The organism is Paenibacillus sp. PK3_47 (genome assembly GCF_023520895.1).
GTDB lineage: Bacteria > Bacillota > Bacilli > Paenibacillales > Paenibacillaceae > Paenibacillus_AQ.
Map to the genome: position 1 here is coordinate 1,151,795 of NZ_CP026029.1, position 115,343 is coordinate 1,267,137.

At 52.3% G+C, this 115,343-nt stretch carries 92 protein-coding genes, 6 tRNA genes, 3 rRNA genes and 1 other annotated feature; of the genes, 10 read left to right on the top strand and 91 right to left on the bottom strand.

Annotation, left to right across the window (positions count from 1 at the left end; all coding sequences use genetic code 11):
* Window positions 1-523: 523 nt before the first annotated feature.
* The 11 genes from C2I18_RS05280 to C2I18_RS05330 form a co-directional block, all read right to left on the bottom strand.
* Entirely contained in the window at window positions 524-805 is a 282-nt protein-coding gene (locus C2I18_RS05280; protein WP_249900232.1) for a CD3324 family protein, read from the bottom strand.
* Between the two features lie 376 nt (window positions 806-1,181).
* Entirely contained in the window at window positions 1,182-3,386 is a 2,205-nt protein-coding gene (locus tag C2I18_RS05285) for a HelD family protein (RefSeq protein WP_249900233.1), read from the bottom strand.
* Window positions 3,387-3,518: 132 nt separating this feature from the next.
* On the bottom strand, window positions 3,519-4,820 hold the full coding sequence (locus C2I18_RS05290) for an NCS2 family permease (protein ID WP_249900234.1): 1,302 nt from the start codon (window positions 4,818-4,820) through the stop codon (window positions 3,519-3,521).
* A 178-nt stretch (window positions 4,821-4,998) separates the two neighbouring features.
* Entirely contained in the window at window positions 4,999-5,754 is a 756-nt protein-coding gene (locus tag C2I18_RS05295) for a tRNA threonylcarbamoyladenosine dehydratase (RefSeq protein WP_249900235.1), read from the bottom strand.
* 67 nt (window positions 5,755-5,821) lie between these two features.
* Window positions 5,822-7,600, bottom strand: coding sequence for an aspartate--tRNA ligase (gene aspS / locus C2I18_RS05300; protein WP_249900236.1), 1,779 nt, complete (start codon window positions 7,598-7,600; stop codon window positions 5,822-5,824).
* Window positions 7,601-7,705: 105 nt separating this feature from the next.
* The gene (gene hisS, locus C2I18_RS05305; RefSeq protein ID WP_249900237.1) at window positions 7,706-8,959 is read right to left on the bottom strand and encodes a histidine--tRNA ligase; all 1,254 of its coding nucleotides are present in this window, start codon (window positions 8,957-8,959) and stop codon (window positions 7,706-7,708) included.
* A 797-nt stretch (window positions 8,960-9,756) separates the two neighbouring features.
* Window positions 9,757-10,203, bottom strand: a complete 447-nt coding sequence (locus tag C2I18_RS05310; protein ID WP_249900238.1) for a hypothetical protein — start codon at window positions 10,201-10,203, stop codon at window positions 9,757-9,759.
* Between the two features lie 37 nt (window positions 10,204-10,240).
* On the bottom strand, window positions 10,241-10,747 hold the full coding sequence (locus C2I18_RS05315) for a type 1 glutamine amidotransferase domain-containing protein (protein WP_249900239.1): 507 nt from the start codon (window positions 10,745-10,747) through the stop codon (window positions 10,241-10,243).
* 76 nt (window positions 10,748-10,823) lie between these two features.
* A complete protein-coding gene (locus C2I18_RS05320) occupies window positions 10,824-10,979 on the bottom strand; it encodes a hypothetical protein (RefSeq protein ID WP_249900240.1) in 156 nt (51 codons plus the stop codon).
* A gap of 187 nt (window positions 10,980-11,166) precedes the next feature.
* A complete protein-coding gene (dtd, locus tag C2I18_RS05325) occupies window positions 11,167-11,610 on the bottom strand; it encodes a D-aminoacyl-tRNA deacylase (protein WP_249900241.1) in 444 nt (147 codons plus the stop codon).
* Window positions 11,611-11,631: 21 nt separating this feature from the next.
* Entirely contained in the window at window positions 11,632-13,812 is a 2,181-nt protein-coding gene (locus tag C2I18_RS05330) for a RelA/SpoT family protein (protein WP_249900242.1), read from the bottom strand.
* Window positions 13,813-14,164: 352 nt separating this feature from the next.
* Here C2I18_RS05330 and uraA point away from each other — a divergent pair, with 352 nt between their 5' ends.
* Complete coding sequence (uraA, locus tag C2I18_RS05335; RefSeq protein ID WP_249900243.1) at window positions 14,165-15,475, top strand: uracil permease; 1,311 nt, start codon at window positions 14,165-14,167, stop codon at window positions 15,473-15,475.
* A 94-nt stretch (window positions 15,476-15,569) separates the two neighbouring features.
* Here the strand turns inward: uraA and C2I18_RS05340 are convergent, their stop codons facing one another.
* From C2I18_RS05340 to C2I18_RS05365, 6 genes are all read right to left on the bottom strand, one after another.
* Window positions 15,570-16,088 carry an adenine phosphoribosyltransferase gene (locus C2I18_RS05340; protein ID WP_249902011.1) on the bottom strand — a complete coding sequence of 173 codons (519 nt, stop codon included), beginning with the start codon at window positions 16,086-16,088 and terminating at the stop codon, window positions 15,570-15,572.
* A 148-nt stretch (window positions 16,089-16,236) separates the two neighbouring features.
* Complete coding sequence (recJ, locus tag C2I18_RS05345) at window positions 16,237-18,642, bottom strand: single-stranded-DNA-specific exonuclease RecJ (RefSeq protein WP_249900244.1); 2,406 nt, start codon at window positions 18,640-18,642, stop codon at window positions 16,237-16,239.
* Window positions 18,643-18,671: 29 nt separating this feature from the next.
* On the bottom strand, window positions 18,672-19,631 hold the full coding sequence (locus C2I18_RS05350; protein ID WP_249900245.1) for a cation diffusion facilitator family transporter: 960 nt from the start codon (window positions 19,629-19,631) through the stop codon (window positions 18,672-18,674).
* Between the two features lie 118 nt (window positions 19,632-19,749).
* Window positions 19,750-20,652 (bottom strand): protein translocase subunit SecF, encoded by a 903-nt coding sequence (secF, locus tag C2I18_RS05355; protein ID WP_249900246.1) that lies wholly within the window; start codon window positions 20,650-20,652, stop codon window positions 19,750-19,752.
* Entirely contained in the window at window positions 20,642-21,892 is a 1,251-nt protein-coding gene (secD, locus tag C2I18_RS05360; RefSeq protein ID WP_249900247.1) for a protein translocase subunit SecD, read from the bottom strand. Before secD ends, secF begins: the two co-directional genes overlap by 11 nt.
* A 220-nt stretch (window positions 21,893-22,112) precedes the next feature.
* Entirely contained in the window at window positions 22,113-22,313 is a 201-nt protein-coding gene (locus C2I18_RS05365; protein ID WP_481857918.1) for a post-transcriptional regulator, read from the bottom strand.
* 244 nt (window positions 22,314-22,557) lie between these two features.
* Between C2I18_RS05365 and spoVB the strand changes: the two genes are divergently transcribed.
* On the top strand, window positions 22,558-24,135 hold the full coding sequence (gene spoVB / locus C2I18_RS05370) for a stage V sporulation protein B (protein WP_249902012.1): 1,578 nt from the start codon (window positions 22,558-22,560) through the stop codon (window positions 24,133-24,135).
* Window positions 24,136-24,143: 8 nt separating this feature from the next.
* Here spoVB and C2I18_RS05375 read toward each other — a convergent pair whose 3' ends face one another.
* A complete protein-coding gene (locus C2I18_RS05375; RefSeq protein ID WP_249900249.1) occupies window positions 24,144-24,935 on the bottom strand; it encodes a YetF domain-containing protein in 792 nt (263 codons plus the stop codon).
* A 235-nt stretch (window positions 24,936-25,170) separates the two neighbouring features.
* On the opposite strand from C2I18_RS05375, the gene C2I18_RS05380 reads away from it, so the two are divergent.
* Together C2I18_RS05380 and C2I18_RS05385 are read left to right on the top strand one after the other, a co-directional pair.
* Window positions 25,171-25,563, top strand: a complete 393-nt coding sequence (locus tag C2I18_RS05380) for a TIGR04086 family membrane protein (protein ID WP_249900250.1) — start codon at window positions 25,171-25,173, stop codon at window positions 25,561-25,563.
* Window positions 25,564-25,656: 93 nt separating this feature from the next.
* Window positions 25,657-26,496, top strand: coding sequence for a phosphatase PAP2 family protein (locus tag C2I18_RS05385; RefSeq protein ID WP_249900251.1), 840 nt, complete (start codon window positions 25,657-25,659; stop codon window positions 26,494-26,496).
* A gap of 84 nt (window positions 26,497-26,580) precedes the next feature.
* Here the strand turns inward: C2I18_RS05385 and yajC are convergent, their stop codons facing one another.
* The 9 genes from yajC to C2I18_RS05430 all read right to left on the bottom strand — a co-directional run bounded on the left by yajC (window position 26,581) and on the right by C2I18_RS05430 (window position 35,131).
* Window positions 26,581-26,895, bottom strand: a complete 315-nt coding sequence (yajC, locus tag C2I18_RS05390; protein WP_249900252.1) for a preprotein translocase subunit YajC — start codon at window positions 26,893-26,895, stop codon at window positions 26,581-26,583.
* 147 nt (window positions 26,896-27,042) lie between these two features.
* Window positions 27,043-28,179 carry a tRNA guanosine(34) transglycosylase Tgt gene (gene tgt / locus C2I18_RS05395; RefSeq protein ID WP_249900253.1) on the bottom strand — a complete coding sequence of 379 codons (1,137 nt, stop codon included), beginning with the start codon at window positions 28,177-28,179 and terminating at the stop codon, window positions 27,043-27,045.
* Window positions 28,180-28,200: 21 nt separating this feature from the next.
* Entirely contained in the window at window positions 28,201-29,229 is a 1,029-nt protein-coding gene (gene queA, locus C2I18_RS05400; RefSeq protein ID WP_249900254.1) for a tRNA preQ1(34) S-adenosylmethionine ribosyltransferase-isomerase QueA, read from the bottom strand.
* A 9-nt stretch (window positions 29,230-29,238) separates the two neighbouring features.
* Window positions 29,239-31,341: a SpoIID/LytB domain-containing protein gene (locus C2I18_RS05405; RefSeq protein WP_342760333.1), complete on the bottom strand. Its 2,103-nt coding sequence runs from the start codon at window positions 31,339-31,341 to the stop codon at window positions 29,239-29,241.
* Window positions 31,342-31,735: 394 nt separating this feature from the next.
* Window positions 31,736-31,888 carry a hypothetical protein gene (locus C2I18_RS05410; protein ID WP_249900255.1) on the bottom strand — a complete coding sequence of 51 codons (153 nt, stop codon included), beginning with the start codon at window positions 31,886-31,888 and terminating at the stop codon, window positions 31,736-31,738.
* Between the two features lie 58 nt (window positions 31,889-31,946).
* A complete protein-coding gene (gene ruvB, locus C2I18_RS05415) occupies window positions 31,947-32,954 on the bottom strand; it encodes a Holliday junction branch migration DNA helicase RuvB (protein WP_249900256.1) in 1,008 nt (335 codons plus the stop codon).
* Window positions 32,955-33,000: 46 nt separating this feature from the next.
* Window positions 33,001-33,618: a Holliday junction branch migration protein RuvA gene (gene ruvA / locus C2I18_RS05420; protein WP_249900257.1), complete on the bottom strand. Its 618-nt coding sequence runs from the start codon at window positions 33,616-33,618 to the stop codon at window positions 33,001-33,003.
* Complete coding sequence (gene ruvC, locus C2I18_RS05425) at window positions 33,615-34,118, bottom strand: crossover junction endodeoxyribonuclease RuvC (RefSeq protein ID WP_249902014.1); 504 nt, start codon at window positions 34,116-34,118, stop codon at window positions 33,615-33,617. Before ruvC ends, ruvA begins: the two co-directional genes overlap by 4 nt.
* A 257-nt stretch (window positions 34,119-34,375) precedes the next feature.
* Entirely contained in the window at window positions 34,376-35,131 is a 756-nt protein-coding gene (locus tag C2I18_RS05430; RefSeq protein WP_249900258.1) for a BofC C-terminal domain-containing protein, read from the bottom strand.
* Between the two features lie 238 nt (window positions 35,132-35,369).
* Here C2I18_RS05430 and fabV point away from each other — a divergent pair, with 238 nt between their 5' ends.
* Window positions 35,370-36,560: an enoyl-ACP reductase FabV gene (fabV, locus tag C2I18_RS05435; protein ID WP_249900259.1), complete on the top strand. Its 1,191-nt coding sequence runs from the start codon at window positions 35,370-35,372 to the stop codon at window positions 36,558-36,560.
* A gap of 75 nt (window positions 36,561-36,635) precedes the next feature.
* Here fabV and C2I18_RS05440 read toward each other — a convergent pair whose 3' ends face one another.
* From C2I18_RS05440 to C2I18_RS05465, 6 genes are all read right to left on the bottom strand, one after another.
* The gene (locus tag C2I18_RS05440) at window positions 36,636-37,874 is read right to left on the bottom strand and encodes an MFS transporter (protein WP_249900260.1); all 1,239 of its coding nucleotides are present in this window, start codon (window positions 37,872-37,874) and stop codon (window positions 36,636-36,638) included.
* Between the two features lie 211 nt (window positions 37,875-38,085).
* Window positions 38,086-39,969: an FtsX-like permease family protein gene (locus C2I18_RS05445; protein WP_249900261.1), complete on the bottom strand. Its 1,884-nt coding sequence runs from the start codon at window positions 39,967-39,969 to the stop codon at window positions 38,086-38,088.
* A complete protein-coding gene (locus C2I18_RS05450) occupies window positions 39,941-40,708 on the bottom strand; it encodes an ABC transporter ATP-binding protein (RefSeq protein WP_249900262.1) in 768 nt (255 codons plus the stop codon). Before C2I18_RS05450 ends, C2I18_RS05445 begins: the two co-directional genes overlap by 29 nt.
* Window positions 40,709-40,814: 106 nt before the next feature.
* Window positions 40,815-41,810 (bottom strand): sensor histidine kinase, encoded by a 996-nt coding sequence (locus C2I18_RS05455; protein ID WP_249900263.1) that lies wholly within the window; start codon window positions 41,808-41,810, stop codon window positions 40,815-40,817.
* Complete coding sequence (locus C2I18_RS05460; protein ID WP_249900264.1) at window positions 41,807-42,511, bottom strand: response regulator transcription factor; 705 nt, start codon at window positions 42,509-42,511, stop codon at window positions 41,807-41,809. Before C2I18_RS05460 ends, C2I18_RS05455 begins: the two co-directional genes overlap by 4 nt.
* 36 nt (window positions 42,512-42,547) lie before the next feature.
* Complete coding sequence (locus tag C2I18_RS05465) at window positions 42,548-43,924, bottom strand: hypothetical protein (RefSeq protein WP_249900265.1); 1,377 nt, start codon at window positions 43,922-43,924, stop codon at window positions 42,548-42,550.
* Between the two features lie 231 nt (window positions 43,925-44,155).
* Between C2I18_RS05465 and C2I18_RS05470 the strand changes: the two genes are divergently transcribed.
* A complete protein-coding gene (locus tag C2I18_RS05470) occupies window positions 44,156-45,286 on the top strand; it encodes a glycoside hydrolase family 88 protein (protein WP_249900266.1) in 1,131 nt (376 codons plus the stop codon).
* A gap of 70 nt (window positions 45,287-45,356) precedes the next feature.
* On the opposite strand, the gene C2I18_RS05475 is transcribed toward C2I18_RS05470, so the two are convergent.
* Entirely contained in the window at window positions 45,357-45,647 is a 291-nt protein-coding gene (locus C2I18_RS05475; RefSeq protein ID WP_249900267.1) for a hypothetical protein, read from the bottom strand.
* Window positions 45,648-45,773: 126 nt separating this feature from the next.
* On the opposite strand from C2I18_RS05475, the gene C2I18_RS05480 reads away from it, so the two are divergent.
* A complete protein-coding gene (locus C2I18_RS05480) occupies window positions 45,774-46,634 on the top strand; it encodes a helix-turn-helix transcriptional regulator (protein ID WP_249900268.1) in 861 nt (286 codons plus the stop codon).
* Window positions 46,635-47,151: 517 nt separating this feature from the next.
* On the opposite strand, the gene C2I18_RS05485 is transcribed toward C2I18_RS05480, so the two are convergent.
* The 11 genes from C2I18_RS05485 to C2I18_RS05535 all read right to left on the bottom strand — a co-directional run bounded on the left by C2I18_RS05485 (window position 47,152) and on the right by C2I18_RS05535 (window position 67,610).
* Window positions 47,152-49,545, bottom strand: coding sequence for a GH36-type glycosyl hydrolase domain-containing protein (locus tag C2I18_RS05485; protein ID WP_249900269.1), 2,394 nt, complete (start codon window positions 49,543-49,545; stop codon window positions 47,152-47,154).
* Window positions 49,546-49,577: 32 nt separating this feature from the next.
* Window positions 49,578-53,828, bottom strand: coding sequence for a glycoside hydrolase family 2 protein (locus C2I18_RS05490; protein WP_249900270.1), 4,251 nt, complete (start codon window positions 53,826-53,828; stop codon window positions 49,578-49,580).
* Window positions 53,821-54,501 carry a hypothetical protein gene (locus C2I18_RS05495; RefSeq protein WP_249900271.1) on the bottom strand — a complete coding sequence of 227 codons (681 nt, stop codon included), beginning with the start codon at window positions 54,499-54,501 and terminating at the stop codon, window positions 53,821-53,823. The genes C2I18_RS05490 and C2I18_RS05495 overlap by 8 nt, the downstream gene beginning before the upstream one ends.
* 191 nt (window positions 54,502-54,692) lie before the next feature.
* Entirely contained in the window at window positions 54,693-55,235 is a 543-nt protein-coding gene (locus C2I18_RS05500) for a hypothetical protein (RefSeq protein WP_249900272.1), read from the bottom strand.
* 481 nt (window positions 55,236-55,716) lie between these two features.
* Window positions 55,717-56,562 carry a DUF4097 family beta strand repeat-containing protein gene (locus C2I18_RS05505; RefSeq protein ID WP_249900273.1) on the bottom strand — a complete coding sequence of 282 codons (846 nt, stop codon included), beginning with the start codon at window positions 56,560-56,562 and terminating at the stop codon, window positions 55,717-55,719.
* 125 nt (window positions 56,563-56,687) lie between these two features.
* On the bottom strand, window positions 56,688-60,464 hold the full coding sequence (locus C2I18_RS05510; RefSeq protein WP_249900274.1) for an Ig-like domain-containing protein: 3,777 nt from the start codon (window positions 60,462-60,464) through the stop codon (window positions 56,688-56,690).
* Between the two features lie 233 nt (window positions 60,465-60,697).
* Entirely contained in the window at window positions 60,698-62,254 is a 1,557-nt protein-coding gene (locus C2I18_RS05515) for an ABC transporter substrate-binding protein (protein ID WP_249900275.1), read from the bottom strand.
* A 36-nt stretch (window positions 62,255-62,290) separates the two neighbouring features.
* On the bottom strand, window positions 62,291-63,175 hold the full coding sequence (locus C2I18_RS05520; protein WP_249900276.1) for a carbohydrate ABC transporter permease: 885 nt from the start codon (window positions 63,173-63,175) through the stop codon (window positions 62,291-62,293).
* 14 nt (window positions 63,176-63,189) lie between these two features.
* Entirely contained in the window at window positions 63,190-64,176 is a 987-nt protein-coding gene (locus C2I18_RS05525) for an ABC transporter permease (protein ID WP_481857876.1), read from the bottom strand.
* Between the two features lie 280 nt (window positions 64,177-64,456).
* On the bottom strand, window positions 64,457-66,775 hold the full coding sequence (locus C2I18_RS05530; RefSeq protein ID WP_249900277.1) for a helix-turn-helix domain-containing protein: 2,319 nt from the start codon (window positions 66,773-66,775) through the stop codon (window positions 64,457-64,459).
* A 58-nt stretch (window positions 66,776-66,833) separates the two neighbouring features.
* Window positions 66,834-67,610: an SGNH/GDSL hydrolase family protein gene (locus tag C2I18_RS05535; protein WP_249900278.1), complete on the bottom strand. Its 777-nt coding sequence runs from the start codon at window positions 67,608-67,610 to the stop codon at window positions 66,834-66,836.
* Window positions 67,611-67,742: 132 nt separating this feature from the next.
* On the opposite strand from C2I18_RS05535, the gene C2I18_RS05540 reads away from it, so the two are divergent.
* Window positions 67,743-68,609 (top strand): helix-turn-helix domain-containing protein, encoded by an 867-nt coding sequence (locus tag C2I18_RS05540; RefSeq protein WP_249900279.1) that lies wholly within the window; start codon window positions 67,743-67,745, stop codon window positions 68,607-68,609.
* A gap of 52 nt (window positions 68,610-68,661) precedes the next feature.
* On the opposite strand, the gene C2I18_RS05545 is transcribed toward C2I18_RS05540, so the two are convergent.
* On the bottom strand, window positions 68,662-69,537 hold the full coding sequence (locus C2I18_RS05545; protein ID WP_249900280.1) for an AraC family transcriptional regulator: 876 nt from the start codon (window positions 69,535-69,537) through the stop codon (window positions 68,662-68,664).
* A 130-nt stretch (window positions 69,538-69,667) separates the two neighbouring features.
* Between C2I18_RS05545 and C2I18_RS05550 the strand changes: the two genes are divergently transcribed.
* Complete coding sequence (locus tag C2I18_RS05550; RefSeq protein ID WP_249900281.1) at window positions 69,668-71,653, top strand: alpha-amylase family protein; 1,986 nt, start codon at window positions 69,668-69,670, stop codon at window positions 71,651-71,653.
* 713 nt (window positions 71,654-72,366) lie between these two features.
* On the opposite strand, the gene fucU is transcribed toward C2I18_RS05550, so the two are convergent.
* Genes fucU through C2I18_RS05570 form a run of 4 tightly spaced genes read right to left on the bottom strand, consistent with a single transcriptional unit; the run spans window position 72,367 to window position 76,736 of the window.
* Window positions 72,367-72,804 carry an L-fucose mutarotase gene (fucU, locus tag C2I18_RS05555; RefSeq protein ID WP_249900282.1) on the bottom strand — a complete coding sequence of 146 codons (438 nt, stop codon included), beginning with the start codon at window positions 72,802-72,804 and terminating at the stop codon, window positions 72,367-72,369.
* A 21-nt stretch (window positions 72,805-72,825) separates the two neighbouring features.
* The gene (locus tag C2I18_RS05560; protein ID WP_249900283.1) at window positions 72,826-73,476 is read right to left on the bottom strand and encodes a class II aldolase/adducin family protein; all 651 of its coding nucleotides are present in this window, start codon (window positions 73,474-73,476) and stop codon (window positions 72,826-72,828) included.
* A gap of 27 nt (window positions 73,477-73,503) precedes the next feature.
* Window positions 73,504-74,940 carry a rhamnulokinase gene (locus tag C2I18_RS05565; RefSeq protein ID WP_249900284.1) on the bottom strand — a complete coding sequence of 479 codons (1,437 nt, stop codon included), beginning with the start codon at window positions 74,938-74,940 and terminating at the stop codon, window positions 73,504-73,506.
* A gap of 29 nt (window positions 74,941-74,969) precedes the next feature.
* Entirely contained in the window at window positions 74,970-76,736 is a 1,767-nt protein-coding gene (locus C2I18_RS05570) for an L-fucose isomerase (protein ID WP_249900285.1), read from the bottom strand.
* A 283-nt stretch (window positions 76,737-77,019) separates the two neighbouring features.
* Between C2I18_RS05570 and C2I18_RS05575 the strand changes: the two genes are divergently transcribed.
* Window positions 77,020-77,790 carry a DeoR/GlpR family DNA-binding transcription regulator gene (locus C2I18_RS05575; protein ID WP_249900286.1) on the top strand — a complete coding sequence of 257 codons (771 nt, stop codon included), beginning with the start codon at window positions 77,020-77,022 and terminating at the stop codon, window positions 77,788-77,790.
* 250 nt (window positions 77,791-78,040) lie between these two features.
* On the opposite strand, the gene C2I18_RS05580 is transcribed toward C2I18_RS05575, so the two are convergent.
* From C2I18_RS05580 to C2I18_RS05780, 41 genes are all read right to left on the bottom strand, one after another.
* Window positions 78,041-78,406 (bottom strand): hypothetical protein, encoded by a 366-nt coding sequence (locus tag C2I18_RS05580; RefSeq protein ID WP_249900287.1) that lies wholly within the window; start codon window positions 78,404-78,406, stop codon window positions 78,041-78,043.
* A gap of 184 nt (window positions 78,407-78,590) precedes the next feature.
* A tRNA-Arg gene (locus tag C2I18_RS05585) sits at window positions 78,591-78,664 on the bottom strand.
* Between the two features lie 6 nt (window positions 78,665-78,670).
* A tRNA-Gly gene (locus C2I18_RS05590) sits at window positions 78,671-78,745 on the bottom strand.
* Window positions 78,746-78,800: 55 nt separating this feature from the next.
* Window positions 78,801-78,878 (bottom strand) — tRNA-Asp (locus C2I18_RS05595).
* A 15-nt stretch (window positions 78,879-78,893) separates the two neighbouring features.
* Window positions 78,894-78,967 (bottom strand) — tRNA-Met (locus tag C2I18_RS05600).
* A gap of 36 nt (window positions 78,968-79,003) precedes the next feature.
* Window positions 79,004-79,079: transfer RNA gene (locus C2I18_RS05605), tRNA-Val, on the bottom strand.
* A 63-nt stretch (window positions 79,080-79,142) separates the two neighbouring features.
* Window positions 79,143-79,217, bottom strand: a tRNA-Glu gene (locus tag C2I18_RS05610).
* Between the two features lie 1,211 nt (window positions 79,218-80,428).
* Window positions 80,429-80,545: ribosomal RNA gene (gene rrf, locus C2I18_RS05615) — 5S ribosomal RNA — on the bottom strand.
* A 147-nt stretch (window positions 80,546-80,692) separates the two neighbouring features.
* A 23S ribosomal RNA gene (locus tag C2I18_RS05620) occupies window positions 80,693-83,619 on the bottom strand.
* A 400-nt stretch (window positions 83,620-84,019) separates the two neighbouring features.
* Window positions 84,020-85,575 (bottom strand): 16S ribosomal RNA (locus C2I18_RS05625).
* The 16S, 23S and 5S rRNA genes sit together here, the layout of an rRNA operon.
* Before the next feature lie 477 nt (window positions 85,576-86,052).
* The gene (locus C2I18_RS05630) at window positions 86,053-87,720 is read right to left on the bottom strand and encodes a LysM peptidoglycan-binding domain-containing protein (RefSeq protein WP_249900288.1); all 1,668 of its coding nucleotides are present in this window, start codon (window positions 87,718-87,720) and stop codon (window positions 86,053-86,055) included.
* Between the two features lie 179 nt (window positions 87,721-87,899).
* Complete coding sequence (gene ilvE, locus C2I18_RS05635; RefSeq protein ID WP_249900289.1) at window positions 87,900-88,781, bottom strand: branched-chain-amino-acid transaminase; 882 nt, start codon at window positions 88,779-88,781, stop codon at window positions 87,900-87,902.
* Between the two features lie 4 nt (window positions 88,782-88,785).
* Window positions 88,786-89,673, bottom strand: coding sequence for a prephenate dehydratase (gene pheA, locus C2I18_RS05640; RefSeq protein WP_249900290.1), 888 nt, complete (start codon window positions 89,671-89,673; stop codon window positions 88,786-88,788).
* Entirely contained in the window at window positions 89,670-90,650 is a 981-nt protein-coding gene (gene thrB, locus C2I18_RS05645) for a homoserine kinase (RefSeq protein ID WP_249900291.1), read from the bottom strand. The genes pheA and thrB overlap by 4 nt, the downstream gene beginning before the upstream one ends.
* A gap of 62 nt (window positions 90,651-90,712) precedes the next feature.
* Window positions 90,713-91,999, bottom strand: a complete 1,287-nt coding sequence (locus tag C2I18_RS05650; protein WP_249900292.1) for a homoserine dehydrogenase — start codon at window positions 91,997-91,999, stop codon at window positions 90,713-90,715.
* 52 nt (window positions 92,000-92,051) lie between these two features.
* Window positions 92,052-92,489, bottom strand: a complete 438-nt coding sequence (locus C2I18_RS05655) for an ACT domain-containing protein (protein WP_249900293.1) — start codon at window positions 92,487-92,489, stop codon at window positions 92,052-92,054.
* A 92-nt stretch (window positions 92,490-92,581) separates the two neighbouring features.
* On the bottom strand, window positions 92,582-93,073 hold the full coding sequence (locus C2I18_RS05660) for an Imm6 family immunity protein (protein ID WP_249900294.1): 492 nt from the start codon (window positions 93,071-93,073) through the stop codon (window positions 92,582-92,584).
* 27 nt (window positions 93,074-93,100) lie between these two features.
* Window positions 93,101-93,868 carry a hypothetical protein gene (locus tag C2I18_RS05665; protein ID WP_249900295.1) on the bottom strand — a complete coding sequence of 256 codons (768 nt, stop codon included), beginning with the start codon at window positions 93,866-93,868 and terminating at the stop codon, window positions 93,101-93,103.
* Between the two features lie 16 nt (window positions 93,869-93,884).
* The gene (locus C2I18_RS05670; protein WP_249900296.1) at window positions 93,885-94,631 is read right to left on the bottom strand and encodes a hypothetical protein; all 747 of its coding nucleotides are present in this window, start codon (window positions 94,629-94,631) and stop codon (window positions 93,885-93,887) included.
* An 8-nt stretch (window positions 94,632-94,639) separates the two neighbouring features.
* The gene (locus C2I18_RS05675) at window positions 94,640-95,809 is read right to left on the bottom strand and encodes an SPFH domain-containing protein (RefSeq protein WP_249900297.1); all 1,170 of its coding nucleotides are present in this window, start codon (window positions 95,807-95,809) and stop codon (window positions 94,640-94,642) included.
* A gap of 173 nt (window positions 95,810-95,982) precedes the next feature.
* Window positions 95,983-97,293 (bottom strand): GTPase ObgE, encoded by a 1,311-nt coding sequence (gene obgE / locus C2I18_RS05680; protein ID WP_249900298.1) that lies wholly within the window; start codon window positions 97,291-97,293, stop codon window positions 95,983-95,985.
* A gap of 15 nt (window positions 97,294-97,308) precedes the next feature.
* A complete protein-coding gene (locus C2I18_RS05685) occupies window positions 97,309-98,049 on the bottom strand; it encodes a Spo0B domain-containing protein (protein ID WP_249900299.1) in 741 nt (246 codons plus the stop codon).
* A gap of 16 nt (window positions 98,050-98,065) precedes the next feature.
* Window positions 98,066-98,269, bottom strand: a complete 204-nt coding sequence (locus C2I18_RS05690; RefSeq protein WP_249900300.1) for a hypothetical protein — start codon at window positions 98,267-98,269, stop codon at window positions 98,066-98,068.
* 16 nt (window positions 98,270-98,285) lie between these two features.
* Window positions 98,286-98,597: a 50S ribosomal protein L27 gene (rpmA, locus tag C2I18_RS05695; RefSeq protein ID WP_249900301.1), complete on the bottom strand. Its 312-nt coding sequence runs from the start codon at window positions 98,595-98,597 to the stop codon at window positions 98,286-98,288.
* A gap of 18 nt (window positions 98,598-98,615) precedes the next feature.
* Window positions 98,616-98,951 carry a ribosomal-processing cysteine protease Prp gene (locus C2I18_RS05700; protein ID WP_249900302.1) on the bottom strand — a complete coding sequence of 112 codons (336 nt, stop codon included), beginning with the start codon at window positions 98,949-98,951 and terminating at the stop codon, window positions 98,616-98,618.
* A gap of 12 nt (window positions 98,952-98,963) precedes the next feature.
* Window positions 98,964-99,275, bottom strand: coding sequence for a 50S ribosomal protein L21 (gene rplU / locus C2I18_RS05705; RefSeq protein ID WP_042130566.1), 312 nt, complete (start codon window positions 99,273-99,275; stop codon window positions 98,964-98,966).
* Window positions 99,276-99,289: 14 nt separating this feature from the next.
* Window positions 99,290-99,375 (bottom strand) — a sequence feature (ribosomal protein L21 leader region).
* 96 nt (window positions 99,376-99,471) lie between these two features.
* Complete coding sequence (locus C2I18_RS05710) at window positions 99,472-100,713, bottom strand: Rne/Rng family ribonuclease (RefSeq protein WP_249900303.1); 1,242 nt, start codon at window positions 100,711-100,713, stop codon at window positions 99,472-99,474.
* A gap of 60 nt (window positions 100,714-100,773) precedes the next feature.
* The gene (locus C2I18_RS05715; protein WP_249900304.1) at window positions 100,774-101,616 is read right to left on the bottom strand and encodes a M50 family metallopeptidase; all 843 of its coding nucleotides are present in this window, start codon (window positions 101,614-101,616) and stop codon (window positions 100,774-100,776) included.
* Window positions 101,609-102,562 carry a M23 family metallopeptidase gene (locus tag C2I18_RS05720; protein WP_249900305.1) on the bottom strand — a complete coding sequence of 318 codons (954 nt, stop codon included), beginning with the start codon at window positions 102,560-102,562 and terminating at the stop codon, window positions 101,609-101,611. The genes C2I18_RS05715 and C2I18_RS05720 overlap by 8 nt, the downstream gene beginning before the upstream one ends.
* A 1,743-nt stretch (window positions 102,563-104,305) precedes the next feature.
* Entirely contained in the window at window positions 104,306-105,100 is a 795-nt protein-coding gene (gene minD, locus C2I18_RS05725; RefSeq protein WP_249900306.1) for a septum site-determining protein MinD, read from the bottom strand.
* A gap of 5 nt (window positions 105,101-105,105) precedes the next feature.
* Entirely contained in the window at window positions 105,106-105,771 is a 666-nt protein-coding gene (gene minC / locus C2I18_RS05730; protein ID WP_249900307.1) for a septum site-determining protein MinC, read from the bottom strand.
* A 79-nt stretch (window positions 105,772-105,850) separates the two neighbouring features.
* Window positions 105,851-106,381: a rod shape-determining protein MreD gene (gene mreD / locus C2I18_RS05735; protein WP_249900308.1), complete on the bottom strand. Its 531-nt coding sequence runs from the start codon at window positions 106,379-106,381 to the stop codon at window positions 105,851-105,853.
* Window positions 106,381-107,259: a rod shape-determining protein MreC gene (gene mreC, locus C2I18_RS05740; protein ID WP_249900309.1), complete on the bottom strand. Its 879-nt coding sequence runs from the start codon at window positions 107,257-107,259 to the stop codon at window positions 106,381-106,383. The genes mreD and mreC overlap by 1 nt, the downstream gene beginning before the upstream one ends.
* Window positions 107,260-107,316: 57 nt before the next feature.
* Window positions 107,317-108,351 carry a rod shape-determining protein gene (locus tag C2I18_RS05745; protein ID WP_249900310.1) on the bottom strand — a complete coding sequence of 345 codons (1,035 nt, stop codon included), beginning with the start codon at window positions 108,349-108,351 and terminating at the stop codon, window positions 107,317-107,319.
* 40 nt (window positions 108,352-108,391) lie between these two features.
* Entirely contained in the window at window positions 108,392-109,081 is a 690-nt protein-coding gene (gene radC, locus C2I18_RS05750; RefSeq protein ID WP_249900311.1) for a RadC family protein, read from the bottom strand.
* Between the two features lie 33 nt (window positions 109,082-109,114).
* Window positions 109,115-109,711, bottom strand: a complete 597-nt coding sequence (locus C2I18_RS05755) for a Maf family protein (protein WP_249900312.1) — start codon at window positions 109,709-109,711, stop codon at window positions 109,115-109,117.
* Window positions 109,712-109,744: 33 nt separating this feature from the next.
* Window positions 109,745-109,990, bottom strand: a complete 246-nt coding sequence (locus C2I18_RS05760) for a DUF4321 domain-containing protein (protein WP_249900313.1) — start codon at window positions 109,988-109,990, stop codon at window positions 109,745-109,747.
* A 171-nt stretch (window positions 109,991-110,161) separates the two neighbouring features.
* Complete coding sequence (locus C2I18_RS05765; protein WP_249900314.1) at window positions 110,162-111,304, bottom strand: SPOR domain-containing protein; 1,143 nt, start codon at window positions 111,302-111,304, stop codon at window positions 110,162-110,164.
* Window positions 111,305-111,381: 77 nt separating this feature from the next.
* Entirely contained in the window at window positions 111,382-112,569 is a 1,188-nt protein-coding gene (locus C2I18_RS05770) for a glycosyltransferase (RefSeq protein WP_249900315.1), read from the bottom strand.
* 186 nt (window positions 112,570-112,755) lie between these two features.
* Window positions 112,756-113,937 carry a glycosyltransferase family 4 protein gene (locus C2I18_RS05775; protein ID WP_249900316.1) on the bottom strand — a complete coding sequence of 394 codons (1,182 nt, stop codon included), beginning with the start codon at window positions 113,935-113,937 and terminating at the stop codon, window positions 112,756-112,758.
* Window positions 113,938-114,162: 225 nt separating this feature from the next.
* Window positions 114,163-115,317, bottom strand: a complete 1,155-nt coding sequence (locus C2I18_RS05780; RefSeq protein ID WP_249900317.1) for a GGDEF domain-containing protein — start codon at window positions 115,315-115,317, stop codon at window positions 114,163-114,165.
* Window positions 115,318-115,343 lie beyond the last annotated feature (26 nt).

Consider the following 115,343-nt stretch of genomic DNA (forward strand, 5'->3'; position numbering starts at 1 on the left):
GCAACGAGCCAAATGTATGCGAAATTTCGAGTACAATAGGCCACCATGTCGGTAAACGAGCCAGTTGTATGCGAAATATCGAGTACAATGGGCCACCATGTATGTAAACGAGCCAGTTGTATGCGAAATATCGAGTATAATAGGCCACCGTGCAGGCAACGAGCCAAATGTATGCGAAATATCGAGTACAATAGGCCACCGCACAGGTAAACAAGCCAGTTGTATGCGAAATATCGAGTACAATAGGCCACCATGCAGGCAACGAGCCAAATGTATGCGAAATATCGAGTACAATAGGCCACCGCACAGGTAAACGAGCCAAATGTATGCGAAATATCGAGTACAATAGGCCACCGCACAGGCAACGAGCCCAATGTGTGCGAAATAACGAGTAGAATGGGCCACCGCGCAGGTATCCCCGGGTCATCTGACAAAGGGTTATCTGAGCCGCACTGTTCCACATTTAAAAAGAGCATGACCTCGCGCGTTTGGCGGAGCCATGCTCTTTATTCAAATTTCCAGGCTAGCGGTTCATGGCCAGCCGCATTTTTGAGATGATTTTGCGGATGCTTTCTTCGGATAAGTGGTATCGCTGCTGCAGCTCGTTGACCGAGCAGCCTTTGCTGTGGCTGCAGTAGATTTCTTTGTTGCGGCTGGCAATTTCCTGCCGGGAACCGCTGTTCTCGCCCCATCTTACCCTCTGCTCACTTTTCTTGGGTATGTAGAGCAGTTCACCCTGGATGTATCCCTGAAGCTCTTCCAGCAGACCCGGGGGGAGCACATCCTTTCCATTTACATAGCTCACGCTTTGTTTCCTCCTTCAACAGGTGTGTTCCTTGAGATCCGGCGAATGCATCAAAAGTAATAATCACGTCACCTGCCTCCTTTCCTCAGTTCATATTTGGTAAATCAGTACGTTCATTATATAAAAACCTGGTGGTAGCGTCTACATTTAGATGGAAATAGCTGGCGGCTCCAGCCCGAGAGTTCATGGGATCAAATCCTTTTTTGTAAAGAAGGAGGCCTCACGGCCTCCTCGGGTTAAACGGATTTCCGTCTTAGACGGAAACCACCTCGTATACTGAAATCATTTCAATCAGCCTCCTTCCAGAAGTAATCTCGCCCGGCCGGACACTTATTATTAAGCCATACCGGGGGGTGAGTTACAAGTGCAAGAACAGTTATAACTGTTCTCCACCAGGCCAGCCGGTTACCGTTTCCTCTCCTGAAGGCTGTATATACGGAGGAAGTCCGCTGCCGCTCAGCAGCCATAGCTCATGAAGCGCCCGGGTACAGCCGACATACATCAGCTTGGCATCCCAGGCTGCAGCACCATAGTGATCCTCATCAGCATCAGCAAGAATAACGGCATCAAATTCCAGGCCCTTCGACAAATACACCGGCAGAACAGACAAGCCGCCGAGGTATTCAGTCATGCTGCCGTCAATAAGATGGATATCGTCAAAATGCCCGGCAAGCTCTCCGTACAGCTCCTGCGCTTCCCGCAGACTGCGGGTAAGAACAGCTACGGTCCGGTATTCCCGCCCGGAGAGGGCCCCAAGAGCCGTTCTGACGGCGTCCGTCCGCTTATTCCCGCTTGCGGCTGCCTCTGCAGGCAGCTTGTCTCCGTAAGCGATCAGGCGGACCGGATTCCCGCTGCGGAACACCGGTACGGCTAACAGCGGACTGCGTACGCCCGAAGAGAGAATGCCGTTGGCAAATTCGATGATTTCCATCGTCGAGCGGTAGCTTCGTGTGAGTGCGTGATATGCCGTATGTTCGGAAGCAAAGAGCGACTGCATCTCCTCCCATTCATGGACACCTTTATAAGCATGAATACCCTGAGACAGATCGCCCAGAATGGTGAAGGAATGCCCGCGCACATACAAATCCAGCACCGCAATCTGAAAAGGCGAGAAATCCTGCGCTTCATCGATTACGATATGGTCAAAGCGGTCAGTGCCTTCATTGCCGTTCAGCAGGTAATGAATATAGAGCAGCGATGGCAGATCTTCTTCGCGGACAATGCCCTTTTTAAGATCCTTGGCCGTCTCCTTCAGCACACTCTGCGGAATGGATTCTGACGCTTCGGCAGGCCAATCCTCCGGCACCTTCACTGCACGGAAAATTTGCTTGTAGATCGTCAGCGGATCGTACTTGGGCCACTTGGCGCTATACGCCTTCTCACGGGAAGCTCCCTTTTTCTTGCGGTCCTTCAGCGCTGCTGCCGAAGGGCTTTTCTTCAGCTCCATCTCAATCCAGCGGTGTATCCGGGCCATTACACGTTCCTTGCGTTTGGCCGGCGGATAGGGGGCGTACTCCTCATTATGCCAGCGCAGAATCACCTGGCGGCGCAGAACTGCACCTTCCCATGGACTGAAGTCGCCTTCCGGCACCGCACCGTTCTCCAGCAGCTTGACCGCCGCTTCGATGATGCCCATAAGTGCCGTAGAGCCCTTGAAGCGGCCCGGTGTTTCTTCTGTAATCTCCGGCATGCCGCCTTCCCGCTCGAACCAGCGGTTCAGCGTCTCCTCCGTATTCTGCCCGGGCAGTGTGAGGCCCAGTACATCTGCCGCCCAGTCAGGGAATGTGCTCTGGGCAATATTGCCTACACCAAGTTCCGGCAGCACATCTGAGATATAGTCCAGAAACATCCGGTTTGGGGCAAAAATAATCATTTTCTCAGCCGATACCTGGTCCTTGTACTGATACAGCAAAAAGGCCAGCCGGTGCAGGGCAACCGTTGTTTTACCGCTTCCCGCCACACCCTGGATAATTAATGCCGTGTTCTTGGCTGCCCGGATAATTTTGTCCTGCTCCTCCTGGATCGTCGAGACGATATCGCGGAGCCGGTTATCCTTGTTCTCTCCCAGCCGGTACACCAGAAATTCATCCGATACTGCCGGGGCGTCGCTCTCCCTGTTATAGGTATCCGCTACCCGTTCCAGAATCTGTTTGCGGATGACGACGTTGCGTTTGAGGTAGACCAGCCCTTCAATCAGTCCCTCGGGCGCTTCATACGAAGCCGGCTCACTGCCGCCGGTAAACGAATAGAACAGGCTTGCGACCGGTGCACGCCAGTCAATGACTAGCGGACGGTCGCTTACCTGTTCGCGGTCTACACCGATTTTGCCGATATAAAGTGCCTTGCGTTCATCCTCGTCACTGCCCTGGAAATCAAGCCGTCCGAAATAAGGCTCCTGCCTGAGCTTGGCAAGATTTTTGCGCCGCTGTTCTCTAGAATCCTCCAGCACCTGTTCCGTATACTCGTGTCCGGTATACACAGGAATACTGCGGAGCTTCTCCAGCGTCGAATCAATCTCGGCCAGTGCCTGGTTCAGCCTGTCTTCTTCCTCTTGATAGGCACTTTGAAAGTTGTCTTCCAATTTCAGTTACCTCCTAAAAGTGATAAAAGCCTGATTTCCGTGATTATGCCCGTAAATGTCAAGCACAAAAAGGATACTCATCATAGCACAACTATCCCGCAAAATCCAGAATTATCTAATCGCCTGCTTGGGCTAACCCATAAAAGCATGCAAAATAAAATTCGCCACGAACAAACCGGCGATGCCGTAGAGCGCAGGCGGAACTTCCTTCCCTCTGCCCGTAGCCAGCTTCAGGACCGGGTAAGTGATGAAACCAAAAGCCATACCGTCCACAATGCTGTAAGTGAAGGGGATCATCACCATGACCAGGAATGCCGGAAACAGCTCCGTCATGTCACCAAGATCCATCTCACGTACGTTTTGCACCATAAGTCCGCCGATCACGATCAGAATCGGGGCGATTGCACTGTCCGGCACATAGGCCAGCAGCGGAATGAACAGGAAGGTGGCGCCGAACAGGAGCCCCGTGACCAGAGAGGTCAGCCCCGACTTTCCGCCTGCAGCGATACCTGCAGTAGATTCTGCAGCTGCAACAACAGGGCTGCTGCCGAACAGGCCTGCAGCGATATTGGCTACAGAAAGCGCCCGCAGGCTGCTTTTGAAGCGTTCCGGACGTCCGGCCATCAGCGTCTGGGAAGAGATCAGGCCGATATTTTCAAACACAACAATCAGCAGCAGCAAAAATACCGCAATCCAGAAGACCAGACTGAGGATTCCGCTGAGGTCAAAACTGGCGAACACATCGCCATACCCGGTGAATACATGCCCGGATTCCGCTTTAGCCGGCGCATGGGCAGCCCCGAGAAGATAAGCCAGACCGGTGCCGGCAGCCATACTGATCAGCAGCCCGCCGCGCGTACCGCGGATGAACAGCACCAGTGCAAGAATAAGAGTGAGCACAGAGGTAATTACTGCCGGATCACTGAAATGCCCGATGGCTACAAAGGTGGTCTGGTGGGCAATGACAATCCCGCTTTTTTGCAGGCCGATAAAGGTCAGGAACAGGCCGATCCCGACAGTGATGGCATGCTGCAGATTATGCGGAATGGCGTCGCTGAGGATTCTATAGAGTGAGGTAAAGGCCACTATGGCGAACAATGCGCCGGTTACAACAACAACAGCGAGCGCCTCGCGCCAATCCAGCTTCATGGAATGCACAAGCGTATAGGTGAAAAAAGCGTTAATGCCCATGCCCGGCACGACGACGATCGGTGTTTTACCGCCGAAGGCCATGAGCAGGCAGCCTGTAATCGCGGTCAGCAGTGTAGCCACCATGCCCGCCCGCAGCGGCATCCCTGCATCATGCAGAATCGCTGCATTGACCATTACAATATATACTGAAGCAAAATACGACAGGATTCCCGCGGCCCATTCCCGTTTCCAGTTATCGCCGGGCTCCAGCCCTACGCTATTTCGCCAAAAATTCGAATTCATAACAAACCTCCACTGATGTTAAGTTCCAGGCAGCGGCTATTACCCGGTTTCTGCGCTTCATAATCAGCTTTCCCGATTCCGTATTCTCAATAAAAGGGCGCGCAGCCGGCAACCCGGCTGCTTACGCCCCTTATCCATTGTTTATGTCTTGCACTTGATCCGGCCAGCCAATGCCTGATTACAGGTTAACACCGCAGGCTTCCAGGAGATCATTTACAGCAACGCTGACCATGATAAGACCGACCACAGGCGGCACGAACGAGTTGCTTGCCGGCGGCTGCTTCGCTTTGCGTCTGTCCGGTGCATCTGCAGGCACGATCTGCTCGGTGACATCGACACGCGGCTTCACCGGAATCTCAGTGGAGAACACAACCTTCACGCCTTTGCGGATGCCGTCTTTACGCAGCTTCTGGCGGATAACGCGGGCAATCGGATCCATTTCCGTTTTGGAAATGTCTGCAACCTTGAAGCGGGTCGGATCCATTTTGTTCGCTGCCCCCATGCTCGAAATCATCGGAATCTTCCGGGCCAGACACTCTTTGATCAGGTGAATTTTGTAGATAATGGTATCTGAAGCATCGATGACGAAGTCCGGCTTGTATTTGAACAGCTCTTCATAGGTTTCGTCAGTATAGAACATATTCAGTGCGATCGCTTCACATTCCGGATTGATCAGCTTGACACGGTCAACCATCAAATCGGCTTTTTTCTGGCCGATCGTCGTTGTAAGCGCATGGATCTGGCGGTTGATGTTGGTGATATCCACCGCATCCTTGTCGATCAGGATGATGCGTCCGACTCCGGTCCGGGCCAGGGCTTCCACTGCCATGGCGCCGACGCCGCCAATACCCAGAACGGCCACCGTGCTGTTCTTCAGAACCTCCAGACCTTCCGGTCCAATCGCCAGTTCCGTACGGGAAAACTGATGCAGCATGTTATACATGCCTCCTTTATGAGACTGGTGAAGCGGCACGCAGCCGCTCCAGCAGCATGGTTTTGAGTTAGTTTTTCGCTTTCTCCGGCTTTGGAGCCAGCTTGATATGCAGCTGCTCCAGCTGTCCGGCATCTACCGGGGACGGAGCGTCCATCAGCAGGTCGGTTGCACTTGCCGTTTTCGGGAAAGCAATCGTTTCGCGCAGGTTCGTGCGGCCGGACAGCAGCATCACCAGACGGTCGAAACCAAAAGCGATTCCGCCGTGCGGCGGGGTGCCGTATTCGAACGCATCCATCAGATAGCCGAATTTCTCGTAGGCCACTTCCGGTGTGAAGCCCAGCGCTTCGAACATTTTTTCCTGTACATCACGTTTGTAGATCCGCTGGGAACCGCCGCCTACTTCGTAGCCGTTAAGCACGATATCGTAAGCCTGTGCACGGATCGCTCCCGGATTCGTATCGAACAGGTGCAAATCCTCGTCCATCGGGCGTGTGAACGGATGATGCTCTGCCACATAACGTTTTTGGTCTTCATCATAGCCGAGCAGCGGGAATTCGGTTACCCAGGCAAATTTGAATACACTGTCATCGATCAGGCCCAGCTGGCGTCCGATTTTGAGACGCAGTGCGCCCAGGACATCGGCTACCACTTTTTTGGTGTCTGCAGAGAACAGCAGCAGGTCTCCGTCTTCAGCGCCCGTACGTTCCTTAACAGCTGCAATTTCTTCCTCAGAGAAGAATTTCACGATCGGTCCTTTGAACTCCCCGTCCTTCACTTGAATCCAGGCCAGGCCTTTCGCGCCGTAACGTGCCGCATAAGGACCAAGGTCGTCGATCTCCTTACGGGTCCATGTGCCGCAGCCTTTGGCGTTAAGGCACTTCACTTCTCCGCCTTTTTCGATTACCGAAGCAAATACCTTCACACCGCTGGTGGCAACGATATCGTTCATTTCAACCAGCTCCAGGCCGAAGCGCAGGTCCGGTTTATCCGAGCCGTATTTGCCCATCGCTTCAGCATAAGTCAGACGCTGGAACGGAACAGCCACTTCAACACCGACAGTTTCTTTGAGCAGGCGCTGCAAAAGGGTTTCCATCATCCCGAGGAGCTCATCCTGCGGCATGAAGGCAGTCTCGATGTCAACCTGGGTGAATTCCGGCTGGCGGTCAGCACGCAGATCCTCATCACGGAAACAGCGGGCGATCTGGTAGTAGCGCTCAAGGCCGCCGACCATCAGCAGCTGCTTGTAAATTTGCGGCGATTGCGGGAGTGCGAAGAATTCGCCTTCATGCACACGGCTTGGTACGAGATAATCCCGTGCGCCTTCAGGAGAGCTCTTGGTCAAAATTGGAGTTTCTACATCGATAAAGCCTTCATTGTCCAGGAAGTCACGGAAAATTTTTGCCGCTTTCGAACGCAGCAGCAGGGTTTTGTACATTTCCGGACGGCGCAGGTCCAGATAACGGTACTTCATGCGCAGGGACTCATCCACTTCCACACCGTCTTCGATGAAGAACGGAGGGGTTTTGGCAGCATTCAGCACTTCAATATCTGTAATCTGCACTTCAATTTCGCCTGTAGGCAGGTTGCGGTTAACGGTCTCTTCATCCCTTTTTACAACTTTACCCGTAACGGAGAGGACATATTCACTGCGCACCTTATCGGCAATTTGCAGCGCTTCACCGGAATAGTCCGGGTTGAATACGATCTGTACGATACCGCTGCGGTCGCGGAGATCAATAAAAAGCACGCCCCCGAGGTCACGGCGGGTCTGCACCCATCCGTTCAAGGTTACAGTCTGGCCGATGTGCTCCGGCGTCAATTGTCCACAATGATGACTTCTTGTCATAATTCATCTACCCCTTCATGGTTAAAAGTACTCTCTATTAATAGAACCCTCATTAAACGGTTTGTTCCCTTAAACCCAGGCTTCATCAGCGAATAGCTGTAATGCCTAGTCCAGTGACTGCGCCAGCTCATCCAGCTTGACGGTCTTCTGTTCTCCGGTCTCCATCGATTTCAGGGCGATAACGCCGTTCTTAAGCTCATCCTCACCCAGAATGGCTGTATACCGTGCCGACATGCGGTCTGCCGACTTCATCTGCGCCTTCATCTTGCGGCCGAGATAATCCCGCTCCGCAGAGAAGCCAAGGCTGCGCAGGTTGAACAGCTGCTTCGTGATCTCCTGTTCTGCGGCTTCACCAAGCGCAACAAAATATACATCCAGCGGCTTCACTGTTTCCAGCTCTACCCCCTGGCTCTCCAGGATCAGCAGAATCCGCTCCAGACCGATCCCAAAGCCGATACCCGGCTGATCCGGTCCGCCGATCTCTTCCACCAGCCCGTTGTAACGGCCGCCGCCGCCGACAGTATCGATGGAGCCGATACCTGCTGCTTTATATTCAAACGCTGTATGCGTGTAATAATCCAGTCCGCGGACAAGACGGGGATTGATGTTGTACTCTACCCCCATAGCGTCCAGATGCATTTTGACCTTCTCAAAATGGGTTGTGCACTCTTCATCCAGGCTGTCCAGAATGGAAGGCGCACCGCCGAATTTGTCCTGGTCGACCTTGCAGTCCAGCACCCGCAGCGGGTTGCGGTCCATGCGCCGCTGGCAGTCGCCGCAGAGATTATCTTTCATCGGTCTTAAGAAATCCAGCAGCTTTTCCCGGTAAGCCGCACGGCTTGGCGCATTACCTACAGAGTTCAGGTCCACTCTTACATCCTTCAGTCCAAGATCCTTGTAGAACTGATAGCCCATGGAGATCACTTCGGCATCAATAGCCGGATCGACTGCACCGAAGGCTTCGATGCCGAACTGGTGAAACTGCCGGTATCTGCCGGCCTGCGGCCGCTCATAACGGAACATCGGTCCGATGTAGTAGAGCTTGCTGACATCCGGTTCGCCGTAGAGCTTATTCTGTACATAAGCGCGCACGACCCCTGCAGTTCCTTCAGGACGGAGCGCCAGATCCCGGTCGCCCTTGTCCTTGAACGTATACATTTCACCTTCTACAATATCCGTTGTCTCTCCTACACCGCGCTCGAACAATCCGGTGTGCTCGAACATCGGAGTCCGGATTTCCCGGTAGTTGAAGCGGCGGCAGAGATCTCTGGCTTTGCTTTCTACAACCTGCCACTTCTCCACTGCACCCGGAAGCACATCCTGTGTTCCCGTAGGTTTCTCAAATCTTTCTTTAGCCACGCCTATCCCTCCTGAAAATGACCACCTTGTACAGCCTCTTTATACCGCTTAAAAAAGCAAAAAATCCCCCGCCCTGTTCATAACAAACAGGGACGAGGGATTATTATAAACTAATAATTCACCCGTGGTACCACCCACATTCCGGATTCAGCAACCAAGTGCTGTGACCCGCTCTAAGCGGTTAACGCCCGCCTACGCGCAACCGGCTACTGGATGGCAGAATGAACCGCCTGCTTTCGCCGTGCGTTCTCGGGGAGGTCATTCATCCGTGCATCAACAGAATCCTTGCAGCCTTGCAGAAGGGGCAGTTCCATCTCTAAACGATGAAAGCCGGTTCTGCGGGGATTCCTCTCTGGGGTTGTGGGGTCCGGATTACTTGTTCCCGTCATCAAAACATGATATGACATATCGTATACTGTTAGATTCTACTGAACCACTGCGCTAAAGTCAAGGGAATCCGCTCAAATTGACGTTTCAAAAAAAAATGACCTGCAGCCGATTGCTGCAGGTCCATCATCATATATTATAAAAAAGGGGGTCATGCTTTTATTATAAACACGCTATATTAAGGAATGATGTACGTAATATTACAGTTATATTACGGTACGTGAAAGCGTTTTATATTCCCGGACATCCCCCTGTATATCAGCAAAATCCACTTTACACTACAACATTATTCTCTGTCCAGCGGTTTCATTCAACATTTCCTTAAAATTGCAAATAAATAGCTCCGGCAGCCATACTGGCCGCCGGAGCTTAGAGGCGGCTGAACCGCCTTATTTGTGATGCTGCCCGCTTTAATCAAATACCTCAACATAAGCGTGCTTGCCGCGCAGCACCTCTACTATTTCGTTGAAGCTTGCATCCTCGACTTTAAGATCCATTACATAATGGAGATCATCTTCATCATTGCCGCCAAGCAGCGGCTCTGTACCCTCGCGTACATCCCCGGCGCTGCGGGCCTCCGGATCATCGACCCGGTCACCGACATTGATGGGAGGAACGATCGGTGCACCTGAGAGTGTACCTGTAGCTCCTGCAACTCCATAGGCCCCGCCGGTCATTGCGGAGTTGTTGTAAGGAATGAGCGGCAGAATAAAATTCCGTGTGCTTCTTCCGTCCGCGTCAAGCGGATCTGTCAGCGCAGATACTTCTGAATCGCTTACACCATAAGGGATTAGTGAAACTCTTGCACCTTCTGCTTCATCTTCTGTTCTGAAATAAGCCTGGATTCTTTTACTCATTGTCTTTCCCTCCTTAAAAAATTGGTGTTATTTATGATTACAGCACCTTCAGCAGCTCACGCACAAATGCGGGCTCGTCTTGGGGCGTGCGTGAAGTAATGTAATTGCCGTCAACAACGACCTCTTCATCCTTGAACTCGGCACCCGCGTTGATGACATCATCTTTGAGCGGCGGGTAGGAGGTGATGGTCCGGCCCTGAAGCAAATCGGCACTCATCAGAATTTGCGGACCGTGGCAGATTGCAGCAATTGGTTTGCCGGCACTGTTAACCTCCGTAACAAAGCTGAGAATGTCTGTGTCCAGCCGCAGATTTTCTGGTGATGAACCGCCTGGGATAACTACAGCGTCATAGTCTCCGGCGTTCACTTCACTGATTGCTTTTTCTGCAGTGTAAGACTCATTACCCTGCTTACCCTCCAGTGTCTCACCTTTTTTCAGGCCGATAATATCCGCCTCATGTCCTGCTTTTATAACTTCATCGTATGGAACCTTCATTTCGGAATCTTCAAAGCCGTTAGCTAGTAGAAATGCAACTTTACTCATGGAATAAATGCTCCTCTCTGGCTATTCTGTTCTCTTTTCTTATTACCCTGATTACAGTGGTTTATAACCAGCATGTTTAAGTGCGCGGCAGCAGGCTGCCTCTTTTACCTTTGAGCACCTCGGCGGATTGCTGTCCCTCTGCTGCCTTTACTGCCGAAGAAGCTTCAGCATAGCTGCCTGCTGCACTTGTCCGCATCGCGTTCCATATCCATGCTTTTGGCGATTGTCTCATAATAGATTCATGCCCCTTGGAGATATAGTCATATCCATTAGCTTAACCAGTACGGACAGGCTCTATCCTCTTATCCTCAGAACAGCACTGCTGCTGCAAAAACACACAAAAAGCCGCATATCGGCTCCATGAAGGAAACAACATACGGCATCTTAAATTTAATAAATATTCAGGTATAGGTAATCCGCTAACCCTGGCTGTCGACAATAAGCGTAACCGGGCCCCAGTTAACGAGGGATACGTCCATCATTGCTCCGAACACACCCGTTTCCACCTGCAGCCCCCCCGCTCTCAGCTCCTGATTAAAATAATCGTAGAGCCGCTTCGCCTCTCCAGGTGCAGCTGCAGCCATGAAATTCGGGCGGCGGCCTTTGCGGCAGTCCCCGTACAGCGTGAACTGCGATACGGAGAGGATTGCGCCTCCGGTCTCAGTCACGCTATGGTTCATTTTGCCGGCTTCATCTTCAAAAATCCGCAGTCCGGCAATCTTGTCAGCCAAATATTTGGCTTCCTTCTCTGTATCTTCATGGGTCACGCCGACAAGCAGCATCAGCCCTTCGCCAATAGCACCGGTAACCTGACCCTCAACGGTAACCTTGGCTTCCTTGCAGCGCTGTACAACCACTCTCATTGCCGTATTTCACTCCTTGCGTCATTGCATGATGCGGTTAACCGTATATACATCCTTGACCCGTTTTACCCGGTCTACTACAGACTGCAGATGGTCAGTATTGCGGATCAGGATGGTCATGTGAATCATTGCCATCTTGTTCTTGTCGGAACGCCCGGTAACCGCAGAAATGTTCGTCTTGCTCTCCGAGACTGCCTGCAGCACTTCGTTGAGCAGACCGTTGCGGTCATGTCCGGTGATCTCGATGTCGACACTGTAGTTGGCTTCCATGCTGCCTTCCCATTCGACTTCAATTACCCGTGCCGATTCCTCTCCGTCACCATCGTTCGGAATGTTAGGACAATCCTCACGGTGAACGGAAACTCCGCGCCCGCGGGTCACGTACCCGATAATGTCGTCGCCCGGCACCGGATTACAGCACCTTGCAAAACGGACAAGCAGATTATCAATCCCTTTGACACGGACGCCATTGGTCGGCTGGTTGCGCTTCTCCCCGCTGGATTTGATCTCCTTCATCTCCGAAGTAAGCTCCAGATAGCCGGCGGCATCCTCCTGCTCCTTGCGCAGCTTCTCTGTCAGCTTGGAGGCAATCTGCGCTGCGGTAATCCCGCCGAAGCCGACTGCGGAGAGCATATCCTCCACATCGTTAAAGGCAAATTTCTTCGCGACTTCGGACATCTTATCTTCCGTAAGAAAATCGGACACTTCAACATTGAGGCGCTTCAGCTCGCGCTCACATGCTTCACGGCCCTTTTCGACGTTCTCCTCGCGTTTTTCCTTCTTGAACCACTGCTTGATCTTGCTTCGGGCATGCGAAGACTGGGCAATCTTAAGCCAGTCACGGCTTGGTCCGTATGAGTTCTTGGAGGTCAGGATTTCTACAATATCCCCGGTCTTCAGCTTATGGTCAAGCGGTACAATTCTTCCGTTCACCTTGGCCCCGATCGTCCGGTTACCAACCTCTGTATGAATCCGGAAGGCAAAATCAAGCGGTACCGAGCCAGCCGGCAGCTCCACAACCTCGCCTTTTGGGGTGAACACGAATACCAGGTCAGAGAAAAAGTCCATTTTGAGCGATTCCACGAATTCTTCGGCATCCTTGGCTTCATGCTGCAGCTCCAGAATTTCGCGGAAAAACGGCATGCGGTTCTCCGGGTTGCCGGTGTTGCTGCTGCCTTCCTTATAAGCCCAGTGCGCGGCAATCCCGAACTCGGCGGTGCGGTGCATTTCCCAGGTGCGGATCTGCACTTCTGTCGGTTCCCCGCCCGGGCCTACTACGGTCGTATGCAGCGATTGGTACATATTCGCTTTGGGCATGGCGATATAGTCCTTGAAACGTCCAGGCATCGGTTTCCAAAGCGTATGAATGATCCCTAATGTGGCATAACAATCTTTAATGTTATCAACGATAATGCGGATCGCAAGCAGATCATAAATTTCGTTAAACTGCTTGTTCTTGGTGCTCATCTTGTTATAGACACTGTAAATATGCTTGGGACGTCCGGAGAGATCCCCTTCGATTCCCATCTCGTCCAGCTTGGAGCGGATGCGTCCGATGACATTCTCAATGAACTGCTCACGCTCGGCCCGCTTCTTGTGCACCAGATTGGCGATGCGGTAATACTGCTGCGGATTCAGGTAACGGAGGGCAATATCCTCCATCTCCCATTTAATCGCCGAGATCCCGAGCCGGTCGGCAATGGGACAGAAAATCTCCAGCGTTTCATAAGAAATCCGGCGCTGGCTCTCTTCCGACTGATACTTAAGTGTCCGCATATTATGCAGCCGGTCGGCAAGCTTAATAACAATGACCCGGATATCCTGGGCCATGGCAATGAACATTTTGCGGTAATTCTCATTTTGCTGTTCTTCTTTGGAGCGGAAGCGGATGCGTTCCAGCTTGGTCAGACCATCCACCAGCATCGCGCAGGTATCGCCGAAATGCTCGCGGATCTGCTCCAGCGAAACGGTTGTATCCTCGACTACATCATGCAGCAGCGCAGCAATAATGGATATGACATCCATCTGCATATTGACGACAATATCTGCGACCGCGAGCGGATGCAGAATGTATGGCTCCCCCGACTTCCGAACTTGCCCGTGATGAGCCTGATCGGCAAACTCATAAGCTTCCCGGATGCGGAGAAGATCTTTTTCTTTTATATAGGCTGCGGCCTTTTCAATTAATTGCTCTATGCCCATTCTCGTCGTATCCGTTTCCTTTCTATATGAAAAATTCCTGTCGGAGTTTCTCGAGTTTATTGTACATTGTTCAATTATAAAATGAACCCGCAAGTAAAGCGGTTTGCAGGACTCCAGCTTCACAAGCTGCACTACGCGCAGTTTAAAGTTGTCTATAATTATGACGCTTACGATGGATTACGTCAACACTTGCCACAGCATGGCAATCCTGTACGAACTGCCTGCCAAGATTGGACAATTTGATGGCACTTGAAAAATTATTGTTGTAAAAAGTCGCCGTACTATTTAATCTAGTAAAAGCGGTTTTCCGCGACCTAACATCAAACTAGCAAAGAAAGAGAAGTGAACTCCATTGCAACGCGAAATTCAAGTTAACGAGAAACTCCCTTGGGGCCCGGGTTTTCTGCTGAGTCTGCAGCATCTGTTCGCCATGTTCGGCAGCACGGTGCTTGTTCCTAACCTGTTCGGGGTAGACCCTGGCATGATCCTGCTGATGAATGGTATCGGCACCCTGCTCTACATCTTGATCTGCCGCGGCAAAATCCCCGCGTATCTCGGTTCAAGCTTTGCCTTTATCTCGCCGGTTCTGAGTGTGCTTGGAAAGCACGAGGGTGATCACATGCATGGATATTCACTTGCACTCGGCGCTTTTATCGTTACAGGTATTATTTTCATTCTTGTCGCTTTGATCGTCCGTTTTGCGGGCACCGGCTGGATCGATGTAGTATTCCCTCCGGCGGTTATGGGAGCCATTGTCGCAACCATTGGACTGGAGCTTGTTCCGGTTGCTGCACGCATGTCCGGACTGATCGCGCCGGAAGGTGTGGCTGCTGCTGACTGGACGCCTGACGGCAAAGCCATTACCCTCTCCCTGGTGACGCTCGGTGTAACCGTTATCGGTGCGGTGCTATTCCGCGGTTTCCCAAAAATCATTCATATCCTCATCGGTATCGTTACCGGTTATGTTCTCGCTTATATCATGGGTCAAGTAAATACATCTGCGATTTCCGAAGCCAGTTTCTTTTCCCATCCGACAATCGTCACTCCTTCCTTCGACCTGCAGGTTATCCTGACCATTATTCCTGTATCACTTGTAGTCATTGTTGAACACATCGGCCACCTGCTTGTAACGAGCAACATTGTCGGCAAAGATCTGGCCAAAGATCCGGGACTGGACCGCTCGCTGATGGGTAACGGGATTTCTACCATTCTGTCCGGCTTCGTGGGTTCCACTCCGAACACGACTTACGGTGAGAATATCGGTGTTATGGCTCTGACCAAAGTATATTCGGTGTATGTGATCGGCGGTGCGGCAGTGATTGCCATCCTGCTCTCGTTCTCAGGCACCTTCTCATCCGTAATTGCCAACATCCCGGCTCCGGTAATGGGCGGCGTTTCACTCCTGCTGTTCGGGGTTATCGCGGCATCCGGCCTGCGAATCTTTGTTGAGCAAAAGGTTGATTTCTCCAAAGCCACCAACATGATTCTGGCAACACTGGTGCTGGTAGTGGGCATCAGCGGCATCTCGCTTAACATCGGTGAGGTACAATTGAAAGGTATGGCGCTGGCTACAATTGTCGGCATCCTGCTCTCCCTGTTCTTTAAGCTGATTGAAGTTCTCGGTTTGTCGAATGACAAGGAAGAAGAGAAATCGGCACACTAAGCTTTGAATAAAATAATAGGATATGCAAAAGCGGACTGCTGTCTTGAATCGACAGCAGTCCGCTTTTTTATTTCCCGGGAAAAGAGGGCCTGTATTAATCTTCGTAATTAAGCAGGGACACCACTTCAATGCCTGAAAGCTTGTTGCGGCCGGCAAGCTGCACCAGCTCAATCAGGAAAGCAGCCCCTACAACCTCGCCGCCAAGCTGCTCGACCAGGCTGACCGAAGTAGCGATGGTTCCGCCGGTTGCCAGCAGATCATCAGCGATTAGCACCTTTTGGCCCGGCTTGATCGCATCCGTGTGCACGGCAAGCGTATCTTTGCCGTATTCCAGATCATAACCTACCTCAATGGTTTCGTACGGCAGCTTGCCGCTCTTGCGGATCGGCACAAAGCCGACGCCCAGTGCATAGGCCAGCGGTGCGCCGACAACAAAGCCGCGCGCCTCCGGTCCGGCAATGACATCGATTTGCAGATGGGCTACAAGAGCCTTTAGCTCATCAATGGCCGCACGGTAAGCCTCACCGTCTTTAAGTAATGTAGTGATATCCTTAAAGCTGATACCTGCTTGAGGAAAATCCGGAATTACACGAATACTGTTTTTGAAGTCCAACATGATCATCTCCTAAAAGTTTGTGAGGATAACCTCACTGAATTCTCTTCGAACAAACTCGCTTCGGAAGCATACGCTTAGTTTGTGAGGATAACCTCACTGAATTCTCTTCGAACAAACTCGCTTCGGAAGCATACATTTACTACGCCTATGAAGCTCCCGCACGGCGGGAAAGCATCCAGTCCTGCAGCTCGCTGCGGCTGCCTTCCATGAAATACTGCTCCATTTCGGCCATTTGACCCAGCCGGACAAAATTTCGGGAGGCCGTCAGGCTTTTGGCCGCCGGCCGGGTGACGAACTCTAAAGTCCCATTATTACGTCTGATAAAATCAAGCTCCTCGAAGACGTCCAGCATTTTCCCCAGCATACGGACACTCAGCGGGGACTGGCGGCTCAGCCGCAGCAGCACCTCATTCTCCGGCGTTGCTGTGGCGGCAATCGAAGCAATTAATTTATATAACGATTTGAAATGGTCCCGGGTCGGAATCTGGAGCCGGTCACGCCCGTCCCGGAGCGGGTGCAGCAGGGCGATATTATCCGCTTGCGGAAAAGCTGCAAGCACCGCATCAAGCTGCTCCGGCGTTTCCGGCATATCGAGCAGACAGAGCAGGGAGATATGGCCGTCACCTGCCTCCGCTTGTCCCGGTCCCAGCGCAGAAATTCCTGCCTCCTCATCATATACCCAAAGCGACATTCCTTTCAATTGGCTGAGCGGCGTCAGGCGGCTGTTCTGAAATACCGCAGCGGCTTTGAAGGCAGTCTCTCCGCTGTAGGGCTGCAGCAGCTCTCTGAGATAAGCCGCCTGCTTCACTGCATCAGAGGTTCCCCGCAGATCAAACAGCTGTGACTTGGGCACCGCAAGATCCTGCAGCATCAGCTGCGGCTTGCGTGAGCCGTTCCATTCATTTACGGACAGCTCAGCCAGGACATCAATCTGGGTACCGCCCGGGAGCAGGTCCGCAAGCGGACCTTTGCCGAAAGCAACGGCTTCTATCGTATGTTTACCCTGCTGAAGGACAAGCTTCAGATGCTTGCCCTCCTGGCCCATTTTGCGCGTCTCCTTCACGGCTGCTCCCCGCAGCACGAACTTCGGCAGCGGGTTGGACATCCCGAAGGGGGCCAGCCTGTCCAGATCCAGCGCAGCCTGCAGCGTCAGCCCGGCAATTTCCACCTCACCGTCAGCAGCCGTCACAGGGATAAAATGCTCCGGTGTCAGCACTGAAGCCGCATACTCGTTCAAAGCTGCTGTAAAAGCAGCAATCTGATCTCGGTGCAGGCTCATTCCGGCAGCAGCCGGGTGTCCGCCGAAATGGTCCATCAGCTCACTGCAGGAAGTAAGCGCAGCATGAATGTCGAGACCGGGAATAGAACGGGCGGAGCCTTTGCACATGCCTGTCTCCGGATTGATATCGAGTATGATCACAGGCCGGTAATAGCGCTCCAGAAGCTTGGAGGCTACAATGCCCACGACGCCGACATTCCAGTTCTCTTCAGCAAGGACAATAATGTCCGGCACCCCGCCTCCGCCGTCAAGCTGGCGGGTCAGTTTTTCCGCTGCTTCCGTCACAATTCTGTCGACTACCATTTGCCGTTCCTTGTTGAGAAGATCCAGTTCACCGGCAAGCTGTTCGGCTTCATCCGGATCGGCCGTTGTCAGCAGGGTGACTGCGCGGCCCGCATGATCCAGCCTTCCGCTGGCATTAATCCGCGGTGCCATGCCAAAGGCAATATTCACAGCGCTGACCGTACTAATTGTAATCCCGCCGACACCCAGCAATGCCCGGATTCCCGGAAAAGGAGAATTCCGCATGCTGGCAATCCCTTTGCGCACCAGGCTGCGGTTCTCCCCAAGCAGCGGCATAAGGTCAGCCACAGTTCCGATCGCTGCGATTTCAGCCCATTCTTCCGGTACTTTATCGCCCAGCAGCGCTTGGGCCAGCTTATAGGCAACCCCTACACCTGCCAGCCCTTTGAACGGATATGGGCAATCAGGGAGCTTCGGATTAATCAGCGCATAAGCCTCGGGCAGCAGCTCCGGAGGTTCATGATGATCCGTAACGATGACATCAATCCCCAGCTCTGCAGCATAGGCGATCTGATGATAAGCGCTGATCCCGGTATCCACTGTTATTACCAGTGTTACCCCCTGCTGTACTGCCCAGTCCAGGGCATGATTGTGCAGGCCGTATCCTTCATTGGAACGATGGGGAATATAAATGTCAAAAGAAGCGCCTAAATACCGCAGCAAATAAATCATTAGCGAGGTACTTGATACCCCGTCAGCGTCATAATCGCCATAGACAAGGATATGTTCTTCTTCCTGCAAAGCCTTTCTGATCCGCGGTACAGCCTCTCTCATCCCTTTGAGCAGAAACGGATCATGGCTGTCATCCGCCCCGCCGTCCATAAATTCCAGAGCCTGATCCGGATTTCCGAATCCTCTGCTCACCAGCAGGGAAGAAAGAAGCGGAGAAATAGAAAGGCTCCGGGCCAATTCCTGTACGGCTTCGGAGTCGGCTTCCGGAGATTGCCATCTTGTTTTTGAATGAAGCAATAGATCTCACCTTTCTCTCACCATACGCACTACTGAAGCAGTGTCGGAATATCATTATCCGCCAGTTCATGATTGCTTTTATAAGGATAACCCGGATCATAAGGCACAACATCCATATGAACCTCGCCTACATGGACAAAACGGTGCTGCAGCAGCTTTCTGGCGCATTCCGAAATATCCTGGGCTTCCATTACAGTAATCCGCGGGTTAACGCTGATTTTGACCTGGAGATTCACATAACGGCCTTCTTCCAGTGCCGTCAAATGCTCTACACGGATAACTCCATGCACCCGCTGCACCGTTTCTATAAAGCTGGCAGCTTCTTCTGAAGGAAGCTCCTGTTTGTTCTTTACGTACACAGAAGCAATAATAAGCGAATAGCCTTTGCGGAAAATCAGGAAGCTGGTCAGCAGCGCAGCGACCGGGTCCATATAGAGCAGCGGATGCCAGCCGATATATCCTCCGGCCATAGAAGCAGATATCCCAATAAGTGCGATAATTGAGGTATACAGACTAAAACGGTGGTTGTCAGCATAAGCGGCATGACTTCCATCGCCTACCTTTTTGAAATAACGGTATTGATATTGGAATATGGCCTCTTTTAAGACTATAGATATCAGAACGGTAATAATAGCTGCTTCGCCCGGAGTAGATAAATTTCCCCGGGTCAGATCACGGATAGCCGAAAAGGCAATTTGTACACCGGCCATCAGAATCAGGACGGAAAAAAGAATCGCAACGAGATGCTCTTTATTAGCATGCCGCTGAAGGTTCCGCTCCTTCTTCTTCGGCTTCACCTGTTCCATGCGCCACGGAAGCACCTCGGCAAGCTTGGCCGCAGCATTCGCTCCGGAATACAGCGCATCCCCTAGCAGCGCCTTGCTGCCTGTGAAATACCCCACGCTTCCCTTGGCCAGCGCCAGCGCGGCATCACTGACAATTCCCGTCCATGTAACCGACTCACTCTGCGGTGATTGTTTGTCTTTCATAACGAGGCCCTCCTTACCTGGTAGCAAGTAAACTCATGATGAATTCTCTGACTTTCTCCTCCAAAGATTCCGAAAAGCCGCGTCGTCTTAGACGCGGCTTTCGGGTTACAGCAATCCTTTAGGCTTTGGCCGGATTGTTGTTTACGGCCGGCTTCTGGCGCTTCTTCAGCAGCAGCCAGAGCGGACTCGCGATAAAGATGGAAGAATAAGCTCCGAAGAGCAGACCGATTACCATAGCGAGCGAGAACATCTTGATGGACTCTCCGCCAAGCGCGAACAGGAAGAACGCAGCAATGAATACTGTAAATGCTGTGTATAGTGAACGCATAAGGGTCTGGGCCACACTCTTGTTGACCAGCGCCTTAAGATCTTCATAGGTTTTTTGCTTGCCGAAGCGGAGATTCTCGCGGATCCGGTCAAAGATAACGATCGTATCGTTAATAGAATAACCGATGATGGTAAGCACCGCTACGATAAAGGTAATATCGACCTCCAGGCGGAAAATCGAGAAAATGGCAACTACCATAAATGCATCATGCATCAGCGCTACAATCGCCGCCAGGGCAAAACGCCATTCAAAGCGGATACTTACATAGATGATGATCCCCAGACATGAAAGAAGTACAGAGTAGATAGCATTACGGGCAAGTTCTTTGGCCATCTCCGTATCCACTGTATTAATTTCGAAGGAAGCCTGGTCATCCAGCTTGGTGATTTCCGTTTTGAGGGCCTCACTCTGGGTGTCATTCAATACTTCATCGTACCGGATGTTCACCCGCTGGTCGCCAATCGTAATGCTGGGTTCATGCTCCATATTCAGGCTGGCAAGTGCCGGAGCAAGCTGCTCCTGGGTAATACTCTTTGAAAGCGCGACGTCCACATTGGAGCCGGCCTTGAAATCAACGCTGTAGTTCAATCCGAGAAATGCCAGAAAGCCTACACCGAGTACAGTCAGTACGATGGAAAATATATAAAAATACTTGCTCAAATGTACAAAATCAAGCTCTTTCTTAAAGCGCACTGATGTCACTCTCCTTTACCCCAAATTGCTTCGGTTTTTTCAGAGCGCCGGATTTGACCAGAGTACTGAGCAGCCAGTGGGCAAAATAGAGGTTTGTTACAATACTGAGCACAATTTCGACGATCAGAATCAGGGCAAACCCTTTAACTGCACCTGTACCGAAAGCGAACATAACAGCTGCTACGATAATAGTTGTCACATTGGCGTCCATAACCGTCCGGAAAGAGGTTTTGTTTCCTGCTTTGACGGAAGACAGAATACTCTTGCCGCTGCGCATCTCTTCTCTTATCCGCTCATTGGTAATGATATTGGCATCGACCGCCATCCCTATACCGAGAATAAATGCGGCAATACCTGGAAGGGTCAAAGTAAAGTCTGCAAGTACAAATACGAGAATCAGGAGCCATGTATGCAAAATCAGTGCAAAGCTCGCCAGTATCCCCGGCAGGCGGTACATACCGATCATGAAGATCAGAATGATTACAGAAGCCACAAGACCGGCCATAATGGTCTGGTCAAGAGACTGCTTACCCAGAGTTGCGCCTACACTTTGGGAGTATTTCTCCGTGAGCTTCAGCGGCAGAGCACCGAGGTTAATCGTATCGGCCAGTTCACGGGCTTCATCTATTGTATAATTACCGGAGATCGACGCATTGCCGTCGGTAAGCTCGGCTCTTACGAATGGAGCAGACAGCAGTCTCTCATCCAGATAAATAGCGAGCTCCTTGCCAAGCAAACGCTTCGTGATTTCGGCAAATTTATCCTTATCTTTCACCTTGATGCTGATGACCGGCTGGTTCAGCTGATCACGCTGAACTTCAGCTGCCCCCTCGACAAAATCACTGCCTACAAGCTCAATCTTGCTATAGGTTCCCGCTGCGTCGCCTTCAGCGGCACTGCGGAAGGTCAGAACTGCAGGTTCTTTCATTTTTTTGCGTACCTCAGCCTCGTCAGTAACCCCCGCAATCTTGAGACGGATGCGGTCCGTTCCTTCCGTAGTTACCTCGGGTTCGCTTGTGCCAAGTGCATTGGCCCGTTTTTCCAGACTTTCTGCCGTTTTTTGCAGTGAAGCACGGGTAAGTTCTCCGCCTACATCCATAGGCTCGGCCTGATACAGTATCTCAAAGCCGCCCTTCAGGTCAAGACCCAGCCGAACCTTGTCCAGCAGCCCGGGAGTAGTAAACGCCATGACGCCTGTTAAAACGAGCACGGTGATGATAAAGCCCATAAGTCTCTTCATGCTCTTGCTAGTTCCCCTTTCATTACTCAATATTCCTATTATAACGACGTGCGAAATCACCGTCAATTTATGTAAGAATGACGGTGCTGCATTCACACAAAGAAACGGCCGGCTCTGCAGTGATCGGCAAGCCATCCGTTTATATAGGAGATGGTTAATTGGTCTTCCTTTACTTTACTTCTTCCTGAACCTCTTTGCAAAAGAAAATCGTTCCTTTTGCTCAATTCAGCCCCTTGTAGGCGGCAATAGTCAGGTAATTCATATAACTGGTGGCCTTCAGCGAATAAATATCATTTACCAGCTTGTGCAGGGGCGGCTTTCCTTCCTTGGTATAGTTGCGGCTGATACAATCCCAGATATCCTTGCCGGTTACATACTCATAGCCGAGGAGCCGGAATTCCTCCGCTTTGCTGCGGCACATGGCTTCGATCTCTTCGCTCAGCTCCTCATAGGTCCATTCCGCCGATTCCACGTGTTGACACCTCCATCATTCACTAGCTTTTTGCATGTCACCTTACATCATTCGACCTTCCTTGTTCCCATTCCTGCTTCCGCTGAAAAGTTATCCTGCCCGGGCTTGTCATGCTTTGCCCCCGGCCCGGCATATGAATATACAAGCAGTGCCCTTATTTCATTTCGGGAAGAAGGAGTGCCCATTGAACAAATTGAGTAAACAGACCTTTATCCAAGGAACTTTAATCCTGCTTGCCGCCGGAATCATTAACCGGATGCTGGGCTTTATTCCCCGGATCGCCCTGCCGCGGATTGTAGGTCCCGAAGGTGTGGGCTTGTATCAGCTTGGTTACCCGTTTTTCATCGTGCTGGTTACGATCATTACAGGCGGAATCCCGCTTGCCATCGCCAAAATGGTTGCTGAGGCGGAAGGGGAGAACCGGCCGGAGGAGTCGCGCCGCATCCTGCGCACCGGACTTGCCCTCAGCCTGAGTCTTGGCATCCTGTTCACCCTTGTTGCCCTCTTCAGCGCCTCATGGGTATCGAGCAGGCTGCTGACGGACAGCCGTGTGTATTATACATTTATCAGCATGACGCCAATGATCTCTATTGTAGCCGTTTCCTCCGTTTACCGTGGTTATTTTCAGGGCACGCAGAATATGATTCCTTCCGCCTTGTCTTCCATACTGGAATCCATTATCCGGATCTTCTTTATGTTATGGTTCTCCTGGCTGCTGCTTCCCAAAGGAATCGCTTTTGCGGCGGCAGGAGCCATGCTGGGCGTTACGGTCGGAGAGATTGCCGGGTTGATGGTTCTGCTGCTTCAGTATCATTTTATTGTAAAAAGGGACCGTAAAGGGGCTGCCGAACTCCTGTCCGGCCAACAAGGTGCTGCTATGCCTGCAGCGAATTCCAATTTCCTGCTGAAGCGTCTGCTCGGCATAGCTGTACCCGTCACAGCCGGCCGGCTTGTCGGCTCCTTCTCCTATCTGCTGGAGTCCATTATTACCGCACGCAGTCTGGCACTCGCCGGAATAACGGCTGCAGCGGCCACTGCACAGTACGGGTCTTTACAGGGGATGGTTATTCCTTTACTGCTGCTGCCGGGAGTGCTCAGCTCTTCGCTTGCGGTATCACTCGTGCCTTCCCTTTCGGAAGCTTCGGCCCGTCATGATTCTGCAGCCATTCACAAAAGAATTCACCAGGCGCTGCGGCTTGCGCTCGTAACAGGTGCCCCTTTTGCCGCCATTATGTATATTTTTGCCGTACCGCTCTGTACGCTGATGTACGGCAATGCTGAAACCGCCCCGATGCTGCGGATGATGGCTCCCTTTGCACTGTTCTTGTATGTACAGGCACCGCTTCAGGCCGTACTCCAGGCGATGGACCGCCCCGGCCGGGCGCTTATTAATACCCTGATTGGTGCGGTCGTCAAAATTACGCTTATTCTGATTCTCGCCTCAAGGCCCGAGTATGGGATTTACGGTGCCATTATGGCTATTATCGTTAACAGTATTCTGGTGACACTTCTGCACGGTCTCAGTGTAGTAAGGCTGATTAAGCTGTCCTTCCGCTTGTCCGTGCTGCTCAAAACCTTGACCGCGATGATTATTATGGCAGCCGGAATGTCTTATGTGTATACATCCGTGCCCATTGCCGGTGAGCGCTGGCTGCAGTTTCTGATCTCCTCCGTGTGCGGAATGGCTGTATATCTTGGCATCTGCTTTTTGACAGGGCTTATATCTGTGCGTGATCTTGACCGTCTGCCGTTCTTCAAACGCCGGCGTTAAGCTGCCTTCTAAGTGTTGCGCTGGGGATCTATATAGATTTGGCCCTTGTGGTCAACTGTGCACAAAAACACATCACGAAAATCAGAAACACCTTTTTGCCGGATCTCTTTCCTGAGCCAGAACCTGTTCTTTCCGATGACCTCCAGATTGCTGTCCTGCACCTTCCCGTCCATAATGAGCGGAATCGGCAGACCTTCATATCTGATTTTTTCTTTCGGCAATTGAATGCCTTTTGAACTGCCGGAATTGGCGGAGCTGCTGCTGCTGCCGCTGCCGTTATTCCCTTCTTCTTTTTCATTGGCATTTGACTTGCTGTTTCCCGACTGGTTGGAGGAGGATATCCCCTTATTCTTCTCGATTACAGTGAGCTGGCCGCTGGTCTCCAGAATGGCAAATTCCACATCGGCAGGACTGTCGATATTCTGTCCGCGCAGCTGAAGCAGCAAATCATCAATATTGTATCTCTGTTTGCGCATTTCCCCGCGGTTTACCTTGCCGCCCGAAATCAACACGCTTGGCCTGCCGTCAATCATGAGCCGCAGCCTGCGGCTTTTCAGGCTGATCTGGGCGACCAAGACCTGAATCAGCACTAGTGTCAGCATAGGGACCAGTCCGTCGTGAATCGGCCGTTCTATATCATCAATCACAAATACGGCAATCTCCGCAATCATAATGGAAATCGTCAGGTCAAACACGGACAGCTTGCCGATCTCCCGTTTGCCCATAATACGCATACTCAGGAAAATGAAGATATACATCAGCACGGTCAAAAAGACATGGGCAGTGATCTGCTGGAACATATGCTCTTCGCTCCCTTTCTTGGTTCACCCGTAAAGCTGCTTTCGGGCGGTTTAATGTACCCCTATTCTGGCCTCCCTGCCAAGGTAACATTCGGAAGCCGCTTTATTAATTAATGGTAAAAGAACGCTCTTTGCCAAACTTGTACTATTGGGGCAAGCCTCCCCATACAATGATTAATAGTTAGGCAGGGCAGGGAATCAGGGTATGCTTAAAAAACATTTAGGAGGTTGTACCATGTACTTCATTCGGCGCCTGTTCTCTTGGAGATTGACGAGCCCTTTATTGTCCGGCTTATGCCGCTCATTCCTCTGGATGCTGCTGGGCGCTTTCGTCCTTTCGCTCCTGCTGTGGGGCAGCGGGCTTCAGGAACAGGATCTTGCGGTGTACACGTATATCGTGCACGGGATCGCTGCTGCCTTTGGCGGATTGACGGCGGGCCGCAGGGCAGCCAGCAAAGGCTGGTACCAGGGTGCTCTGACTGGAATATTGTACGGGCTTATCGTACTGCTGGTGGGATTTCTGGCGCTTGACAGCTCGCCTGCAGGGATTGATCTGTTATGGGTGCTGGCGGCGGGAGCCATCGGCTCACTTGGCGGCGTTTTTGGTGTAAATTTGCAGAAGAGTTAAATAGTTTAATTTCCTAAAAATGAAAACTGCTCCCGGAATATGTTACACTGATGTCATCTGACTTTGTATGTTATCGAGGAGGCTTTACTCGCTTTGCTGTATCAATCCATGAATCATGTCATCTGGTTCACTGTCCTGATAGTCATCCTGCTGATTTGGCTGGGCGCCCGCCGTAACCCGCTTCTGGCCTTTGTCCAGATCGGAAAGGAAATGCTGCGCTCTTACAAATTCATTCTAATTGTAGCAGGTATGATCAGTGTGCTTGCCATTAATAAATATGAGCTGCGGATCGAGAACAAAATGCATCTGCCTTCAGACTATACTTCTGTCTTTTTCGGGCTGGAAGGGCATTTTGTCCAGGTTCTTCAGAACCTCTTCTATGCTCCCTGGCTGACGCCGGTCATCGTGTTCTTTTATATTTTCATGCTGCAGTCTGTACTGGCTGCATCTCTCGGGGTCTACCTGCTGGATAATAACCGTGTGATGCTGTACGCAACCTGCTATACGATCATGCTCGTGTATGCCATCGCCATTCCGTTCTTCCTGTACTTTCCCGTGAATGAGGTCTGGTCCTATGCTCCGGCGGGCGTGAGATTTACCATGCTGGAGGTCTTCCCCCGGTTTGAACAGGAATACCGGCCGTTGTCCGGTCTGAACAACTGTTTTCCCAGCCTTCATACCGCCATCTCGGTCTCATCGGCCATTCTGGCTTACCGTTCAGGCAACCGCCGCTGGATGGCAATAACGTCTGTATCAGCAGCTTTTATAGTGTTCGGTATTTTTTATCTCGGTATTCACTGGCTGACGGATATGCTGGGCGGCGCACTGCTGGCTGTTGTCTCCACCTCTGTGGCCGTTCAGCTTGCCAGACTGACTCTGCGCGGCAGCGACAAGTCACTCGCCCTGCGGAGACGTTTAACCAATACCCCTTAAGATCAAATATCCCCATATACACCAAAAAAGCGGCTGTCCTCTGGATCAGAGAACAGCCGCTTTTTATGTAGTTGATAATGATCTCTACTCTTTGTCTTCCACAGTCGTAACAGCATGGCTGATCGAACCGCGGTCGAAGGTCAATTTCGTAACATCGTTAACTCTCAGCACGACGATATCGTCCGAGAGCTCCATGATCGTCCCGTGAAGACCACCGATCGTTACGATCTTGTCGCCTTTCTTGAGCGACTTGAGCATGGCGTTACGGGTTTTGGTCTTCTTCTGCTGCGGACGAATAAGCAAGAAATAGAATACCACGAACATAAGTACAAACGGTCCTACGAGACCCAGAATACTGCCTCCGCTGGCCGCTGGTGTACTTGCTGCAAATTGAAACATATTATCTTTCCCCCCTTTCAATAATGCAATGAAACACAACCCGGTACTATGCTGCGCGTTTCCTCTTGACTAAGCTTTATATAACCATGTTGCCATGAAAACGCTAACCCTATATTCCACAGTATTCAAGAATTGCTGCTGTTCTGTTTAGAAGCCTTTGAGATTATCATGCAGTCCGTATTGGGTGAAGAATTCATCTCTGAAATCAAGCAGCCGGTCTTCCTTGATCGCTTCACGTACTTTGCGCATCAAATCCAGCAGGAAGTGCAGATTATGATAGGTTGTTAACCGTAGGCCGAAAGTCTCATCAGCCTTGATCAAATGACGCAAATAAGCACGGGAATAATTCCGGCATGTATAACAGCTGCATTCCGGATCCAGCGGCCCGAAATCACGGGCATACTGGGCATTGCGGACCACGAGTCTTCCCTGGCTGGTCATAGTGGTACCGTTGCGTGCAATGCGTGTGGGCAGGACACAGTCGAACATGTCCACTCCGCGGATTGCCCCCTCCAGCAGTGCATCAGGCGAACCGACACCCATCAGGTAACGCGGCTTCCCTTGCGGAAGCAGAGGAACAGTATAATCCAGTACTTCGTACATGATTTCTTTGGATTCTCCGACACTCAGTCCCCCAATAGCATAACCCGGGAAATCCATGGAAGTCAAATCAGCTGCGCTCTGGCGGCGCAGGTCTTCAAACATCCCGCCTTGTACGATCGCGAACAGGCCCTGGTCTTCAGGACGGGCATGGCTTTTGAGGCATCTTTCCGCCCAGCGGGTGGTGCGTTCAAGCGACTTTTTGACATAATCGTATTCTGCCGGATAAGGCGGACACTCATCAAAAGCCATCATAATATCGGAGCCGAGCGCGTTCTGAACCTCCATCGCCACTTCCGGCGAGAGGAACTTTTTGTCCCCGTTAAGATGGGAGCGGAAATGAACGCCTTCCTCGGTGATCTTGCGCATATCGCTCAGTGAGAACACCTGAAAACCGCCGCTGTCCGTAAGGATCGGCCGGTCCCAGTTCATGAACTTGTGCAGTCCGCCGGCTTCACGGACAATGTCGTGGCCCGGACGGAGAAACAGATGGTAGGTATTGCTCAGAATGATGTGAGCGTCCATTTCCTTCAGTTCCTCAGGACTCATCGTCTTCACTGTAGCTTGTGTGCCTACCGGCATAAATGCAGGTGTCTCTATCACACCATGCGGGGTATGGACTCTGCCCAGCCGTGCTCCCGACTGTTTGCAGGTCTTGATGTGTTCATAAGTTATTGCTGCCATTTGTTTAACCCTTTCTCTTGCTTAATAAATAAACATCGCGTCGCCAAAGCTGAAGAAGCGGTATTTCCCGGCAATGGCTTCCTCATAGGCTGCCAGAATCCGCTCCCGTCCGGCCAGCGCGCTCACCAGCATCACCAAAGTAGACTTCGGCAGATGGAAATTCGTAATCAATGCGTTCACAACAGTAAACTTATAGCCCGGAAAGATAAAAATATCTGTCCAGCCGCTGCATTCCGCAAGCGGCCCGCCCTCAAACTGCCTTCCCACCGTTTCAAGGGTGCGGCATGAGGTTGTGCCGACAGCAATAATACGTCCGCCTCTCTGCCTGGCGTCGTTCAGAATATCAGCAGTTTCCTTGGATAACTCATAATATTCGGCATGCATCACATGCTCCTCAACCTTATCCACAGACATCGGACGAAAAGTTCCCAGTCCAACATGCAGGGTTATATATGCGATGTTCACACCTTTGGCGGCAATCTGTTCCAGCAGCTCCTTGGTGAAATGCAGCCCTGCAGTAGGCGCTGCCGCCGATCCTTCATGCTTGGCATACACCGTCTGATAGCGTTCGCGGTCATCCAGCGTTTCCTTGATATACGGAGGAAGCGGCATGGATCCGAGCCTGTCCAGAATTTCCTGGAAAATGCCTTTATAGATAAAACGGAGTGTCCGGCCGCCCATGTCGGCCTCATCCTCAATTACTGCACGCAGTTCGTCGCTAAAAACAATAACCGCTCCGGTCTTCAGCTTCTTGCCGGGCTTCACCAGCGCTTCCCACTTGTCTTCGCCCAGGTTCTTCAGCAGGAGCACTTCCGCCTTCGCTCCGGTATCTTCCTTGACACCGAACAGCCTTGCCGGAATGACTCTCGTATCATTAAGTACAAGCGTATCTCCTGGTCTGAACTGCTCAAGAATATCGGTAAAATGCCGGTGCGTGAGATCCCCGTTCTCCTTGTTCACCATCAGCAGCCTTGAAGAGCTGCGGTCGGGAAGCGGAGTCTGGGCAATCAGCTCCTCCGGCAGATGAAAATCATAATCGTCAACATTCATCGTCTGTCTTCATTCCTTAACTATAGTAACGTTATTAAAATAGTGTTGCAATATTTGCTTGTAATCATACCCGTTGTCGGCCATACCCTTTACGCCCCATTGCGACATTCCGAGTCCGTGGCCGTTACCCCAGCCGATAAAATAAAATCCGCTGGCTCCGGTTACTACTCTGGCTGCCTTGTTGCTGCCCATAACTACCGTACCTTTGCCCGCAGCGGTCACCTTGCCGTTAGCAGACAGGACGCCGGCAGTCTGAGAGCCGCCAATGGTTGAGGTAGTACCGTCAGCGCCTAGTACAGTATAACTTCCGGCGGGGACAATATCAAACAAGGTACTCGGTAATCCGTTAAAAGAGGAACGGAATAAATCCGGGTATTTCACCTGCAGAATTTCGCCGTTTGCCTTCACCTGCGTAGCCCGGCCCGAAGGTCCTCTCTGGGTAACCTGCAGGGTTGCAATAGAAGACGGCAATGAATTTGAAGTTTTGCCGCTGAGGCTTTTGAGCAGCTCAGCGGAAGTATAGGGCCCTTTGATCCAGCTGTAGCTTCCCGATTCGTACACCTGTCCCAATACAACAGCATTTTCACCGGGATTGAGCTTGCCGACCGGGCTGACGCTGCTCTCTATGACCGGCAATGGACGGATATTTACATCCCTGGTTGTTGCCGTAGCAGTGGCCAGTCCGGCTGCAGTGGAGCTCCCGGTTAATTTGATATTGTCTTCACGGGCATAACCGGAGACGCCGTTATCCAGCAGCAGGTAGTACCACTGCTTGGCGCTGGCCACTGCCGCAGCATCCTCTGCACTGCGTACACTGACAAAATGAACACCGCCGTTCCCCCATACCTCCGAAGGATCTGCTGTTACACCGCCGCTGTTCGAGGAAAAGACCGATTCGATAATCTTGCCCCCGCTCATCAGCACCTCTCCGGCTGTGGCATCCACCGCTCTGGTGATGGCAGGCGCTTCGGCGCCGATGCCGTTGTACACCTGGCTGAGCGTCGTATCTACAACATCCGCTACATCAAATTTGTTGCTCTGGAACAAGGCATAGCTGCGTGCGGCAACAGCCTGGGCTTTGAGCGCTTCCTCAGGCCAGCTTGCAGATACCTCTCCGCCGACAACCGCATACAAATACTGTTCCACCGGCACTTCATTAATCACGGCAAGCGAGCCGGCCAGACCGCTCAGCTCCAGGTTGCCGCGGTATGTACGTTTGGATCTTTCAACAATCTGTATTCCCGCATCATTGCCGGCAGCCATAAACTTGGCACCCGCGCCCGAGACGCTGTAATGCGCAGCCTGGCTCTCACTGGTTAAATCCATTCCGGCATCCGTGCGGACGATTAGTCCGGCGGAGGCTGCCGGCGAGAGAGCAAGCTGCGGAAGTGCAGCTGTAACCGAGGTCTGCAGAATGGCCAGATCGCTGTCATTGGCAGCCCCGCCGACCCATACCTGAACCTTGGCGCTGCCGTCGCTGCCGGACGACATAGCCTTCCAGGCATCAAAGCCCGCAGCGGTAATTCCGCTGATCACAGCATCAGCTTCCTGTAAGGATGCGAACTCTCCCGCAGATAAATACTTGCTGCCCTTCAGGCCGGGAGTCTGGCCTTCGGGTATGGACAAACCCGCTTTGCCTACGCGGCTCAGCCCTTCCTTGGCAGCACTTTCGCTGGCATAAGGACCTGTATACAGCTGATACACTTTGGCGCCGTTACGTTCAGCTGCAAAAATTTGCGGCTTATCGGAAGTAGACTGCAGCTTCTTGGCTGCATCAGCGGCAGCCTGCCAGGAAGAGGTCTCCATCACCTTCACTTTATAGCCGTCCAGGCTGATGCGGATCTTGCCGCCTGCCGGAACGGTTGCCAGCGGCACCGGGCCCGCCGGAACCGATGTAAGGTTAAACTCCTTATCAGACTGCAGCGTTACATAAGGAGTAGTCGATTTATATTTGCTGCCAATGTCAGCGTACAGTGCAACCCGGATCGGTTCACCCGCTGCATCGCCCGTACCGGCGGGAACCATAAAGCTTCCTGCTGCCAGCGCTGCCGCCAGCAGCCCACGGCCCAGTTGTCCCATTACTGTCCTTTTGCCCTTGGCATGATTCATCATGTAGCCTCCTAAGAAGTTTGGCTTAATTTAAAATGATAACCGCTGTCAAAGCACGTTTGAGAAATTTTGCTTAGGTCACTACAGTTGCTCTTTTGCTGTCTAATTCCGGCTGCGTGTGACCAGCATGTTCTGCGTGATTATCGTGTTCTGCGTGACCAGCGTGTTCTTGCCTCAACAGCATGCCCTGCTTGACCTGCACGTTCTGCCTGACCGCTAACGGACCTTACATCCGTTATTTTTGCTTTTACACCCTTTTCTTTGGGCTAACGGACCGTACGTCCCTTATCGCCCCCTAACCGGGTGGTTTCCGGTTAAAAATCCGGAAATAAGGGACCTGAGGTCCGTTAGCTGCTGAAAATGTGACTTTTGGCAGAAATAACGGATCCTGGGTCCGTTAGAAGCGGATACGCTCGGACGCCGGCTGTTTTGGAATCCGGCACTCCAGCACTCCAGCACTCCAGTACTCCAGCACTGCAAGCGGCAGCATTCTGGCATGCTGCCCTAGCGGACGCGTCCTTCCCAGCAATAATACTGCGGACGTTAGCATTCTGGGATAGCCACTCTTAGCGGCCAGCAGCTTAATAGTAATCTATCCTGGCTGCCGGTTACCCCTGCTGCGCCGGGAACGGCAGGCCCAGATGCTGATAGGCCGCCGGAGTTACCACTCTTCCCCGCGGGGTCCGCTGCAGAAACCCGATCTGCAGCAGATACGGCTCGTATACATCCTCAATCGTCTGGCTCTCTTCGCCGATCGTGGCGGCAATCGTGTCCAGGCCGACCGGACCTCCCCGGAACACATTAATCATCGACGACAGCATCTTATGGTCGATGCTGTCCAGCCCGCGCGGATCGACCTGCAGCATTTTCAGCGATTCGCCAGCAATCTCCGGCGTAATGATGCCGTCGCCGCGGACCTGTGCAAAATCACGTACCCGCTTCAGCAGCCGGTTCGCGATCCGCGGGGTCCCGCGTGAGCGCAGGGCGATCTCTTCCGCAGCATCGCCCACAATTTCGATGCCGAGCAGCTCGGCATTGCGGGACACGATGAAGCTCAGTTCATCGATGGTGTAGTACTCCAGCCGGCTGACTACCCCGAAGCGGTCGCGAAGCGGCGCGGACAACAGTCCGGCGCGCGTAGTCGCCCCGATCAGCGTAAACGGCGGCAGGTCCAGGCGCACCGAACGCGCACTTGGCCCTTTGCCGATCATGATATCCAGCGCGAAGTCCTCCATCGCCGGATACATGACCTCCTCGACCGACCGGTGCAGGCGGTGGATCTCATCAATGAAGAGCACATCGCCCTCCTGCAGGTTGGTCAGGAGCGCCGCCAGATCCCCCGGCCGCTCGATCGCCGGCCCTGACGTCGTGCGCAGATTCACGCCCAGCTCATTGGCGATGATATTCGCCAGCGTCGTTTTGCCAAGGCCCGGAGGCCCGTACAGCAGCACATGATCCAGCGCTTCACTGCGCATTTTGGCTGCTTCTATATATATCTTAAGGTTCTCTTTCACCTGATTCTGTCCGATATATTCGCCCAGATAACGGGGACGCAGACTCAGCTCCACTGCCTGCTCATCCATCATCAGATTTGCCGATATAATCCGGTCATCCATTTATTCATCACTCCAGTTCTTCAAGGATGTCCTCCACGCTTCCGGCTTACTTGGCTACAAAGAGTAGCCCCAGCGCCTTCTTCATCAGCACATCGACAGTTCCTTTGTCCGAGCCTTCTTTCTTCATCGTAAGCCATACACGGTCAAGCTCTGCTTCGGTATAGCCCAGTGCCTTCAGTCCGTCTCTTGCTTCTTCCCACGGCAGGGCATTGTTCTGTTCATCCAGCGGCACTGCGAACAGGCCTGTCTGCATCGAAGCCGCGCTCAGCCCGTCGAGCTTGTCGCGCAGATCCAGAATCATCCGCTGGGCTGTCTTCTTGCCGATGCCCGGCAGCTTGGTCAGGAAAGTGATATTCTCCTGGTAAATCGCCGAGATCAGCTGGTCTGGTGTTCCGCCGGTCAGAATGCCAAGCGCCACACGCGGGCCGATACCGGATACCTCGATCAGCTTGCGGAACAGCTTCTGCTCTTCCCTTGTCGGGAATCCGAACAGGAGCGTGGCATCCTCACGCGTCTGATAATGAATATATATGGTCACAGGACCTTCTGTTTTGGCAAAAGCATACGGGTTCGGGCAGAATACCCGGTAACCGATGCCTTGAATATCGACCACCACGTATTCTGACTCCAAATAAACGACAGGTCCTCTTAAATAATCTATCATTTTCGCAATACCTCATTTAATTTAGAATTCAAACTTACGGAATGGGCATGGCATACCGCCACTGCCAGGGCATCCGCCACATCATCCGGCTTGGGGACAGCGGACAGCTTCAGCAGCAGCTTCACCATCTCCTGCACCTGCTTCTTCTCTGCCTTCCCGTACCCTACCACAGCCTGCTTCACCATCATTGGCGTATATTCAGAGACAGGCAGGCCACGCTGCACAGCGGCCAGAATCAGCACTCCGCGTGCCTGCGCCACCGGCAGGGCTGTAGTCACATTCCGGGCGAAAAACAATTTCTCTATAGCAACAGCATCCGGTTTATACCTGTCCAGCAGCTGTACCATACCTTCATAAACATGCAGCAGCCGGTCTTCCTCAGGCGTATGCGCCTCGGTCTGAATGCTGCCGTACTGAACCGGTGTCAATTTGTTTCCTTCCTTATCAATGAAGCCGAAGCCGACAATCGCCAGCCCCGGGTCAATGCCCAAGATGCGCAATCCAATCTCTCCTCTATAACAGGCAGGTATTCCACCGTGTTCATCCATTGTCCCTTGATAAAGCGAACATATGTATTCCTTCTAAACATTATAGCAAAAATACCTCCCGGGAGAGAAAAAAGTTTGCTTTCTGTGATAGAAAAAGAACTTTAGTCCCAGGGTCCGCCGCTTTTCCCTGCAGTGCTGCTGCACCCTGACACAACAAAAAGAGCCGTCCCGCCATATATTGGCATTGAAACGGCTCCCGTCACCTTATTTTATTGTTCACTCTGCATAGCCTGTTCTGCCGAATCCCGCGCATAATCGCTGAAGGTAGACAGTACGCTGTTATACTCCTCGATATCCTGCACACGGATGCCGTCATGCAGCTGCTTCCAGATTTCCTCCGGCAGGGCGGACTTCATTGATCCCATATCCATTTGAAAAAAAGTCTTGAGCACCTTCTCGCCGGCCGGGGGCCCTTTGAACAAAGTCAGATTTCCCTGCTCGTCCACCCCGATATAGGCCTCCCTTTTGGTCAGCGGCGATAAATCATTGACTCTGCGCTCCAGCCACAGATCGCCTTCCCCGCTAAGCCAGCCGTACCATTCGGGATGACCTGTAATCAGCTCCTTGAGCTGTAAAGGACTTTTCACACCGGGCAGACTCTGCACTTCCTCGCCGCTGACATAAATCGTCTTGAGATGTACCCTCCGGTCAATCCCCTCTTTACTGACGGCCTCCAGCAGCTCCCTATGGTCTATGCCGGAATTACCGTCTTCACCGCTGCCCCCGGACTGGCTGTACACTGCAGCTACCGCAGCTACACTGCCGTCCGCATCCGGGTGATTGTCCAGGTCCTGCCATTCGTTTAATGCGCTGCTTACATTCATGGCCGGATTGTCCAGCAGCCCGCTGATCTCTTTCTTTAACTGCATCCCGCGCCAGGCCAGTATCGTCACAAGCAAACATGCCGCTCCCACCCAGAGCGCTTTTCTCCAGCGTCTCCACCGCCGCCACAGCTGTTTTTTCAACCGGAAACCATTCACTTTAATCCCTTCATTCTGCTTTTTCACCTATTGTGACCTGAGAAAAGCGCAATTATGCGCTATACCGGAAATTCATCCAGCCTCCGGTTTCATAGTGCACAGGTCTGCGGTTTGAGCAGTATCTGACGGAAAATCACTTCAAAACTTATCTTTATCAGCTATCATTTGCTATACTCTATATCAGTGGTTAGGAAGTAAAACTAAAACAAAGGGGATTTCCTTGATGATCATTCAGCCCAAAACCCGCGGCTTTATCTGCACAACCGCCCATCCTGAGGGATGCGCCAAGCAGGTGGAGCAGCAAATCAACTATGTAAAAGCACAGAAAAAACTGAGCGGACCTGTGAATGTGCTCGTTGTCGGCGCCTCTACCGGATACGGACTGGCTTCCCGCATTACCGCCGCTTTCGGCGCAGGTGCCAACACGATCGGCGTATTCTTCGACAAAGCTGCAGAAGGCTCGCGTACAGCATCCGCCGGATGGTACAACTCGGCTGCGCTGGAGAAGGTCGCTGCAGAGCAGGGCCTGAAATCCTTCAGCATTGTGGGAGACGCTTTTTCTAACGAGATCAAGACCAAAACCATCGATCTGATCAAAGCCGAATTCGGCACCGTTGACCTCATCGTATACAGCGTAGCTTCTCCTCGCCGTACCCACCCGGTTACCGGAGAGACCTTCTCCTCCGTAATCAAGCCTGTCGGCAGCGCTTATACGAACAAAACGATGAACTTCCATTCCGGTGAAGTGTCCACAGTGACCATTGAGCCTGCGACTGAAGATGAAGTCCGCCAGACCATCGCCGTTATGGGCGGTGAGGACTGGGGCATGTGGATCGACCAGCTTCAGGAAGCGGGAGTTCTTGCCGAAGGAGCAACGACGGTGGCGTATTCTTATATCGGACCGGAAGTGACCCACCCGATTTATAAGGACGGAACCATCGGCCAGGCCAAAAATGATCTGGAGAAAACAGCCATCGCGCTGAATGAAAAGCTGGGTGCAGCGGGCGGACGTGCTTTTGTATCCGTCAATAAAGCGCTCGTAACCCAATCCAGCTCGGCCATTCCTGTCGTGCCGCTATATATTTCCGCCCTGTACAGAGTTATGAAGGACAAAGAACTGCATGAGAACTGCATCCAGCAGATGTACCGCCTGTTCGCCGAGCACCTGTATAACGGCGGCGAAGCCGCTGCTGACGGCAGCCATCTGATCCGGATCGACGACTGGGAAATGCGCGAGGATGTGCAGGCTGAAGTCATGAAGCGCTGGAGCGCCATCGAGACCGGCAATGTGCCTGAACTCGCCGACCTTCCGGGCTACCAGGAGGATTTCTTCAACCTGTTCGGCTTCCGCACCGAAGGTGTAGATTATGAAGCAGACACCGACCCTGCAGTGGATATTCCTAATCTGGTTTAAGGTTTTCACGTGTATAAAAAAGAGCAGCATTCTTCCCTTTACGGGAGGATTGCTGCTCTTTCGTTTTGCCCCTTATCAGAGATCTTGTTCCTTTAGCCCGACTTCATTTACTTTTAATCTCTGTGATAATAATGCTCCGGTTAACATCAGGATCGCAGCAAAAACAAATATGAGCCTCAAGCTAATAATGTTTGAAAGTATACTTGCTAACGCAATGGATAAAGTCCGAAGTGAATTCACAACAAATCTAGTGGATGCAAATACACGTCCAAGGATCTCTTTTGGAAGCTTTGTCTGCAGTGTAGTCCTTATTCCATTGGGCGCTGAAGCAGCTCCTAGTCCCATGATCAGATAAGCCAGTAATATGATGTACAAGCTATTGCTGAAGGCAGCCAAAGTTAATGCCAGCCCTAGCGCACACATTCCAAATAAAATCAGTCCATAACTTGAGAAAGTATTCTTTTGCCGCATAATAAAAAAAGAGCCAATAACAAGACCTACCCCCTCGAAAGTCATTGTCCATCCGTAGCTTTCCGAAGGTAAATGCAAATATTCACTCAAAAGTATAATAACCAAAGGACCTGTGGCACCTACTGCAATTAACAACAACCCCCATATCAGAGTTATTCCTTTCACAAGAGGATTGGTTGTAACCACCTTTAATCCTTCTTTAACTTCTTCTGTGAACTTTGTACTGGCTTCAGCTGTTTTTCTGCCCGGAACATACTTTACAATCGTTATTAGGATAGCCGACATAATGAATGCAATCAAAACCGCAGAGATACTCCCTGTTGTCCCGGCAAGTGCTATAAAGAGACCCGCAACAGCAGGTCCAAAAATCATATTTACTGAATCTACAGCTGAAAAAACCGAATTTAACCTTGATATATTATTCCTGTCTGTTATTTGCGGAATGATAGAACTTAACGTCGAGGAACTGATCTCATCACACACCCCAAGGATAACCGCTACCGCATAGATCGTTTCAATCGACAGATTAAATAAAAGTAAAGCAACCGCCGCAGCCCGGACAAGGTTTACCGAAAATAAGATATATTTTTGATTCCAGCGGTCAATCAAAGCTCCTGCAACAGGCGTCAACAATAAAGAAGGTATAAACTGCAAAATAAAAAATCCGCCTACAGCTATAGACGATCCTGAAATTTTATACAGTTCTACAATTATACCTATGTCGAATATATAAACAGCCAATGAGGAGAATATGTATGTCAGAAGCACAGCTATATTATTCTTGTTAATTAATTTAGCAGTTGGTATAACGGGATGATGCGCGCTTCCCAAAATAAACCTCAAATAAACCTCACCTTTCTAATCGCGACATTATATTTTTAAAAAATATTAATTAAATTCCGTTTTTTATTCAATAAAGAGGATCGCAAATACTTTCACTATAATTTTTGTCATAATTTATCTATTCCGCTAATATTTAATTGTTTGTACAAACGCAAAAAAGGCAAAGGATGATCTCCTTCACCTTTCAAACTTTATTTGACGTAACCCTGGTTCAACCGGCCACCGCCGACCGGATCTGTCTTGTATAGAACACGCGGACTACAAAGTAATACATCAGCTGAATGATAAAGAACAGGCCGAGCACCAGGGCAGATTCCCGGAGCAATGAATACTGGAACATGTGGGACAAGGTAGCCAGCGCCACAGCGCCATGGATAAGTGCCACTGTGATGGGTGCGAAGAACAGCAGGCTGATCTGGCGGTTCAGGATCCGGCCAAGCTCTTGCTCACTGAGTCCAAGCTTGGAGATTGCCCTGAATTTCTGCTTATCCTCATCAAGGTCGCTGTACAGCCTGAAATACAGAAAGCTGCCTGCTGACACAAAGAATACAATCCCGATAAAGAAGCCGATGAACATCATGGGCCCGAAGGTCTCTTTGGTTCTGTTGATCTGATACTCCATCGGATCGAATACGTAAGCTTCGGAATAAGGCAGCTTGTTCAGCAGCTTTCCGCCTGCGCTCTCAGCCCCCTCCTGTCCGGGCGGTCCGTGCCAGGAATAATAATGATTCACACGGTCCGGATCTCTGAGCTGGTCCAGCAGTTCATCGCTGACTACAAGATAACCGCTGACACCATTGACTACCGGGGAGAGGACGGCTTGATCTGCTTCCACCACTGCACCCGTCTGCAGCTGTACAGGCTTGTTCAGCAGCTTTCCGCCTGCATTCGACAGACCGTAATCAACAACCGCTGCTTTGCCTTCCGTCAATTCTATTGCCCGGTAATCCATCAGCTCCGCCAGACGGTTATATTCGCTTTGGCTTACCAAGGGAATGATGTCGTCCCCGGCCGCAGTCCGGTAGTAACTAATCTTAACTTCAGCCGGCACGGCTGTTATTCCCGCCTCCCTGATGCTCCCGTTAATCAGCTGCACATGCTCCTGTTCCATACGGTCGTCTTCCATAGCCAGATAGGTGAACAGATACGGGTTCTCCTTAGGAAGCGAACCGAACATCATGGACTGAAATCCGTACAGCGCTCCGATGGCGCAAAAGGATACCGTAGAAATAATGGCAACCAGAAAAAATGACCGCGCATTATCCTTCATCCGGTAAGAGAGGTCGGAGAACAGCAGCATATTTGTCCTGTACCAGAAAAACCGCTCCTGTCCCTTGAGCTTCCGGATGACATACACACTGAGCTGTGTAAACAGCAGATAAGTTCCCATCGTGACCATGATTACGACAGGCGCAAGCAGGATGACGGCTTCCAGGCCTTCCGCCTGCAAAGACAGGAAGTAGCTGATGCCGATTAAGATCACCACCAGCAGGGACAGCAGAAGTGAGGCTTTCGGCTCCTTTTTGGGCTGACGGTCAGACTTGATCAGGGTAATCAGGCTGCCGCTGCGCAGAACGGCTGAAATAAACAGGGAGATCAGCACAAATAACAGCAGAAAGGACACCAGTGTAAGCAGAATGGCCTGCAGCGGGAAATAGAACTGCAGGTGATCTTGGAGCGCAAGCACATTTTCCCCGGCCAGCAGTATCCCTTTTGCAAACACCAGTCCGAGACCAAGACCGCTCAAGGTGGCACTGCAGCCAATGATCATATTTTCCAGAAAAATCATCTTCCGCAGCTGACCGGTGGTCATGCCATGCAGAATCATAAGGCCGAATTCCTTTTTGCGTGACTGCAGAAATGCGCTCATGGAGTACAGTACAAAGAAAAAGGAGAATATGTAAATAATCCACCGCGAAACGGACAGGGCTACCATTGTGCTTGAATTCGTCTGCTCCAGGCCGAGCATCGGATGAAAGGCAAAGATAGAGAACGTAAAGAACACCATTACCGTGAACATGCTGCTCAAAAAATAAGCGGTGTAAAGGCGTTTGTTGCGGGTGACATTACGGAATGCGAATTGACGGAACGTCATTGCCGTATCCCCCCAGCAGCGAGAGTGTATCAATAATCTTCTGGAAAAAGCTCTGGCGGTTATCGCCGCGGTGAATTTCCGTATAGAATCTCCCGTCCTTAATGAACACCACCCGGTGACAGTAGCTTGCCGCCACTGCATCATGAGTGACCAGCATCATTGTGGTCCGGTTCTCCTGGTTGATGCTCACCAGCATATCCATAACATCCTTGGCCGCTTTGGAATCCAGGTTGCCTGTAGGCTCGTCTGCAAGCAGCAGCTTGGGGGAGTGGATCATTGCTCTGGCAATGGCCGTCCGCTGGGCCTGCCCCCCTGAGATCTCATAGGTACGTTTGGCCATAATTGAGGAGATCCCCAGCTTACCGGCAACAGCCTGGGCCCTCTGTTTCATATCCCGGACTGAAGTTCCGTCGAGCGTCAGCGGCAGCACGATATTTTCCTCCACAGTCAGCGTATTGAGCAGATTGAAGTCCTGAAACACAAACCCGAGCTCACGCCGGCGGAACACTGCCAGATCATTTTTGCCCAGACGGCCTATGTTTTTGCCGCCGATGATAATTTCGCCGGTCGTAGGACCGTCGACTGTGGCGATCAGGTTCAGCAGGGTTGTTTTTCCGCTTCCGGAAGGTCCCATAATGCCTACAAACTCTCCCTCAGCGATAGTCAGATCAATGTCCGTCAACGCCCGGTACGCGACATTTCCTTCATATATTTTGCTGACCTGTCTAACTTCCAGCATAAGGTTATGTCTCCTCTCCTGTTCCATTTTGGAATGTCATTAATATACCGGGGATGCGGGATGACAACTATCGATTTAGGTTTCACTTTTATTACATGGATGTAAGCTAGGCATTCGCTGCAAAAATCAGCCGGACCGCAGTTCCCTCACCAGCTGCCGATTCAAGCTCAATCCGGTGACCGAGACGGTCAGCCGCCTCCTTCGTCAAATACAGTCCCATTCCGGTAGATTCCCGCAGTCCACGCCCGTTCTCACCGGTAAAAAAGGGATCAAACACCCGCTTGAGATCTGACGCCTGTATCCCTATCCCCTGATCCCTGACCTCTACAACCGCCGTATTATCATGCAAATAACAGGCAATCCATATTTTTTTGTCTCCGGAGGCTTTGCCTGCTGAATATTTGACCGCATTGTTCATGATTTGCGACAGCATGAAGAACAGCCACTTTTCATCACTCTGGACGGAAATGGAAGGGTTCATCGCCTGCACCTCGGGAAAAATCCGGTTGCGGATCAATTGCCGCTTGTGATCATGTATCACTTCATGGATAAGCTGCGGGAGAACGACCTGTTTGATATTAAAATCCTTCTCGAATGCCCGCAGCCTCGCCATGTACAATACCGTGTGCAGACCGCTGCGCATGCGCTCCAGCTCCTCACGGATACTTGCGAATTCAGGCTCATCTATGTTTTGCACCGTAAGCTCAATGACGGACAGCGGCGTCTTCATCTGGTGGACCCATTGATCGATAAAGGTCAGGTGCTGCTCCTGCTGTTTGGTGACGGCTGTCAGCTGCTGCATGGAATGGCGGTAGTGGGTATGCAGCAGCTCTTCAAGCGCTTTGGACACAGGGGCATTCCCGATTCTCTGATAAGCTTCGTCCAGCGTTTCCAGCGGCCTGCTCAGCCTGAGATAATAGCGGCGCCGGCTCACGAACTGGTAGACCAGATAACAGCCTAGAAAGAAAAACCCTATAAAAACCGAATACAGTGCAGTTGAAAGATGACGGTACCCGTCGAGCCAGTAAATGGACAGCATGGCGCCAAACTGGATGATTTGAACGGCAATCAGCAGCAGGTGCTCCCGGATAAACAGCTTCATCCGCTGTGCTCTCCCCAGGTGACATTCAGCTTGTAGCCTGTCCCCCTGACGGTCAGCACGGCTTCTTCAATGCCAAGCTCCTGGAGCTTTTTGCGGACCCGGGTGATATTTACGTTAAGTGTGTTCTCATCTACAAAAGCCTGCGGATCCCACAGCTTCTCCAGCAGGGCTTCCCTGCTGGCCACCCTCGGATAACGCTCCATCAGGCTCTCTATAATATCCGATTCCTTTTGGGTCAGGGTCACTACCGATTGCCGAAGCTGCAGCTCCAGCCTTTCAGGATACAGCGTAAGCCCGTCCTGCTCCACTACCGTTTCCGGACGTACTGCAGCATACTCCCCGTAGGCGCGGCGGAGATGGCTGTGAATTTTGGCCAGCACCACCCCGGAATGAAACGGTTTGGTAATATAATCATCGCCGCCGTTCTCAAGCGCCATAATCTGGTCCATTTCCCCCTCACGCGCCGAGATAAACAGAATGGGACAGGTGGATACCCGGCGGATCTGGCGGCACCAGTAATAACCGTCATAACTCGGGAGATTCACATCAAGCAGCACGAGCTCCGGCTTCACCTGCAGGAATTCCTCCAGCACCTGCTGAAAATCCTCCACCAGGACCGCCGTGTACCCGTACTTTGCAACAGCTGACTGCAGGAGCTCCGCAATTTTCGGATCATCCTCGACAATCATAATTTTGGACATGGATACAGTTCTCCTTCATAACCTACTGGAGGGTAATCAATAAATCGGGTATCCCCACACGAACAGGCCCAGATACAGCAGGCTGCCTGCCCCGCATAACACGGTAAGCGCACTGTCCTTTTCCTTATCCTTGGTGAGGAGCACGACTGCAAAAGCCAGCGGGAAGGCAGCGGTCAAATAACGCGGAGCGGACAGCAGCCAGGTCGGACCGGTAACAAAGACAAAATATACGATTAAAAAAGCGGTATAGGCGGGATGCAGCTTCCCGGCGCTTCTGTACATCACGTAGAGTGCAGTAAAAATGGTAACCAGGTTCGGCAGCCAGAGCCCCAGAAAACTGCGGCTGTCCCCATCCTTGAACGTCCCCGCTGCATATTCCATCTGGTATCTCACGGTATCAAAAAACAGATACTGCTCCTGAAACCAGTGCTCTTTTTGGTAAATGCTGAACTGCAGCGGATTACCGTGCACGGCATAATTAATGTACAGATAGGCAAGCAGGCCCAGCGGAACGACAGCCAGACAGCCGGCCGCAGCTGCAGCCATGCGCAGAAAAGCTCTTTTATCCACATGTCTGTAGCTTTCTGACAGATGACGGGCGAGTTCGATAAGAATGGGCACCGCCAGCAGCACCCCGGGAGAACGCGTGAATCCGGCCAAAGCAGCGCACAGGCATCCCGGCAGCCATTTTTTTTGCCGCACTAAATAGATCGATAATAAGGATAACAGTAAAAATAGCGACTCCGTCATCGGTATAAGAAAGAAAAAGGCCGCCGGAAAAATAAAAATATATTTTACCACACGGAGCGCTTCTTTCCGGTCCATGTCCAGTGCAGCCAGCTCATAGGCCACCAGTGCCATAGCAACAGCGCAGAGATTGGAGATGGTAAGGCCTGCGGCGAGGTAATTGTCTGTGAAGAAATGAAAGGCTCTGATCAGGATTGGAAAAAAAGGCAGGAACACAATATGGAATCTCGGATCGCCCTCCGTTACATACCAGTTCTCGGCTATGCCCAGATAAGAGGGCACATCAATCCCCGAAAGATGCCATGCCTCATTAAACTGGTCGAACAGGCTGCCGGAATATCCGTTCTTCAGCGTATGAAAGGCATAAGCAAGGATCAGCAGCAGCACCCGGCTGAGCAGCACCCAGGCCACAATCTTTATCCAGGTCTGCTTCCGCAGGTTCTCTCTTGTCTCCAGCTTCGCATACTGCGGGTTTCGTCCGGCTGCAATATATTCCGTCAGTACGGGGATTGCACGCAGGCCAGTCATTATAAACAAGACGTAACAGACCACGGCGGCGGCTGTACCCGGCACCGTCCAGTTCCCGGCATGAAACGCCCAGTACCCTCCTGCAGCCAGCATGATGACTATAAAAAGAATAGATATCCCTCTGTTGAACTTCTCCATTTGCTCCCCCTTGTGATTATAAGCCTTAGTTATTTCAGGATAGTCTAAGTAATTTTTACCACAAGAGAGGAAGATTGTCTTTACCCTATTTAACTTTATATCCGCGGCCGGGACGCAGGGCATACTTAAGTAAAACCGCAATACAGCTATAGATGATCACAACAAACCAATATATCTCCCGGTTTATAATAATCTCAAGAACAATTCAGCGATATTATGGAGGTTATTATTATGGACTGGAAACCGGCAATTGAACAGACGCTCATTACCACCCGCCTGAATATTAAGCGCTTTGGGGAGGCTTTTCCGATTGTAAGCCGTGGAGACGGCAAATATCATTTAACAGACCAGACGGACTGGACGGAAGGGTTCTGGTCGGGGATTTTGTGGCTGAGCTACGAATACAGCAAGGACCCGGAAATTTATGCCGCTGCGGTCAAAACGGTAGATTCCTTCCGGAAACGTATGGAGGCACAGCAGGCACTCGACCATCATGACATCGGCTTCCTCTATTCGCTGTCGGCCAAGGCCCGCTGGATCGCCGAACAGGATGAAACCTCCCGCCAGCTGGCACTCCAGGCGGCCGATGTCCTGATGCAGCGCTGGCGTCCAGCCTCCCGGATATTTCAGGCCTGGGGGCCGGAAGCAGATCCGGATAACGGCGGCCGGATTATTATCGACTGCCTGATGAACCTGCCGCTGCTCTACTTTGCCGCAGAGCAGACCGGGGACCGCCGGTATGCCGAATGTGCAACTATCCATGCGGAGAAGAGCCGCCGGTTTCTGGTAAGAGGCGATGATTCTTCCTATCATACGTTTTACTTTGACCAGGAGAACGGAAATGCCATCCGCGGCGGCACCGCACAAGGCTATCAGGACGGATCGACCTGGACACGGGGCCAGGCCTGGGGCGTTTACGGCTTTGCATTAGCTTACCGTTATACACGGGAGGAACGTTTTCTTGAAACGTCAAGAAGACTGGCCCTTCATTTCCTGGAGCATCTTCCGTCTGACCATGTTGCCTACTGGGATTTCGAGGCTCCGCAGGAAGAGGGGAGTCCGCGCGACAGCTCGGCTTCAGCCATCTTTGTATGCGGTGTCCTCGAACTGCTGGAGCATTTGCCGGAGAGTCATCCGAATCGCGCCTTGCTGGGCGAAGCGGTGCAGAGGTCCATGGATTCCCTGGCCGGGAACTACTTTACCGCAGGCGACCTATCGGAGGAAGGCTTCCTCCGCCACGGTTCATATTCGGTCAGAGGTAATTCCTCTCCCGATGATTTCATGATCTGGGGCGATTATTTCTTCCTGGAGGCGCTGCTCCGTCTGGAGCGGGGAGTGCCGGGGTACTGGTACGGACGTTAAGCTTTACCTTTGAACGGCAGGCAGGCTCCCGGAAGGAGCCTGCCTGTTTGTATGTTAAATTATAGTGCGACTACTTGTATATGGTGTCATGACTCTCCACTTTGCCCTCTTCATCAAAAAGCAGCTGCAGTAAAGCAACCTTCACTCCTAATCCGGCAGTCCCGGTGTAGTACAGATATTGCATTGGGGGTTCAGTTAATTTTTGATCGGGTTCTCCAAGCAAGTCCACAATTTCGCTCTCTGTCATCCCCTCAAGCTTGAACTGGCTTGTTAAATTGCTTACCATGCTGTCTCTCTTCTCCGGTTCTGTCAGCCACGTGTCCCGGTCAAAGCCGCCGCATGAACATAGAATGAGCATCATTACTATAGAAAGAATCACCTTCAGCACTATCGCATCCTTTCAAATGGCAGAGCTTAATGGCCTGGTTTCTTTTTGGTTCCCGGCTAATTATACTGGAAGTAACATCGATTCATAGAGGAGTCTTTCATGAACAGGAACGATTCTCCGCCTCAGGAGCTGGAGCCCGGTTTGTTTATGTATAAATATAAATACGAAGACGGGGAAGCCCACTGGTTTCACGCGCACAGGGGAATTGAAATGCTGTATATCTACAGCGGTCACGGCGAAATTATGGCCGAGAACGAGACCTACCCGATCCGTGATCACACGCTGGTCTGGTTTCAGCCCTATCAGCTGCACCGTGTGCTGGTTCCTCCGGAACAAGGCCGTTCCTATCTCCGGACTAACCTTACCTTCGACCCCGGATTTATGGAGCATTATCTTTCCGCTTTTCCGTATATGGAAAAGTTTTTCCGCAGCATGTGGAAAGGCAGCCTGCAAAAGCCGGTTATATATGACATGCAGGACAGCCGCATCCCTGGACTGCTGGAGGAGTTACATCATCTTATGGGCAGCTCCGCAGAGGACAAGGAAGAACACGCCGGGTTTCTGCTGCTTCAGCTGATCCGGCTGCTTCAGCAGCATATGTCCGGAGTGCTGGCCGAAGCGCCGCAGCTCCAGTCACGCGGGGGTTCACATGTCGGACGGATTACCGAATGGCTGGATGAGCACTACAGGGAGCCCTTCAGTCTTGAAGCACTCGCTGCCAGCCTGCATTTGTCCCCTTACCACATTTCCCATGTCTTTAAGCAGTATGCCGGCATTACCCTCTCCGACTATATTGTCCAGCGGCGTGTCCGTGAAGCCTGCATCCTGCTTGCCAATACGGGCAAGTCCGTCGGAGAAATCGCCATGGAAGTCGGCGGCCTCTCCCCCTCTTATTTCAGCCAGATGTTCAAAAAGCTTAAAGGGATCTCCCCGGAGAAGTACAGGAAAAGTATACGTTAGAAAATGGCGGACGGAATGGCGGACAGATAGCTAGCAGAATTACGGAGACATGTGGAACGGCAGTCATGGATGTGAACTTGAGGCGGGCCTGCCACAGCAGCATAATTGAGGTATTCGCCGGCCTGGGCAGGCTATCCTGCCTTAGTTACTTAATGATGAATAGCAGGCGCTGTATATTAGTTGCAAAAAAATGCCCTTTAGCAAAATGGACGCAGCAGTAGCCATTTACTAAAGGGCATTTGGATAGTGCGGGCGCAAATCTGCTGATCACACACTCTTTATATGGGGGCTAACGGACAACAGATCCGTTATTTACAAATATAATGCTCTTGGTGGAGGCTAACGGACACCAGGGGCGTTATTTCCTCATTTTCAGGGCATATTGCTGCCTTTCCGGCGAAATAACGGAACTCCGGTCCGTTAGAGTATGTGAAATGCTCAGAAGCGTTGGCACTCTGCCAAAAGAGGCTCTAGTTAGTCTACTGGAACAGCAGCGGCTTGTGATATCTGCAGGACACTACATAATGACTTCTACTTTGACGGATGAGCGTCCGGGATAAGCGGGAAGAATGCTGCCTTCCAATGGTTCACCGTCGACGGTGATCGAGGTTACGCCCTTGCATACCTTGCTGGAATTAGTAACCGTAATCTCGTAGACACAGCCTCTAAAGCGCCGCTTCACCGCAAAGCCTTCCCAGTCTGCGGGGATGCACGGGTCAATGGACAATCCGTCCAGCACCGGCTTCACGCCCAGAATATATTGGGTAACGGCAACGTACATCCAGGCGGCTGTACCGGTTAGCCAGGAGACGTTGGCAAGGCCGAACTTGTCGGATTCCGGACCAAACAGATTGGAGGCATAGACGTAAGGCTCTGCCTTGTAGCGCCACAAGCCTGCTTTATCCATGGCTACATTCGGCAGCAGCTGGCGGTAGTATTTATAGGCCAAATCTCCCCGCCCTAGCATACATTCCGCGATAATCGCCCAGGTGTTGGCGTGGCAGAATACGGCTCCGTTCTCGCCTGTCCCCTTATTGTAATTGGTCAGCGGATCGGCAGGATCGGGGAAGGTCGTGATGGACGGGTGGATTTTTTTGATGCCGAGCTCTGTATCCAGCATTTCGCGTACGCTGTCCATAGCCTGAAGCCCCTTATCCTGGTCGGCCATGCCGGACATGGTGGCCCAGGTCTGGGCGTTGAGCCAGATTTTGGCCTCGTCATGTTCATCGCTGCCGAGGAACCGTCCGTCGTCCATAATCGCCCGCCGGAACCAGCGCCCATCCCAGCCGATGCTGTTGACCAGCTTGCGCTGGCTCTCGTACATCGCCTCATACCGGGCAATATCCTCCGGATGGCCTGCGGCCGCGGCAAGGTCGATCATCCGCAGCAGTACCGTTCCCAGCTGCATTGAGGTCCAGATGCTCTCCCCCCGCCCCTCGCGGCAGACCCGGAACAGCTGGTCATTCCAGTCCGAACGCAGCATCAGCGGAAAGCCGCGCGAACCAAGCCGGGACTCCGTGAAATCAACCGCCATCTTCAAATGCTCATATACTGTGCCTTCTCCGCCGTCATAATACGGCACTTTAGCATTCAGAAAGCCCGCATCGCCGGTTTCCGCCAGCAGATCCCATGCCGCAAGCCCAGTCCACAAATGATCATCAGAATGGATGCTGGTTACCGGCTCCCAGCCCTCGTTCGGAAAGAAGTAATGATTGACATGCCCGTCCCTGTACTGCTGGCCGAGCAGAAGCTTCAGCTTGTCAAAGGCAAGCTCTGTATCAAAAGGCACGACTGCCAATATATCCTGCGAGGTGTCCCTGTAGCCTACACCGCGGAAGGTGCCGGTAGCGTAAAAGGAAATATTGCGTGAAAACAGAAAGTTGCGGTGGGCCTGGTACGGGTTCCAGATGTTGACCATCCGCTCGGCATCCTTATCCGGCAGCCGGCTGTCCCACGCGCCCAGGTAATGGACCCAATTCTCCTTCAAGGCCTGGAATGAGGCTTCTACGAAGCCGGCTTCCCGGGAGCGGGCGATGGCCCGCGAGACCTCCGCCTCATCTGCTGCCGTGCCAAGAAATACATTAATCGTCCGGCTCTCGCCCGGTTGCAGCGTCAGGCGGAACTGCAGTGCGCCGCATGGATCGCCTCCCATCAGCGTCGATCCGGTGCAGCCGCCGTGCTCAACCGCCGCCGGGTCCGTTTCACTGCGGTAGCAGCCGATAAATTCCTCGCGGTCACCGTCATAACCGGCAAGCGGCGTATCCGCAGCCAGATAGACAAGCGGCGTCTCTTCAGGCTTGGGCTGGTTCTCCACCCCGTACCGGTATACCAGCGCCTCCGATTCATCATACTGCACCGATACCTGATGTTTGTTGTAGCACTGCCACTGCAGCTCACGCATAAATTCCATCATGCCGAACTCGGCGTAGGCGTAGATATTCAGCTCCTGCGGAGCAGCGCCGTGATTGGTTAGGGTCAAGTTCCAGATCAGCAAGTTTTCGTAAGGTCCGACAAAATACACAGTTCGGGCGGCGATATTGCCGCGCTGCGCCTCAAAACGGGTATAGCCCATCCCGTGCGCACTTTTCCATTGGTCCGGTTTCGTAAGAGCCGGTTCGCTGGTCGGACACCAGTAGCTGCCCGTTGCGGTATCCTGCACATAAATGTAAGGACCTGAACGGTCCATCGGCAGATGGAAGAAACGGTAGCGCGTAATACGCCAGATCTGCGGTGATTTATAAAAGGCGACGCCGCCGCCCGCATGCGACATCATCGTATGGAAGGTTCCGTTCGACAGGTAGTTCATCCACGGCGTCGGGAGATCATGGCGCTTAAATTCCACCTCTTTTTCATCATCCCTGAACGTGTAGTAATCCTTGGGATCGGTATAGTTGGCAAGCTCCGCTTTCACCGGGCTTCAGCTCCTTTATGATGGTATTACGGTTATTTGGGCTCAACCTCATCCAGGGTCAGCCGGTACTCCAGGTCTTTCATGTAAGTACCGTCCGGATTCAGAAAGGCCAGGCCAAGAGTCAGGTCGCCGCCGGTTCCGTGAGCGATGGCAATCAGCCGGTTGAGCCCCGTATTAAGGATAAGCTCCTGCTCCGGATTTACCACACGGGCACCGTTCAAATAAATTTCACAGGATACAGCGGTATTCAGGCGCAGGCGTCCGGGGCGATGCTGTCCGGCGGTGTCCGGTTCTTCCGGTACATGCACAAAACAGCTGAGAAACCACGGATCATTTCCCGCATTGGCTATACGCAGGGTGCCGTCAGCGGCACGGCGCTCTTTTTTCTGCATCCAGCCGTAGAGGCCTTCCCCCAGATTATTCAGCGAAAATTCCGGATCAATGTAGTAGGCCTTCATCTCGCTGTAATCGGCATGCGGCGGACAAGGCAGCGCCATCATCGTCTCCACGGCCCACTCCCCGTCTCCCTTTACACTGCTCAGCAGTCCGTCATCAAATGACGCGCCCAGATTGCTTAGCAGCCTGCTGTACAGCCGGACGGCCTTGTCACTGTCAGGGACCGGCAGCAGCTGGGAGCAGATTACGGAGCCTGCACCAAGCTTTGCTTCAGCCATGAATACACCGGCCGGGCGGGCATTGTTGCGGTTCAGCTCCACCAGGGCAAGGCGGCTGTATTCTGCGGTGTATCCATGCACAAAGTAATCCTTCCAAGCCGTGCCTTCCACGCTTGTGCAGAGGATGCCCGCGTCAGGAATGTCCAGGCTGTGCATCCCCAGCACATGGTTTTGGACCTCACGCGGCGACAGGAACACCTTGTCAAATCCGAACAGGTCGACAGGGCTGAACCCCTGAACAGCGGCGTGACCGTAATCCGCCGCCAGGTGATACGCCTCGTGCGGCACCACACGCACGGGCCGGTCCAGCAGGCGGGCAAGCACCGCCTGCTGCTGTTCCTCAGCCGGCAGCAGCAGCAGCTGCCCGCCGGCTTCGGCATGCCGCCGGAGCGCGTCCGCCGCTCCCGGCTGCTCCAGCACGCAGGCTTCGGCCACGATCAGGCCGAAGTCCTGCAGCCGAAGGTGCGCCGCTCCGCCCGGCGCACCTTCTGCGAACGGCGCTGCTGCATCCAGCGCCGTGTACCGCAGCCGCAGCTTCCCGAGGAAAGCTGCGGCCTGCCCGCCGGGGCGCACCAGCGCCGCCACCGGCAGGGCCTTGGCCCCGGCGGCGGTGCTGCCGCCGGCGTAGGCCAGCAGGTTCCGCAGCAGCAGGCAGGCCTGCGGAACCTGCTCCAGATTCGCCATCAGCTCCAGCTGGCTGGCGAGGAAGAGCCCGGTCCCGCTGCGGTATTCCAGCAGCGGAGACCACAGGTCGCCGCCGTCTCCAAAATCACCTGCGCTGCACTCCAGCAGCAGGCTAAAATCGCCCGTCACCGGCTTCTCGAAAGCGGCATGAATAATCGGCTCCGGCCCTTCTTCATGCAGCTCTTCATGCCAGAACATGAAGTCCCTGTCGCCGAGCCCTTCCAGCACAGGGTGCCTGTAGCTGCCGGCATAGGCCCGGAGGAACGGCCGCCGCGAGAGCGGCAGCTTGCCGAGCGAAAGACTGTGCTGCTCCAGCAGCAGCAGCCTTCCGCCCCGCGCGGTGAATGCCTTCAAAAGCGCCTCCAGTGTACCGTCCTTATCCTCCGTATAACTGCCGACGATGAGCAGACATCCGGCGCTCAGCCCGGACAGCCCGGAGCGTTCTGTCCGTTCACAGCCTGGAACCAGTCTGCTGATATATCCAAAATCCCGGTCCGCTCCCAAGTAGACCGTCTTCCGCCGGATATTCACCGGCTGGTTCAGCAGATCCCCGGACACCATTCTGTACTCCAGGCGCAGCTCATGCACCTGCCGCCCGCCATGGAACAGCAGGGCTGTCAGCTCCGCCTGCTCCCCGCCGCTTGCCGGACCAGGCATCCATGTAAAAGAAACCACCTTATGCTCTGCAGGTTTTTGGCGGAAGCTGAACCTTTGTTCGTGGACACTTTTACCGTGCTGCCGGATCACAAATTCGGCCGTGACCTCCTGCTCCGCATACGTATCGTTATATACATCAAAGCTGCGGGTAACCGGCTTATGATCATAGAAGCAGGCATTATACTCCGCCGCGATAATGGTTGCCGGCTTGAACGCCTCAGCCATTATGGCAAAAGCCGGGTTAGGGGAGTAAAGCGGATATTCCTCCGGCAGCATTCCGTTGTTGATCGTCAGCGAGTAGGCCGGAATCAGCTTCGGCTTCACTCCGGGCTCACCCGCTCCGGCGGACGGCAGCAGAATGTTCTGTTCCGGCATCGCCCGCATAAAGTAATGGGCAAAGTTAAAGGTTGAAATTCCGGATACCCCCTGCCGCCTGGCGTACTCTACAAAAAGCCGCTCCTTCTCTGCAAGCCCTGCTGTACTCTCATCCGTCCCCCGGTAAGCCTGGAGTCCTGTGTACATGCTGCTGTTCTGCGGACAAATATACCACCAGCCGCCGTGCTCCCCGAACGTCAGCGGAACACTCCGGTCCCACTGGCTGATTGTGCCGTCAATATTGTAATGGCGGCTCTCCACTTCGGTATGGGCCTTTGACAGCAGCCGGTTATCTCCTTCGGCGATAATGGCACGGGTAGGATCAAGCTCACGGATGTCCGCCATCAAGCCGGGCATATACTGCTTAAAGCCGTCCCGGCCGTCCACCCAGCGCATTTCGTTCTGCAGGCTCCAGAGAATGACGGACGGATGGTTTTTGTCGCGCTGCACCAGCCGCCGTACATGCTGCCGGCAGTTCTCCACATAGGCGGGATGGTCTGCCAGCATGGATTTACCCGAGCCGTAGATCGCCGTTTCATCGACAATCAGCATGCCTTCTTCATCAGCGATCCGCAGATAATCGGCCGGATAGGGCTCGGCGTGCAGCCTGATGGTGTTAATGCCGGCGCTGCGGCATATACGGTACCAGCCCCGGATGTAATCCTCCGTCATCTGCAGTCCGCCTTGAAAATGCCAGGAGTCGCCGCGCAGATTGACCGGAATCCCGTTCAGCATAAACTGCGGGCCTTCACACCAGAATTCACGGAATCCGAAATCCTCTCTGCGCCGGTCGACAACCTCCCCGTCCTCAACTAGTTCCAGCACTGCTGTGTACAAAAAAGGCTCATCCGGACTCCACAGCCTTGCGCAGCTCCAGTCCAGGTTAAAGGAGGCTCCGTATCCCTCACCGTCACGTGCATTCTCACAAAGTCTAAGTTTATGCGCTGCGGGAGGCAGGGCCGGAACAGCAGTGCATTCAGCGGAAAGCACCGGACCACTGTGCAGAACGGGGGTGTCTTTCCCTCCGGTTCCCTCTTGTTCAAAAGCAAACTTTGGTCCGACTGGAGCCTCTAGTACCTCGTTGATATCAGAAGTTCCAAGACTTCCTTGTGCTCTATGCTCTTTCTCTGCCTTCAGCAGTTCTTGTCCCCCATGCTCTTCCTTCCCTCCCGGTTCCGAAGCCTGCCGCAGTACCCCCTTCTCCCACACGCTCAGCCTTACCGTAAGCGGCCCCCGCACTGCGCCTGTGTCCGGCCCGGCTGCAAGGGCCTGCACCTCAAGCCTGCCTTTCCTCACAGAAGTACGGATCGTTACATCCTCCAGCGACAGCCGGGGATAGCCCTCCAGATACACATCCTGCCAGATGCCCCGGCTGATCCGGCCGTACCAGGAGCCCATGAGTCCGGTGATTTTGGACATGCCGCCCGCAAGCGTCACAGTGTCGAAACTGCTGCACACTATATGCAGGTGATGTTCATGGCCCTGCTCCACCATGGAAGTAATATCAAGCCGCAGCGGCAAATATCCGTCTTCCCATACGCCAGCCTCTTTGCGGTCAATATAAATAACGGCCTTCTGCATAATACCGTCCAGACGGAGCACAATCCGCTGCCCGGCCATACGCTCCGGAACCCGGAACATGCGGTGAAGCACACCTGCTTCAGCTGCGTCCCATTCCTCCGGATAACCGTGAAGATCAAACGGGGCATAATCATATTCAGGGATTTTCCCGAAGCTTTTGCCGCCCGGAAGCGGATAGCTCCTTCTCCAGCTTGACGGCACCTGCAGCTTGCGTGCTTCATAGAGGATTTTTTCAGGCAGCCTGCGGCATTGCGGCTGATCATACAGGGGCATGAAATCCCATTCCCCGTTCAGACATAGCAGATTACGCATCTCTTGTTCCCAGCTTTCCGGCGAAGGAGCGGACCTCAAGCACCGGCGTAAGCTTGCGCCACAGCTCCTGGCCTGCAGGTGCTCCCTCCCATTTAATAAAATGCGGCTCCATTACTTCCGCCCAGTTATCCGGACGCAGCGATGTCTTCAATTTTCCGGCATAAGGGGCAGGCTCGCGGGTATCCGGCTGCTCCGCATAAAAAAACAGCACATTCTCATGCAGCCCGATCACGCCATACTTATCCCCATCCCCCGGCCGTTCCTCCTGGTACTGGTAGTGGTAATAAATGTAACTCGCAGTTTCTTCGGGCTTGAGCAGCGCCAGCCGTCCGTAAGGCCTGCTTTCAGTACTGCTGCGTTCCCAATGCTGTGCTGACACCGGCCGCTGATAATGAAAAATATCCGTCAAAGCCGCCCAGCGCCGCCCCCTGTTTCCTCCGGGCCAACCAGCCAGCCTCTTCGAAGCTTCCGGCAGCAGATCTTCCGGCGGAACCGGCGTCCCCAGGCATTCATAATAAAGAAACAGCTGGCTGCCGCAGCCAAACAGGCTTAAATGATCCACTTGGGCACGCTTCATAACTTCAATTAGTGAACTGGAGACCTCACGGCTCTGAAAAAAAGCAGTTGTATCCTCACCTTCCAGCCCTTCTGATCTATAAATACAGCGCTTCATGCAGCACCTCCTGTCGTTAGCTTCCCCTTTATGTTACCGCATACAATTTTGTCCCGCCTTGACGATGCTGACCTTGTTTAGCACGATAGCGACATCCGCTTAATAAACTTCTTTCCAGGGACGCTGGCCCATCCGATAACCACTGCTAGTGTCTTGCCTAACAACACTCCTGTATAGCCACCTCTGATTTCTCACTTTCGCCCTCCCCAGCACTGTTCAAGGGTACTTCTACCTCTGATTTTCCCAATTTCGCACTTCCCCGCACAATTCAAAGGTACTTCTACCCCTGTTTTCTCACTTTCGCCCTCCCCAGCACAATTCAAAGGTACTTCTACCTCTGCTGTTTTCTCACTTTCGCCCTCCCCCGTACTGTTCAAAGGTACTTCTACCCCTGTTTTCTCACTTTCGCCCTCTTCAGCACAATTCAAGGGTACTTCTACCTCTGATTTCTCACTTCCGCCCCGTCCAGCACAATTCAAGGGTACTTCTACCTTCGATTTCTCACTTTCGCCCTCTTCTGCACCATTCAAGGGTACTTCTACCTCTGCTTCCTCACTTTCGCCCTCTTCTGCACAATTCAAGGGTACTTCTACCTCTGATTTCTCACTTTCGCCCTCTTCTGCACCATTCAAGGGTACTTCTACCTCTGCTTCCTCACTTTCGCCCTCCCCAGCACAATTCAAGGGTATTTCTACCCCTGTTTTCTCACTTTCGCCCTTCCCCGCACAATTCAAGGATACTTATACCCCCGTTTTCTCACTTTCGCCCTCCCCCGCACAATTCAAAGGCACTTCTACCTCTGTTTTCTCACTTTCGCCCTCCCTAGCACAATTCAAGGGTACTTCTACCTCTGTTTTCTCACTTTCGCCCTCCCCTGTACAATTCAAGGGTACTTCTACCTCCGATTCCTCACTTTCGCCCTCCTTCGCTCAAGTCAAAGGTATTTCTACCCCTGTTTTCTTACTTTCGTCCTCCCCCACATAATTCAAAGGTACTTCTACCCCCGTTTTCTCACTTTCGCCCTCCCCAGCCCGATTCAAGGGTACTTCTACCTCTGGTTTCTCACTTTCGCCCTCCCCCGCACAATTCAAGGGTACCTCTACCTCCGATTCCTCACTTTCGCCCTCCCTCGCACAATTCAGGGGTACTTCTACCTCTGATTTTCCCAATTTCGCACTTCCAGCCCAATTCAAGGGTACTTCTACCTCTGGTTTCTCACTTTCGCCCTCCTTCGCTCAATTCAAAGGTATTTCTACCTCTGATTTTCCCAATTTCGCACTTCCCCGCACAATTCAAAGGTACTTCTACCTCTGATTTCTCAGAAATTGAGCCACTGGCTAAATTCAACGGGATTTCTCCCGTTAATCTCACAGAAATTGAGCCACTGGCTAAATTCAACGGGATTTCTCCCGTTAATCTCACAGAAATTGAGCCACAGACCAAATTCAACGGGATTTCTCCCGTTAATCTCGCAAAAAATGGGCCGCCTGCACCATTCAACGGGACTTTTCCCGTTAATCTCACAGAAATTGAGCCACTGGCTAAATTCAACGGGACTTTTCCCGTTAATCTCACAGAAATTGAACCACTGGCTAAATTCAACGGGACTTCTCCCGTTAATCTCACAGAAAATGAGCCACTGGCTAAATTCAACGGGACTTTTCCCGTTAATCTCACAGAAATTGAGCCACTGGCTAAATTCAACGGGACTTTTCCCGTTAAACTCGCAGAAATTGAGCCACTGGCTAAATTCAACGGGACTTTTCCCGTTAATCTCACAGAAATTGAGCCACTGGCTAAATTCAACGGGACTTTTCCCGTTAAACTCGCAGAAATTGAGCCACTGGCTAAATTCAACGGGACTTTTCCCGTTAATCTCACAGAAATTGAACCACTGGCTAAATTCAACGGGATTTCTCCCGTTAATCTCACAGAAATTGAGCCACAGACCAAATTCAACGGGACTTCTCCCGTTAATCTCGCAAAAAATGGGCCGCCTGCACCATTCAACGGGACTTTTCCCGTTAATCTCACAGAAATTGAACCACTGGCTAAATTCAACGGGACTTTTCCCGTTGACCCTGCCAACCGGCCTCTATGCTCACTGCCCAACGGCCGCCGCACGCCGGGAGCTCCTTAACAAGAACAAAAAAAGCGCCCTCCCCCAGGAAAGGCGCTAGCCCACTTTATGGCATCACGGAGAACGTGATGTCATCGAACAGCATGTAGTCGAAGCCGCTGGTGTAGAATCCCACCTTGCCTGACGGCCGGTGGCCGGGATCGCTGCCGGCCAGCCTTGGTGCGCCGTCCACGGATACGGCGATATCGCCGTCCTTGACCGTGACTCTTACCGTGTACTCCGTATCCGGCTGCAGGTCATGGGCCGGCAGAACGTTCTCGGTAAGCTTCTGCCAGGCCGTGCCATACAAGATCCAGGCTGACGTTCCATCCGCCCGGGTGCGGTAGCCGATCCGGGTGGAACCGGCGCTGTCCTGGCGGTCGAAGATGTACAGGATGCCGTTATCCGGCATCACGGACGGTGTCTTCAGCACGAAATCCAGCTGATACGATGTGAAGCTGCGGTCAAGCAGTCCGGTGGCGCCGTTCAGCAGCTTATATCTGCGGTTGCCGTCCGGATCGGCAGCAATGCTGCGGTTCGGGTCAACCGGCCAGCCGTTGCCGCCGTTCTCGAAGTTCGTCTCATGCATGATATTGGAGACCGTTACGGCAATATCGGCTTTGATCTGCGGGTTCACCACCGACACAGCGGTGATTACCGTCTCCCCTCCGTACACAGCGCTGACCACTCCGGTCTGATCGACTGTTGCCACCGCCGGGTCAGCCGACTGCCACGTAACCCCTGTATCCGGTGTATCTGACGGATCGAAGGCCAGCTGCAGCTGCTGCTGTTCCCCTGCAGCAAGCCGCACATCGCTCTGCACTGGAATGATCCCGGCCAGCTCAGTAGTCAGCTCCTTAAACTGGATGTCATCGAAGTGCATCTGGCTGACATTGCTGACATAGAAGCCGACCTTCCCTTCCGCATTATGCCCCGGGTCATTGCCCTTCAGGCGGAATGCCCCATCCAGGTAGACGCTGATGTCGCCGCCCTTCACCAGCATGCGGACCGCATATTCCGTATCCGGCTGCAGGTCATGCCCCGGCAGCTTCACTTCCTTCAGCACGGTCCACGCAGAATTGTACAGCAGCCAGGCGGAGCTTCCGTCCGCGCGGGTCTTATAGCCGATCCGGGTAGAGCCGCTTCCTGCCTGACGGTCGAAGATATACAGAGTCGCGTTATCGCCCAGCACCGCCGGGGTCTTCAGCTTGAAGCTCAGCTCATAGTCCGAGAAGGATTTGGGGCTAAGCGACGAGGCTCCGTTCAGAATCTTGTACCAGCGGTTCGTGCCAATCTTCTCAATACTGCGGTTTGCATCCTGCAGCCAGCCGTTCGCGCCGGACTCGAAATCTGTGTAATCCATCACGCCATCGCCGGCCTCCACGTGAACTGTAACCGTGGTACTCAGCAGCGGATTCTCCACTGAAGCTACCGTGATCACCGTGGTCCCTACAGCCCGGCCGGTTACGGTTCCTGCCCCGTCCACTGCCGCGATAGCCGGATCAGCCGAAGTGAAGGTCAAGGCTGGATTATCCGCGTTCCAGGGGAGGACCGCCGTGCGCAGCTTCACTGTTTTCCAGCGGTCTACAGTAATCTCGCTGTCATAGACACTTACCCCCTGCACGGGATAGCTGTCCGCACCGGCTGTCGTACCTGCCTTACCGGTGACGCCGATCTCAGCAAACGGAATCTCCGGGAAGCCGGGAATCACATCATATACCTCCGCATCCGGCCGCAGCGACAGATCGCCGCCCGCCAGATCGGTGAAGCCGGGATCACCTGCAGTCACCCAGTTATTCGCATACTGGACCAGCCCGAACTTGTCGTACGCGCCATACACATTGGTTGTTACACTGCGCGGAATCGACGGGTTGTAGATGACATTGCCCTGGAACGTGTTGGTGTCAGGATAATAACGGTTCTCCGTGAAGAAATCCGCCAGCTCGGGATACTTGGCCAGGTAAGGTGTTCCGATGAAATTATTATTCGCTGCGAACAAGGCCTGCCACTTCGGCATGTAGTTCAGCGGCACCTGATCATCCGGCTGATCGCCCAGGAACATATCCGCATAGTCATACGGAAGTTTGCTGTCAATGAAGATATTGTTGCGGGTCAGAATATGAGAACCGCCGTTATTTTTAATAGCCGAATTGCCCATCTTGTAGAAAATATTCTCGTCGATCGTCAGCCCCATCGTAAAGTTGTCGGGATACACGCCCTCTACTCCTGCTTTGCTCTCGCCGATGTTATGGAAGTAGTTGCGCCGGATCACCGTGCCCCGCTCATGGGGCTGCTCCCCCGCGTTCATGTAGATCGCTCCGAGGTCGGAGAAGGTCGTACATACATCATAGATCTCGTTATATTCCACGGTATGGTCATTGCCGAAGATCAGCACGCCGGGATGGGGCGCGTCATGCAGCTCATTGTGCGACATGCGGTTGCCCACGCCCGACAGCAATACCCCGGGATTATAGGCTTTGTGATAGTAGGCAAAATCGTGAATATGCGAATTCTCCACCCTGTTGTTCCCCGGCGCAAGCGTCGTTTTGTTGCCTCCGGCCAGCGTGACCGCAGTCCCCCCGATATGGTGGATGTGGGTACTAAGAATAGCATGGTCTGTCCCCGGTGCCCCTTCAAAATTATTGTAGTAGAACCGGCTCTGGGTGTTGACCAGCACCCCGCTGTTGGTGAAATTGCGGATCTCGCTGTTCAGAATACGCATCTGCTTGCCGCCCATGAACACCGCCGCCGAGTCGCGGCCGTTCTCCAGCACCAGCTCGGAGAAGTCGATATAAGAAGCGTTCAGCGCGTTGATCATCGGCGTCTTCAGCATTGTGACTTCAATGCCCGGGTCCGCCGAGGCGGCAAATCCGGCATTGGGCAGAAAATACAGCTTGCCCGCCTCACGGTCAATGTAGTATTCGCCGGGCATGTCGATCTCCTCCAGCAGGTTCTGCGCGAAGTGGAAGTCCGGGTACCAGTTCTTGAAGATACCGCTCATTTCGCCGTAGCGTAGAGTAATACTTTTGGCGGCGGTGTCGATGGAAGCGATCTTGTTATACGACCACTCCCAGCTGTAGCCAAAGATCCCGTCGAGCCAAATGTCGTCGGCCTGCGTCCAGTATTGCGGACGGTCGTACGTATAGGTGAAGGTGCCGCCGCGTGTATGCACCTCCCCGTTCGGGTCCTTGCGGGTCGGGCCCGGGTCGAGAATCTCATCCATCTGGACCGTGCCTTCATTCGGCCAGCGGGCCAGCGTCATGCCCTCTCCGGCTACATACAGCTCCATCGGCGGGACTTTGCTGAGGTCATTAGCCAGATAATAGCCGTGCCGGCTGAGCTCGCCGTAATCAGTAATCCCGAGAGCGGCCAGATCGGCCTCCAACACTTGGCTCCTCGCTTCCGTACTGATGATGCGGCCGAGCACAGCGTTGTCCGTCACCGGAACGAACGCTGATTTCTCGAGCTGCTCCGATCCCGATAAAGTCACGGACTCCCCGGGATATGCCGTGTAAGTTATCGGCTTGCCGGCTTCGCCGGAGTCCTGCTGGCGAAGCTCAAAGCTGGATGTCCGTTCATACCGTCCTTCGCGTAAATACACGGTGACGCCGCCCTTCGGCAGCCCTTTTCCGGCTTTCAATGTACGGATAGCGTCCCGCGCTCTCTCCAGTGTCAGAAAGGGGGCATTCTTTTTTCCGCTATTGGAATCGCTTCCATTAACAGATACGTAAAACGTTTTTCCAGACCCCTTCTCCTCAGCAGGGTCTGAAGATGCAACGGGCGGAACGGGAATCGTCAGGACCAGCAGACCAGCCATCAGCGCTGCAAACAACCTTTTTTTCACCAAAGCTCCTCTTCCTTTCGCATCAAGTGGAAACGGCTTTTCCGTCCTTTTAAAGGACGGTATCGTTTCAGCGAGAAATATAAGGATAAGTTATCATGTGAAACATATAAATTCTTATATTTTAAAATAAAGACGGCCCGGCCAAAACCTAAGCTATGGCAAAGCCGTCCCTGAGCAGCAGGTTCCTCCTGTTTCCTCCGGTGCTATAGTTATCTACTCTGGCAGCTTACTGCTTACTTCTTCAGCCCTTTTTCCTTAAGAAATGCTTCGAATTGCTTCGTCACCTCAGCTACATACTTCTCTTCGCCCGCTTCCTTCAGCTTGCCGTACAGTACAGGCCAGGTTTCTTCAAAATCCAAAGTGCCGGTGACAAGCCCGCGCTTATATTCACCCCACACGGCGTTCAGGTTGGCGATCTCGGTATTGACCGGCTCCGAATTGAATTTGAAGGCACCGACAGGATTAACCTCGGAATCGGAGTTGATCTTTTTGGTCTCTTCCCAGACGTTTTCAGGCTGACCTTCTTTCAGGTATGAGTTGAATACGCTGCCAAAAACCCAGTCCATATTCGGCAGATAACGGGAATCCGGCAGGGCCTTGATGTAATCGCCCGTTGTCTTTTCATAGTGAACCCCTTCAATGCCGTTGCAGATCAGATTGTACAGTTCTTTGTCGGTGTTAATCAGATTCAGCAGCATCATCGCCCGTTCCGGATTAGGGGCCGTGCGGCTGATCGACTGGTTGGTCGTTGCCGAGTAGCCGTTCGAGAACCAGTCGCTGAGCGGAACCGTGATGACTTCATTGCCGCCGTTCTTAGCCAGAACCTCCGCTTCCACCCCCGGCTTCAGCGTGACGTTGAAATCCACTGCGATCTGGCCTTTAGCCAGGTAATCGTTCATTTTTTCAGTAGCGGCATCTTTATAAATATAGCCTTCTTTATACCACTTGCTGGCCAGACGGAAATTGTCGAGTTCTTCTTCCGGGTAGCGGTGCAGCGTATACGTTGGATCATCCGTTTTAATATAGAAGTGGTCATCGAGGCCCGGCACTACCCAGTACTGGTCATCATGCGACTGCGGATTGATAAAGGAGTTACCGAAGGTTCCGAATGGAATGATATCCGGTTCATTTTGCTTAATCTGGGCCAGGAACGGCTCGATGTCGGCAATCTTTTTGATGGAAGCGGTGTCAAGATTGTACTTGTCGGCAAAACGCTTCTGGATGATGAACCCGTATCGGGAGCCGTTAATCTGCTGGTTCGGAATACCGTAAATTTCCCCGTCTACCGAAAGTCCGTCCCACATAACCTGCGGCACATCAGCCTTCAGCTCCGGCGCATATTCATCCAGCAGCGCATCCATCGGCTGAATGGCGCCTTTGCGCACCAGCTCCTCCGGCTTCAGCATGTATCCGGTCCAGAGAATGTCGAACTTCTCGCCTGCCGCAAGCACCGTGTTCATCTTTTGCACATAATCCCCGATGGCCACCGGCATCAGCTTGACTGTAGCGTTGATCTTCTCCTTGACGATCTTGTTGACTTCATCCTGTACCTTCTGCTGATCGGGCTGCAGCTGTGACAGCGGATAATACCATGTCAGCTCGACCGGCTTCAGCTCCCCGGCAGTTCCCGAATCCGGTGCTGCGCTTTGTGCAGCCGGTGTCCCGGTGCTTTCACCGCCGCTTGCCCCGTTTGCATTCCCCCCGTTACCATTGCCGTTGCCTCCGCAGCCGGACAGCACAGATGCTGTGAGCAATACGGATGCCAGAACTCCAAACAGCCTTTTTTTCATGTGAGTGACCTCCTGTACTTTGTACATGATTGTATGTTAACCCTTTAGGGAGCCAACCGTAAGCCCTTTGACAAAAAACCGCTGAAAAAACGGGAAGATCACAAGCATCGGACCGCCCGCCAGCACGGCAATGGCCATCCGCGCCGAACTGTTGGGAAAGCTGGACAAATCGATCCCGAGCTGGCCTGTAAATTCCGAATTCGTGGTGAGAAACTCAATGCTGTTGAGCGTCCGCACGAGCAGCAGCTGCAGCGGCACTTTGTTCGGATCATCAATATAGAGCATCGCGTTGAACCATTCGTTCCAGTACGTGAAGGAGATCAAGAGGCCCAGTGTAGCCAGCGCCGGAGTGGACAAAGGGAGTATAATCCGGAAGAAAATGCGGAACTCCCGCGCCCCGTCGATTTTGGCTGATTCAATAATTTCGAGAGGGATCTTCGACATGAACCCCTTCATGACCATGATGTTGAACGGCGACAGCAGAATCGGCAGAATAAGCGCCCACAGACTGTCCTTCAGATGCAGGTACTGCGTAATGAGAATGTAGGAGGGAACGAGTCCTCCGCTGAACAGCATCGTAAAAAATACATAAAAAGTGGTCACCCGGTTATAACGGTAATCCTGCCGGGATATGACGTACGCGGTCATCGCGGTCAGCAGCAGTCCAAGCAGCGCGCCGATTACGGTCACGGTAATCGTGACGCCATAAGCGCGGAACAGAATATCGGGAGCATCCAGCAGATAGCGGTAGGCATCCAGACTGAACGACTCCGGGATAAACTGGTACCCGTTGTCGGTCAGCGACTTTTCATCTGTAAGCGATACGGCAACGACAAGCAGGAAGGGCAGGATGACCACAAGCGAGAGCACCGTAAACAGCAGGTTAAGAAATAATTTGGAAAATTCGAATTTTCGGGCCATTGTCTGGCATCTCCTTACCATAGAGAGTTATCCGGATCGACTTTGCGCACAATTCCGTTGGCCGTCAGCACCAGCACCAGACCGACAACCGACTGGTAAAAGCCTGTAGCCGCAGACATGCTCACATTGCCGACTTCACGCAGTGCACGGTATACATAAGTATCAATGATATCTGTGGAGCCGTAGAGAAAACCGGAGTTGTTCGGAATAAAATAATGCAGGCCGAAGTCACCGCGGAACATGTTGCCGATGGACAGAATCAGCATGATGATGATGATCGGTGCCATAAGCGGAATAGTTATTTTGAACGCCATCTGCACCTTGGTTGCCCCGTCGATCCGCGCGGCTTCGTAATACTCGCTGTTGATTCCGATAATGCCGGCAAAATAAATCAGCGTGTTGAAGCCCACGACTTTCCATAATTGAACCAGGATAAGGATGACGGGCCACGGTCCGGCATTCTGGTACCAGCTCACCGGATCAAGGCCGAACGATTCCAGCGTGCGGTTGATGAAGCCGTCGGAATGGTTCAGGAAAGCGTACGCCACATACCCCACCAGCACCCAGGAGAGAAAATGGGGCAGGAACAGCGCAGTCTGATAGAACTTGCTCCACTTGGCCTTGATTTCGTTCAGCAGAATCGCCAGCAGCAGAGCCGCAGATGTACCCACCAGAATGTAAGCGGTGTTATATAGAACCGTATTGCGGGTAATCCGCCATGCCGTGTCGGTGGTAAACAAATAGCGGAAGTTATCCAGCCCTACCCACTCGCTGCCGAAGATGCCAAGATCATAACGGTAATTTTTGAAGGCGATAATCAGGCCGATCATTGGAATATAGGCAAAAATCAATTTGTACAATATCCCCGGCAGCGAGAGCAGGAACAGCTCCCGGTTGTTTTTGAAATGATGCAGCTCTTTTCCGATCCAGGTCTTTCTGCGTTTTCCCGGCGGCGCACCCGCATGTGCCTCTTGCCGCGTGAGTGAAGCGTTCTTCATCATAACCAAAGCCCCTTCCTTTCCTTCGTTAGCGGCTGCCTGTGTTCAGGCTTTGCATGGCCTAAGAATAGCGTGGAATAAGGCTGTAGCGGTACTGTACAATCGCAGGATTGCTGTACAACGGGGCTGTATAGTTCCCGGATTCCTGTTCGGGCGGGGCGGTGCTCAAGTGGAAACGGCTTGCCGTACTTTTGTGAAACATATAATTTCTTATATTTAAAAAAAGACCCGCCAAATGAATTAAATTCATTAGCGGGCCTGGCACAAGTATGATGTATTCGCCTTATTTGCTGCGGTCAATGGCCGATTTCAGCCGGTACTCCTTCGGTGTTGTTCCATAACGGCGTTTGAACAGGCGGTAAAAATAGCTTTCGTTGCCGAACCCCACCCTTTCCATGATTTCAGTTACTGTCAGGTCCTTCTGCTCCAGGTACTCCCTGGCATACGCCAGGCGTGCGGCATTGATCTGATCAACCACGGTTACCCCTTCCTGTGCCTTGAACACCTGCCCCAGATAGACGGAGCTCATCTTCAGCATGTCGGCGATCCGCTGCACATTGAGATCCGGATCGGCGTAATGCTTGTCGATGATTTCTTTTACCGTTTCAGCCAGCAGCCTGTTCTTGTCCTCGCGCCCGTTCCGGCGCTGCTCAGCCACCTCGCGCACCACTTCCAGCAGTTCGGCCTCAATCTCATCCAGGGTTTCCTTCTCCAGAATCCGCCTGTTGACGGCCTGCAGATTGACGGACACGGGATTAATATTGTGATTATTCATCTCGCCCAGCGTGTTGCTCAGGGTCACCGCCAGATGCAGCACTGCCGAGAACATATTCTCGTAGCTGAAACCGCCGAGCAGTGTTCTCCATCTGGTGATCGCCAGCTCCGTCTCTGCCAGATCGCCGCCCTTCAGCCCTTCCGTCAGCTGCCGCTCCAGCTCCAGCGGAATCCGCAGCGAGTCATTCCGTTCATTCCCGCGGATCCGCTCGGGTTCAAGCACCGCTCCCTTGCCGAAGATCATCCGGTAATTGGAATGGCGCACCGCCAGGTTGTAATGCTGCGTAATGCTGCGGTAATTCTCAAACACTTCGCTCAGCGTAACCGTAAAGGTAATGTGATAATAAGCAAAAATAGTCTGCTGAAGCTCCCTGAAGCGCTCATCCAGCTTGGCAAGTGCCCCTGTTCCGGCAGTTCCGCTGCCGACAAGAAAGACCAGATGCCCGCTTTTCATATCCGCAGCTTCACAGGAGCCGGCAGGCCGCAGCAGCTCCTGGCCGATATTGGCAATGGCAAAGTACAGCAGAGATTCCATCTGCAGTCCCTGTCCTGCGGCAAGGCCCTGCAGATCATCGATCTGCACCAGGGCTAGCCGGAGCGGCGACGGATAAGCGATGTCTATCCCGTACTGCTGCCTGATCTGCAGCAGCGCCTGTTCGTCAACGCTTTGGCTTGCCCCGATCAGGCTCCGCAGCTGGTAGACCTTGGCGATATTCGACTGCGAGGCCCGTTCCTGCTCCAGCCCCTTCAGCTTGCCGATCATCTCGGTTACATTGGCCGCGATCAGTGACAGCTCATCCTTCCCCTGCGGAAGGCTGCGGCCCTCCTGCGGTACCAGCGTCAGCAGCTGGCCGACCGGCTTATAGAGCCGCAGCGCAAAGAGTACAGACAGCATAACGGCGAGCAGAACCACGGACAGTGTTACCGCCACTTCTGTCCACCGCATCTGCCGGACACTGCCCAGCACATCATTGTAATCCTGCATGCTGATGATCTGCCAGTTGTTCAGCGCCTTGCTCAGATAAGTGACTTTATACTTCCTGTCGCCATGCGTGTAATTAAAAGAATCCAGCGCCTGACCGGAGGCACCGATCCGCGGCAGCAAATCCGCCCGGATGTTAAGCCCTTCCGGAAGCATACCGTCGGTTGAAATCAGTACCTCCCCTTCACTGTCGGTGACAAAGAGCACATCATTCTCCCGCTCAGCCACTTGGTTAAGCGCTTTCATATTATCCAGCATCCAGCCCGGCTTTACCGTCAGAATCAGCACATTCTCATTGATGGAACCAAGGGCCTCTCCGTCATAAATGAAAAAAGCAAATACGTCAATGCTTTCGTCTTTTCCGTCAAGATCCAGAGGGATCAGCTGCAGCCGCGGCAAATCCGAACGGGTTGCCATGTAATCCTCCAAGGCGCTGTACAGGAGGCTGTTGTTAATTTCATGATTGAGCGACGAGAAGAACCGGTGCTGGGCTCCGTTGTAAAAGACGGCCGCATGCAGGTACGGGGAAGCTGCCACCGTATGGTTCAGCCGTTCGATCTTCAGAATGCTCTGCCGGTAATCGGCACCGGATTTCAGGGCAATCAGTTCTTCGTCATTGTACAGGGATACTGCCAAATCCTTCACGATGCCGTTCATGTTCTCTATATTGTAGTTGATTTGGGTCAGCAGCTTGACGTCGGCTTCGTTCTGCAGGCTGAGCACCTTGCCGCGGGCGCTGGCATTCAGAAGCAGCGAAGCGACAGCCAGTGTAGCAACAACAAGCATAAAGCTGAGCAAAATCCGCTGCAGATATTTGCGCGAACGGATCGTCTGCAGTATATTCATGGGTTCTCTCTCCCTGCTTTTAGGGTGAACTTATCATAATCCCCGGCGATTTTGCTTGTCAATCCGCCTTTTGGCAGGCAGCATCTCCCGGGTCCTCTGCATCTGCCAGCACATCCGGTCCTGCCTGGAACAGCTCCTGCAGCAGCACCCGTGCCATTACCCGGTGACCGGATGCATCCGGATGAATGCCGTCCCCATAGCTGTACGAGCTGTCAGCCGACCGCACTTGCCGGATGTGTCTGACCAGCGGTGTACGCATGTCAATCACGCCACCCGCAGGACAGCCCCCGGACAGCAGCCAGTCTGCATAGTGCTCCAGTACCTTGTCGTACTCTTTGTAAGGCGCCAGATAGCTGAAACCTGCCGCATCCTCCGGCTGCAGCGGCCCCTTCACCGATAGGGCATCGAAGGGCGGCGGTGTCATCAGAATGACTTTGGCCCCGGCTTCAGAAATCTGTGCGGACAGCTGCCGCATCCCGTGCTGATAGGCTGCAAAACGCGCCTCACTAAACGGATGATAAATTCCGTCATTCATACCGTAGCATGCTATAACTGTATCCGGAGCAGCTTTTGCCAGTTCCCCGGCCAGCCTTTCGTGAATGCAGGGCCGGGGAAAGGGATGCTCAGCTTCGCTGAGCCCCGAGGCGGTCTCACTGGGTACACCGCGTGCGAGCAGCTTCACTGCCGAATCCGGACGGTGCTTTCTCAGCCATTCCTCCGCCAGCCGGATGTACAGGCCGTCAGCCGTAATACTGTCTCCGAGAAACAGGATGCGGGAATCCGCCGAATCTTGTGTTATCTTCTTCATCTTCATATCTTTTGATAATTTCTGCATGCTTTTTCCCTCCTGACTATCGTGCAGGCTGCCCGCTTAGCCTAAGCCAGGCAGAACCTCCGCACTCTAAGGGTAACGCAGACAGGGTGCTCCCGCCTTGACGATCCCGACCACTTTTAGCATAATATTGCCATGACTACCAAACTATTCGCGCGGGACATCGGACTGGAGCCCGGATTTACCTTCAGAATCCAGAAATGTCCGCTGACCCATGATTACTATGTCCACAGCCATGACTTCTCGGAGCTGGTCGTTATTCTGTCGGGTAACGCCGTGCATATCATTGAGGGGAGGGAATATCCGGTTTCCGCCGGACAGGTTTTTCTGATTCATCGGGATGTTTCCCACGGATACAAAAATGTCGACGGGATCGAATATGTGAATGTGATGTTCCAGCCCGAACAGCTGCTGCAGCAGTCTGAGCTCAGGCTGCTGCCCGGATTTCAGGCCTTGTTTTACATCGAACCCTTTTACCGTAAAGAGATGTACTTCAAAGGCATGCTCACCCTGGATGCCGGACAGCTCCGGGAGGCTACGCGGCTGCTTGATGTCATTCTCGGAGAGCATGACCGGCAGCCTGAGGGATACCGGCTGATGATCCGCACTTATTTTACCGCCCTGGTCGGCCTGCTCTCACGGTATTATCAGAACAGCAGCGGACTTGAAGACAATAAGGCACTGCGGATTGGCGAGACGGTCACCTATATCGAGGAGCATTTTCTGCAGCCGATCACCCTGCAATCAATGGCGGATATGGCCTATATGTCGACCCGCCAGTTCCTGAGGGTCTTCACCCGCAATTACCAGACTACACCTATGGATTACGTCATCCGCAAGCGGCTGGACTATTCCTGTACGCTGCTGCGGAGCCCCGGCCTCTCCATTTCCCAGGTGGCCCTGGACAGCGGGTTTCACGACCAGAACTATTACTCACGCCAGTTCCGCAAAGTATTCAACTGCACGCCGAGCGAATACCGCGAGCGGATTCTGCATTCTTAAGTTGACTGCCTCTTCCTCTTCCGGAATACATCACACCGGCTGAGGAGGCAGCCTATTCCCTATGGCGCAGCCGCCTCCGGTACGCTCCGGGGGTCATGCCGAATCTTGCCTTGAACAGACGCGTCATGTAATTGGGATCGCGGATTCCGGCCCGCTCTGCAATATCGGGAATGCCCAGCACGGTACCTCCCAGCAGCTTTTTGACTTCTTCCAGACGCAGGTGCAGCACGTACTGCAGCGGCGTTGTGCCGATATGCTGCTTCATGCACCTTGTAATATAATCCGCCTGGAAATGCAGCTCCTCCTGAAGTCCCGCCAGATGAAACGGCTCTTTCCAGTGCTCATCGAGATAGGCCGCTGCCGCCCTGGCGAGCCGGACTGCCGGCTCGGGCAGCGCAGTCCTCGCGCATTCATCCTGCAGCGCTGCCATGAATGCCGCCAGCTGAACATGAAGCCGGAGGGCGTTCCCGGCGTTCAGCCGGCTGTGGATTTCGTTCATTTCATGCAGAATCGGCTCCAGCACCTCCAGATCAACAGATGCAAATTTCGGAAGGTACAGCCGCTGCTGGGCAGAGGGCTCTTCGTCCTCTACCGTTCCTCTGGCCAGCAGCGAAGACCAGGGAATCTCCTCTTGCCGGATATACGCCGGCTTGCTCTCATGAATGAAATGCACCCAGTAAATCTCCGTATCCTCCTCACAGCCGCGGTAACCCTCATGCGGCAGTCCCGCTTCCAGCACAAGCATCTTTCCCGGACCAATTGCATATTCCCTGTCTTGTTCTGCCATATAGAGCGTTCCCCGCTTTACCACCAGCAGATCGTATACACCAAACGTACGGGCGAAATGCCGGTCTCCCGGAGACCATACGGCAAATCCCACGGTAACGAACTGCGGCAGCGGCGGGATAGTAAATTCCAGACACAGCACCTTATCCTCTCCCTGTTAAGTCGGTTTTGTGCTATTTAATGTCTATATTATCACTGGCCTCTCCGGCTGAAAAGGGTTACATTGACAAGGAATAAGCTTTTCATCCTACCACATAAGGGGCTGTATATCCATGCGTTTTCGTCAGGTCCATCTCGACTTTCATACTTCTGAAGCCATACCCGGTATAGGGACTGAATTCTCCAAATCCCAGTTTCAGTCCATGCTGCGCACCGGTCATGTAGATTCAATCACTGTGTTCTCCAAATGCCATCATGGTTGGGCTTATCATCCCAGTGAGGCCAATGAGACCCATCCGCACCTCTCCTTTGACCTGCTGGAGGCAATGATTGATGCGGCTCATGAAATCGGTGTCAAGACACCGGTATATTTGTCTGCGGGCCTTGATGAAAAGCTGGCCCGCCGCCATCCCGAGTGGCTGATCCGTGATGCGGAGGACCGGACCCGCTGGGTGAAGGATTTTATGACACCGGGTTACCATGAGTTCTGCCTGGGCACGCCTTATCTTGATATTATACTGGCGCAAATTCTTGAGGTGGTCTCCAGGTATGACGCGGACGGTATCTTCCTCGATATCGTCGGTGTCCGGAAATGCCGCTGCCAGTACTGTGTAGCCAAGCTGCGTGCTGCCGGCAAGGATCCGCGTGACGAAGCAGCTGTCATTGCTCTGGGAGAAGAGACTTATCTGAATTATGCGCGCCGTGTAAGGGAAACGATAGACAGCGTAAAACCCGGCCTTCCGGTCTATCACAATAACGGCCATCAGCAGCGGGGGCGGCGGGATCTGGTCCTTGTGAACACCCATCTTGAGCTGGAATCTCTGCCGACCGGAGGCTGGGGATACGATCACTTTCCATTGTCTGCAAGGTATGCCCAGACGCTGGGGCTTGAATTTCTCGGCATGACCGGCAAATTCCATACCTCCTGGGGTGAATTCGGCGGCTATAAGCACCCGAATGCGCTGCGCTATGAAGCTGCCCTCAGCCTGGCCCACGGTGCCAAATGCTCCATCGGCGACCAGCTTCATCCTTCCGGCCTGATGGATGAAGCGACCTATTCGCTGATCGGCGCCGCCTATGCCGAGGTGGAGGCGAAGGAACAGTGGTGCGAAGGCGCGAAGTCCGTAGCGGATATCGCTGTCCTGTCTTTGGAAGCGGCGCTGGAGGCCTGTCCCGGCGGGCAGGCGCTTAAGGGAGAGCGCAATTTGGCGGATCCCGGTGCTGTACGTATCCTGACGGAAGGACACTACCTCTACGACATTGTTGATACGATGACGGACTTTAACGCGTACAAGGTGCTGATTCTGCCCGATGAGGTTCCGGTATGGCCGGAGCTGGCTGATGCTATTACAGCATTTACTGCAGGAGGCGGCAAAGTACTGGCTACAGGTCGTTCAGGTCTGAATCCGGCAGGAGATGCCTTTGCCCTGAATCTCGGCATCAGCTGGCAGGGGGCAAATCCGTATAAGCCGTCTTATTTCCGTCCGCATTTCACGCCCGGTGCCCTGCTGCCCGCTTCCTTTGTCATGTACGGCGAGGGCCAGCTGGTGGAGCTGGACGGCGGGCAGTCCCTCGGCCACCTGGAGAACCCGTATTTCAACCGTGATGTCTTCACATTCTGTTCGCATCAGCACACGCCAGGGACCAGGGAAGACAACGGCCCGGGCATGATCGAGAGCGAAGACGGTATTTATATTGCCTGGAACGTGTTCAGTGACTACGCGGACGGCGGCCATCTTATTCTGAAGGAGATGGTACTCCATGCGCTGTCCCGGCTTCTGCCGCAGCCAGTTCTGAGTATCAATCTGCCTGCACGGGGAATTACAACCCTGCAGTACCAGCAGGAAGAGCGGCGTTATGTGAACCATCTGCTCTATGCCGCTCCCGCGCTGAAGGGCCGCATTGAAGTCATCGAGGATATCGTGCCGCTGCGTGACATTTCCGTCAGCCTGCGGCTTCCAACCCGTGCAGCCATCCGGCGGGTCTATCTCGCTCCGGCTATGACGGAGCTGCCCTATACGGCGGGACAGGATGGCGAAGTTACTTACACTGTTCCTTATCTGGAGAACCACCAGATGGCGGTGATTGAGCTGGTGTAGCCAGCGCCAGCATCAGAATCAGAATCAGAATCAGCATCAGCACAGCATTCATTGTAACGGCGGCAGACTTTGTCTACGCACAAAATGCAGCGGCAGCCCCGGACGGACTTTTTACTAATCCGGAGCTGCCGCTGTATTTATTCTCCACTCCTATCCAATGCAGTTTGCTCAAGACTTCAATAAAGCGTTTTATGGTAGAACGCCATCCGCCGGGAGCACGCTCAGAGGAAGCTAAGCGGAATTTCTCCATCTAATTCTCTGAAAAATACCGGGATTACTCTACTAACGGGAAAAACTCCATTTAATTGTGCAGGTTTTGCCCCCAAAGGCATGTAATCGCCGAAATAACGGGAGTATTTCCCACTAATCATCGGAAATGATGCAAAAGGATAAAATTAGGTGGAGGAAATCCAACTGCATATCAATAAATCGTCGGCTCCATTCTCACATCCAGCCCGCCGGGCTGTTTCCTGTGGAGCTATGCCTAATTGCTCTATTCCGGTCCAAAAACCTTAGACGGTTGTTGCTTCATAGCTAAATCTCCTTTACAGCTGTGCAAACTTTTTTAGACAAAGCATATTTTCCAAACTGTTCATAAGTCCAGAGATGACTGTCCGCACAAAAAAGAGGCCCGGCAGCACCATCTGCTGAAGCCTCTCTCTTTTCACACTATACACACCTGTCTCCCATAACCGTACCCGCTCTCCAATTCTTTAGCGGTCCCCCGGTTTGACGACACCCTTCTTGATAATCACATTGCCGTACAAAGCCTCTTCCCCTGTAACGACAATGGCATAACTCTCCTTGGAACGGTTATAAAAAGCAAAGCGCTCCTCGTGCTCGACAGCAGCCTCCCCGTCATGCTTCGCCAGAATATCTTCATACGTCGACCAGATCTCCGGCACCGTAGGATCACCATCCACCACCGCCATGAATGCCGCCTGATGCGGTGCATAATGATCCAAGGGGAGCAGCTCCAAAATGGCGTCAAGCAGCGCAGGAATGCCTACTCCATCATATCGGATCACCCGTGTATGCAGGGCATGACCTGGAAAATTGGCATCCGCCAGCACAAGCTCATCCCCGTGGCCCATCTCCATCAATACACGGACCAGCTCGGGCGACAGCAGCTTGGGTATCTTCTTCAGCATGTTATTCCTCCCGGCGCAGGACTACATTCCATAAAATGATCTTAACGCAACAAGCTCATCAATCCGGTTCTGGGGCAATTCCCGCTCGCCGTTAATCATCCGGGTAATAAACGTCAGCTTGGCCGTATACTCGAGCCTTTCCATGTTCATATAGGCACTCATAACATCCTTGCCCCAGGTCAGCGCACCATGGCTTTCCAGCAGGACGGCTGTTTTTTTGCCCAGAAACGGTATCAGCGAATCCGGAATTTCTTCTGTAGAAGGTGTGCCGTACGCTGCCAGCGGAATATCTCCCATGGCAATAACCGATTCGGGCATCATCATTTTGTCCAGCGGCTCACCCTTGATTGCAAAAGCAGTCGCATACGGGGGATGGGCATGCACCACACCGTTCATTTCCGGCAGCTCATTATAAATTCTGAGGTGCATCTTTACTTCGGTTGAAGGCCGGTACCCTTCGGCTGCTTCAATGATTTCGCCCTGCAGATTAACCTTTACGAGCATATGCGGCTTCAGATAGCCTTTGCTGACACCGGTCGGTGAGGCCAGAATTTCTGTCTCCGACAAGCGTGCCGAGATATTACCGTCATTAGCGGCAATAAAATCCTTGTTAAACAGATTTCGGCCGATATCGCAGATCTGCAGGCGCAGCTCCTGTTCATAGTTATTCATGGAATTTCTCCTATCCTGAAAAATGTTTTATGAGGCCGGATAATAACGGGTAAAAGCATAAGAATGCGCGACAAGCTCTCTGATCCCCGGGACCTCTACTTCACCCAACGCCGCCAATTGGACAGCAATATTGCCGATGGCACTTGCCTCTACAGGCCCTGCGGCAACTTCCGTGCCTGCAGCATCTGCCGTAAGCTGGCACAGAAGTTCATTCTGAATCCCTCCGCCAACCATATGGATAATGCGGATGTTCCTGCCGGTCAGCTGCTCCAGCTCCCTGAGCGTCTTGGCGTAAGAGGCGGCCAGGCTGCTGAGGATGGTCAGAATGATCTCTGCCTTACTCTGCGGCACCGGCTGCCTAGTCCGGGCACAATACGCTGCTATCCGTCCCGGCATGTCACCAGGTGTACTGAACAAATCATCGTTAGGATCGATAATCGGGACTGCATACCCGCTCCTAATACTGCTGCGGGCAAGCTCCACGGCCTCCTGATGGGAGACCGGTTCTCCCGCTTCCGCCCAGCCCCTTTGACTTTCCTGCAGAATCCACAGTCCGGTGGTATTCTTCAGCAGACGGCTGGTGCCGCCGAAGCAGGCTTCATTGGTAAAGCCGAACGCACGGGCCTGATCCGTAATTACCGGCTGTTCACTTTCCATCCCGACCAGAGACCAGGTTCCGCAGCTGATAAAAGCGGCATCCTGCCCGGATCTATAAGGAATCGAAGCAACCGCTGAAGCCGTATCATGCGAAGCTCCTGCAATGACCTTAAGCGGACCGGTTCCCAGCTCCTCCTGCAGAGCAGGCAGCAGTGTACCAATAACTGTTCCTGCCGGGACGAGCGCTGGAATCAGTTCAGCCGGAAGTCCAAGCCTGTTCAGCACCTCCACAGAAGGCTGTGCCGAGTCTGCGGTGAGCAGCCCCCCCGTACTCCAGATTGTCTGCTCTGCGTAAGCCGCCCCGGAGAACAGGTAATGGAACAAATCAGGCATCATCAGCATTTTGTCCGCAGTCTCCCTGATCCATGGACTGGCCTGAAGATCGGCATACAGCTGGTACACCGAATTAATCCTGGCTGATTGATTGCCTGTAAGGCGAAACTGCTCTTCCTTGGGAAGCAGCGCTTCAAGGGCTGCTGCGCTGGCCTCCGTTCTCTGGTCCCTGTAATGATGCGGAGAATACAGCAGCTGGCCGCCCCGGTCGATGAAGCCGTAATCCACGCCCCATGTATCCACGCTGAGTGACGTAATTGAACCCTGCAGCTTAACAGCTTTCCGTATTCCCTGCTTCATTTCGTGGAACAGCCTCAGAACATCCCAATATAAATGTCCCTGCAGCTGTACCGGCTGGTTCGGGAAGCGGTGAATTTCTTCCACGGCGATATGTTCACCATCGTAGCTGCCGAGCATCACTCTGCCGGAGCTGGCTCCCAGATCCATCGCCAATAGCTTTATGGATTTCCCCATAGATTGTCGCACCTGCTTACTTTGAGGTTTTAATACAGCGGCCCGAAGTTTTGGCAGGCTCTGTAGTCTGCACTCTCCAGATCTGCTGTGCCGAACAATGACCATACCCGCGGTCTGAAAATGCGTGATTCCTCCACATTATGCATACTGACCGGAATCCGCAGGATCGAGGCCAGCGTGATCAGATCGGCACCGATATGCCCGTAGCTGATCGCCCCGTGGTTGGCACCCCAGTTGTTCATGACATCGTATACGCTTTTAAAAGATCCCTCATCTGTCAGTTTGGGCGCAAACCAGGTGGTTGGCCAGGTCGGATCGGTCCGCTCATCCAGCGTCTTGTGAACAGCTTCTGGCAGGTCTACCGTGAATCCTTCCACCAGCTGCAGGACAGGACCAAGCCCCTTTACCAGATTGAGCCGGGCCATCGTTACAGGCATTCCGCCTTTGGTTAAGTAATCGGTCGAGAAGCCGCCCCCGCGGAAATATTCCTGCGAAGCAGGACGGAACTGGGTCTGTGCCACACACTCCTTCGCTTCTTCGTCCGTAATCTCCCAGAAAGGCTTAATCGCCGGCTTGCCGTCTATCTTCTGCTCTCCGGTGCCGTCCAGCGCCGCAGAACCTGAGTTAATCAGATGCAGCAGCCCGCCCGCCGCTTCCCCTTCCAGCTTATAGCCGGTTACACGCTCAACAGCAGCAGGGCTCCAGTAGGTCCGGACATCCGCGAAGATCTGAGCAGTATTTGTAAGCAGGTAATTGAACAGCATCGTTACACCGTTCAGGCTGTCATTTTCGGTTGCTACGATATATGGGGCCCGTCTGCCGTTCCAGTCGAAAGAGGAGTTCAGAATGGTCTCCATGAAATCCCCGTTCGGAAAATGATCCGTCCACTGCCGCTGGCCCTGGAAGCCGCTGACAAGCGCATTATGTCCGTTCGCTTCTTCCTCAAAACCCAGCTCCGCCAGCTTCGGATTGCCGATCATGAGATCACGCGCAATGAGCGTCATTTTTACACAGGTCTCCCATTGCTGTTCCTTCTCCTCGTCGCTGATCTGCAGATGCTGCGGGTTATTATCTGCTCCGATCTTGCAGTTCTCCTTCACCCACGAGAGCGCCTTCGCAAATTCCTCTTTATCATAAATTTCTTCCTCAAACCGGCGCACGTATTCAGACATATCGATATACTCATTGCGCATGCCAAGGTAATCCTGGAAGAACTGTTCATTCACAATCGAGCCGGCAATCCCCATCGACACAGAACCCATCGACAGATAGGATTTGCCTTTCATCAAAGCCACCGCCATAGCGGACTTGGCAAACTGCAGCAGCTTGGACTGTACATCCGCCGGGATCTCTTCACTGCCTGAATCCTGAACATCCTCTCCGTAAATCCCGAAAGCCGGAATCCCTTTTTGCGCGTAAGCAGACAGTACTGCTGCCAGATATACCGCACCCGGACGTTCTGTCCCGTTAAAGCCCCACACCGCATGAGGAATCGTGGCATCCATATCCATCGTCTCAGATCCGTAACACCAGCACGGGGTCACTGTAATCGACACACCTACATTTTCACCTTTGAACTTTTGCGCAGCAGCTGCTGCTTCCTTGACACCACCGATTGTAGAATCAGCGATGATGCACTCTACCGGAGAACCATCCGGATAAAATAGCTTTTCCTCTAGAAATTTAGCTACACGCTGTGCCATACCCATCGTCTGGGCTTCCAGTGATTCGCGGACACCGCGTCTTCTTCCATCAATGGTGGGACGGATACCAATCTTCGGATAATTTGCTGCCACTGCTGTTCCTCCTCAAAATGAATGGTTAACCTCTGAATTAAAGCGCTGTCATATGATGTGGAGTGAGACTGTACCTTCCGGTGCCGCCTGATATTGAAATAAACATTGCATTAGTGCTGATAAGCTTAATTCATGTTAATAATAGAATCGATATTGCACAAAGTCAACAACAAACCACATAAAATTATATGTTTTTGTGGATTAATGTGATATTATTTAGAAACAGTGTGGGATTCAAGTGGGTTATAAACAACAGAAGATATAGATAAAGGGTGGGTAAGGCATGAAGGCATTCGAACGGCGGGATTTGATTATTAATGAGCTTTACAGATATAAAAAGGTGCATGTAGCCGATCTGGCGCAAAAGTTCCAGGTATCGGAAGAAACCATCCGGCGGGATCTGGATAAGCTCGATAAAGAGGGGCTGGCCAAAAAAAACTACGGCGGTGCCATTCTCAATGCGCACACCAATGAAGATCCCTCCTATGCGGTCAGACACCAGGTCAACCTGGAGGCCAAAGGCGTTATCGCCGGCAATGTGCTGGAGCTGATTAATGACAGGGACAGTCTGATGACGGATACGAGTACAACGGCTTTTGAGGCTTTACGCAAAATTACGGAATCCAAGCATAACCTGACTATTATCACCAACTCACTGGCAGTACTGACCGAGTTCCAGCATTCCGGCCATAAGCTTATTTCCACAGGCGGTACACTGGGGCCTGAAACCAGCTCCTTTGTCGGCCCTACAGCTTCCCAGACGATTCAGAAGTACAATGTGGATGTTGCTCTTTTCAGCTGCAAAGGCATTTCCATGACCGGAGGCCTCAGTGATTCCAACGAAGAGGAAAGCGAGCTTAAGATTCTGATGCAAAAGCAGGCCAGCAAAGTTGTTCTGCTCGTCGACTATTCCAAATTTGACCGGATCGCCTTCATCAAGCTGTTCAGCTTTGATAAGGTCGATTACATTGTGACTGACCGGAAGCCTTCGGAAGAATGGATTGAATTCCTGAATAACTACCAGGTATCGGTCCTGTATAATACGGGTATGTAAGCTGCATTCCACCGGAAAGGAGGTGAACTGTCTATGGGGATGATCAGTCCGGCCAGCTATCACGCCCCGTGGTGGCTTCCATTCGTACTTGTTGCTGTTGGAGCATGCCTTATTCTGCTGTTGTGGGTTGTATTCAAAAAGCCCGATTGAAGATATGTACTGTGCGCACGCATTTTTGTTAACGCTTACAGTCAGTTATAAAATAAAAGGCTTATCAGTTGCCTCAACCCCAGCAAATGGTAAGCCTATACTACAACATACTGGAAACTGCCATCAGGATAAGAATTACGATGATTAGAAATATGAAGAGCCACAGGACGCATTCCCGGGACCATTTCCGCCTTACAAAAATAATGGCGGGATTAGCCAAACCAGCAATCATATAAATGATGGTCAGCAGCAGAGCGAAGCTAAACACTGTAAAAATAGGATTCTCCGCCCGGGGGGCTCCGACGAAAATAATGAATAAAATTAACGCCGTCAGCACAAGTAAAAACCACCGGAAAAACCGGACGACCGGACCCGCCTTAGCTGGCAGATCATTAGTGTCGGCTGCCTGTTCCTTCCGGTACTCCTCTAATGTGCGGCGAAACGCCTCCGGATTCTCTTCCTTCAATTTCTGCATCTCATTCTGCATTTGTTTGGCATTGTGAATCCGCTGCCTTAAGCCCCTAAACAAATGACTTCCCTCCTTCCATAGAACTCATCCGTTTTCTTACTATTCTACCAGACCGGCTAACTGAACAAAAGAAAACAGACTTGAAATTACTCGGAAAGTAACTTCAAGTCTGTCTTATTAGCGCGCCCTAAGAGATTCGAACTCCTGACCTTTTGATTCGTAGTCAAACGCTCTATCCAGCTGAGCTAAGGGCGCATATTATGGAGCGGACGACGGGAATCGAACCCGCGACCCTCGCCTTGGCAAGGCGATGCTCTACCGCTGAGCCACGTCCGCACGGTATTTACTAGCTTCTCTTATTGCTGTGTTCTTATCCCGGGATCCATAAAAATGGCGGAACCGACGGGATTCGAACCCGCGATCTCCTGCGTGACAGGCAGGCATGTTAGGCCAACTACACCACGGTTCCAAAGTAAAAGGTTAATTGCGGGGGCAGGATTTGAACCTGCGGCCTTCGGGTTATGAGCCCGACGAGCTACCGGGCTGCTCCACCCCGCGTCATTAAAAAACATTATTCTCTTATAAAGAGTCTCATGGTGGAGGCTGAGGGGATCGAACCCCCGACCCTCTGCTTGTAAGGCAGATGCTCTCCCAGCTGAGCTAAGCCTCCATGAGAGAAACAACTTAATGATCTTATCATATAACGCTTATAAAAGCAAGCTTACTATGAATTTGGTGACCCGTAGGGGATTCGAACCCCTGTTACCTCCGTGAAAGGGAGGTGTCTTAACCCCTTGACCAACGGGCCGTATCAAAAGCGTTGTTCATGACAACAAAAAATATTATATCACGTATTTTAGAAACTTGCAATAGTTTTGTAATCTTTTTTTGATGTTTTCTATTGATGTGCCGTTCTGCTGCTTACTTTTCTATGTAATCGTCCTAATCGCCGCATATCCCTTTACACTTTGCTCCTTATCTATATTTTGGGGTAACGTTAGGCTATAATTAGCCTGGTCTTAACCTGCCCAAAATGTTCACCGCTTTCCTCCCTTCCTTTGAGCATATCAGCAGCAGATAAGGAGTTCTCTGGAGAAGAGTATAATTTTTGCTCCTGCCAAGAGAATTAAAATGACTCTCTGATATGAATCAAAGTATGCAGGCTTTTTTTTTGGAGGGAATTGTGGAACACGCTTAGCATATGGAGCGTGTTAAACGCGTACGGAACGTGCGGGAACTATATTAAGCGTAATGATAGCAAATATAAACTTTGCAGAGGTATATGAAACATGTGGAGCATGCTGAGCGTGTGCGGAGAGTATGTGGGATGTTGAGCGTGTATGGAGTGTGTACCTTAAGTATGTAGCGTGTTGTTTGTGTATGGAGCATGGGAGAGTATGTGAAACGTGGTAAGCGTGTATGGAGCGTGTGCCTTGTGTATAGGGCGTGAATGCGTGTATGGAGCGTTTGCCTTGAGTATGCGACGTGTTAAGCGTGTTTAGAGCGTGCACCTTGAGTATGCGGCGTGTTGTGTGTGTATGGAGCGTGTACCTTGAGTATGCGGCGTGTTGTGTGTGTATGGAGCGTGTATCTTGAGCATGCGGCGTGTTGAGCGTGTGAAACGTATATAGTAGTGGCATGTTCAACGTACTTAGGGCCGTATTGAAGCTATACGCAGCGTTAAGGAGACCTTATGCCATTTAGTTAGATTTTCTCCTACTAATTCCGGCTTTTCTCATCAGTATTTACAATTAGTTGGAAATCCTCCCTCTATTTCAGCGTGTTTTTGCTATTCAAGCGATTTATCGCATATTTAAATGGAGTTTTTCCCACTATCTTCTGAATATCGTACTATTGTAGAGAATTAGCGGGAGAAAATCCATTTAGTTTGATTAACATATGCACTATAAGACGCCATCCAGTATCTTAATCGCCGGTTGGAGCGCAATTCACCTAATATAATTATTTATTTTAAAAAAACAAAAGCTCACCGCTGATATAATCAACGGTGAGCTTCGTGCTTGGCGGCGTCCTACTCTCCCAGGACCCTTCGGTCCAAGTACCATCGGCGCTGGAGGGCTTAACGGTCGTGTTCGGGATGGGTACGCGTGGAACCCCTCCGCTATCGCCACCAAACGGGCATCTGCGGTGCAAATGCATAATTCAGGTCTCAGCATCGCCAAATGCTGAATACCAAACCTTCTTCATCAGGTTACTTGAACCTTCCGAATCAGAGCTTGATTCCTGAAAACTGAATCCGAAACGAATTTGTGTGTTAGTCTTTTGGATAAGCCCTCGACCGATTAGTATTGGTCAGCTCCATGCATTGCTGCACTTCCACCTCCAACCTATCTACCTCGTCGTCTTCAAGGGGTCTTACTAATTGGGAAATCTCATCTTGAGGGGGGCTTCACGCTTAGATGCTTTCAGCGCTTATCCCGTCCGTACGTAGCTACCCAGCCATGCTCCTGGCGGAACAACTGGTGCACCAGCGGTACGTCCATCCCGGTCCTCTCGTACTAAGGACAGCTCCTCTCAAATTTCCTGCGCCCACGACAGATAGGGACCGAACTGTCTCACGACGTTCTGAACCCAGCTCGCGTACCGCTTTAATGGGCGAACAGCCCAACCCTTGGGACCTACTTCAGCCCCAGGATGCGATGAGCCGACATCGAGGTGCCAAACCTCCCCGTCGATGTGGACTCTTGGGGGAGATAAGCCTGTTATCCCCAGGGTAGCTTTTATCCGTTGAGCGATGGCCCTTCCATGCGGTACCACCGGATCACTAAGTCCGACTTTCGTCCCTGCTCGACTTGTAGGTCTCGCAGTCAAGCTCCCTTATGCCTTTGCACTCTTCGAATGATTTCCAACCATTCTGAGGGAACCTTTGAACGCCTCCGTTACTCTTTAGGAGGCGACCGCCCCAGTCAAACTGCCCGCCTGACACGGTCCCTGTACCCGTTTAGGGTACCAGGTTAGAACCTAGATACGATCAGGGTGGTATCCCAACGGCGCCTCCACAGAAGCTTGCGCTCCTGCTTCTACGGCTCCCACCTATCCTGTACAGATCGTACCCAAATTCAATATCAAGCTGCAGTAAAGCTCCATGGGGTCTTTCCGTCTTGTCGCGGGTAACCTGCATCTTCACAGGTATTAAAATTTCACCGGATCTCTCGTTGAGACAGCGCCCAAGTCGTTACGCCATTCGTGCGGGTCAGAATTTACCTGACAAGGAATTTCGCTACCTTAGGACCGTTATAGTTACGGCCGCCGTTTACTGGGGCTTCGGTTCATAGCTTCGGATTGCTCCTAACCACTCCCCTTAACCTTCCAGCACCGGGCAGGCGTCAGCCCGTATACTTCGCCTTGCGGCTTCGCACAGACCTGTGTTTTTGCTAAACAGTCGCTTGGGCCTTTTCACTGCGGCCCCCTCGGGCTATTCACCCTACCGAGGCACCCCTTCTCCCGAAGTTACGGGGTCATTTTGCCGAGTTCCTTAACGAGAGTTCTTCCGCGCGCCTTAGAATTCTCTTCTCGCCTACCTGTGTCGGTTTGCGGTACGGGCACCTTCTCCTGGCTAGAGGCTTTTCTTGGCAGTGTGAGATCATGACCTTCGCTACTGTAATTTTCGCTCCCCATCACAGCCCAGCCTTACGGTGTGCGGATTTGCCTGCACACCAGCCTCACTGCTTAGACGGACATCCATCAGTCCGCGTCACTACCCTCCTGCGTCACCCCATCGCTCATAGCGGATTACGGTGGTACAGTAATTTCAAACTGTTGTCCTTCGACTACGCCTGTCGGCCTCGCCTTAGGTCCCGACTTACCCTGAGCGGACGAGCCTTCCTCAGGAAACCTTGGGCTTTCGGCGGATCAGATTCTCACTGATCTTTTCGTTACTCATACCGGCATTCTCACTTGTGTACTCTCCAGCGCTCCTTACGGTACACCTTCAACGCATACACAACGCTCCCCTACCCCTGATGCATACGCATCAAGCCATAGCTTCGGTGGTGTGTTTAGCCCCGTTACATTTTCGGCGCAGAGTCACTCGACCAGTGAGCTATTACGCACTCTTTCAATGGTGGCTGCTTCTAAGCCAACATCCTGGTTGTCTGTGCAACTCCACATCCTTTCCCACTTAACACACACTTGGGGACCTTAGCTGATGGTCTGGGCTGTTTCCCTTTTGACAATGGATCTTAGCACTCACTGTCTGACTCCCGGCAAGAAGTAAATGGCATTCGGAGTTTGACTGAGCTTGGTAACCCTTGCGGGCCCCGCACCCAATCAGTGCTCTACCTCCACCACTCCATTCACCGAGGCTAGCCCTAAAGCTATTTCGGGGAGAACCAGCTATCTCCGAGTTCGATTGGAATTTCTCCGCTACCCCCACCTCATCCCCGCACTTTTCAACGTACGTGGGTTCGGGCCTCCAGTGCGTGTTACCGCACCTTCACCCTGGACAGGGGTAGATCACACGGTTTCGGGTCTACGTCCACATACTCAGTCGCCCTATTCAGACTCGCTTTCGCTGCGGCTCCGGCTTCTCACCTTAACCTTGCATGTTAAACGTAACTCGCCGGTTCATTCTACAAAAGGCACGCCATCATCCATATAGAGGACTCTGACTTCTTGTAAGCACACGGTTTCAGGTTCTATTTCACTCCCCTTCCGGGGTGCTTTTCACCTTTCCCTCACGGTACTGATTCACTATCGGTCGCCAGGTAGTATTTAGCCTTAGCAGATGGTCCTGCTGGATTCATACGGGGTTTCACGTGCCCCGCACTACTCGGGATCCGTCTCGGAGGGGTTAAACTTTTGGCTACAGGGCTTTTACCTCTATCGCGGGCCTTTCCAGACCTCTTCGCCTAACCTAACCTTTTGTAACTCCATGTGAGACGTCCCACAACCCCAGGAGGCAAGCCCCCTGGTTTAGGCTGTTCCGCGTTCGCTCGCCGCTACTGACGGAATCACTATTGTTTTCTCTTCCTCAGGGTACTTAGATGTTTCAGTTCCCCTGGTCTGCCTCAACACATCCTATGTATTCAGATGTGAGTGACTGCGAATTACCACAGCCGGGTTTCCCCATTCGGACACCCCCGGATCAAAGCTTGCTTACAGCTCCCCGAGGCAGTTTCGTTGTTCGCCACGTCCTTCGTCGGCTCCTGGCGCCTAGGCATCCTCCGTGTGCTCTTATTAGCTTAACCAACGCTACGGTGTTTCGCTTGTTTGCTCATCTTGTTTTGAATAGCGCGTCCGGATCACTCCGTACGCTAGAATATTCAAAGCCAAAAGTCGCTTCACAATCGAAAACCTTCGCTTTCAGCATCGCTATTAAATCTGCACTTGTTTACACAAGTTCAGCTTAAAGGAATGTTCTAAAACGCAAATTCGTTTCGGTATCCAGTTTTCAAGGATCAAGTGTTCCGGATTTAACCCCGGAAGAAGATCATATCATATTTCAAAACCTCTTGACTACAAGCAAGTTTTGGAAAAGATATGCCTTTGAGAGCTTAAACTCTCAAAACTGAGCAACGAGTGAGTAACTAACCGACCGGTTAGATTTAAGATTTGAATGTCTTCATTGCAGAAGACGATTCTCCATAGAAAGGAGGTGATCCAGCCGCACCTTCCGATACGGCTACCTTGTTACGACTTCACCCCAATCATCTACCCCACCTTCGGCGGCTGGCTCCCTTGCGGGTTACCCCACCGACTTCGGGTGTTGTAAACTCTCGTGGTGTGACGGGCGGTGTGTACAAGACCCGGGAACGTATTCACCGCGGCATGCTGATCCGCGATTACTAGCAATTCCGACTTCATGCAGGCGAGTTGCAGCCTGCAATCCGAACTGAGACCGGCTTTGCTGGGATTGGCTCCACCTCGCGGCTTCGCTTCCCGTTGTACCGGCCATTGTAGTACGTGTGTAGCCCAGGTCATAAGGGGCATGATGATTTGACGTCATCCCCACCTTCCTCCGGTTTGTCACCGGCAGTCACTCTAGAGTGCCCAGCCTTACCTGCTGGCAACTAAAGTCAAGGGTTGCGCTCGTTGCGGGACTTAACCCAACATCTCACGACACGAGCTGACGACAACCATGCACCACCTGTCTCCTCTGTCCCGAAGGCCGCCTCTATCTCTAGAGGATTCAGAGGGATGTCAAGACCTGGTAAGGTTCTTCGCGTTGCTTCGAATTAAACCACATACTCCACTGCTTGTGCGGGTCCCCGTCAATTCCTTTGAGTTTCAGTCTTGCGACCGTACTCCCCAGGCGGAGTGCTTACTGTGTTAACTTCGGCACCAAGGGTATCGAAACCCCTAACACCTAGCACTCATCGTTTACGGCGTGGACTACCAGGGTATCTAATCCTGTTTGCTCCCCACGCTTTCGCGCCTCAGCGTCAGTTACAGCCCAGAAAGTCGCCTTCGCCACTGGTGTTCCTCCACATCTCTACGCATTTCACCGCTACACGTGGAATTCCACTTTCCTCTTCTGTACTCAAGCGACCCAGTTTCCAGTGCGACCCCAGGTTGAGCCCAAGGTTTAAACACCAGACTTAAATCGCCGCCTGCGCGCGCTTTACGCCCAATAATTCCGGACAACGCTTGCCCCCTACGTATTACCGCGGCTGCTGGCACGTAGTTAGCCGGGGCTTTCTTCTCAGGTACCGTCACTCCGGCAGCAGTTACTCTACCGGACGTTCTTCCCTGGCAACAGAGCTTTACGATCCGAAAACCTTCATCACTCACGCGGCGTTGCTCCGTCAGGCTTTCGCCCATTGCGGAAGATTCCCTACTGCTGCCTCCCGTAGGAGTCTGGGCCGTGTCTCAGTCCCAGTGTGGCCGTTCACCCTCTCAGGTCGGCTACGCATCGTCGCCTTGGTGAGCCGTTACCTCACCAACTAGCTAATGCGCCGCAGGCCCATCCCGTAGTGACAGATTGCTCCGTCTTTCATTCTTCCTTCAGGAGAAAAAAGAAATTATCCGGTATTAGCTACCGTTTCCGGTAGTTATCCCAGACTATGGGGCAGGTTGCCTACGTGTTACTCACCCGTCCGCCGCTAAGTTAATCTGGAGCAAGCTCCATCATAACTCCGCTCGACTTGCATGTATTAGGCACGCCGCCAGCGTTCGTCCTGAGCCAGGATCAAACTCTCCAATTAGTATTGAAAAGAGCGATAGCTCATTTTGAAACATCTGACGAGAATTTGCATTCTCATTTTGGATCTCACCGAAGTGATTTCCAGGTACTCACTCGTTGTTCAGTTTTCAAAGATCAAGCTCGTTGTTAGCAGCGATCATCTCGTCACCAGCAACTTTTATAATATATCATGTTTTTCATTTGATTGCAACATTTATTTTTCAACTCATGTTGACCACATTATGATTATCATGACCAGTCACTCTCAAAAATTCATGCTGTTCGCGACTGGATTTATACTATAACATGTTATCTTTAATATAGACAACAACATGTTATCTTTAATATAGACAACCTGAAAAATCTCCCATTTATTTTCCGGTACATAGGTCACCGTTGGTAATAGTATACCCCGTCTTCCTTCCTACGATCACATCATAAAATACGGACCTGCAACTATAGATGCAGGTCCGCATGCTCAATCTTTATTGAAAATGTTTCAATTCGCTCTCCACGGATTACGCTTTTTTGAGGCAGCATTGCCCCGCCCGATTTGGCCGGAACGTTGTTTGGTTCCAGTTTTATTAGGCTTACCCGTGTCTTGACCGGAAACTTTCGCTTTAGGAGCCCCTGTTTTTCCCGCTCCCGTTTTGCCCTTGACAGTCTTCTCTACATTTTCTGTGTTCACCGTTTCCGCCTTATTCTCTGCCACAAGCTCCGGCTCCAGAATTTCCGGTACCCGGTTATGGTGCCCAAAGTTCTCTGCGCCGGGATATACCGGGTAATCCGGAATCGGAGGAATAGAGGCTGCAGCAGCCGCATTAGGTTGGGGTAAAACGTTCGCTTCGTAAGGCGCGATGTTTTCTCCATAATGAGGAATATTCGCTCCATAAGGTGAAATGTTCGCTCCAAAAGGCGAAATGTTCGCTCCATAAGGTGAAATAGCTTCAGGCTGCGGATAATAAGGCGGCATGTTATTAAACGCAGCCTGTTCATAAGAATATGGCTGGATCTGCTGTCCGCCGCCGCAGCCGCAAGCCGGCCACGGAAGGTTTACCTGCTGCGCTCCATATTGCGGAACAGCATATGGAGAATACTCGGTGGCCGGCCCTATTCCATGTAAAGGCATATTAGCGTATTCCGGTGCTGCATTTGGCTGCCAGGCATTCGGAAAATCAGCTGCCGGATAGACGCTGCCCGGATATGCATAAGGAGATACACAATCCGGCATATACACAGCAGGCTGTACATAATTCGGTACGGAGTTAATCCCCATTACAGGCATCGGCTCATAATATGGCTGTACCGGCGGCTGAGAATCAAAGAAATACGGATTCTCGTGCAGGCCGGGGTAACCGGCTGTTTTATCGCAGGACGGTGCTTTATGGCTTTCATGATATACCGGCTGTATTTCAGTCTTCTCTTTTTCTTTGGGGATTTCATGAGCTATTGCTTCCTGGGCAGGAACGGTAATTTGTACAAACAGACTTTGTGTCTCATGCACCACCTCCTGGACAGGAACAGGAATAATTTCAGGAGCCTGGTTCGGCAGAGGAGCATTTACCGGAGCTGGCGCCGGGGCGGGCACTGGAGTGGGCACCGGAACAGGGGCGGGTACAGGTACAGGGACGGGAGCAGCGATCGGCGACGTCTCCGGAACAGGCTGTTCCTTGGGTCCGGTGTAGGTTTTTCCGCCTACTTTGGTTTTATCTATTACTGCCGGTGATACTGCCTGCGGCTGAACCGGTGCAGGGTTTTCATTGGCCTCTGGGTCTTGCGCTTCAACCGGAGTAATGTTTCCTTGTATAGACTGGGGCTGAATAGGAGACGTACTTGTTTTCTTGGGAATATTCACAACCTCGCCCGTCAAAAGAGCATTCGGATTTTTAAGCTGGGGATTGGCATCAATGAGTTCCTTCAGTGTGATTCCCCACGCCTTTGACAGTTTCCAGAGCGTATCTCCCTGTTTTACAGTATGCTTGTAATAGAGCTCGTTGTTATCCGGTACAGCTACCGGAGCCGCAGGAATTTTGACCTTCTCCCCGACCGTAAGAGCATCAGGATTGCTGATCTGCGGATTGGCCTCCACTATTTTTTGCAGCGGCACTCCATATTTTTGCGATAATGCATACAGTGAATCGCCTTGTTTGACAATGTGTATTCTCACGCAGCATGAACCTCCTAAAATTTAATGGCATACTTATCCCCGGATAAGCCCGTCATCCGGTACAGCCGCCTCCTTCGTTACTACATCTTATGCAGCCCATGGGCGATTGACATCACCGGAACAAAAAAAATCCTTTCATGACAAGCATGAAAGGATTTGTAACTTCAATTTTTGCAGCTTTACTCCCAAACCTTGTAACCGTCTTTATCCACGACATTGCGGAATTCCTCTAGCAATTGCAGGGTAATCGGTCCGGCATGGCCTTCGCCGATAATCCGTCCGTCAATCTCACGGGCAGCGATAACTTCAGCTGCAGTACCGGTGAAGAAAACTTCATCAGCAATATATACATCATGCATGGTGAAAGGCACTTCCTTAAGCGGAAGCCCCAGCTTCTCACACAATTCAATAATGGCAAGGCGGGTAATTCCCTCAAGAGCTCCAAGATAGCAAGGCGGCGTATAGACTACACCATTTTTGATAATGAAGATGTTATCGCCCGAGCCTTCCGTAACATATCCTTGAGCATTCATCATGATCGCTTCGTCAGCTTCCGCCAGATTGGACTGGATTTTGACGAGAATGTTGTTGAGATAGTTAAGCGATTTGATCTTCGGGTTCAGTGCATCCGGGATATTGCGGCGCTGGGATACAGAAACTGCGCGCAGCCCGTTCAGATAAGCCTGTTCAGGATAGATGGCCAGCTGCTCTACAATAATGATTACACTGGCTTTCGGGCAGCGGCGCGGATCAAGCCCCAGGTTCCCCGGGCCCCGCGATACAATCAGGCGGATATATCCGTTGCGCATATCGTTCAGACGAATGGTCTCTGCCATAGCGGCCAGCATTTCATCATAGGTCAGCGGGATATCCAGCATGATCGATTTGGCCGAATCATACAGTCTGTCCAGATGCTCTTTGCATTTAAAAATATTGCCGTTATAAATACGGATGCCTTCGAAAATACCGTCTCCGTAAAGGAATCCGTGATCAAAAACAGATACCTTTGCATTTTCTTTTGTTACGTGTTGTCCATCCAGATAGATCCATTGCTCAGCCATGAACTTACTGCACCTCCGCTTTCTCTTCCTCATAGGTGTATGTGGGATACGAGCCCAGAATCCGTACCTGGCAGCCCAGCGCCTGAATCTCTTCAATTGCAGCCGGGAGCAGGACCGATTCTATCGGTTCCAGCACATCAATATAGAAATAATAAGTCCCGAGTTTCTTTTTGGTGGGACGTGATTCAATACGTGACAGATTCAGACGCCGCCAGGCAAATGCGGACAGCACCTGATGCAGGGCTCCCGGAAAATCCTCCGGCAGGGTCACAAGAATACTCGTCTTCTCTCCGCCGCTCTTCCGGGGAAGATCTAGCTTCTCCGGGCCGACCAGGACAAAACGCGTATAGTTGTTATGGTGATCGGTAATTTTGCGGTCGATAATCTCCAGCCCGTGTGTGGCTGCGCCCAGTGCCGTGCCAATCGCTGCCCAGCCTTTGCCGGGATTGTTCTTCACAATCTCCGCAGCTTCCGAGGTGCTTCCGACGGATTCCAGCTCTGCCCACGGGGCGTGCTCACGGATAAATTGCAGGCATTGCGCCATAGCCACAGGATGGGATAGGATCTTCACCATTCCGCTGTAATCTTTATTCCCATTTGCATCCTTGAACTCCTGCGGGTTGCCGATAAGATTCTGAATCGACGGAAAAATCCACTCCGCCTGCATCGGCAGATTCACTTCATTAATGAGCCAGTCAATATGCAGGCTTACCGAGCCTTCTATCGTATTCTCAATCGGAATCACGCTGTAATTGGTGACACCGCCTGCTGTTGCGAGGAAGACGTCGGAAATCAGCTTGTGATGCTCAAGCTTTACAGGCTCATCACCGAACAAGTGCAGCACAGCTTCGTGGGATACCGAGCCCTGCGGCAATACTGCTATTGATTTCATGACTGTACTTCTCCTTTTATCATATCCAAAAATGATTGACTTTGCATCCCGCCAGCTTCAAGCAGCTCTGCCGTAACACCGGCCGTGCAGGGGGCAAGCCAGCAGGTTCTCGACGGAATGCCCTGCTCCTGCATCGTCCGGATCAGAAACTGTTCGAGCTCCTGCTTCCGGCTCTCCTTCCGGTCCACCATACACAGAAGTGTAGGTCCCGCACCGCTGAGGGCTATCCCCAGCGCACCGTAATCCGTCGCCTCGGCGAGCAGCTTCTCCATTCCCGGCACAAGCGGAGCCCGGTACGGCTGATGCAGACGGTCCTGCATCGCACGGCCGATAAGCTCCAGTCTTCCCGTAGCGAGCGCCGCTGTCAGAAGCGAAGTCCGGCTGATGTTATACACCGCATCGCTTACTGAAATCTCACCTGGCAGAACACCCCGTGCCTTGACCGTCTCCAGTTCAAATTCCGGAATGACGACCAGCACCTCCAGATCCTGCGGCGGCTCTATCCGGATATAATCGGCATGTCCGCCATCCCAGACAGCGGTGATAACGCCTCCGAACAGGGAAGCCCCGACGTTGTCGGGATGCTTTTCAAGACCAGTTGCCATATCGAACAGTCTGGCATTATCCAGCGGTGAACCTATCATAGCATTTGCCGCTGCCAGTGCGCCAACAATCGCAGAAGCGCTGCTGCCGAGACCGCGCGTCAGCGGAATCTCCGAATACATCGAAATGGACAGCTCAGGAACAGTGACCCCCGCTTCCGCAAATACCATCTGGGCCACCCGGTAGAGCAGGTTGCTTTTGTCCCGGGGGAGATCCTTCATCTCCTCACCATACAGGTGAAAGACCGTATCCTCAGCCTCCTCCATCTCAATCCAGGCGTACAGCGACAAGGCCATCCCCAGTGTGTCGAAGCCCGGACCGAGATTGGCGGTGCTAGCAGGCACTTTTACTCTAGACCTTCCGTACATACTCATAGCAGATGAATCTCCTTCATTATTTTTACGCGGTATCCGGGTAGTCAGGAGTCTGCTCCACGTCATCCTACCACATGATAATGGCTTTTAATCCGGTGAATGACATTCAGCTCCTCCAGATGCCGCAATACCTTATTCATACTCGCCTTGCTGGCATTGTGCGTCACAATAATGATCTCCGCATCCGGATTATTCGGGTTGGCCTGCTGGACAACAGAATCCAGACTGACCTCATACTCGGCAAATACCTGTGTAATCTTGGCGAGAACACCCGCCTTGTCATCCACATGCAGCAGCAGGAAGTTTTTGAAAAAGATATCCTCATCGCTCTTCAGCTTCTTCTGCTTGTAAGGGGCAATCTGCTTCAGGCCGTTGACGCCCAGCTTCAGATTCTTGATCACTGCGACCAAATCGGCCACGATCGAGGTTGCCGTAGGCATAGCGCCTGCTCCCGCGCCGTAGAACATCGTCTCTCCCACTGCTTGACCGTATACATACACGGCATTGAATACACCGTTAACGGACGCAATCGGATGGCTGGCACGGATCATGGTCGGCTGGACACTGATATTGAAGGCATCATCATCACATTCAGCAATGCCAAGCAGCTTCATCTCGTACCCCAGACGTTTGGCAAACGCGATATCCTCCTTGCTGACCGCCGAAATGCCCTTCACGCTGACATCGCGGAGTCCTACATTGGTGCGGAAGCCGAGTGTTCCGAGAATGGCCATTTTGCGGGCTGCATCCAGCCCCTCTACATCAGAGGTAGGATCGGATTCTGCGTAGCCCAGCTCCTGCGCTTCCTTCAGCACATCGTGGTAGGAGGCGCCTTCCTGGCTCATTTTAGTCAATATGTAATTGGTTGTGCCGTTTACGATGCCCATGATTTTCATGATCTTGTCCGAAGAAAAGCCTTCGATCAGTGTGCGGATAATCGGAATACCGCCGGCCACACTCGCTTCATAAAATACATCACACTGCTTCTCCTGCGCCTTGGCCAGAATCTCCGAGCCATGCAGTGCCATCAGATCTTTATTGGCTGTGACAATATGTTTGCCGCGCTCAAGCGCTTCAAGAATGTATTCCTTCGTTCCGGCAATGCCGCCCATAACCTCGACAATGACATCAATTTCAGGATCACGGATAACTTCCCACGGATCTGAGGTGACTTTGGCGTTATCCACATTAATATCACGCGGCTTCTCGGTGTTCTTAACGGCAATGCGTTCAACCAGAATGGGAGAACCGACCTGATTGCTCAGATCCTCCTGATTCCCTTCCAAAATACGGACTACGCCCGTACCTACTGTTCCCAGTCCCAACAGTCCCACTTTAACCGGCTTCATTTGGTTCCTCCTTATACATCCGCGAGCAATCTATTTACTTCAATTAGCCTGGCTAACCCTGACCGATAATTAAAGCCCGTTTCACTCCGGAAATGGCCTTAAGACCGTCCAGCAGATCGCCCAGCTCCTGATTCAAATGTGAAATTTCCACCGAGATGACGACATTGGCCCGCCCCTGCAGAGGAATACTCTGGTTGATGGTCAGCACATTGGCGCCATGAACGGCTACACAGCCCAGCACTTTGGACAGCATGCCTGATTCATGTTCCAGATCAAGGGAGATCGTGACAATCCGCTCCCGTTCCAGCTGGTGGATCAGGTGAATGCCGTCTTTATATTTATAAAAAGCACTGCGGCTCAGCCCAACCTGCTCTACACCCTCATGTACAGTCTTGGCATCCCCTGCCTCTAGCAGCTGCTTGACCTGCATCGTCTTCAGCACCGCATCAGGCAATATGTCCTCACGGACCAAATAATAGCGTTCTTTCACGAACGTCCTCACCCCAAAGACTTTTGTGTTTTCATAGTGGACATTATACGTGATCCCGCTAAAAAAAAGCAACACATTTTCACTAGCCCGGTTCAGGAACGGTATTTCATTTCAATGAATCTGAGCTCCTCACAGGTTTCTGGAGGCAGGTAGCGGGTCACGTCGTTATGCAGGGAGTTCAGCAACTGGACCTCTTCCTCTTGAGGCAGATCGCCATCCCAGAGATCCTGCGGGAAATATTGTTCGCCCGACCTGCGGGCACACTGGTACATGAAGTAGTAGATGCCCCAGATCAGCACAATTGAAGGCGTTTCGTACCTGTCGGTCACTTCGGCATTCGCGATAAAGTCAAAGCACCCGTAATCCTCTTCATCATCGTTGCACATGCGGTATATCTCATCCCAATCCACATCATTCCCTGACAGCCAGTGATGTCCCTTGCCCACAATCACCCGGAATTTCTCAAAGGCCTGATCATAATTCCCGTCTGTAAATTCTTTTTCGAGATAATCCAGTGTCCGCTCAACATAGGCCCAGCAGATCGCGACTCTGTCGTTAATAGAAATTTCCTCAATTCTCTTCATCTGCGATTGCCTCCATTTCTGTTGATCTTAGCTGTAAGAGATCGTAGTTCCGCAGTAATCACATCTTTTGGGCTGTCCCGGGAAAACAGTATTCTGGGCACCGCAGCCAGGACAGCGCTCTGACTTTGGCATTTGCGGCGGCGATTGCGATGTCCCTCCCGTCTGTGCCTGCCCGCCCGCAGCCCCACTAAATCCGGAAGAAACACTTTGAGCGGCATATGGTCCGGCAGAAGCTGCCCCACCTTGATTTGCAACCGCTGAGCCCGCAGCCAGTACGCCGTATTTTTGCAGGTACAGCAGGTCTCTGTCCACATCCCTCTGGCTCTGCCCTGTACGGTCGGCCAAGTCACCGGTGTATTTGACTCCGAACACTGTAATGAGCTCCATGTATTTATTGGCCAGCTTTCTGAACTGATATCTCGCCTTGGCGGCGTTCCTGGCAAATATGGAGGCCGGTATCAGAAAAAAGGCAGCATAAACGAGCAGCACACCAATAAGAGACCCTGCAGTGAGATCCATTTCACCATTTTTGAGCTGCAGCATCATAAATCCGGTCATCTCCACGAACCCGCCGACAAAAACATGGAACAGCAGCGCGTGGTTGGAAGGCTTGCGGTAATTCTTGTAATGGGTCGTCAGGAACCGGATCAGGGCAAGCAGCAAACCTAGTGGCATAAGCAGATAGCCCATCCCGATAATAATATAATCGAATATTCCCCTGTCATATTTGGGCAGCCTGTCAGCGGGTGTGCTCTCCCGCCCTTGGCGGATGCCCAGCTCGTTCAACATATTCATTCCTGCTTAACTCCTCCTATTGTAGTTCTGCCAGCTCACGGTTGCGCCGCTGCAGTGTATGGGCAATGCTGTCTGTCAGTTCATGGATCTCGGCTTCCCAGCCGGCAGGGGGCACCTTGAGTACAATCAGGAGGGATACCTGATCATGCAGCAGTGAAATCTGCTGGCTGATTATATCCTCCGTGGCAGACAAGCCTGGCTTCGAAAGCGGGTTGCTGTACCGGAACCGCTCCTCCAGCAGCGAGATGAGCTCCGTGAGCCGCTCTGACTCGGGAAACTTCCAGCGTCCGGCCAATTCCCTGATTTCGACCAGCTCGTTCATGTGCAGACGATGGCTGCGCGAGGCATCTGCAATCTTCCGCTCCTGTCCGCCGGCATGTTTTCCGTATAACCTGAAAGCTCCTAGAAGGACAGCGCATAAAAGCAGCAGGATCAACTGCTCAGCAGCATACCAGGACACCGGCAGCTGAAGCAGCCCATCCAGTACAAGCGCGGAAATCAGGACAGCAGCCAGATATCCTGCCACGATGAATGCGCCGCTGAGCAGCACCGGAGAAGTCTCACGTATACTGCCGGCTGTCTTCAGCCAGTAGAGTACAAAGAAATAAACTATAATTTCTGCAACAAGAACAGCAATGAAAGAGACGGCAAAACGGGCCGGCGATGAAATGAAGCCCATTCCCAGAAAGATCATCACTGTAAGGATCAAAGCTGCTGCAAAGATCAGGCTGACAGTACCGGTATGTGATCTGCGCTTGTTCATTCCTGGAATCAACCGGCCCTTCTGCCGCATTCCGCGCAAAATTTCTGGCCTGGCTTCAAGTCCGTCCCGCACCCGGCACACTTTCTTACTGCACTCTCTCCGCAATTCGTGCAGAACTTCGCTTCAGGCGCCATCTGCTGTCCGCAATGACCGCAGGTCTGATATGTACCCGTACCGCTTCCGGCGCGCTCCTGCTCAAAGCTCCGCCCGCAGCCGCTGCAGAATTTCGCTTCCGGTGTATGGAATGTGCCGCAGGAGCACATTTTGCTCTGGCTGCTGCTGACTGTGACTCTGCTGTCGCCCATGCCTCTCATCACCCGGTTCACGATATCAGCTGCCGGACCGGCAAACCCGAGCCCCATGCCCATACCCATACCTGCGTTCATCATGCCTGCACCGATATTGCCGGGATTGCCTGCGGCCTCCTCGATGGTATCAAAGCTGCGCTCCTGCTCATAAGTGAAGCCGATAATATCCATCTCCGCTTTTTTAGCCAATGCTTCTTTGAGACGGATCGTTGCCGGATCATCATCGGGAATATTGATCGAATCAATATAGAAGTTATTCAGTTCAATCCCGCAGTCCAGAAAAGCCGCGGCCAGCCTGCCCTGGATATGCTTGGAGATCTCGGCGATGTAAGCGTTGATTTCGAGCACGCTGATTTTTTTGTGCACCAGATAGGAAGAAATCAGTTCATTAATATTGGACATCAGCAGCCCGCGGAAATAGGTCACCAGTGTATCCTGGTCAAACAGAGGGAGCGTTCCCACCAGCTTCAGCAGGAATCTGCGCGGATCATCGATCCGGACTCCGAATTGACCGTAAGAGCGGACAGAAACCATGATTTTATATTTCGGGTCCTGCAGCTGGAGCGGTACACTCGTTCCCCATTTCACATTCATGGAGTTCAGTTTGTTCACATACCAGATTTCCGCAGTAAAAGGCGATTTGCCGCCGAACGGCAGATTTACGAGATTTGATAAAACCGGGATATTGGCTGTGCTCAGGGTATGCCTGCCCGCTGTAAAGGAGTCCAGTGCCTGCCCGCCTTTGAACAGAATGGCTTCCTGCGTTTCATTAACGATCAGCTGCGTCCAGGTCCCAAGCTCCTGATTGGGATGCTTCCAGGCAAATACTCCCGGAGGCCCGTCATATTTCACCACTTCAATAATTGCCATTCACTTATTCCTTCTTTCATGATGGTAATATGTCAATTATATCGGTTTTTTCCATTGAATAAGAAAGCTGAGTATTAAATATATTAGAAAAATTACGTAAAAAACGCCGGCCCTGTTTTCCTTCATCAGGAAAACAAAGCCGGCGTTCCTATACCATGCATATAGCCGAATGATTAATAGTAGCTGCTGTTCTCAACAAATTCGAATTCAAAATCGCCGATGCGGACGATCGTACCCTCTACAGCGCCGCGTTTGCGCAGCTCTGCATCGACCCCCATATGGCGCAGCGTACGGGCCAGCTTGAGAATGGCATCATGCGTGCTGAGCTGCATGCGTTTGAGCATTTTCTCGATCCGCGGACTGCTGACCACAAACGCTTCATTATCGCGCGTAATCGTAAAGCTGTCATCCGCTTCAGCTTCAAGCTTGTACACTTTGCGCTCTGTGGTTTCGGCAACCTCTTCAACAACCGGAGCCACAGGGATGCTGTCAAGAATATCCGCCGCCCGGTACAGCAGCTCCTGTATGCCCTGACGGGTCAGCGAGGAGATCGGCATAATTTCGAGATCAGGGCGCACTTTGGCAATCTGTTCACGGAACGAAGCCAGATTAGCTTCCGACTCCGGCATATCCATCTTGTTCGCCGCTACAATCTGCGGACGGTCGATCAGATTCGCATTGTACTGCTTGAGCTCTTCATTGATGAGTACCCAATCCTCGAAAGGATCGCGTCCCTCGGACCCGGACATATCCACCACGTGGATAATGATGCGTGTACGTTCAACATGGCGCAGGAATTCATGTCCAAGACCCACGCCTTCGCTGGCACCCTCAATAAGTCCAGGCAGGTCAGCCATGACAAAGCTGCGGCTGTCCCCGACATCAACCACGCCGAGATTTGGAGTAATTGTTGTGAAGTGATACGCTCCGATCTTCGGCTGGGCCGCAGAAACTACCGACAGCAGCGTTGATTTACCTACACTCGGGAATCCGACGAGACCCACATCAGCCATCACCTTAAGCTCCATCACAACATAGCGTTCCTGGCCTTCTTCGCCGTTCTCGGCAAGCTCAGGGGCTGTATTGTTAGCCGTGGCAAAACGGGTATTTCCCCGTCCACCCCGCCCGCCGCGGGCTACTACGACCTGCTGCCCGTGACGGGTCATGTCGGCAATGACTTCACCCGTATCATCATCAATGAGCACGGTGCCCGGAGGAATACGCACGATCATGTGCTCGGCATTCGCTCCGTGCTGGCTCTTGTTCCGTCCCTTTATACCCTTGTCAGCCTTGAAGTGGCGCTGGTAACGAAAATCCATCAGGGTACGCAGACCCTCATCCACACGGAAAATAACGTCGCCGCCGCGGCCGCCGTCTCCACCTGCAGGACCGCCTTCCGGAACATACTTCTCCCGGCGGAACGCTACGAGGCCATCGCCGCCGTCGCCGCCTTTAACATAAATCTTAGCTTTATCTACGAACATTCAGGTTCACCTTCCTTACATCTCCAGCGGTACGCGCAGCTCTACATAAGCCTCGCTCGGCTTCCACTGCTCCGCCTTCATGATTTTACCTTGTACTATATTATAAATTTGCCCCTGCAGCAGCTCGGGATTGCCGTGATCGCCCTTGCTTTCGAAAGAGATCAGAATGTCTCCTCCATCCTGTGTAAAACCGAGGCTGAGTCTTCGCGTATCGCCCTGCGGCGCAAGTCCGCTGTATTGGTAGGCTCTGACCGTCTGCATAATTACAGAAGTCAATTCGTCGCCCTGCTGCTGACTCAGCTTGTCCTCCAGCTGTAATCCTTCCTCCACCTCTACCTGAAGCTCCAGATTGCTCTGGAATGTACGGAATGACTGCAGATAGAACACCAATGAAGGAATACCAAGCTTGGCGATCCGGCTGTCCAGCGCTATACGCTCCTTTATTCTTTCCACACATTGCACGGATTTATCAGGCTTCCCCAGCTGGATATATCCGTAAAGCACCTGCAGATCATTCATCCAATCATGCCGGTGATGATTCAGTGTCCGGTTCGCCGCCTGCTGCAGAGTGGTCTCCTGTATACGCAGTTCCTCTTCATAATGACGCCGGATGTAAATAACGCTGAATGCAAGTACAGCTGCCACCCATACGCCAAGCAGCAGACATGTGAAAAGGGAGGGTTGCCAATACACGAGAGCTAAAGGAAGCGTTACGGATAACATGACTGCCCAGATCAATCTTTTCCAGGATTTCATTCTTTCTCCCCGTCCCTCAGTTCGCAAAATTCATGCCGAGTTTAGTCTGTCCGGCCCCTAAGGGGCTTTTACCATTTTCCAGTATAACACAGGCGCCCGGTGCAATCACCAGCATTAAAGCTCTGTAACACCAACCAACAATAACTCCCAAAAAAAGACGGTATTCATCAAACTTATCAAAAAAACCCCCGGCACTCATGCCGGAGGCTTCTACATGCAAATGTGGTTCGGAAAGCTTACGCTTCCACTGCCGCTGCTACCGGAGCGACATCAACCGGGTACACGCTCACTTTTTTGCGATCGCGTCCCCAACGTTCGAACTTCACTACGCCATCAACCAAAGCGAACAACGTATCATCTTTACCGATGCCTACGTTAGTACCAGGGTGAATCTTGGTTCCGCGTTGGCGAACCAGAATGTTACCGCCGGTTACTGCTTGACCGTCAGCACGTTTCACGCCAAGACGTTTGGAGTGGGAATCACGTCCGTTCTTTGTGGAACCTACACCTTTTTTCGATGCGAAAAACTGAAGATCCAATTTCAACATGTTGGTCAACCTCCTTCTTTAAATGATCACTTGCTGTATCTTAATATACTTCCCGTATGATTCTGCGATATCACTGAGCATGAATACCATCGATTCCAGCAAGAGTTGAATCTTGGCAGAGGCTTCAGGATCATCCACCGGAACCAGAGTTCCGCTTAGAAATCCGTCGTCCATCGACGTATCCAGAACAACGCCTGTCAGCTTCTCAATCGAATTCACCGTTCCAAAGGTAACTGTGGAAACACCGGCGCACACAATATCCCAGCCTTTTCTTGCGTATTCCGCATGCCCTTTAACAGCAAAGCCGACAATCGCACCCTGAGCAGAAGCCCGTGTAATCCGTACGTTAATCATTAACGCACCTTCTTACGCTTGAATCTTCTCGATAGTTACTTTAGTGTACGGTTGACGATGACCTTGCTTCTTGTGGTAGTTCTTCTTAGGTTTGTATTTGTAAACTACAACCTTAGCGCCTTTACCGTGTTTCTCGACTTTGGCTGTTACAGACGCGCCGCTAACCAGCGGAGTTCCTGCAGTCAGACCACCTTCGTTAGAAACAGCCAATACACGGTCAAACGTTACGCTTGCGCCGTCTTCAGCTTCCAGTTTCTCAATGAACAAAACATCGCCCTCTTGGACTTTGTATTGTTTACCACCAGTTTCGATAATTGCATACATTGTACTTGCACCTCCTCATGTCTCAGACTCGCCTAGTCTAGGTGGCAGATTCCCGAAGGACCTGCGCTTATGTACCCGATCGGAGCGGTTACAGCATGTGCAGGATTACAACAACCAAACACATACTTGAAGATATTATCATACTTCTTGCATTCAGTCAATATTCATTGTTAAAAGAGTTGGCTTGAGTCCAGGACTATTCCAGCCATGCTCCTACTTTGCCGGTACCTCCGCAGCACTGGCAGATGACCGGTGCAAAGCTGGCCGAATCATGCCTTGCTTTCTTCCGGGTCATCTCCAGCAGGCCAAGCTGTGTCCAGCCGAGAATATGCGTCTGGGTCCGGTCCCTGCTGATGACGCTCTCCAGCCGCTCCATAACCTGTCTGCGGTGCTCTTCACGTTCCATATCAATAAAATCAATAATAATAATGCCGCCTGTATCGCGCAGCCGGATCAGCCTGCCGATCTCCTCTGCTGCCAGCAGATTTGTACGTGTTACGGTCTCCTCAAGCGTCGTGCTTCCGGTGTATTGAGCCGTATTAACATCAATTACGGTCAACGCCTCTGTCTCATCCCAGATCAGCGTCGCTCCGCCCTCCAATGTGATTTTGCGGCTGAAGCCCTTATGTAACTGCTCCTGGACACCGTAAGCGCCGAAGATCGAGCCTTGTCCCTGATACAGTCTTACCGGCTTGTACCCTCCGGGAGCCATATCATCCAGAAACGCCTCCGCCTCCTTCACGGCCTGTGCCGAATCAATCGTCAGCTCGTCACGCAGGGGATTGAACGTATCCCTGATAAACCGCTGGACAATACTCAGATCGCTATGGAGCAGAGACGGTGCCTCAACCTCCTGTGCCCGGCGGGTAATCATCTCCCATTGTGCCCGCAGAAAGGCAAGATCGCCTTCAACAGCATCCACCCGCTCATCCTCCGATACCGTCCGCATAATGAGCCCTTCTTCACTCCGCCGCAGCCGCTCGCCGATTCCCTTGAGCCTGCTGCGTTCGGATTCACGGCTGATTTTTTTTGATACTCCGACATATTCGGCAAAAGGCATGTACACCATCCAGCGTCCCGGCAGCGTATAGTGCGTTGTTACACGTGCACCTTTGCCGCCGCGCGGTTCTTTGCGGACCTGAACAATAATTTCCTGGCCGGGCTGCAGCAGTGTCTCGATGGACGGCTTCACCGCCGGCTGTTTCTCCAAGTGGGGGTGCAGTACATCATCTACATATAAAAAGGCATTCTTCTTCTGTCCGATATCGACAAAAGCCGCCTGCATACCTGGCAGAACATTCATAACCCGGCCCTTATAATAGCTGCCGACCAAACCTTGCTGCTGATCGCGTTCGGCGGCATACTCCACCAGCCTTCCGTTCTCCAGAAGAGCCATCCTGGTGACATGCTGCGTGCAGTGAACGATCATTTGTTTCATGGCTTCACCTCTGGTATAAATCAGTCATTCTAGGGTGCCTGTCAGAAGAACCCGCGGGTTCTACAATCCGAAGTAAGTCGAGATCAGACGCTGCTCCGGGACAACGGCTACCACATTGCTGTCATCGTTCATTACATAGATAAAATGATACTGGTTACGTTTAAATAGACGCAAGATATCATCCAAAGGTTTCGCAGAAAAGGCAACAATCGGGGAAGCTGGGCTTGAAGACCGCAGGTGCCGCTCGTAGGCGGCCTCCCTGTTCATCAAAAAAGCCATGAAGCGGTAAGGCAAATTCCGCTGGTCCGTTATATTGGAATACAGCAGGAAAGCTCCGATCAGCAGCAGGTTGAGCCGCAGCCCCCCGCCGCTTCCGAGCGGCAGCAGAGCGTAGGCGATGACAGCAATACTCGCTGCAATGCTTACTCTGCCTCCCCACAGCAGGGTGTAATAATACGGCAGCAGCAGGCTGAGGACAGCCTGTACAATTTTGCCTCCATCCAGCGGAAGCACCGGAAGCAGGTTAAAGAGCGCAATAATGGCGTTAGCCTGTATAAAATAAGCCAGAAAGGCGCTGCTGCCGATACCGGCCTGCTGCATCCCCATGGCAATCAGGATCATTAGTACATTCTGGAGCGGACCGGCCAGCGCAATCCCGATTTCCCTGCCGGCGGTGAGACGCCCGTGATCTTCAATTACAGCCACTCCGCCGAACGGAAGAAGCTGAACCGACTTGACTGTAACACCCGCTAGCAGCGCGGCGCAGACATGTCCCATCTCATGAATCAGCACGATTGTAAACAAAGTGAGCAGTTCCAGGAACTGTCCTGTAAGCACAGAGCATAATAAAATGATTACAAACAACGGATGCAGCGACAGTTCAATGCCGAATACCCTACTCAAACAATACCACTTCGGCTGGATCAATATAAGTCTTATCTTTCATAACCGCAAAAAAGAGCAGCGGCACTTCCGAGTCCTGCCCAGGCTGCATCCAGCCGATTGTATCTCCGCTCTGAACCCAGTCATCTGCTGCCAGCTTGGTTCCGCTTAAATGTCCATATTCGGCAGTCAGGCTGCCGGTATGGCGCACCACAATCCGTATGCCTCCCTGCGGCTCTTTGGATACGGAAATCACCCGTCCCGTATCTACACTTTTCACCGCAACGCTGCTGCCTGAATCGTCCGCCGGCATAATCTCCACGCCTTTCAGAGTAGATACGAACGGCTGAACGATCGTGCCTGTAAGCGGGGGATCAAATTCATGGCTGGCAGTCACTTTTTCCGCCGGCTCTCCTTCACTGCCAAAGATGGGAATGAATGACGGCGCTCCGGCAAAATGCTCCTGGTACCATACCTGTGCTGCCGCAAAATCCATATCCTGCTGCAGCGCTTCGGCAATAAAATCCTGGGCCTTCAGCGCCCAGGGCTGCCGGGCCGCAAAAATCCCCCAGATCGCGCCAAACACCAGAAAGCTCGCCACGGTCCGGCGGATGAACCCTGACACAAACCGCGGCTTGTCCCCGCCGCCTTCATCCTCCCATTCGTGCCGCCGCTGCTTCCACACCAGCTCGGGATCCGGCTCCGGGGGAGGGACAGGTGGTAAGACCCTGCTTCCTCCGAAGCTTGCCGATTCTGCTGTTCCAGCTGGTTCTGCCGGCTCCGGTTCAGTACTCCAATCTGTTCTTGTACTCGAATCAGTCCCTGCTCCCCAGTCCCTATAGGTTGCTGTATGTTCAGGCAGCGGGTAAAACGGCGGCAGTCCTGCAGGCTCCTGTTCCCGGCTTTCCTCCAGCAGGCTGCGGATACGTTCCTTGCGCCGGCCCTTTATATCAGATTTCAGTTCCATCGTGATCCCTCCGCGGGCTTGTTTTATTTCTATTTTATGAAATAGTGAGCCCGCTTTAGAACAAGCCCCGGTTTAATAGAGGACGGATGGATGAAGAGATGGATGAAGAGATGGATGAACGGATGGATTGACTATTTTCTAATTCAAACTACCATTCGCGTCTGGACTGCTGCAGAATACGTAAGTTTGTATCTTCAACCGTACCGCTTTCTTGGAAAGCACTCCAAATCGGCAGGAGCCGCGAGCAGAGAGATAATATAGGCATGATGCTACCAAACAGAGGCTGCCATCCCACTCTAACGGACCGAGGTTCCTTTATTTTCGCCAAAAGTAATATATTGAGCAGCTAACGGACCACAGTTCCGTTATACAGTGAAAACCACGCAGAAAATGGCTGCCAGCGAGGAAATAAGAGACTCTCGGTCCGTTAGAATGGTAAAACGTATGATTTAGAGATAATAGCGGAACTACGGTCCGTTAGACTGAATGGGGTGGGGTATTGCGGGTATTGCGGGGTAGTGCGGGGTAGTGCGGTAGTGCGGGGTAGTGCGGGGTATCGCGGGGTATCGCGGGGTATCGCGGGGTATCGCGGGGTATCGCGGGGTATCGCGGGGTATCGCGGGGTAGTGCGGGGTAGTTAATTGTAGTTAGTTAGCTTATTTGGCTTGTTCAGTTGGTCTGGGTTAGCGCGGCTAGTTAGTCGTGGTTAGTTCACTCATTTGAGTTTGTTCAATTGGTGCGGGTTAGCGCGGCTTAGTTAGTCGTGGTTTGTTCACTCATTTGGGCTTGTTCAGTTAGTCTGGGTTGGCTCGGCTTAGTTTGGTGTGTTTAGTTCGCTCATTTGAGTTGTTCAGTTGGTGCGGGTTGACGCTGCTTAGTTAGTCGTGGTTTGTTCGCTTATGGGGACTTGTTCAGTGAGTACGGGTTAGCGCGGCTTAGTTAGTCGTGGTTTGTTCGACCATTTGGGCTTGTTCGGTTAGTCTCGGTTGGCTCGGCTTAACTCGCTTAGTTCGGTTAGTCTGCATTAGTACATAGTCTCAACTATCCGGCCAATTAAGCTGAATAAAGTAAGTGGGGGGCTGTCGGACGGAGTAACGTTGAATGTGTACTGTTTGTGCTGTTGGGCAGAGTAATATTGAGTGTCTACTATTGAATGTGTACTGTTGAATTGAGTGCTGTTGAATCGAGTGCTGTTGAGTTGAGTGCTGTTGAATTGAGGAGCGTTTGAGGTGTGCTGTTGTGTGAATTACTTGGAGCCGGTTAGCTGCATGTTGCCGTCCGAAGATTAGTTGGATTTCCTCCTGCTAATCTCTTGGTTTTTCTTTATTTGTGACACTCAGTTGGAAATTCTCCACTTAATTCGGGGTATATATGGCACTGACGCAGAATTTCGTGCATTTAGACGGAGTTTTTCCCACTATTATCGTAATTCCGCCGTGTGATACCGAATTAGCTGGAGAAATTCCATTTGGCTTAGTCAGATCACTTGATTGCGTGCCGCTCTGCCGGATAGCTCTGTAAATTCATGCCCATGCCAGGCTCCCCACGCTTCCGCCACTCAAAATCCAATAAAGTATCAATAAATTAACAATCAACAAAGAACAAATAACAAATAACTCCTAACAACAAGTAACTCCCCGTATCCCCCAGCACCTCCTGCCGCAAAAAAGGATCCCGCTGCAGATAACTCTGCATCCGGGATCCCTACCTGATTCATATATTATTGCGGAATTCATGCTAGGCTTAGCCCATGCCGAAAAATTTCTTAAGCTTCTTAAAGGCCCCCGGCTTCCGGTCCAGCTGCATCAGCGGCACCGCATCTCCAAGAATGCGGCGGGCAATATTGCGGTAGGCGATCGCTGCAGAGGAATCCGGGTTCATCACTGTCGGCTCACCGTTGTTCGCTGCTTTGATTACCAGCTCATCATCCGGAACAATTCCGATAAGATCGATGTTCAGCACCTGCAGGATATCCTCAATATCCAGCATATCGCCGGATTTGATCAGTCCCGGACGAATCCGGTTAACCACCAGCTTCGGAGATTCCACATGCGACTGCTCCAAAAGGCCGATGATCCGGTCCGCATCCCGCACAGCGGCATGCTCCGGAGTGGTGACAACAATCGCTTTGTCAGCACCGGCGACAGCATTGCGGAAGCCATGCTCAATACCGGCAGGACAATCAATCAGAATATATTCATATTCCTTTTTGAGCTCGAGCACAATATCCTTGACCTGCTCCGGCGTAACGGCGGTCTTATCCTTGGTCTGGGCAGCAGGCAGCATATACAATTCATCGAACCGCTTGTCCTTAACCAGCGCCTGATTCAGACGGCAGCGACCTTCAGCCACATCGACCAGATCGTAAATGATCCGGTTCTCCAGCCCCATAACCACATCCAGATTCCGCAGTCCGATATCCGTATCGACCAGACATACTTTTTTGCCCTGCAATGCAAGTGCGGTGCCAATATTGGCTGTTGTGGTAGTTTTACCGACTCCGCCTTTGCCCGAGGTAACGACAATCGCTTCTCCCATGGAGGCTACACCCCTTTAAACACATTTAAACCCTGACGTAATTTGACTATATTATGAATCTTGTCGATCTGCATAGCACCGCTCGATAAATAGGCAAATTCCATACTGTTCTCACGGGTCCCCCATTCATCCGGAGGGCGGCTGATTACATCTGCAATACGCAGCTGTGTAGGAGATAGCAGGGAAGCAGCAATAATGGCTTCCTCATTGCCGTCTACTCCGGCATGCGCCATGCCTCTCAGCGCTCCGAGAATATAAATATCACCCGAACAGGTAATGGTACCTCCCGGGTTGACATCGCCCAAAAACAGCAGATTACCTTGATGATGCAGCACCTGGCCGGATCTCAGCATACCGCTCATCATGAACAAAGCCTCTTCCTCTGGCTCCTCAGGCTCCGGTGGTTCCAGCGTTTCAATTGAACGAATCAGCAAATTCCCCTGGCTTTTCAGAATGTCCAGCACGGCCGATTTGTCATCCTCGGTTACGGTACGGTTCCCCAGCTTAATATCGACATGCACAATCGGTCCGGTCAAAATATTCTGGTGGCTGTGCTCCAGCTTATAACGTAATTCGCTTAGGAGATCTTCAAAGGGACACTTGTCGTCTAGCAGGAATACCAGGCCGTCCTTGATGCCCTTAATCCTTACGTGCTTGGATTTTACTGTCATATGCCTGTCCCCCCATCCTCTTTCATTCGTGCCGTGCCGGGCAAATTCCTTCTTTGATAAGAAGAAAATGCTCCCGGCCTCAGGCGGTCTCCTCTTTACTGGTCTCCTTCTTCAGCAATTCCAGCTGGCGCCGGAGCGGAATATAGAGGAGCAGGGCCATGGCAAAATGAAACAGCATGGTAGGCAGCATATAATTCAGCAGTGCCCAGTTATATGGCACCTGGCTCAAGTTAAATACGCTGTAAATGGCGTACAGGATGCTGTCCTGAAGCAGGCTTCCCAGCAGCACAACCGTCATCATCATCGGCAGCGGTGCCCGGGGAATCTGAAAAATCAGGCCGATCAAATACGCGGATACGCCCATCGCAAAGGAGTGGGCGCCCAGAATTCTGCCGTAATAAATGACATCATGCAGCATGCCGAAAGACAGGCCAAGGATAAGTGCGGTGTGACGGTGATGATATACCGTTACGAAGAGGATTACAATAAAAATCAGATTGTGAATAATCCGCATCTGCCAAACATCCGGCAGCAGTCTCGGCAAAATGGTGCCCTGCAGAATAAAGAGGAGGAACAATAACAGTATAAGAACAGATCTGCGCATCTTCACTATTCGGCACGCTCCTCCGTAAAGACGACAATCAGCTGCTTCCAGTCCTGAAATTCTGCACTGGGCTTGATGATCGCGGTCGAAGTTAAGCCGAACTCCCCTTCTTTAACACTTTCCACTGTGCCGATTGTCAGTCCTTGAGGATATAATCCACCAATTCCGGAAGAGACAATAGTATCCTTCTGCGCTATTGGACTACCGGGCGGAATCTTGTTCATCATCAGCCTTCCAGAGTCCTGATCGTAACTCTCAATCATGCCGAATATCTTATCTTCTTTGTCGATTGCTGTAGCCGCAATCGGCGGCTGGGAATTGGGATCATTCGTATCCATCATCGTCATCAGCTTCACCGTAGAGGTGAAATTGCTCACCTGGCTGATCACCCCTACTAGTCCCTCTACAGAGATTACAGACATGTTCGGCTTGACTCCGTCTCTGGAGCCAAGATCAATGACAATCGTGCTGTTACTGGGTTCCGTAGTCAGGCTGACAACCTGGGCAATGTGATATTCATACTTATACATGGCCTTTTGCGCTGTAGTAAAATCAAGAAGTTCCTGCAACTGTTCATTACGTGCCCGAATAAAATTATAAGTAGCCTTATCCCGTGTGTACTGGGCAGCCATTATCTTCAGCCGTTCATTTTCTTCGGCCAGATCATGCAAATTGCGGATATCTTGGAACAAGCCCGCTACATATCCAGCGGGCTTGTAGAACAGATTTTGCACGAAACCGGTCGTATCTCTGAGAAAGTTCTCCGGCCAGGACAAGGCTTTCCTTGGCCCCAGACTGAAACCCATAAGCACGATGAACATAACCAATGAAATAAGCAATATAAATAGACGTTTATTGTTAAACAGCTTAAACAGTTTCAACACCCTCTAACAACCGAATTTCTCCCACATCAGGGGTTGACGTTCACAAGCAGGCGGGTTTTAGCGCTTAGAGCGAAGTCCTGCACCGCTGCGGCTCTTGAACAGATGAATATTCTCAAGCGCTTTGCCTGTTCCGATCGCTACGCAATCCAGCGGATTCTCAGCGACAATAACCGGCATTCCGGTTTCGCGTGCCAGAAGCTTATCCAGATTACGAAGCAGAGCGCCTCCGCCTGTAAGGACGATTCCGCGGTCCATAATATCGGCTGCAAGCTCAGGCGGACATTTCTCCAGCGTTACTTTTACAGCTTCTACAATGGCATTAACGGTATCGGCGAGCGCTTCACAAATCTCATCCGAAGTAATGGTCAGGGTCTTGGGAAGTCCGGTCACAAGGTCGCGGCCGCGGATTTCCATCGTCTCAGTCTTCTCAAGCGGCAGGGCAGAGCCAACATCCATCTTGAGTTGCTCTGAAGTACGCTCCCCGATCATCAGGTTGTACTGGCGTTTGATGTACTGGATGATCGACTCATCCGCTTCATCACCGGCCACCCGTACAGAGCGGCTTGTAACAATACCGCCAAGGGAGATAACCGCTACTTCAGTAGTACCGCCGCCGATATCAACGACCATACTGCCGGTCGGTTCCCATACCGGAAGGTCGGCACCGATAGCTGCCGCGAACGGCTCCTCAATGATGTAAGCCTCACGCGCGCCGGCCTGCTTGGTAGCATCCTCAACCGCACGCTGCTCGACAGCAGTAATGCCGGAAGGCACGCAGACCATTACGTTCGGGTGACGCTGGAACATGGAGCGCTGCTTCTGTGCCTGGCGGATGAAGTATTTGATCATCGTAGCCGTCGTATCAAAATCAGCAATAACCCCGTCCTTCATCGGACGGATGGCGCGGATGTTGCCCGGCGTGCGCCCGATCATTTTTTTGGCGGATTCGCCCACTGCTTCAATAGATTTCGTATCTGTATTAATAGCCACCACGGAAGGCTCTCTTACAACAATTCCTTTACCGCGTACATAGACAAGCGTATTCGCTGTCCCCAGGTCAATTCCCAAATCTTTCGTAAAGCCACCTAACATGCTTATATTCTCCTTTTCCTTGTGAATCTGGACAATTATATTACATATAGCCTTTCTCTTTCAAACTTACGTATCTGCTGTCCCCGATAATCAGATGATCCAGAACATCAATCCCGACAATTTCGCCCGCCTTCGCAAGCCTTGAGGTCAGTGAGATGTCTTCTGGACTCGGCGTTGGATCGCCGCTCGGATGATTATGGGCACAGATAATGGCTGCGCTGCTGTATTTCATCGCTGCCCGGAACACCTCGCGCGGATGCACAATAGAGGCGTTAAGACTGCCCATGGACAAAGTCTCCTGTGCAATCACATGATTCTTGGTGTTCAGGAACAGGCAGACAAAATGCTCCTTCTGCAAATAGCGCAGCTGTTCGGTTAATATCTCCGCCGCGTCCTGCGGACTGCGGATCGTAACCGGCTCGGTAAGACGCGAATTCGCCATCCGTCTCCCCAGCTCTATGCCAGCTTTCAGCTGCACGGCCTTGGCAGGGCCGATGCCTTTGATATTCGTCAGTTCTTGAATGCTAAGGTCCGCAAGCCCGCGAAGGCCGCCGCATTGACCCAGCAGCTGCTGGGCAATCTGAATAGCCGATTCCCGGTGCGTCCCCGTCCGCAGCAGTATGGCCAGAAGCTCTGCCTGACTTAGTGATTCCGCCCCATAATGCATCATGCGCTCTCGTGGTCGTTCTTCATGGGGGAGGTCCCGCAGCATAAATGATTGCGACTCCATCCCGTTCCCTCATTTCCGTGTCATCCTTACATGCTACAGCACTGAAATACCGTACTTCGCCAGCATACCGCCAAGAAGCGACAACGGCAGGCCGACCACGTTAAAATAACAGCCTTCTATCCCTTCCACCAAGGTGGCACCCAGTCCTTGTATTGCGTAGGAGCCGGCTTTGTCAGCCGGCTCTCCGGTCGCTATGTAGGCGGAGATTTCCTCTTCGCGGAGTGTTCTCATGGTTACCGAGGTGACCCGGTGCTCCACAGAGACGGTTCCTTCCGGCAGGCCTATGCAGGCAACCCCGGTATATACCTGGTGGGTCCTGCCCTGAAGCAGCTCCAGCATGGCCTTGCTGTCCTGCTTGTCCACAGGTTTGCCGAGCACTTTACCGTCCAGAACAACAATCGTATCGCTGCCGACAATAACTGCATTCCGTTCGCCGGCGGCAGGAACAACAGCCTCGGCCTTCCGCAGGGCAAGGCCCCGCACAATCATCTCCGGTGTCCAGTCCGCAGGTGTGCTCTCATCGCTGTCACTAACAATCACTTCGAAGGGCAGACCAAGCATGGACAGCAGCTCTCTGCGGCGCGGAGAACCTGAGGCAAGAATAATGAGGCGTGAATCGTCAATAGTCACGTAATAAACGCCCTTTCCCAATCAGCAGTAAAGCTATAGTCTCCGGTACAGCCATACGGCAGTGATCATTCCGGCAAGACTAAGCAAGCTCAATTTAAATTGAATAGTGATGTCATAGGTTATGATGTCCAAATCGGCTTGCGGTGACCATTTCAGCACGGTCGAGGCTGTAAGAAAAGACAGAGCCTTTACGGGCGCCAGTGCCTTGGCGATCCACGCCCCGGCCAGCCAGCCCAGAATTAGAAATAACAGCAGAGTTCCTACATTTTTCTTCTTCATCAAAGTCTTCCCTCGCCATTTTTTGACACCCTAATTATTATACGGTGAAAAGGAGTTCAATACAAACGCAAAATGGTGCAAGGAAATGATTACCACAGGAACGGGAAGTATACCTCTGGCAGATAAAAAAATCCCCATCCGGCGTATTTAACCGAAAAGGGGATGTTATAATCAGCCTTTTGTGAGCATGGACAGCAGGTTTCTCTGTCCGGCCAGGAAATTCATCATGGACTCCTGGACTTCCCAGAGCAGTCCCTGCGCTTTATTCTTGTCATATTCGTTCAGGGCCGCAATGCCGCGGTTCATGGCCTTTTGAAGGTCGGTGCACAGGCTTTGCCCCTCAGGCGTCAGGCCCGGCGCCAGCGCTTTGACCGCTTCTGTCCACTGCATATGGAGATCGCTGACGGAAGGGCTGCCTGCAGCCTGGCCGCTTCCGCTGAGCAGGGCGGCAGATACGCCGCTTAATTCCTTCAGCAGCTGGCCGCTTGCCGTAAAGTAACTGTCCACCGCTTCAGCCTGGCCTGCATAGCTTGCCTGTCCGGCACCCGGCAGGACCAGCTCTCTGACATACAGCTCAATGCCCTCGCTTTTGAGCCCGCTGCTCAGCAGCTTGGCCTGTTCGCGGTCGGGAGACATACCGGCATATACACGGTTGCCGCCTTCCGGATCCAGACCCGCGGCGAGTCCGGCACCAAGCAGTTCCTGCCTGGCCTGGTCCGCTCCGTCCGGTGTGCTGAACACGCCGTACTGCAGCAGATAATAGCTCTGTGCGGCTATATCGACAGGAATCTGCCCCGCTGCCGCATCATCCGCGCCGACGACCGGAAGGCCGGTGTCAGGCGCTACCGGCTGTCCTGTGCTGCTGCCGTTCTGCACTCCGGTTACTGCCGATTGTGCCTTGTCCGCTCCATTGCCGCCCGCTGCAGCGCCTCCTTGGATCATAGACAAAGCCGCATACCCCAGAAGCACTCCAGTCGCGAGAGCACCGGCAACAGACAGTGCAAATTTCCACCAGTAAGAGGGGCGGCGGGTATGATAGGTTCCTCCGTATCCTTCCTCTGAATAAGAGGGTTCATGAGAAGGAATATGCGGTTCCGCATAATATAATCCCCGGTCATCATGCACTTCCTCCATATCCACCACAGGTCCGCGGTCCGGCCAGGTGTGCAGCGGCAGCTCCTCTTCCGGCTGCACTTCCCTGTTCAGGTACTGCCCGGCTGTCTCCAGGCCTCTGCCCGGTCTGTAATCCGCCGGTCCCTGCCTGCTCTTATCCTGCTCTTTATCAAACCGGAATGTCATTCTTCCGTTAGCCAAGCGTATACACCTCACTATCGTCTAATCTATAAGAGACTATATGATAGAGAGGCGGACAATATGCTATTTTGATATAATTACACCAGCTTCAGCACTTTGGCCTTAACAATGTCCGCTTCATAATCCGCAAGCAGAGTCCGGTATGCGGCATCGGCAATGATTGAACCGTGCTCCGGTGTCTGCAGCAGCCCGGCCACCTGCTCGGCCATCTCCCCCATCGTGCTTGCAAGCAGGATATTCCGCCCCGGCTGGCAATTCAGCTCCTCCGAGCCCTTCAGGCTGGTAACTACAGGTGTTCTTAACGCCCAGGCTTCCAAAATCTTGAGCTGGCCTCCGCAGCCTTCACGCAGCAAACCGACTACCGCCCTGGCCTTCCTTATGTATACATTAACATCCTCTCCCTCCTGCACGATGACAACGGAAGGATCTTCCTTGGAGAGTGCCAGCACCTCGGGATGGATTTCTCCGTCTCCGCCTGCTATAAAGCACCGGCAGTCAGGCACTTTAGCTTTGATTAACGGGTATATTTTCCGGTGGAAAATCAAGGCTGCATTCTTCCCCTGGCTCGTATGCATGTACCAGTGAAGCACAACCCCGTTCTCTTTGGACACGGGCTCATGATATGAATAATCGCGCAGATGGACAGATTGAGGGACCACATGCACCTTGCCCGCGTCCGCAAAGGATAAAGCCTTGAATGAGAGCGCATCCCACCCGGAGGCGGTCAGCAGCAGGCTGCTTTTGGTCAGCAGCTTGCGCTCTTCGCGGCGGGTAAGCGCTGCGTTCAGTTCATAGTAACGTCTGCTCAAGCCGCGCTTGCCGACCGCACCCGCCTCCAAATGCCTGCTTTCCATACGGAAGGCATCCGCAATAATCTTCGCATCAGGCAGCAGGGAGGAGACGATGTCGATACACTTTCCCAGCAGCCCCCGGCTGATAAATACGTGGCTGTAAGCGTTCAGCTTGCACATCTCTGCAATCTCCGAACGCAAATTTTTGTCTGTACGGGTAAGCCCTGCGCGGCTGTGCAGCTTATGCAGAGGATTCAGCAGGGACCGCTCCGGTCCTGTGGTCCGGTTGATGGTATGCACTTTAAGCTCAGATCCGATTCTGGAGTAGTCCCCCTGGCTGTCCTGGCAGTATTCCAGCAGATCAATATCGAATTTTTCCAGCAATATATCAAGTAAACTTCTTGTTCTTGCTGTTTCCTCAAGATCTTCAGGAGGACGATTCCGTGCGTATAAAAACAGCATTCTCTCTCTCATGATGTAGCTCCTTAGTCCCATCTGTATGGTTAGTTTCTCTATCTGTAACAGCAGAAAAAAAGCAGGCGGGACTTGTCCTGCCGCTCTTCATGTAACTTTAGATATAGATCAATAGTAGCGCATCCCCATCCTGAAGACTGTCGATTTTTGGCAGATAAAAAATTTATTTTATAAATATGAATAATTTCAGACAAGCGTAAGCAGCTTTTCGCGGACGCTTCCTGCCTCGTAGTGCTTCATAAGCGTCTGAAAAGCGCGGTCTGCCAATACAGCCCCCTGCTCCTGATCCTGAAGCAGCTTTACCACACTTTCTGCAAAGGTAACCGGATCATCGGCAATCATTATATTGGCTGAATCCTCATACAGCAGGCCTTCCGCCCCCTTGCTGCTGGCAACCACAGGTGTCTTCAGCGCCCAGGCCTCCAGAATTTTCAGGCGGGTTCCGCTTCCTTCCAGGAGAGGCGCAATCACCACCTGTGACCTGGATACATAATCCGCCACACTGTCCACATAGCCTGTGATTACAATGGATGAGTCCTTCTGCGCAAGAGTTGCAACATCGGGATGCACATCCCGGCCGACAATATACCATTTGATCTCCGGCACTTTAGCCTTAATCAGCGGGTATATGTCCCTGAAAAAATAAGCTGCAGCATTTACATTCGGAAAATAGTTCATATTGCCCGGCAGAATGATCCATTTTTCCTTCAGTGCGGGAGCCTTCCTGCTGTAATCGCTGATAACAATAAAATTGGGGATTACATGTACTTTGTGAGAATTCCCCGGTGACAGCGCCTTAAAAGCCCATCCATCCTGTTCCGAAGTCGCCAGCAGCAGGCTTGTTTTCTCCATAAGCTTCCGTTCATCCCGCTTTGTCCACCTTGCATTCAGGGAGAAGTACCCTTTGCTGATCCCTTTTTTCTTGTACGCAAGCTGTGACGATAACCCGCTCTCGAAATTATGGGCATCTGTAATGATTACAGCACCGGGCAGTACTTGGCGGACAATATCGATGCTGAATCCGAGCAGACTGTGGGAGATAAAGACATGCTTGTATGGGTTCGCACCGCATAGTCCGGTAATTTTGCCCGCCATATCCACGTCAGCATGGCTCATATACGAGCAGTTGCGCCATTTATAGAGCGAGCGGATCATTGCCCGCCGGTAACTCACAGAACGCCCCACTTCATGAATGGCAAGTCCCCGGTGCGGGGTGGCTTGTTGCCCTTGTTTCTGATTCCGGTAGGTCAGTAGATCAACATCATATTTTTCCAGCAGTATGTTCAGGATGTTCCCCGTTCTCAGCTTGCCCCCGCTGTCTTGCGGAAAAGGATTTTCTGCAGATATAAACAGTAACTTGTTCCTCATGGCTTCCTGCTCCTGTTCTTCTTTGTATATAATGTTAAGCGGCAAGGCTTCCCCGTATGTCCAGCATATATTACTCTAAAATAATTCTGGGTTTTGTCGTTTTATGGAATATATCTAAATTTTTATCATAAATATGATATTTTTCTTAACTTTCATCACAATGAATACACAAAAAAGCCCTTCCGTTGTCAAACGAAAGAGCCTGGAAATGAGGCATTATATTTTTTAGACACCAGTCTTACTCCCGTCGTAGCGCACGACACAGTTCCTTCCCTGCTGCTTGGCCGCATACAAGGCGGTATCGCTCAGCTTGTACAGCATATCCAGCGGCAGCCGTTCATCCGGCTGTATTGTAATGATTCCTATGCTTACTGTATAAGGCAGGGGGGCTTCGTCGATTACAGAGTTCTGGACGCTGAGACGCAGCCGTTCTGCAATCCCGCTGCTGTCTGCCTCACCGGCTCTGTGCAGGAGCACCGCAAATTCCTCCCCGCCGAATCTGCCGAACAGATCGCCGCTGCTGAGACAGCTTTCGATGTTGCGGGCAAAATCCCGCAGCACCTTATCGCCGGTGTCATGACCGAACGTATCATTTACATGTTTAAAGTGATCCACATCCAGCAGCAGAAAAGAAAAGGGCACCCCTTCCCTCGCTGCCGCAGCAATCAAAGGCCGGGCACGCAGTACAAAAGCTCTGCGGTTAAGGACACCGGTAAGCTCATCATAAGTAGCCACCCGTTCGAGTTCCGCATAGTTCTGCTCCCGGGAGAGCAGCATGAACCCCGCATTGCCGAGGAACATCAGCAGATACATGCCGACCGCGAAAAAATCCGCAAGGAATGCAGCCACCGCCCCCTCCAGCACAGGCAAAGACAGCTCCGCTAAAGCACGGCCGGCGGCAGCTGCAATCACCGTAATGTACATCAGGCCCATCAGCTTCTGCAGCGGAGTTTCCCTTAGCTTGATGCTTAACACATATGCCGGATAGGCAATGAACAGAATGCATGCCAGCAGCGTCCAGATGAATAGCTGAGAGGAATCCTTCCAGCCCAACAGATATACGGCCAGCAGCACAGAGGCAGATACCGCCGCAAACAGACCGTAATATTTCTTTATGCGGGCCGAGTATAGCCCCACAACCTTCAGCAGCGCCAGAGCTTCGACCGCTCCCCAGGCAAAGCCGGCCAGAATAATGAGCGGAAAGATGTAGCCGGCATTAATCTGTATCTGCAGCATTTGCAGGCCAAGAATCCACAGCTGAAGCAGCCTTGCCGTTAAAAACAGCCAGTAGGTTCCATCCTTCAAGTAACGCGACCGGTAAGCCAGTATAAGAACCGCAGTTAACAAATTACCAAAAAAGAGGCATATCAGCAGTGTCATAAGATCGAAATTGACAGCTATGAAGT

Excerpts from the sequence above, each read along its gene's own strand:
- C2I18_RS05290 (WP_249900234.1), bottom strand. The coding sequence starts at position 4,820 with ATGAATTCGAATTTTTGGCGAAATAGCGTAGGGCTGGAGCCCGGCGAT.
- C2I18_RS05295 (WP_249900235.1), bottom strand. The coding sequence starts at position 5,754 with ATGCTGCATCAGTTTTCCCGTACGGAACTGGCGATTGGACCGGAAGGT.
- aspS (WP_249900236.1), bottom strand. The coding sequence starts at position 7,600 with ATGACAAGAAGTCATCATTGTGGACAATTGACGCCGGAGCACATCGGC.
- C2I18_RS05310 (WP_249900238.1), bottom strand. The coding sequence starts at position 10,203 with ATGAGTAAAAGAATCCAGGCTTATTTCAGAACAGAAGATGAAGCAGAA.
- C2I18_RS05315 (WP_249900239.1), bottom strand. The coding sequence starts at position 10,747 with ATGAGTAAAGTTGCATTTCTACTAGCTAACGGCTTTGAAGATTCCGAA.
- C2I18_RS05320 (WP_249900240.1), bottom strand. The coding sequence starts at position 10,979 with ATGAGACAATCGCCAAAAGCATGGATATGGAACGCGATGCGGACAAGT.
- dtd (WP_249900241.1), bottom strand. The coding sequence starts at position 11,610 with ATGAGAGTGGTTGTACAGCGCTGCAAGGAAGCCAAGGTTACCGTTGAG.
- C2I18_RS05330 (WP_249900242.1), bottom strand. The coding sequence starts at position 13,812 with ATGGGCATAGAGCAATTAATTGAAAAGGCCGCAGCCTATATAAAAGAA.
- C2I18_RS05350 (WP_249900245.1), bottom strand. The coding sequence starts at position 19,631 with ATGAAAGACAAACAATCACCGCAGAGTGAGTCGGTTACATGGACGGGA.
- secD (WP_249900247.1), bottom strand. The coding sequence starts at position 21,892 with ATGAAGAGACTTATGGGCTTTATCATCACCGTGCTCGTTTTAACAGGC.
- C2I18_RS05365 (WP_481857918.1), bottom strand. The coding sequence starts at position 22,313 with ATGTGCCGCAGCAAAGCGGAGGAATTCCGGCTCCTCGGCTATGAGTAT.
- C2I18_RS05375 (WP_249900249.1), bottom strand. The coding sequence starts at position 24,935 with ATGTTCCAGCAGATCACTGCCCATGTCTTTTTGACCGTGCTGATGTAT.
- C2I18_RS05380 (WP_249900250.1), top strand. The coding sequence starts at position 25,171 with ATGTACTTCATTCGGCGCCTGTTCTCTTGGAGATTGACGAGCCCTTTA.
- yajC (WP_249900252.1), bottom strand. The coding sequence starts at position 26,895 with ATGTTTCAATTTGCAGCAAGTACACCAGCGGCCAGCGGAGGCAGTATT.
- tgt (WP_249900253.1), bottom strand. The coding sequence starts at position 28,179 with ATGGCAGCAATAACTTATGAACACATCAAGACCTGCAAACAGTCGGGA.
- queA (WP_249900254.1), bottom strand. The coding sequence starts at position 29,229 with ATGAATGTTGACGATTATGATTTTCATCTGCCGGAGGAGCTGATTGCC.
- C2I18_RS05405 (WP_342760333.1), bottom strand. The coding sequence starts at position 31,341 with ATGATGAATCATGCCAAGGGCAAAAGGACAGTAATGGGACAACTGGGC.
- C2I18_RS05410 (WP_249900255.1), bottom strand. The coding sequence starts at position 31,888 with ATGCTAACGTCCGCAGTATTATTGCTGGGAAGGACGCGTCCGCTAGGG.
- ruvB (WP_249900256.1), bottom strand. The coding sequence starts at position 32,954 with ATGGATGACCGGATTATATCGGCAAATCTGATGATGGATGAGCAGGCA.
- ruvA (WP_249900257.1), bottom strand. The coding sequence starts at position 33,618 with ATGATAGATTATTTAAGAGGACCTGTCGTTTATTTGGAGTCAGAATAC.
- fabV (WP_249900259.1), top strand. The coding sequence starts at position 35,370 with ATGATCATTCAGCCCAAAACCCGCGGCTTTATCTGCACAACCGCCCAT.
- C2I18_RS05445 (WP_249900261.1), bottom strand. The coding sequence starts at position 39,969 with ATGACGTTCCGTCAATTCGCATTCCGTAATGTCACCCGCAACAAACGC.
- C2I18_RS05450 (WP_249900262.1), bottom strand. The coding sequence starts at position 40,708 with ATGCTGGAAGTTAGACAGGTCAGCAAAATATATGAAGGAAATGTCGCG.
- C2I18_RS05455 (WP_249900263.1), bottom strand. The coding sequence starts at position 41,810 with ATGAAGCTGTTTATCCGGGAGCACCTGCTGCTGATTGCCGTTCAAATC.
- C2I18_RS05460 (WP_249900264.1), bottom strand. The coding sequence starts at position 42,511 with ATGTCCAAAATTATGATTGTCGAGGATGATCCGAAAATTGCGGAGCTC.
- C2I18_RS05465 (WP_249900265.1), bottom strand. The coding sequence starts at position 43,924 with ATGGAGAAGTTCAACAGAGGGATATCTATTCTTTTTATAGTCATCATG.
- C2I18_RS05470 (WP_249900266.1), top strand. The coding sequence starts at position 44,156 with ATGGACTGGAAACCGGCAATTGAACAGACGCTCATTACCACCCGCCTG.
- C2I18_RS05475 (WP_249900267.1), bottom strand. The coding sequence starts at position 45,647 with ATGATGCTCATTCTATGTTCATGCGGCGGCTTTGACCGGGACACGTGG.
- C2I18_RS05480 (WP_249900268.1), top strand. The coding sequence starts at position 45,774 with ATGAACAGGAACGATTCTCCGCCTCAGGAGCTGGAGCCCGGTTTGTTT.
- C2I18_RS05490 (WP_249900270.1), bottom strand. The coding sequence starts at position 53,828 with ATGCGTAATCTGCTATGTCTGAACGGGGAATGGGATTTCATGCCCCTG.
- C2I18_RS05495 (WP_249900271.1), bottom strand. The coding sequence starts at position 54,501 with ATGAAGCGCTGTATTTATAGATCAGAAGGGCTGGAAGGTGAGGATACA.
- C2I18_RS05515 (WP_249900275.1), bottom strand. The coding sequence starts at position 62,254 with ATGAAAAAAAGGCTGTTTGGAGTTCTGGCATCCGTATTGCTCACAGCA.
- C2I18_RS05520 (WP_249900276.1), bottom strand. The coding sequence starts at position 63,175 with ATGGCCCGAAAATTCGAATTTTCCAAATTATTTCTTAACCTGCTGTTT.
- C2I18_RS05525 (WP_481857876.1), bottom strand. The coding sequence starts at position 64,176 with ATGATGAAGAACGCTTCACTCACGCGGCAAGAGGCACATGCGGGTGCG.
- C2I18_RS05530 (WP_249900277.1), bottom strand. The coding sequence starts at position 66,775 with ATGAATATACTGCAGACGATCCGTTCGCGCAAATATCTGCAGCGGATT.
- C2I18_RS05535 (WP_249900278.1), bottom strand. The coding sequence starts at position 67,610 with ATGCAGAAATTATCAAAAGATATGAAGATGAAGAAGATAACACAAGAT.
- C2I18_RS05540 (WP_249900279.1), top strand. The coding sequence starts at position 67,743 with ATGACTACCAAACTATTCGCGCGGGACATCGGACTGGAGCCCGGATTT.
- C2I18_RS05550 (WP_249900281.1), top strand. The coding sequence starts at position 69,668 with ATGCGTTTTCGTCAGGTCCATCTCGACTTTCATACTTCTGAAGCCATA.
- fucU (WP_249900282.1), bottom strand. The coding sequence starts at position 72,804 with ATGCTGAAGAAGATACCCAAGCTGCTGTCGCCCGAGCTGGTCCGTGTA.
- C2I18_RS05560 (WP_249900283.1), bottom strand. The coding sequence starts at position 73,476 with ATGAATAACTATGAACAGGAGCTGCGCCTGCAGATCTGCGATATCGGC.
- C2I18_RS05565 (WP_249900284.1), bottom strand. The coding sequence starts at position 74,940 with ATGGGGAAATCCATAAAGCTATTGGCGATGGATCTGGGAGCCAGCTCC.
- C2I18_RS05575 (WP_249900286.1), top strand. The coding sequence starts at position 77,020 with ATGAAGGCATTCGAACGGCGGGATTTGATTATTAATGAGCTTTACAGA.
- ilvE (WP_249900289.1), bottom strand. The coding sequence starts at position 88,781 with ATGGCTGAGCAATGGATCTATCTGGATGGACAACACGTAACAAAAGAA.
- pheA (WP_249900290.1), bottom strand. The coding sequence starts at position 89,673 with ATGAAATCAATAGCAGTATTGCCGCAGGGCTCGGTATCCCACGAAGCT.
- thrB (WP_249900291.1), bottom strand. The coding sequence starts at position 90,650 with ATGAGTATGTACGGAAGGTCTAGAGTAAAAGTGCCTGCTAGCACCGCC.
- C2I18_RS05650 (WP_249900292.1), bottom strand. The coding sequence starts at position 91,999 with ATGAAGCCGGTTAAAGTGGGACTGTTGGGACTGGGAACAGTAGGTACG.
- C2I18_RS05660 (WP_249900294.1), bottom strand. The coding sequence starts at position 93,073 with ATGAAGAGAATTGAGGAAATTTCTATTAACGACAGAGTCGCGATCTGC.
- C2I18_RS05665 (WP_249900295.1), bottom strand. The coding sequence starts at position 93,868 with ATGAATATGTTGAACGAGCTGGGCATCCGCCAAGGGCGGGAGAGCACA.
- C2I18_RS05670 (WP_249900296.1), bottom strand. The coding sequence starts at position 94,631 with ATGAACAAGCGCAGATCACATACCGGTACTGTCAGCCTGATCTTTGCA.
- C2I18_RS05675 (WP_249900297.1), bottom strand. The coding sequence starts at position 95,809 with ATGGCAATTATTGAAGTGGTGAAATATGACGGGCCTCCGGGAGTATTT.
- obgE (WP_249900298.1), bottom strand. The coding sequence starts at position 97,293 with ATGTTCGTAGATAAAGCTAAGATTTATGTTAAAGGCGGCGACGGCGGC.
- C2I18_RS05685 (WP_249900299.1), bottom strand. The coding sequence starts at position 98,049 with ATGAAATCCTGGAAAAGATTGATCTGGGCAGTCATGTTATCCGTAACG.
- rpmA (WP_249900301.1), bottom strand. The coding sequence starts at position 98,597 with ATGTTGAAATTGGATCTTCAGTTTTTCGCATCGAAAAAAGGTGTAGGT.
- C2I18_RS05700 (WP_249900302.1), bottom strand. The coding sequence starts at position 98,951 with ATGATTAACGTACGGATTACACGGGCTTCTGCTCAGGGTGCGATTGTC.
- rplU (WP_042130566.1), bottom strand. The coding sequence starts at position 99,275 with ATGTATGCAATTATCGAAACTGGTGGTAAACAATACAAAGTCCAAGAG.
- C2I18_RS05710 (WP_249900303.1), bottom strand. The coding sequence starts at position 100,713 with ATGAAACAAATGATCGTTCACTGCACGCAGCATGTCACCAGGATGGCT.
- C2I18_RS05720 (WP_249900305.1), bottom strand. The coding sequence starts at position 102,562 with ATGGAACTGAAATCTGATATAAAGGGCCGGCGCAAGGAACGTATCCGC.
- minD (WP_249900306.1), bottom strand. The coding sequence starts at position 105,100 with ATGGGAGAAGCGATTGTCGTTACCTCGGGCAAAGGCGGAGTCGGTAAA.
- minC (WP_249900307.1), bottom strand. The coding sequence starts at position 105,771 with ATGACAGTAAAATCCAAGCACGTAAGGATTAAGGGCATCAAGGACGGC.
- C2I18_RS05745 (WP_249900310.1), bottom strand. The coding sequence starts at position 108,351 with ATGTTAGGTGGCTTTACGAAAGATTTGGGAATTGACCTGGGGACAGCG.
- radC (WP_249900311.1), bottom strand. The coding sequence starts at position 109,081 with ATGGAGTCGCAATCATTTATGCTGCGGGACCTCCCCCATGAAGAACGA.
- C2I18_RS05760 (WP_249900313.1), bottom strand. The coding sequence starts at position 109,990 with ATGAAGAAGAAAAATGTAGGAACTCTGCTGTTATTTCTAATTCTGGGC.
- C2I18_RS05770 (WP_249900315.1), bottom strand. The coding sequence starts at position 112,569 with ATGAGAGAGAGAATGCTGTTTTTATACGCACGGAATCGTCCTCCTGAA.
- C2I18_RS05775 (WP_249900316.1), bottom strand. The coding sequence starts at position 113,937 with ATGAGGAACAAGTTACTGTTTATATCTGCAGAAAATCCTTTTCCGCAA.
- C2I18_RS05780 (WP_249900317.1), bottom strand. The coding sequence starts at position 115,317 with ATGACACTGCTGATATGCCTCTTTTTTGGTAATTTGTTAACTGCGGTT.